Genomic DNA, 111,767 nt, shown 5'->3' on the forward strand with positions numbered 1-111,767 from the left:
TCAATTGGCAGAGCAGCCGGCTGTTAACCGGCAGGTTACTGGTTCGAGTCCAGTCGGGGGAGCATGCTGAACGAGGACCCCGCCGGGGTCCTTTTTCATGTCCGGCCCCATGTCCCGGGAACCACGCGGCGCGTGGCGGAGTCCTCAAGGTCATGAAGGGCCGCGGGAAGCCGACCCATCCGAGGCAGGAGATCGTATGAGCGGCTATGCTGCGGCAGACGGCGCGCACACTTGTACGCGACACGCCGCTATGGGGCGGTAGCTCAGCCGGTTAGAGCAGCGGACTCATAATCCGTCGGCCGTGGGTTCGAGTCCCACCCGCCCCACCACCGCTCTTCTGTCAAGAAGAGTTCTGGTCCTCGGCACAGCCCGGAGCGCCCGGAGGGCAGAAGTGCTGCCGGGCCGTGCGGGCGATGACCCGGTCCTCGGTCAGGTCGGCGTCCACGTCGAAGGCCGCCACGCCGTACAGGCTGCCGTCGGAGGCCCGGAAATGGATCTCCACGGCGTACCAGGTCTCACCGTCCGACCGGAAGCTGTACTCCACGCCGTAGGCGGGGCCGTTCTCCCCGTCGAGGGGGTGCGAGGGGGCGAGTTCCTCGAAGCCCTCCCAATAGCGGACCTCTTCGAGCGACTGCTCCGGGTCGGACCCGGACAGCTCGGAGAAGCGGACGAAGGCCCTGCTGCCGGGGGCGGGGTCGTCGTAGTCGACCACGAACGGGTCGGTCGGCTCCTTGTCCGTGTCCCGTGTCCATCCCCGGGGGACGGCGGCACCGAAGCCCTCTTCCTGCTCGTGGACGAGCTCGTAGCCGTCGGGCAGGGCAGGCGAGGCCGGCGGGGTGGAGGGGCCCCCGGAGCCGGGGCCGGTGCTTTCGGGAGCGGTGGGCCCGCCGGTGCGGGTCGCCGCCGGCCGGGAGTCGGCCCGGTCACCGTCGTCGTCACCGGTGAGCCGGACGAGCGCCACGCCGGACGCGACGACGACCGCGGCGGCCGCGGCCAGCACCGTCCACAGGACGCGGCGGCCGGACCCGCCGGGCCCCGCGGACCTCGTGGACCCGGGGGGCGGCGGCGAGGGCGGCCCGGGGGTGTCGTGGTCCTCCCAGCTCTGGGTGTCCTCGTTCCAGTAGGGCGGGCTGCCGGTCATCGGTCCCTTCCGTCACGTTCCGAGCAGGCCGGCGAGGGTCGCCGCCGAGGCCAGTACGGCCGTCAGCGACTCCGCGTCGGTGAGCAGCTCACGCAGGCGTTGCAGGCGGCTTCGGCCCGGGTTTCCGGTGCGGGTGATCTCGTCCTCCGCGTCGGCCAGGGCCGCGTCCAGGTCCGCGGTCTGCGGGGTCGCCCGCGTCCTGCCCAGGTCGGCCCGCAGCTCCCGGATGGCGTCGAGAAGCCGCTCGATGTCCTCCTCCCGCGGTGCGGTGGTGCCGTGGTGGCTCTCGGCGTGTGCGTGGTCGCCGATGGCGAACGTGCTGCCGGACACGTCGCCGATGGTGACGTCGAGCCGGGACTCGTCACTGGCCATGGATGCTGGCTCCCCTCTGCGGCGGTGTCCGCACATTGGTCGTGCCGCTGGTCGTCGTGGCTCGGGCATGGTCGCCGATGGCGAACGTGCTGTTCTCGGCGGAATCGATGTTGACCCCGCCGTTGCTGATGTAGATGACCTTCTGGACGAACTCGCCCGTCTGGTAGCCGGCCTCCGCGATCGCCGCCTTCACGCCGTAGGCGACGCGGTCCTGCACGGTCCTCAGATAGCGGTCGACGTCCATGGACTGGAACCGGGAACCGCCCGGTTCCGCGGCGAGCTCGCGCACCGACAGGGCCGGGCCGTCGGGCAGCGCGCCGGCGAACTCTCCGGTGAGCCCGCGCCAGCCGGTCACGACACGACGGCCGGCCGCGATCAGGGCCTGTCCGGGGCCCTGGGGCACGTGGGTGAGGATGTAGACCGCCTTGCCGAAGACGTTGTGGTTGGCGAAGCGGTAGGCCGCGTGCTCGGCGTCCTTGAAGTCCGCGCGCACCGGGAAGAGCACGTGCGGGGCGAGCTCCAGCATGAGCATCCGGCCCTGTGTGTGGACGCGCACGAACACCGTGACGACCAGTTCCTCCTCCCAGCCGCCCACCGTGATCCGCAGGAAGTGCCGGCGCTTCTCGCCGCCCTCCTCGACGGCACGCGCCCGGTGCTGCTCGAACGCGTGCCGGTCGTACGGCGCGTCCTCACGGCGCCGCAGTCCCTCCACGGGGAGGAACACGCACTCGTCGATCCGCAGGTGACGCAGCCGGTCCCGTACGGCATGGCCCGCCTGTTCGGCGGACTCGGCGACATCGCGCAGCTGCTCCAGGAGCGGACGCACCGCGGCGAGGACCGTGCCGTTGCCGATCGGCTGCCGCCGCTTCGCCGGGTCCGGCCGCAGCTCGACCGCGAGGACCCAGGTGTCGTGGGCGGTCCCGGCGCCGCAGAACGGGCGCCCTTCGTGGTACATGATCAGCGGTGAGTGCTGCTCCAGCCGGATACGGTCCTTGAGCCGCTGGAAACGGGGCCCGCCCCTCCGCTCGGCCGGGTCGCCGGCCGCGTCCGCGAAGCGCCGCGGTGACAGGTCGCCGCGCAGCACGCGGGTGAAGTGCACCTGCTGCCCGGCCACGCACGCCCCGACCGCCAGCAGTGTGACCAGCGCCAGCCACGCCTGCCACCGGCCGACCTCGACGTCCGGCACCAGAAAACCGAAGGTGACCGTGCGCAGGGGCGACAGCGGGTCACCCCGGCCGTCCTTCCCGACGGCCACGACCAGGCTGGTGACCAGCAGATAGGCGAGGAGGAGCCGGCCGAGCCAGCGGAGCCAGAAGGCGGGCAGCCGGCGACGGGTGGGCGGATCGTCGGCCGTCCCCCGGACCCGCTGCCCGAACGTCAGCAGCAGCCCGGGGATCACCAGGAGCAGGAGCCATCCCCTGGTGGCCGCCGCCCCGATCGCCAGCAGCCCCAGGATGCCCGCGGACCAGGCGAGTTCGATCCGCCGGGCCCGCAAGGCATGGGCGAGGACCCGGGCGGCGTCGAAACCGAGCGAGGGCGCCACGACCCGCTGTTCCCTCAGGTACAGCTCGTCGATGACCCGGTCCCGGTACTCCCTGTCCAGATACACCCCCGTACAGAGCAGGCGGCTCGCCTCACTCGCGTGCGGGGCGACGACCGTACTCATGGCACTCCTCGGCGCTCATGTGCCTCAACTCGGGGATGTGGGCGAACTGTTGAGGGCACATCAGTCTAGAGCGGAAGGGGTGCCCGGCTTGAGTTTCCGCCTCGCGTGTCACGCGAACGGGCCGACGGCAGTACGGACTGTGCCGCCGGGGGGCCGGGGCCGCACGGTGGCGTACCCGACCGTGCGGCCCCGGGTGTGTGACCGCTCAGGCCCCGATGCCGGGGCCCTGGGGCCGGTCCTCCGTGTCGCGCTCGTCGTCGCGCTCGCCCTCCGCCTGGGACGGGGTCGTGTGCGGCGGCATTTGGCGTACGGGGGTGTTCGGCTCGTCGTCGCGTTCGCCCTCGGCCTGGGAGGGGGTGGTCTCGCTCATCGTGGTGCCTCCGTCGGTCGGCGCTTCCCGTTCCCGGGTACCCCGCCCCGGGCCGGTGGCATCACCCGCGCCGCCGGCGTCACCCGGTTCGGCGGCCGAGCCGGGCCAGGGCCCTGGCCAGGGCCGTGCGCACCTGGGCCGGCGGGACCCGGCCGGTCCCGGCGCCCTCGGTGACCGCCGCGGCGACGGTGCGCAGCTTGGTGTTGGACAGCTGGGAGGTCTCCCGCAGGATCTGCCACGCCTCGTCCGGCGTACAGCCGTGCAGGGCCATGAGGACGCCCCGTGCCTGGTCGATCACCGGCCGTGACGCGATGGCCTGCCGCAGCTGCGCCACCTCCTCCTGGAGGACGTGCAGCCGTTCCGAGCGCTCCGCCGCCACCGCGGAGCGGGCAGGCCCCGGTTCGGGGGCCGGCCGCCGGGCCGTCGAGCACAGGGGGTCGGTGGTGTCCAGGCCGGCCAGCTCCAGGATCCGCAGCGGCTGGCCCTTCCAGTTCGTGGCCGTCACCGGCACCGCGTGCCGGTGGCCGTAGCCGCCCAGGAGGTCCAGGAACTGCAGTCCGGCCGTGTCCATGAACACCACGCCGCTCATGTCCAGATCGACCCGGCCGATGCCGGCCGGCAGCGCGGCCAGCGTCCCGGCCAGGGCGTCCACGCATCCGTGGACGAGCTCCCCCCGCGGGGCGAGCAGTGCCTGCTCGGCGTCCACACGGTCCTCGATGACCAGCGTGGTGGGCCGTTCCGCCAGACGTGATGGTGCCGCTGAGCTCATGTCACCGCCTTGTCGGTCCTCGTCGGGCCGGGCCGGGGGCCGTGCGCCCGGCCCGGCGGTGGTCCGGTGGTGATGGAAGTGGGTACTGGGGGTTCGTACTGGTGCTGTGGGCTGGTGCTGGGAGTTCGCCTGCCCGACGGGCGGCGGAGTACACACCGGTGGGGGAATGGCCGGCCCGCGGGCGGGTAGAGGCCTCTCGTCCGAAGGCATGGGGAGACGAGCGTGGGCACTCAGCACGAGACGCGGTCCGGGGCCACCCGTGCGCCGGGGCTGACCGTCTCACCGCTGGCCGGGCGCAGGGGCGTACGGGCCGCGGGCGAGGTGGGGCTGTCGACGCACGGGACCTGGCGGCGCGCGCTGGAGCAGGCGGTGCGGGAGGGACCGGACAGCGAGGGAGAGGACGTGTACCACCTGGAGCTGTCCGCCGTGACGTTCGTCGACGTCGCCGGCGCCGGCGTGCTCGTGGCCGCCGCCGAGCGGCTGCCGGACGGCCGGCGGCTCGTGCTGCACCGGCCGCCCCCCGCGCTGCGGCGGGTGCTGGAGATGTTCTGGCCCGACGTGCCGGCGATCGAGGTGTCGATGTCATGAGTGCCGTGGCCGAACCACCCTCCGGACACCGGGCACCGGCGGCCCCCCGCCAGGACGCCGGGCCCTTCGACCACCCCGCCCTGTTCTACGGGGACGAGCGGGAGTACCTCGACGGCACGGTCCCCTTCGTACGGGAGGCGCTGGCGGCCGGCGAACCCGTGGCCGTGGCCGTGCCCGGCGAGCGGCTCACCCTGATCCGGGACGCGCTGGGCGCCGACGCCGACGGCGTGCGGCTGCTGGACATGCGGGAGGCGGGCCGCAACCCCGGCCGGATCATTCCCGGGGTGCTGCGCGCCTTCGCCGACGCCCACCCGGCCGGCCGGCGGGTGCGGATCATCGGCGAGCCGATCTGGGCCGGCCGCACCGGCACCGAGTACCCGGCCTGCGCCCAGCACGAGGCGCTGATCAACGCCGCCTTCCGGGGCCGGACGGTCACCATCCTGTGCCCGTACGACGCCCGCCGCCTCGACGAGCGCGTCCTCGCCGACGCCCGCGCCACCCACCCCACCGTCATCCCCTCCGGCTCCCGGCGCGCACAGGGCAGCGCCGCCTACGACCCGGACGGCGTCGTCGCCCGGTACAACGAGCCGCTGCCGCCGGTGCCGGACGCGCCGGTGTTCCCCTTCGACGCCGGCTCGCTGCCCCAGGCCCGGCACCTGGCCGCCGACGCGGGCGCGGCGCTCGGGCTGACCGGCGTCCGGCTGGAGGACCTGGCGCTCGTGACGGCGGAACTGACCACCAACAGCGTGGTGCACGGCGCCGGTTCCGGCGTGCTGCGGGTCTGGTCCGAGGACGGCTTCGTGGTGTGCGAGGTGCGCGACGGCGGGCGGCTCACGGACCCGCTGGCCGGACGCCGCCCCGCCTCCCGCGACCAGCGCGGCGGCCGCGGGCTGCTGCTGGTCAACCTCGTCTCGGACCTGGTCCGGATGCACACCGGCCGGGACGGGACGACCGTACGGTGCTGGTTCGCGCTGTGACGGACCCTCGTCCGCGCTTCCGGCCGGTCACAGCGGCGCCTCCCAGGTGACCGTCGTCCCCGCGCCGCCGCCGGCGGGCCCGTCGTCGTGCACGGTCAGCCGCACCCCGTCCCGGCCGTCCGCGAGCCTCACGGTCGCGTCGACGGTCACCTCCACCCGGCCGGCAGCGGCCGCCAGGGCCCTGCGCAGGGCGGCGAGCAGACGGTCCCCGACCCGGTCCGGTACGAGGCTGTCGACGGCGCCCGTGAAGTGCGTCGACGGAGTGTGGCCGAGCCGCGCGGCGGCGCACGCCGTCTCGCGCAGCACCCGGGCGCGCAGCCCGGTCGGCGGACCGGCCGGGTGCTGCTGCAGCGCGAAGATCGCCGTACGGACCTCCTGGACCGTGGACCGCAGCTCCTCCACCGCCCGGCCGAGGATGTCACCGACCTCCTCCGCACCGGGGCGGCGCCGTGTGGACTCCAGTGTCATGCCGGTGGCGAACAGCCGCTGCACCACCAGGTCGTGCAGGTCACGGGCGATGCGGTCGCGGTCCTCGTGGACCGCGAGGCGTTCCCGGCGGTGCGCCGCGTCGGCGAGGACCAGGGCGAGCGCGGCCTGGGAGGCGAACTGGCCGGCGAGGAGCCGCTCCACGGCCGTGTAGGGCCGGCCCCCGCGGCGGCGGGGCAGCGCGAGGGTGCCGATCAGCCGGCCGCCGGAGCGGAGGGGCAGCATCATGCTCGGCCCGAACCGGTGCCGGACGTGGGTCGTCATCCGCGGATCGGTCGCGGAGTCCGCGATGAACACCGGTTCACCGCCGAGGAGCTGCTCCAGCACGGCACTGCCCGGGGCGATCGTGGTGCCGACGATGCCCCCCGGGTCGTCGAGCGTGGAGGCGGTCACGATCTCCATGCCGCCCTCGTCGGTGGGCTGCAGGATCACGCCCGCGGCGGCGTCGGCGAGGATCCGGGCCCGCTCGGCGACGGTCATCAGCGCGTCGTCGGCGCTCTCCCCGGTCAGCAGCGCGGTGGTGACGGCCGCCGCGCCCTCGATCCAGCGCTCGCGCTGCCGGGCCGCCTCGTACAGCCGGGCGTTGCCGATCGCGATGCCGGCGTGGGCGGCCAGGACCCGCAGCAGGTGCTCGTCCTCGGCCGTGAACGGGCCGCCGCCGGGCCGCCCGGCCAGCAGCAGCTCGCCGAACTCCTCGTCGTGCACGTGGATCGGAACCCGCAGCCGGTGGGCCGCCTCCGCTGCGGTGCCCGGCCGGCGGACGGCACGGATCTCGGTGAAGCCGTCCCGTCCGGGGTCGGTCGCGGCCAGGGTCGCCGAGGCGGCGCCGGTCAGCTCCGCGGCACCGTCCACGATGCGCTGCAGGGTGCCGGGCAGACCGAGGTCGGTGCCGACGCCGAGGACGGCCTCCAGCAGCCGGGTCAGCCGGGTGGCGGACGGGCCGGTCATGCGGTCCGGCCTCCTCGGCGGCTCAGTCGGCCAGGGGGTCCAGCACCAGCGGCGCCACCTGGCCCTCCAGCATGATGCCGAGCCCCTGGACGGCGCACACGTCGGGCCGCTCGGCGATGTGCACCGGCATGCCGGTCGCCTGACGCAGCATCTGGTCGAACCCGGGCAGCAGCGCGCTTCCGCCGACCATCATGATCCCGCGGTCGGCGAGATCGGCGACCAGGTCCGGCGGGCACTCCCGCAGCACCTTGCCGATGCCGTCGAGCACGGCGGTCAGCGGCGTCTGGATGGCGTTGCGCACGGCGGCGGTGTCGACCTTCACGCTGCGGGGCAGACCGGTGGCCACGTCCCGGCCGTGGATCTCGGTCGAGGACGGCCCCTGCGGGGTGAGCCCGTTGCCGGACAGGGCGACCTGCAGCGGCCGTACCGACTGGCTGGGCAGCACCAGCTCGTGCTGGTGACGCAGGTGCTGCACGATCGCGTGGTCGACGGCCTCACCGCCGACCGGGATGCGCTCGGCGTTCACGATCGAGCCGAGGGACAGCACGGCGACCTGCGTGGCGTGCGCCCCGCACACCATGATCATCGTTGCCTCGGGCTGCTCCACGGGCAGACCGCAGCCGATGGCCGCGGCGATGAGCGTGTCGACGAGTTCGACACGGCGCGCGCCGAGCCCGACCAGCGTCTCGATCGCCGCCCGCTGGGCCAGCGGGTCCGCGTCGTGCGGCGTGCAGGCGGCCGCCCGCAGCCGGGGCTTGCGGCGCAGGTTGCGGCGGATCCGGTCGCCGAGCAGGTGCCGCAGCATCCGCTGCGCCATCTCGATGTCGACGACGGTGCCGCCGGAGACGGGCCGCACGACACGGATGTAGCCGGGGGTGCGGCCGGTCATCCTCTCCGCGAACTCGCCGACCGCGATGAGCGCGCCGGTGTGGGTGTTGACCGCGGCCGCGGACGGCTCGTCGACGACGATCCCGGCACCCTTCACGTACACGCGTGTCCTCGCCGCCCCCAGGTCCACGGCGAAGTGGCAGCGGCGCAGCTGCTCCAGACTGGCGGTCATGGCAGATCCTCCCGAGAGCGCGTACCGTGCGGGGCCGCCGGGGTGGCCGGCCTCTCAGGCATCGTGCGCGGGGGGCGGGGGCGGGCGCCTGTTGGAGGGGGCCGGGCGGGGGGCCGCTGAACGGGTTCGCCCCGCCGGCCCCTACAGGGCGCGGGTGGCTTCGAGGAGGGGTTCGAGGGAGGGAACGGTCACCCTGCAGCCGGCCTCGCGCAGCCGGCGGTCGGCGGCGGCGGAGCCGGCGAGGCCGACGAAGCCCACGCCGACCTGCCGGGCCGCGGCGAACTCCGCGACCGAGGAGCCGATGAGGACACCCGCCGGGGCCGGGACGCCGGGGGAGTACAGGGCCCGCAGCAGGCAGTCGGGGTCGGGCATCAGCAGCCGGGGGTCGTCGTCGCGGCCGTGGACGTCCCGTACGGGCACCGTGCCGCGGCCCAGGAAGCGGTGCACGGCCGTTTCGGAGAAGTCCGTGACCACCGCCGTCCGGCGTCCGCTCGCGTGCAGGGCCCGGACGAAGGCGGCGGCGTGCGGGGTGGGACTGGCCTCGGCGACCGCCCGCAGCTCCAGCCGGTCGAGGCGCCGCGCGAGCGGGCGCCCGACGCTCCGGCCGGCGAACGCACGCAGGACGTCCAGGGGGTGCACCAGCTCCTCGGAGGCGGTGAACGAGCCGTCGCCGGTAAGGAGCGGGCGGCCCGCCAGGGCGTCCTCGGGGTCGCGGTGCTCGGCCACCAGGGAGAGCAGGTCGAGGGCGGCCTCCCGCGCGGTTCTCGCCGAGTACGGCCGGGTCACCGGGCCCTCGAACCCGAGCAGGACGGTGCCGGCGTCCCGCAGCAGGCCGCGCAGCGTGCCGGCCAAGGACGGCACCGGCCGGGCGAGCTGTTCCCGTCCCGGGGCCAGCCGCACCGAGCACGCCACCGACAGCCCCGGCACCGGCCATCCGCGCAGCCCCTCCCTGACGGCCTGCTGGGCGGCGTCCGCGCGGTGCACGGGGTGGCGGCCGGTGAGGCGGGGCGCCTCGGCGAGCACATGGCCGAGCAGGCGGTCGTCGACCCGGGTGACGCCGGCGGCGACGAAGGCGACGGGGTCGTCGACGTACCAGGACAGTTCGACCGAGGCGGCGAACACCCCGCCCCGCGAACCGGGCAGGGACACTTCGTGGACCGCCCGTCGGGTGGTCAGGTCGACCTCGTAGTACGTCGTCGGCCGGCCGGCGCGCAGACGGTCCCCGTCCCCGGGGCGCAGTACGGCCGGCGGGCCGTCCGGCGGCGCCAGGACGACGGCCGTGCGGCCCGGTTCCGGGTCGGGGAGCCGGACCGGGTCCGCGACCGTGAAGGGGCCGCGGACCAGGTCGCGTTCGGCGGCCCGGGGCGGCCGCGCGGCCAGGACGAGCGGGCAGTACCAGGCCAGGGGCGGGGCGTCCGGAGCACCGGGCCGCAGCGGCCGGAAGCGGGCGGCCTCGTGCGCCGACGGGCCGTCGGCGAACTCCTCGTACAGCGCGGGGGAGGCCACGACCAGCAGGTCCCCCTCGGCCCCCTTAAGGGCGGCCCGCACGTCCGCCGGTTCGGCGGGCCGGTCCGCGTCGGCGAACCGGGCGGTGTGCCAGAACGTGACGCGCATCCTGGGCGCACGCTCCAGCCCGGCCAGCGCCTCCGGCAGCGCGTGCAGGACGTCGGCCAGCACGGGCCGCACGTCGGCGTCCGGTTCGGTGAGGACGGTGTAGCCGCCCGCCCGGGCCAGCACCTCGTACTGGTGCGTGGCGAGCTCACCCTGCGCCAGCAGCCGGGTCACCGCCAGGCCGAGGACGCGGCGCGCCTGCTCGTCCAGGCCGGAGACCGCCTCGAACACGATCGTCGGCCGGGGCCGTTCCGGCGCCGAGCGCAGCTCGCGGTACAGCTCCTGGAGTGCGGGGTCGACGGGCTCGCCGTGCTGCCGCTGCCGGTACTCGGCGTAGGACTCGTACGACTCGACGGCCTCCGCGACCCGGCCCGTGCCCCGCAGCGCCAGGATGTGCAGCCGGCGCAGGTCCTCGCGGTGCGGGTGGTCCCGCAGCAGGGCGCCGAGGTCCGCCGCGGCCCGCTCGTGGTCGCCGAGTTCCAGGTCGAGCTCGGCCCGGGTGGCGCACAGGGTCAGGCGCAGGGCGCGCAGCCGGGCGCGGGCCGCCTGCGCGGCGGGGCCCGGGACCCGCTCCAGGGGATCGCCGTACCAGAGGTCCAGCGCCTTCTGGATCGCCCGGCGCCGCTCGCGGGGCCCGGGTCCGGGCGTGCGGCGGGCGAGCAGTTCCTCGCAGTGGCGTACGTCGATGTAGTCGTCCGGGGCGTGCAGGGCGTAGCCGTCGGGCAGGGCGGCGAGGGCGCCGGGGCCGAGGCACGCCCCCAGTTCGCCGGCGAGCGCGCGGACCCGGTCGGCCGGGGAGCCGGGGGGCGGGGTGTCCCACAGGCCCTCGGTCAGCTCGGCCAGCGGCACCCGCCGCCCGTGCCGGAGCAGGAGCATGCACAGCAGGGCCTCCGCCTCGTGCGGCACCGGCAGCACCGACCCGTCGTAGCGGCGCACCGCAGGCCGGCCGAGCAGTTCGAACCGCATGCGGCGGGGCCAGGAGACACGGGCCAGCTCCGCCACCGCCGACCGCGAGACCTGCGACGCCGGACTGTGCTCTATCTCCCTGACCAGCTCCTGGTACCTGGCCGGGGCGGTCACGTGCCGGGCCAGACGCTGCACCAGGCGGCCGAGTTCGGTGAAGTCCTGCGCGGGGTCCTTGCCCTCGGCCTCCCGGCCGAGCGCGAACCGGCTGATCACCACCGTGCCGTCCGGGCGCAGCAGCAGCCCGTCGGCGTCCGGCCGGCCCCGCACCAGTCCGTGTGCGTGCAGGGCCTGGAGGCCCGCCGTGGTCTGGGCCGCCAGACGCGCGAACACCCCGAAGGACACACCGGGGCCGCTGCCGTCCTCCAGCTCCCGGACCGTGACCCCGTCCAGGAACTCCGCCACCAGGTAGGGCCGGTCGCCCTCCAGACCGTGGTCCAGCACGCGCACCACATGGGGATCGTCGACCTCGAGGAGCGCCCGCGCCTCCCGCAGGAACCGCTCCGGCGACATCTGTGCCGGATACAGATGGACGACCACCGGCCGGCCGGTGCGCTCGTCCACGGCCTCCCACACCCGGCGGCCCGTCTCGCGCTGCCCCACCAGCCGGTACCGGCCGCCGACCAGCCGCCCCCCGGCCCGGTCCCCGCCGAGCCGTCGCACCGTCTCCTCGCTGACCGTCGCGAACGCCGTGCCCCGCGCGCCCGCACCGTTGCGCACCTGGGCGCGGAACTCGCCCGCGGCGAACCCGGCGCGCTCGTCGATCAGCCCGCCGATCCGGGCCAGCAGTTCGCGGGTCCGCCCCCGGGCGGTGCGCGGCAGGGACCGCAGCAGCAGCTCGCGCACGCCGGGCCGGAAGGCGTACGAGCCGGGCGGGCCGGGGACCGCCGTCAGCAGTCCGCTGAGGACGATCTCGGCCAGGTGCTGGGGCCGCGGGCTGCGTTCGAGGGCGCGCTGCGCGAGACGCATCACGGGCAGGGACGGCACGGCCAGCGACAGATGGCCGGCCAGCCGGAACGCCTCCGGCGACGCCGTCGCGCGAAAGCGCAGCACCAGGTCCTCGGCGGACAGCTCGGCGACGTCCGGGGCCGGTCCGGTGGGCGGCAGCGGCGCGGGCGGCAGCCAGGCCACCGCGCCCGGGACCCGCCCGGCGCCCGGATCGGCGACCAGCGCGGCCCAGTTGGCGAGCCAGGCCGGGCCCGGCTCCAGCACGGGCACGGGGACCGCGGACGGCGGCCGCACCGGGGCGTCCGGGGCGTACGGGGTGAAGACGAGCGCGGCCGAGGGCGCGGCGGCGGCCGGGGGAGTGAGCAGACCGGCCTCCGCGGGCAGGGCGGTGCCGGCCCACAGGTGCTCGGGCAGCGGCTGGACGACGGCCAGCGGCATGCGCTCGGCCCAGCGCCGCAGGGTGCGGTACCAGCGGTCGCCCGCCGGGCCCGGCCGCCACTGGGGGCCCATGCAGTCGGTGACGATCAGCGTGACGGTACGGCCGTCGGCGACGGCGGGGACACCGCGGGCGCGGCCGTCGGGGCCGGCCGGATGCGCGGTGACCGTGCGGAAGATGCCGGACTGGGACAGGACGGTGTGCAGTTCGCGGACCAAGGGCCGCCACACGGGCATCGTGGGGCCCGCGTCGTGGACCAGGTTCAGGCGCAGCCAGCGGTCGGGGGCGGGGCGCAGCACCGGCAGCCAGACGTCGGGGTGCGCGCCGAGCCGGGCGATGCGGTCGGCGGTGGCCCGCTCGTCCAGGACGCGGGCGCGGGCCGCGGGCACCTTCCGCTGCAAGGGGCGCAGCGCCCGCTGCAGGGCGAGCGTGTGGTGCAGCATCGGGGGCGCGGGCGCGAGCAGCGCCGTGCCGTCGGCGAGCGTCCCGGGCCGGGAGGGATCCGGCAGGTGCAGCGGGACCCGGCCGTCGGGGCGGGCCGGGCGCGGCGGGTCGGGGCGCGGCCGCCGCGGCGGCGGAGCCGACGGCGCGCCGGTGGCGGCGTCCGGTGCCGGGGGCCGTTCGCCCGCGGCTGCGGGGAGGCCCTTGCGGCCCTCCGGCTCGGGAGCCGGTGCTGCCGCCCCGGCCGGTGCCGGTAACCGGGCGGCCAGCCACAGCAGTTCCGCCAGTTCGCGCGGCGTCGGGTCGGCGGACGCGCCCGGCCCCGCGGCGGCGGCCAGCACGGCCCGCAGCCGGCCGACGGCGTCCGCGGACGCGTCGGCGCGGTCCCGCGCCGCGGCGGCGGGTGCCGGCTCGTCGCCGGCCGGGTCAGAGGCCATCGCCGTCCGCCGCCGCGCTCAGATACGGCATCAGCTGCTCGGCCAGGGCGTCACGGGAGTCGGCGTCCAGACCGGCGACGCCGGTGAGGTAGATGGCGTTCAGCAGCTGGTCGGTGGCGAGTTCACCGCTGGTCGCCCGGTCCATGAAGGCGTCGATCAGCGAGGTGGCCCCGGTGCCCGGTTCGCCCAGGTGGGCGCGGACGATCTCGGTGAGCTGCGCCCGGTCGGGCCGCCGCAGCCGCAGCCGGACGCAGCGGCGCAGGAAGGCGGGCGGGAACTCGCGCTCCCCGTTGCTGGTCAGGACGACGAACGGGAAGGCGCGGCAGCGCACCCGGCCCCGTCGGACGGTGACGGGCGTGTCACCGCCGTCCGCCAGCACGGAGGCCGTGCCGTCGGCCGAGTGCCGGGCCGCCTGGACCAGTTCGGGGATCTCGTACTGGCCCTCCTCCAGGATGTTCAGCAGGTCGTTGGGCAGGTCCAGGTCGCTCTTGTCGATCTCGTCGACCAGCAGGACGCGGGGCCGCGCGTACGGGAGCAGGGCCGTGCCGAGCGGGCCGAGCCGCAGGTGGTCCGCGACGCCCCCGCCGGGGCCGGGCGGCTCGTCCCCGGGGCCCGGCCGGCGGCCCTCGTGCCGCGCGGCCTGCCGGGCCGCGTAGAGCCGGGACAGCGGGTCGTACTGGTAGAGGCCGTCGGCGAGGGTGCTGCGGCTGGTGATGTTCCAGCGCAGCACGGGTCCCAGCCGCAGCTCGCGCGCCACCGCGTACGCCAGCGAGGACTTGCCCGTACCGGGGGGCCCGGTGACCAGCAGCGGGCGGCGCAGGTACAGCGCGGCGTTGACGAGCTGCACGCTCTCCGGGGTGGCGACGTACGTCTGCGCCCGGTGCACGCGGTCCGGCGAGACGGCCGCCTCGTCGTCGGTGTCACGGGGGGAGGGCAGCGGGGGCCCGCCGTCGAACGCCCGCCACGGCGGTGGGGCGGGCAGCCGGTCGATGCCGTCGTGCGGCTCGCTGTCGCCGGTGTAGACGGACCAGTGCGGCATCTGCGGTTTCTCCGGTCTCGTGAGGGCGGTGGTCAGGCCACGGGGCACTGGAGGTGGACGGCGTCGCCGTGCGGCTCGGTGAAGCAGCGCGGGTCGTCCCACAGCAACTGGATGTCGCTCGCCCAGTGGCCGTCCTCCAGGTGGGCCTCCTCCCGCAGGTCCAGCACCGCGCGCGGGAGCCGGGCGGGCGGCACCCGGCCCACGTGGGCGTCGAGCGCGTCGAGGAAGGCCGTGCCCGGGCAGTCGCGGGCGCCCGGTGCGGCCGGGTGGGCGTCGGCGCAGCCGGCGCGCGACCACATGATCACCGGGGCCGGCGCGGTGAGCGACACCTCGAAGTGCGGGCGGGCCCGGGCGGTGTGCGGGGCGGCGGCGAAACCGGCCAGGCAGGCCTCGGAGCGGCGCAGCGCGTGCCGCAGTTTCCGGGGGTCCTCCGGGCAGGCGCACTCCACGCGGTGCAGCCGGGTGCCGGGGCGGGCGTCGAGCCGGTTCCAGGCGCGGGTCAGGACGTGCCGGGTGCCGGGCTTGCGGCGGGCGTGGTCGGTGACGACGACCGGGTAGACGCAGCCGAGCGGGGTGTCGTCGTCGGGGGCCTTCGGCCAGCGGTCGACGGGCCAGTCGAGCCAGTCGCGGGGCAGGGCGAAGGCGATCAACTCCTGGGTGCCCGGGGTGAGGTGACGGAACGCCGCTTCGATCCGGTCCTGCACATGGGTGCGCAGCCGCGCCTGAGGGACCGTGTCCGAACCGACCGGATGCCGCCGTCCGCCGCTGTACGCCGAGACCTCCACGCGGATCAGGCCCTGGCCGGCGCCGCTGGGCGCCAGTTCGACGAGGATCGGCGACCAGTCCGGCGTGTCGGTCTCGTCGGTGACGCCGAGCAGGGACTCCAGGTGGTCGGCGAACCGGGCCACGGTGGCGGTGGCGCGGGCGTCGAGTTCACAGAGCACGAACAGCGCCGCCGACCGCAGCGAGTCGAAGCCGCCCGGCGGCGGCAGCGGGTCGAACGGGTCGGCCGCGGCGGTGTACAGCCGCACCGGATCGCATTCCAGGCCCGCCCGGACCGCCTTCTCGACCAGTTCGCGCAGCCGGGCGCGCTGGGCCGCCGCGTGCGGGGAGGCCGGTACGAGGCTCTCCAGGTCGGGCCAGTAGCGGGCCATGACCTGGACCGGCATCATCCGCCCGTTGCGCACCCCCTTGGCCCCGGCCGCCGCCGTGACCATGCCGACCACCTCGCCGGTGTCGGCCAGGGCGACCGCGGCGCCGCTGTAGCCGCGGGCGAGCGGCTGGCCGTCGGTCTGCCAGGCCTCCAGCTGGTTCCACTCGTTCTTGATGAGCTGCGGGCCCGTGGTGCGGTACTCGGCGAGCGCGCCCTCGTCGAAGCCGGCGGGGAAGCCGTACACGACCAGTCTGCGGGGCGGTTCGCCGTGCGCCGCGCCGGGGGGTGCCAGCGCGGCCGGCGCGATCCCGACCTCGTGCCGCAGTTCCAGCACCGCCAGGTCGCCGAGGTCGGTGGCCCCGCCGGACCAGCCGCCGTGGGCGACGATCCGCGCGGGCACGGCGGGCATGCCGGGACGCTCGGTGAACGTCACCGTCAGCGGGTGCCGGTCGCCGTCGCGCACGACGTGGGCGCAGGTGACCACCTTGTCGGGGGTGACCAGGAAGCCCGCTCCGGTGATCCGCCCCCCGCACTCGATCCGGGCGTGCCAGGCGGCGCTGTTCATGACCGGCCGACGGCTCCCGGGTCCGCCTGGGTGCCCGGGGCGGGGTGGACTTCTGGGCCGGGCTGGGGGCCGGGGGTGGTGTGGGTCTCCGGGGCGGCCTGGAGGTCGGGGGAGGTGGGGGATTCCGGGCCGGGTTGGGGGCCGGGGATCGGGTGGGGGTACGGGCGTGCCTGGGTCCTTGGGTTCTCCGTGTTTCCGGGGGTGTTGTGGGTTTCCGGGCCGGGGGCGTTGTAGGTCTCCGCGTCGGCCTGGGGGCCGCGGGTGGTGTGGGTCTCCGGGGCGGCCTGGAGGTCGGGGGAGGCGGGGGATTCCGGGCCGGGTTGAGGGCCGGGGGCCGGGTGGGTGTCCGCAACGGGGTGGAGGCCGGGGATCGGGTGGGTGTCCGGGATGGGGTGGGGGCGCGGGGTCGAATGGGGGCGTGGGTTCGGTTCGGCGCCGGGGTCCGGGTCCGGCTGGACTCCCGTTTGGGCCGGGATCGTCGGGCCGGTGGCGATGCCCGCCCGGTCCGCCCCCGGCGACCAGCTCAGCTTCACCACCAGGTGGCCCTCCGCCGACCCCTTGGCGATGACCGCCCCGGCCTCCGCGGTCAGCTTCACCCCGAACTCCAGCTCCACGGAGTCGGGTCTGAGCGAGCCGTCCCGGAAGACCCGCAGTGCCGAGTGGGCCGCCGCGCGCACCCCTTCCAGGGCGCCCTCGAAGGTCCGGGTGGTCCGGGCCGGTGCGTCGTCGCGTGAGACGAGACGGGAGCCGGACTCGTCCTCGACGGCCTCCACCACCACATGGGCGCCGTCCTCGGTCCTGAACTCCACCAAACCGTCCATGGTGCCGCTCGCTCCTGTGTGCCACCGTCTCTGTGCGGAGCCCCATTGTGACGGACGGTACTCGGCCGTGTCCCGTGTTCCGGCGCCGGGCCGCCGTGCCGCTGGCGGGAACCCGCCAGGGCGCCAACCCGCCACCTCCCGTCAACTCCCCTGCAACACAAGCCCCCTGAGACTCTTCGCAGCACTCTACGAAGAGAGGCGTGGATGAGCAGAGGACCAGTCAGACGCGGGGCGACCCTCCTGTCGGCCGGGCTTGTGATCGCGCTGTTGCCGGCCGGTCCGGCGGCGACGGCGCAGGAGGCTCCCGCCGGGAAGCGCACCCAGGCAGACACCCGTACCGTCACCCTGGTCACCGGCGACCGGGTGACCGTCACCGACCTCGGCGGCGGCCGGAAGACCGTCACCGTCGAGCGGCCCGAGGGCGCCACCGGCACCGTACGCACCCGCAACGCCAACGGCGCGCTCAGCGTCGTACCCGACGAGGCCCTGCCCTACCTGCGCAACGGCACCCTCGACGAACGGCTCTTCGACGTCGGGGAGTTGCTCCGCCAGGGCCTCGCCGACACCGAGACCGGCGAACTGCCGCTGATCATGACGTACGACAAGGGCGCGAAGGCCGCCACACCGAGGGGCGCCGAGCGGACACGGGCGCTGCCCAGTGTGCGCGGGGCCGCCGTCGAGGCCGACAAGGGGCGGGCCTTCTGGCAGGCGTTCACCCGGCAGGACGGCATCGACGGCGTGTGGCTCGACGGACGCGTCAGCGCCGACATGGCCGAGAGCAACGCGCAGATCGGCACGCCCGAAGCGTGGCAGGCCGGGCTGACCGGCAAGGGCGTCACGGTCGCCGTCCTCGACTCGGGCGTGGACGCCGGCCACCCCGACCTCGACGGGCGGATCGCACAGAGCCGGAGCTTCATCGCGGGCGAGGAGGTCGACGACCGCCACGGACACGGCACGCACGTCACCTCCACGGTCGGCGGCAGCGGTGCCGCCTCCGACGGCAAGGAGAAGGGTGTCGCGCCGGGTGCCACGCTCGCCGTCGGCAAGGTACTGAACGACCAGGGCTCGGGCAGCGAGTCGGAGATCATCGCCGGCATGGAGTGGGCCGCCCGGGACGTGGGCGCCGACATCGTCTCGATGAGTCTCGGTTCGACCGAGCCCAGCGACGGCACCGATCCGATGGCACAGGCCGTGAACACCCTGTCCCGCGAGACCGGCGCGCTGTTCGTCATCGCCGCCGGCAACACCGGTGCCCCGTCCTCCATCGGCTCGCCCGGCGCCGCCGACGCCGCCCTCACCGTGGGGGCCGTCGACTCCGCCGACGAGGCCGCCTGGTTCACCAGCGCCGGACCCCGCTACGGGGACAACGCGCTCAAGCCCGACCTGTCCGCGCCCGGCGTCGGCATCCTCGCCGCCCGGTCCCGGCTCAGCGAGGGCAGCGGCGACTACACCTCCATGGACGGTACGTCGATGGCGACGCCGCACGTCGCCGGCGTGGCCGCCCTGCTCGCCGAGCAGCACCCCGACTGGACCGGCGCGCAGCTCAAGGACGCGCTGATGTCGACGTCGAAGCGGCTCGACGCCTCCGCCTACCGGCTGGGCGCGGGCCGGCTCAGCGTGCCCTCGGCCATCGCCGCCGAGGTCACCGCCACCGGCAGCGCCGACCTGGGCTTCCACTCCTGGCCCTACGACGGCAACAAGCCGGTCACCAGGACCGTCACCTACACCAACGCCTCCGACGCGGACGTCGAGCTGAGCCTGTCGGTGCAGGGCGCGCCCGAGGGCGTCGCCACCCTCGCCGACACCACGCTCACCGTGCCCGCGCACGGCACCGCCTCGACGACCGTCACCGGCGACGGGGCGAAGGCGCCGGTCGGCACCACCAGCGGGCAGATCGTCGCCTCGGCCGGCGGCACCCCCGTCGCGCACACGGCGTTCGGGCTGGTGAAGGAGGAGGAGCGGTACACGCTCACCGTGCACGTCAAGGACCGGGCGGGCGAAGCCACCCCCGCCGACCTGGTGGTCCAGCAGCTCGCCGAGGGCGTCGACCCCGTCCCCGCGCACGTCGGCGACTCCGGCACCCTGAAGCTCAGGCTGGCGCCCGGGACGTACAGCCTGACCTCCTTCCTCGACGTGCGCGGCAGCCACGGCGCCGACTCGCTCGGGCTCGGCTTCCTCGCGGCACCCGAGGTCGTCCTGGACCGGGACCGCGAGGTCACCCTCGACGGCCGGAAGCTGCGCGAGATCAGCGCGGACACCGGCCGGCGAACCGAGACCCGGCAACTGCTCATGGAGTACGACCGCAGCGCGAACGGGTCCGACCTGTTCGGCGCGGTCCAGGTGCCGCTGACGTACGACAGCGTCTTCGCCGCGCCCACCGGGAAGGTCACCGAGGGCGACTTCGAGTACCGGACCGTGTGGCGGCTCGGCAAGCCGCTGCTGGAGGTCAAGGGGATCGGTGAGGCGGTGGTCCAGCCGGGCGGCACCCTGGTCGAGGGGCGCGGCCGGCTTCCGCTGGTCGACGTCGGCGACGGCCCGTTCACCGGGGTGAGGGGCAAGGCGGTCCTCGCCCGCCTCACCGAGGGCACCGACCCGGCCGCCCTCGCCCAGGCCGCCCAGGACGCGGGGGCGAAGGCCCTGTTCGTCACCGACGACGCGCCCGGCCGGCTGATGGCGTGGTGGGGCACGGACGACAACGCCGACCGGCCCGTGCAGATCGCCACGGTCTCCGCCGCCGACGCGGCCCGGCTGCGTGCGGCCGGCCGGGTCGACATGACCGGCACGCGCAACACGCCGTACGTCTACGACCTGTCGGAGGGGCACCCCGGCGCGATTCCCGACCGGGACCTGACCTACGAGCCCGGCCGGCGCGACCTGGCCGCCGTGCACACGAAGTACCACGGTGCCGAGCCGTCGAGCGGGGGCGAGTTCCGTTACTCGATCACCGGCACCTTCCCCATAGGCGTCGGCTTCAAGGAGCGGATCGACTACCCCGTCGAGCGGACCGAGTACGTGTCGACCGGGCCCGGTCAGCTGTGGCACGAGTCGGTGGACTCCGCCGGCGGCGCGCTGGAGGAGCGCGGCGGGCTGGTCCGGTACGAGGGCGGCTCGCGTCCGGAGCTGAACTGGTTCAAGCCCGTGTGGCACCCGTGGCTCGGCACCGGGCTCGGCTGGGGTCAGCAGCGGGCCGGCAACCGGCTCCAGTTCAACGCCCCCGGCTGGGGCGACTCCGGCCCCGACCACACCGGCTTCGGCGACGTGTGGAGCGAGGACAGCGGCATGTCCCAGACCACGGCCGTGTACCTGGACGGTGAACTGGTCGACGAGCGCAGGAGTTCCGCCGCCTACGTGTGGGAAGCGCCCGCCGACGAGCACACCTACCGGCTCGTCACCGACACCGCGCTGGACGCCGGCCGCTGGGGGCTCGGGACAAAGGGCCACGCCGAGTGGACCTTCCGGTCGGCGGCCACGCCCGAGGACCGCTGGACCTTCCTGCCCCTGCTCAACCTGTCCTTCGACGTCGACACCGACCTCGCGGGCGAGGTGCGCGGCGGCCGCCAGGTGCCGGTCGGGATCGGAGCGGAGTACGTGGTGGGCGCCCCGGACACCGGGACGATCGGCGGCGGGAAGCTCGACGTGTCCTACGACGGCGGCGAGTCGTGGCAGCCGGTGAAGCTCCGCGACGGCGACGGCGCGTCCTGGCGCGGCACGCTGAGCGTGCCCCGCGGCGCCGAGCACGTCTCGCTGCGGGCCTCGGCGCGCGACGACCGGGGCGGCTCGGTGACGCAGGAGATCGTCCGGGCCGTGGGCGTCCGGTAGCACGCGGACGGCGCCGCCTCCCTGGGACGGGGAGGCGGCGCCGTCGTCTTCCCTCGGACCGTCAGACCAGCCAGCCGACGAAGTGGACGAGGCCGGCGAGGATGTCGGTGAGAAGGTTCATGATCGTGCTTTCTCCTTGCGTGTTGCCTGTGTGGGACCTGCGCGGCAACTACGGTCTGCAGCCCGTCGCTTGCGCATCGTAAGTATCCCGTGTCACGCGGGTACCGTTCGATCTCAGGAGCGACGATCACCTGTTCCAGGGAACAACTGCTCCCCTGTTCGGATCGTCCGGATCACGGCCAGTCGCGCACCACGCCCAGCTCGGCCAAGTCCTGTGGGCGCAGCCGCAGTTGGGCGGCGGTCTCCTCGGTCTCCTCCGGCGGGCGTTTGAGTATCGCCGCCGCGAGCTCCGGCGCGATGACGGAGAAGTAGCTGTCCGGCGTGGCCCAGGTCCTGCCCGGCGCGGCCAGCGCCAACGCGCCGCCCGAGCCGCCCTCGCCGATCACCAGCGTGGTGACGGGGGTGCGCACCGAGGCGAGCACACCGAACAGCTCGGCGATCGCCGTCCCCACGCCCTGCCGCTCCGCCTCCGCGTCGTTCGCCGCACCCGGCGTGTCCACCAGGGTCAGCACCGGGATCCCGAGCCGGTCCGCGAGGCGGATCAGCCGGGCGGCGGTGCGGTACCCGGCGGGCCGGGTCGCCGTCCCGGTCTGGGCCGCGTACGCCACCGTCCGCCCCTCGTGCTCGCCGAACCCGCACAGCATGCCGTCCGGATCGGTGCCGCCCGCGCGGTCGCCGCAGAGGGCGACGCGGTGGGTGAAGTAGGCGTCCAGGTAGGCCCGGGCGCGCGGGCGTTCGGGGGACCGGGCCCGCCGGACCGCGTCCCACCCGGTGGCCGGCGGCCCGGTCGCGCCGAGCGGCTCCGGCACGGGCGCCGGGTCGCTCGACGGCGCCGTCAGCAGCCGCAGCCACCGCCCCAGCGTCCCGCGCAGCTGTGCCGGCGGCACCACGGCGTCCGCCGAGCCCGCCGCCACCTGCGCCTCGGCCGTGTACGCCGCCGGGTCGGCGTCGGCGGGCCGGACCCGGGAACCGGCGAAGCCGACCTGGGCGCCGGGCAGGGCGAGGACGACGTCGGCGCCCGCGCCCAGCGTGGCCCAGCCGCCCCCGGTGGCCGGATCCCGCAGCACGGCGATCTGCGCCAGCCCGGCATCCCGGGTGAGCACCGACTGCCGCGCCACCCGCTGGAGCTGGGTCAGCGCGAGCATCCCCTCCTGCATCCGGCTGCCGCCGGTGGCGACCAGCGGCACGACCGGCAGCCGGCGGGCGCGGGCATGGGTGTACGCCGCCTCCAGCCGGTCGCCCGTGTGCTGCCCCAGCGAGCCGCCGAGGAACCCGAACTCGAACGCGATCAGCACGGCCCGGGTGCCGTCCACGGTGCCGGTCCCGCAGACCACGGATTCCGTCTCGCCCGTGCGCTCGGTGGCGCGGGCGCGCGCGGCGTCGTAGCCGTCCCAGCCGAGCGGTCCGTCGGGTCCGGACTCCCGTGGCGGGTGGGGGAGTTCGGTGAAGTCGTCGGTCAGGAGGGCCAGGAACTCCCGTGCGGACAGCCGCTCAGCCATCGCCCAGCGCCCGCTTCATGATCTTCCCCATGTCGTTGCGGGGGAGGGCGTCGAGGTGGCGGACGACGCGGGGCCGCTTGTGCGGGGCGAGGCGGCTCGCGACGTGGTCGGCCAACTCGTCGAGGCCGGGCGGCGTGTGCGGATCGGCGGGCACGATCCACGCCACGATCCGCTCGCCCAGATCGGCGTCCGGCTCACCGGTCACGGCCGCCTCGCGCACCCCCGGGTGCTCCAGCAGCGCGTTCTCGATCTCCCCGGCGCCGATCTTGTAGCCGCCGCTCTTGATCAGGTCGGTGGCCTTGCGGCCGACGATGCGGACGTAGCCGTCGGGGTCGCGCACCGCCATGTCGCCCGTGCGGAAGAAGCCGTCCTCGGTGAAGGCGGCGGCGGTGGCGTCGGGCCGGTTGAGGTACTCGGTGAACAGGTTCGGGCCGCGCACCTGGATCTCGCCGACGCTCTCCCCGTCCCACGAGGCGATCGGCGAACCGTCCTCCTCCACCAGCCGCAGCTCGACCCCCGGCAGCGGCACGCCCACGGTCCCGGCGCGCGGCTCGCCGTCCGCCCGCACGCTGGTGTTCATCAGCGTCTCCGTCATGCCGTACCGCTCGATCACCCGCCGGCCGGTCGCGGCGGCGATCCGCTCGTGGTCGTGCACCGGCAGCGCGGCGGAGCCGGAGACCAGCAGCCGCGCCCCGGCGAGCGCCTTCACCAGCTCCGGGTCGCCGGGCAGGGCCTCGGCGATGCGGTGGTACATGGTCGGCACGCCGAAGAGCATGGTGGCGCCGCCGTTCAGCTCGCGCGCGACGCCCTCCGTGCCGAACCGCTCCAGGTGCCGCACCGACCCGCCGCGCCGCAGCGGACCGAGGACGCCGAGCACCAGCCCGTGCACGTGGAACAGCGGCAGCCCGTGCACCAGCACGTCGTCGCCGGTCCACTGCCAGGCGTCGGCGAGCGCGTCCAGGGTGGAGGCGACCGCGCGGCGGGGGATGACGGCGCCCTTGGGCGGACCGGTGGTGCCGGAGGTGTAGACGACCAGGGCCGGGTCGCCGTCGGCGCCGCCCTCGGGCGCGGGTGCGGGGCCGGCCGCCCGTACGTCGACGTCCACGCGCTCCAGGCCCCGCACCGGGCCGGGGAGTTCGTCGCCGGGCGCGGCCAGCACCAGGGCCGGGGCGCTGTCGGACAGGATGTGCCCGAGCTCCTTCTCGCCCGACCTCGGGTTGAGCGGTACGGCGGCGACCCCGGCGAGCAGCGCGCCCATGACCGCGACGGCCGTCTCCAGCGCCGGGGTCGCCCACACGGCCACCCGCCCGGCCCCGCGCACCCGCTCACCGACGGCCCCGGCCGCCGCCGCGAGCTCCGCGTAGGTCAGGGACCGGTCACCGAACCGCAGGGCGACCTTCTCATCCGGACCGGCCGTGAGGGCCGGGAAGAGGGAGGACACGTGGCGCACTCCTTGGGCTGGGGAAACAGCGTCCCCCCGTTCCTACACCAGCGCCCGCCGCCCCGGCTGCCGGGTCCGTCAGGCGGCCGCCTCCACCACGTCGGCCACCACACAGCTGACGTTGTCCGGACCGCCGGCGGCGTTGGCCGCGTCGACCAGCGACCGCACGGCCCGGTCGGGGGCCGGGGCGGCGGCGAGGAGGCCGTGGACGCGGTCCTCGGCAACCACGGCGGACAGGCCGTCGGAGCACAGCAGGTAGCGGTCGCCGGGAAGGGCGTCGTGCAGCCGCAGGTCCGGATGCGCACCCGGACCGCTGCCCGTCAGGGCCTTCAGCAGCATCGCCCGCTGCGGATGGGCCCCGGCCTCCTCCGGGGTCAGCCGCCCCTCGTCGATCATCGACTGGACCACCGTGTGGTCGTGGGTGATCCGGAACAGCTCCCCGTCGCGCAGCAGATACGCCCGTGAGTCGCCGATGTGCACCAGCGCCAGCCGCGACCCCGTCCACAGCAACGCGGTCAGCGTGGTGCCGGCCTCCTCGCTGCCGTCCGCCGCGTCCCGCACCGCCTGGGCCGCGCCCCGCACGGCGTCCTCCAGCAGGTTCAGCACCCCGCCCGCCGGCATCTCCTCGGTGTCCAGGTGCCTGAGCGCCTCCACGGCGGCGCCGCTCGCGGGCCCGCCCGCCGGTCCGAACCCGTCGGCCACGGCGAGCAGCCGCGCGCCCGCGTACGCGGTGTCCTGGTTGGCGGGGCGGACGCGGCCCGGGTCCGAGTGGGCGAAGTAGCGCAGTTCCAGCATGGCGGGATCCTTCCTCTGTTCCTCCGTCAGGTGGCCGGCCGTCAGGTGGTCGACCAGGAACGCGGCGAGGTCCCGGCGCACCGCCGTCTCCCGCTCGACGCGCGCCCAGTAGGCGCGGATCTCCCGGGCGGCGGACGCGTGGTCGAGGGCGCACACCCGGCGGATCCCGGCCAGCGGCATCCCCAGCCGTCGCAGCCAGGCCACCAGGCGCGCCTGCTCCAGCTGCCCGGCCGCGTAGTAGCGGTAGCCGGTGTCCGGGTCCACCCGGGCCGGGCGCAGCAGCTCCAGCTCGTCGTACAGGCGCAGTGCCTTGGGTGTCAGCCGGCAGGCGCGGGCGAACGCGCCGATCGTCAGCATGCCCTCGCGCATCTCGCACTCCCCTCCGTTCCCGCCCCCGATGCTGTGGGTTCACCAAAGGTGAAGGTCAAGCGGCCTGTTCGGGTTGCGTCCGTGCTTGTTAGCCTGCCGAACGTCACACAGCCGTACGAGAATGTCGTACAGCCGTACGAGGAGGAAGCGCGCCGTGCCCCGCATCGCACTCGTCACCTGCCGGCCCGGGCCGCAGGTCAGCACCGACCGCGATCTGCCGGTGCTGGTGCGGGCGCTGGAGGAGGCCGGGGCGCGGGCGTCGGCGGAGGCGTGGGACGACCCCGAGGTGGACTGGGCCGGATTCGACCTCGCGCTGATCCGCTCGACCTGGGACTACAGCTGGCGGGCGGCCGAGTTCACCGCGTGGGCCGAGCGGTGCGGCAAGGTCACGCGGCTGGCCAACCCGGCCGAGGTCGTGCGCTGGAACACCGACAAGCGCTACCTCGGGGACCTCGCGGCGGCCGGCGTGCCCACCGTCCCCACCCGGTACGCGGCCCCCGGCGAGAGCGCCGTCCTCCCCGACGGCCACGAGTACGTGATCAAGCCGGCCTCGGGCGCCGGCGCCCGTTTCGCCGCCCGCTACACGCCCGGCGAGCACGCCAGGGCCGTACGGCAGCTGGAGCGGATGCACGCCGAGGGCCTCACGGCGATGGTGCAGCCGTACGTGCGGGGCGTCGACACGGCGGGGGAGCGGGCGCTGCAGTTCTTCGGCGGGCGCCTGCTGCACGCCAGCCGCAAGGGTGCCGTCCTCACGCCGGGGACGCCGTACGACGAGCGGAAGGTGGCGCATCCCGGGCTGGAGCCGTGGACTCCGGCCCCGGCCGAACGCGCCGTCGCCGAACGTGCGCTGGCCGCCGTGCCCCACGCGGCCGGGCTGCTGTACGCCCGCGTCGACCTGGTGGACGGCGAGGACGGGCGGCCGCAGGTGATGGAGCTGGAACTGGTCGAGCCGAACCTGTTCCTCTTCCTGCACCCCGGCTCGATGCCGCGCGTCGTCGAGGCCGTCCTCGCGGCGGCCGGCTAGCCGCCGACCGCCGTCCGCTGCAGCAGCCCCCAGGTGAACTCGGCGACGACCTCGCGCCGTACCCCGTCCGCGTCCGGTGCCGTGAAGGCCAGTCCCCAGCGGGTGGGCGCCGAGCCCTGGAGCGGGCGGGCGGGGGCGAAGGCGCGGGCCGCCTCGTCGACCGTGCAGGACCAGGGCGCGAGGTCGTCGAGGGTGCGCAGTTCGGGGCCCTGGGCGCCGGGGGCGCGGACCAGCCACTCGTTCCAGACGGCGCCGTTCGCGGCGACGAGCACCTCGAAGCGCAGGTCGGGCCAGAGGGGGACCCGCCACTGCCGGGCCTCGCACTCCAGGTCGCCGATCCTGCGCGGGGCCACGGACTCGGGCTCGCCCAGGACGGAACGGTAGCGGGACGCGGCCGAGCGGGCCCGCGGCGAGCGGATCATGGCCTGCCAGCGCCTGTTCGCCTCCCGCATGTCCGTGATCGAGGCGCCCAGCGTGCGGCGGGCGTCCTCCACCAGGTCCGGATTGTGGTCGGCCATGCGGCGCAGCAGCACCAGCTGGAAGTCGAGCGGCGTGAAGGGGCTGGCGGGGCGCTGTCCGGACGGCATGGGACCCATCGTCGGGCAGCGGACCCGGTGTGACCAGCCGGAGTACCGGCGGCTCGCGCCGAGCCCATTGCCCGGGCAAACTCAGTATGAGTAGCCTGTGTTCGCCATTCCGATCGCCTGTTGATATCTCGAACAGCGGGGTATCGCGCACACAGGCGCCTGAGACACCTAGGGAGGGGGCCGGACATGGGACGCCTCGTACCAGCCGTGACCCGGGCTCTCGACATACTGGAGCTCTTCCTCGACGGGGACGGCACGCTCTCCGCCCCCGACATCGTGCGCCGGCTCCAGCTGCCGCGCACCACCGTGCACGAGCTGGTCACCACGCTCGCCGCCCGCAAGTACATCGTCCCCCTGCCCGGCCAGCCGGGACGCTACCGGCTCGGCGTACGCCCGTACCAGCTCGGCGCCCGCTACGCCGAGCACCTCGACCTCGCCGCCGAGGGCCAGCAGGTCGCCCGGTCCGTCGCCGAGACCTGCGACGAGACCGTGCACGTGGCGATCCTGGAGGACACCGACGTCATCTACATCGCCAAGGTCGACTCCACGCACGCCGTGCGCATGGTCTCCGCGGCCGGCCGCCGGCTGCCCGCCCACTGCACCTCCGTCGGCAAGATGCTGCTGGCCTCCCTCCCCGAGAAGGAGCTGGCCGCCCGCGTCCCCGACGACGCCGAGCTGGTCGCCATGACCCCCAACAGCATCACCGACCCGGCCGACCTGCGCGAGGCCCTTGCCGGGATCCGTGAGCGCGGCATCGCGGTGGAGAGCCGCGAGTCCAATCCGGACGTCTCCTGCGTGGCCGCCCCGGTCCGCGACCGGACCGGCCAGGTCGTCGCCGCGCTGTCCATCTCCGTGCCCATGATCCGCTGGTGCGAGGACCGCCTCACCGAGCTGGAGGAACTCGCCGTGAAGGGCGCGGCCGACCTGTCCGAGCGGCTCGGTTACCGGAGGGTGTCATGACCTGTGAGGTGGCGGTACGGGCGGAAGCGGCCCTCGGCGAGGGCCCGACCTGGGACGCGGAGGCCGGCCGGCTGCTCTGGGTCGACATCCTGGGCTCCCGGGTGCACACCTTCGACCCGGCCTCCGGGCGCCGGACGGTGCGGACGACCGAGCAGCACGTGGGCGCCGCCAAGCCGCGCGCGGGCGGCGGCCTGGTCCTCAACCTGCGGGACGGCATCGGCCTGCTGGACCCCGACGACTCTTTCCGCTGGCTGCACCGGGAGACCGTGCCGGGCCGCCGCGCCAACGACGCCGCCGTCGCCCCCGACGGCAGCCTGTGGGCCGGCACCATGCGCTACGACGAGGCCCCCGGCGGCGGCACGCTGTCCCGGGTCACCGGCGAGGGGACCGTCGAGACGGTGCTGGACGACGTGGCGGTCAGCAACGGCACCGGCTGGAGCCCCGACGGACGGCTGATGTACTACATCGACTCCCCGACCCGCCGCATCGACGTCTTCGCCTACGACGCCGACGCCGGGCGGATCGGCGACCGCCGCCCGCTGGCCGGGATCGAGGACGGCGCCGGCTTCCCCGACGGCCTGACCGTCGACGCCGACGGCTGTGTGTGGGTCGCCCTCTGGGACGGTGCCGCGATCCGCCGGTACACGCCCGACGGCACGCTCGACCGCGTGATCGAGCTCCCGGTCCCGCGCGTGACGGCGTGCGCCTTCGGCGGGGCGGACCTGACCGACCTGTACGTCACCACGGCCCGGACCGGCCTCGACGCCCCCCACCCGCTCTCCGGCTCGCTGCTGGTCCTGCCGGACGCGGGTCAGGGCCTGCCACAGCCCGCGTTCAGGGGCTGACACGCCGGTCCGGCCGCCGGGCATCCGCGACCTGACGCACCGGTCCACTGGCCCCGCGCTCACGAGCCGACGCACGGGCGCCCGCCCGGCAGCCGGTGCACGAGCGCGGAGCCGACGTGCGCGCGTGGGGCTCATGGGCGCGCCCAAGAGTGGGTGCGCCGGGCGTCGGTGTGCGTGCGCGCGGCCTGGCGGGCAGGCGGCCGGCGCGTGGGTGTGGCCGGCGTGCGCAGGCGTGGCCGGTTGTGTGCTCAGAGCGGGTGCGGGTGCGCATGGCCGGTGGGCGTCCGCGGGGCCCGGTGGGCGTTCGTGGGGCCGGTGGGCCGGCGCCGGTACGCGCGCGGAGCCGGCGGGCGTGGGCCGGGCCGGATGCCGGCCCGGCCGTCGGTGGCTGCCTCCGGTTCCGGGCCGGCCGGCGGGGTCCGTGTCAGGTGCCGACGTGGTCCAGGGTGCGCAGGATTTCCCGCTCGCGTGGTGTCAGTGGTGGTTCGGCGGCCGGGGGCAGTGGGGGGCCGGCGAGGGTGGCCAGCAGGGCGTCCGGGCGCAGGAGGCGCCCGGGTCCGGTCCGCATGCTCGTCACCTCCCACAGCGCGGCGGCCGCGGTGTGGGACCCGGTCGCCGCCCTCGTCAGGCGGCGCGTGTACGCGGCGACGACGTGGTCGGCGGCGCCCGGCCGCCCCCCGCGCGTCCCCGGGTACATGACGTCCTGGCTGACGGCCATCGCCCAGGCCGCGTCGACCGGCCGGGCGGCCCCCCGCTGCACCCTGCGGGCCAGTCCGGGCGCGCCGGCGCCGCCCCTGCGCAGCTCGCGGGCGAGGACCCGGGCGCCGAGCGCGGCCACCGACATGCCCTGCCCGTAGGCGGGGTTGAAGGTGGCCAGGGCGTCACCGAGGACGACGAACCCCTCGGGCCACCGCCGGGCCTTCTCGGCGTAGCGCCGGACGTTGCTGGTGCTGCGGCTGACGTGCACGTCGGTGAGCGGCTCGGCGCCGGAGATCAGCCGGCCCACGATGGGGTTCGGCAGGCCGAGCGTGTACCGCAGGAAGCCCTCCGGGTCGGCCGGCGGCTCGCCGCCCCGGGTGCCGGCCAGGCTGACCATCCAGCGGTCGCCCTCGATCGGCAGCACCATGCCGCTGCGGCCGGGCCGGGAGGCGTACGGGTCGGCCTGTACGACGGTCAGCGGGAACCGCTCGGCGCCCCGGGGCACCCGGTACACGCGGGTGGCGTTGACCAGACCGGAGTCCACGGTCCGCTCGCGCACGCCGGACACCCCGAGCGCCCCCAGCCAGTGCAGGACGCGGGAGCCGCGCCCGCTCGCGTCCACGACCAGGACGGCGTCGAGATCCTCCTCGCGGGACGACCCGGACCCGTACCCGGCCGCGACGCGGACGCCCGTGACCCGTCCCGGACCGCCCGTCAGCCCCCGCACGTCGCCCTTGCGCACGGTGACGCCGGTGCGGGCGAGGACGGCCTCCCGCACGGCCCAGTCCAGCAGCGCCCGGCTGCACGTGAACATGCGGGGTCCCTCGTGGCGCCAGCGCCGGAACCAGCCCTCCGAGGTCCACGCCACCATGCCCGAACTGAGCGATATCTCGTGCGCCCCGGCGGCCAGCAGATGTGCGCGCATGTCCACGCCCGGCACCAGCTCGTCCATGGCGGCCAGACCCCCGGCCATGAGCAGGTGCGCGTGGCGTCCCTGCGGCAGGCCCCGCCGGTGCTCCGGCCCGTCGGGGAGCTCGTCGCGCTCCAGCACGACCACCTCGTCGACGGCGGAGGACAGCGCCGCCGCGGCCAGCATGCCGGCCAGGCCGGCACCGATGACGACAGCTCTACGCGACATGGGTCTCCTCGGTTCAGCCAGGGGGTTCAGCCAGGTGTTCAGCCGTGGTTCCAGCCGTGGGCGGCCCTCACCGTACCTTCACCCACGGCGTCGGCGGCGGGCGTTCGGGCCAGGGCCTCGGCCAGCTCGACCAGCCCGCCGGTGCCGGACACCTCGGTGGCGTGCAGCCGGTGGCAGCTCGGGGTGTCCAGCGGCCCCTCGCGGGCGGCCGCCCGGCGGGCGGCGTCGGCGAGCATCGCCGCCTCCGCGGCCAGCCGGGCCTGGTGCGCGGTGCGGCCGGCGCGCAGGGCGGCGTCGCGGGCGCGTTCGCGCACCCGGTCGTCGAAGTACGGGGCCAGTGCCAGCAGGGCGTCGTGGATGGACACCTCCCGCCACTGGAGCCGTTCCCGCGGCGACTGCCACCAGGGGGCGGGCGGTTTCGGGGCGGTGTTCGACACGAACCGCAGCAGCGTCCACAGCGGCGCCAGCCTGCGGTAGTCGCCGAGCCCCCGCCACTGCGCGACGACGGCCGGCAGCAGGCGGGGCAGGACGAATCCGGCGGAACAGGTCAGCGCGCCGAGCGAGGCCATGTGCGGGGCGACGGAGGTGGACAGGAAGTCCAGGTCGTGCCCGCTCCAACGGGCGGCCACCGCCGTGTACTTGGTGGCCTGGAAGCCGACCACGTCCAGCAGCGAGCCGGTCAGGATCAGCCGCAGCCCGGTCCTGAGCAGGCCGGTGACCTCGCGGCCCCACTTGACGCACATGACGCACAGCACCACCGTCGCGGCGCTGTGCCCGGCCAGGTAGAGCAGGATCATCTCCCGCATGTAGGGAGTGCCGGCGTAGTAGGTGTCGAGGTCGGTGAGCCGCTCGGTGTCCGCGTCGGCCAGGGCGAACAGGACGACGACGGCGACGACGACCAGCGCGTAGGCGGCGACGGCACGCAGCACCAGGCGCCGCACCCGGTCCCGGGGACCACCGCGCCAGTTGATCAGCAGCACCACCAGCGAGCAGCTGTACGCCGAGAGCATGCCGTAGGTCAGGGGCGCGCCGAAGTTGGGGACGCCGGTGAGGTCGTTGACGGCGGCCAGCGTCAGCGGGGCCGAGCAGACGAAGACGAGGGCGCCGAGGACGATCGCCACGCAGGTGGACAGGGTGAGCGGGTCACGCAGGGCGGTCGCCGGCCGGCGCAGCAGCACCACGCAGGACAGCCCGAACACCACGGCTGCCACGTACACGACGAGACTCATGCCCGCTCCCTCCGCGCGCCCGGCGCCCGGTTCACCGGGAGCCCGTCGGGGTCGCGGCGCCGCGCTCCCGGGCGGCGGGGAGGGGGACGGCGCCGGCCAGGGCGTCGGCCACCCGTACCAGGGTGCCCGGCCCGGGCACCCGGACCGGTGTCCGGCCGGCCGGTTCGTGGCCCGTCGCGTACGGCCGCGGGGCGGCAGGCCCGTCCGCCTCCCGCCGCGTGGCGGCGGCGATGATGGCCGCCCAGGCGACGGCCTCGGCCTGCTCCGGGTCGCCCGTCTCGCGCAGTGCGGCCCGGCGGGTCCGCTCGTACAGGCCGGGGTCGAGGTGGGTGTCCAGGTGGCTCAGGGCGTTGTGGATGCTGGTCTGGCGCCACATCAGCCGGGTGGCGGGGGAGGCGAAGCGGGGCGCGGGCAGCCGCAGGCGGCGGCGGGTGAGGACGTCGTCCAGCGCGTGTTCCAGCGGGGCGAGCCGCAGGTAGGTCCGCCGGGCCCGCCGCCACTCCGTCAGGCGCGGCTCCACCAGGGGGATGAGGACCCCGGCGACCGTGGCGAGCGCGCCGAGTCCCGCGGCGCCCGGGGAGACGCCGGTGGCCAGCACCGACCAGTCCCGCCCGGTCCAGCGGGCGATCACGGCGACGAGCTTGGAGACGCTGTACCCGGCGCTGAACAGCGTGCCGATGCCCAGGACCGTCAGGCCGACCCGGAGCGGACCGCGCACCTGCCGGGCCCAGCGCAGCGAGGACACCGCGGTGACGCCGGCGGCGGCGAGGTGACCGACCAGGTACAGGACGATCATCTGGGAGATGAAGGGGGTCGTCGCGTAGTACGTGTCGAGGTCGGTGCGGCGCTCCACCGGGGCCTCGCCCAGCGCGAACGTGGCGGCGATGCCGACGACGACGCAGAGGTAGACGGCGATCCAGCGCCGGGCCACCCGGTGCACCGCGGGCCCGCCCCGCCAGTGGACGATCAGCACCTGGGAGGCGGCGCTGTACGCGGTGATCGACGCGTAGGTCAGCGGGGCCGCCAGATTGGGGACGCCGCCGAGCCGGTTGACGGCGCCGACCGTCGGCGGGGCGCCGAGGAAGAAGCACAGCCCGGCCAGGCCCAGCACCGCGCAGATGGAGCGCAGGTACGGGTCGCGGCGGTGGCGTATCAGGTCGGGTGCCTTCGCCGCCAGGACGAGCCAGAGCATGCCGCAGCTGACGTAGTTGACCAGGCCGTTCATCCGCGGTTCCCGCGGTAGTTGAGCGCGGCGCCGATACGTCCGGCCAGCCCCTGGGCATCGCCCCGGGGCGCGTACACGGAGTCCTCGGGGGCCTCCAGCCAGGTCCGCAGCCGGCGGCCCATCAGCATGCCGAAGCGGTCCGCCTCCTGTTCCTCGGCCAGGCTGAAGTCGGTGCGGGCCGCGACGGGGCGGGGGGTGCCGGAGGGGTCCGGCGCGGGCGCCGCGTCCGCGTCGCGGCGGTTCATGTGCCAGACCTCGTGGCAGAGGATCACGATCTGGTGCCACACGGCGGCACGCCGGTCGACCACGATGACGTCGTGGGTCTCGCCCTCCAGCCACAGGCCGCTGGCGGTGTGCGGCGGGAACGTCTCGCGGCGGACGACGATCTCACGGCCCCGCCACGCGGTGACGGACTCGACGAGCGCCTCGAACAGGACCTCGGGGTCCGCGGGGAGCGGCACCCGGATGGGGTCGATGAGCGCGTCGGCGAGGCGACGCATCTGCCTGCTCCTGCGCACTGTTCTCCCCTTGCTCGCGTCGGCGTCGCGCGGTCACCCGTGCAATATGCCAAGACAGTTGTCCCCTCGGCCACTTTCCCCGGCTCACTCGGTGACCGGGACGGTGTCCCGCGGGGTGTTCGCGCGGGTGCGGACCGCCCGGATGTCGTCGGGGCGGCGCAGGGCCCGGGAGACGGCGCCGATCTCCCGGAGCAGTTCGGTGGTGTCGGACCCGCCGGTGCCGTCGCCCGGCGGCGCGGTCCGCCCGGCCTCGACGGCGTCCAGGACGGCCACCGCGGCGGCCAGCGCCCTGCCCCGGTCCGGCGGGTGCCCGAGGGCGAGCGCGGCGTCGTACGAGCGGCGGCGCAGGTCCTCGTCGATGCCGCGGGCCAGGGGCAGCAGGGTGTCGCGGATGAACGTCTCGCGGCGGGTCAGGCGCAGTTCCGGGCTGGCGCGCAGCACGAACCGGGTGCCGTGGCCCGCGGCCGTGCGCATCAGGGCGTACAGGGGCCGCAGTTCGCGGTGGGCGAGCCGGACCCGCCACCGCTCGTGCAGGTACTGCCCGGCGTGCGGCAGGATGAAGCCGACCGCGATGAGCACGGCCGACGCACAGGCCATGGCCGGGGCCACGTCGGTGTTGAGCCGGTCCAGGTCGTTGCCGGTCCAGCGGGCCACGACGGCGGTGAGTTTGGCCGCGTCGAAGAGCAGGTTCATCGCGTAGCCGACGCCCAGGAACTTCAGTCCCCAGCGCAGCCAGGCGTCGAGGCCGTCGGTGCGGATCCAGTTCCAGATCAGCCGGGACGTGATGAGCACGGCCGTGGTGTGCGCGAGCAGGTAGAGCAGGATCTCCTCGCGCATGAACGGGGTGGTGGCGTAGTAGGTGTCGAGGTCCCGCAGCCGCTCCACGGGGGCGTCCGCGAGGGCGAACAGCACCCACAGGGCGACGATCACACCGGAGTAGACCGAGACGACCCAGCGGGTGGCGCGGCGGGTCGCGGCCGAGCGGTCGGACAGGCCGTTGCGCCAGGCGATGATCAGCAGCAGGCAGGAGCCGCAGAACGCGGTCAGCAGGGAGTACACCCAGGGCGCGGAGATGTTCGGCACGCCGGTGAGCCGGTTGACCCGGGCGATCGTCGAGGGCGCGACAAAGACGAACACCGCGCAGGCGAGCAGCAGCAGGCCGCCGACCGCGCGCAGCATCGGGTCGGCCCAGAAGCGGATGATCGTGGGCACTTTGATCGCCAGGGCGGCAGCGAGGACGGTGGCCGGTATCCACCAGAAGTCCGTGTAGAACTCGCTGAGGATCGCGACGTCCATCGCTCCACCTTCTCACCGCCCGTCCGAGGCCCTCCGACACTACGCGTCCGCAACTGCCCGCGTCAGGCGATCCGGCGACCGCTGATCAGCACGGAACGACCACAGCTGATCGAAAGTCCTGCGCAACCCATTGACGCGCACGCCGCATGACTTTACGGTCCCGTTCGAAGTTACGAGCGGCATTCGAAATCTCGAACGTACGGTACATGGTCGTGATCGGTCTCCCGAGCACGAACGGACAGATGGGGCAGGGCATGGGACGACCTGGCCTGAATCGCAGGCAACTGCTCGCCGGCATCGGCGGGCTGACGGTCGCTGGAAGTTTCGGCTTCGCGGCGCTCGGGACCGGAGCCGACGCGCTCGCCTCCGGAGCGGACACCCGTGTGCGCTACTGGAACCTCTTCAGCGGCGGCGACGGCGCCAACATGATCACGATGCTGGACTCCTTCCGCAAGGACAACCCCGGCATCGACGTGAAGGACTCCACCCTCCAGTGGGGCAACCCCTTCTACACCAAGCTCGCCATGGCGGCCGCGGGCAACCGCGCCCCCGAACTCGGCGTGATGCACCTCGGCCGCGTCACCGGCTTCTCGCCGGGCCGCCTCCTGGACCCCTGGGACCTCGGCCTGCTCGCCGAGTACGGCGTCAACGAGGCCGACTTCAACCCGGCGCTGTGGAAGCGCGCCGTCATCGACGGCAAGCTCTACGCCCTGCCCCTCGACATCCACGTCCAGCTCTGCTTCTACCGCAAGGACGTGCTGAAGAAGGCGGACCTGCTCGGCGACGACGGCCGGATGGTCCCGGTGACCTCCACCACCGAGTGGTTCGACGCGCTGAAGAAGGCGAAGAAGGCCCAGAAGAAGGGCCTGCAGACCATCGGCCTGTGGACCAACGACCAGAACTTCCAGTGGTGGTTCTTCGTCACCTTCTACACCCAGCTCGGCGGCACCTGGTTCAACGCCGCCAACACCGAGGTCACCTTCGACACCGACAAGGCCACCCAGGTCCTGGAGTTCCTCCGCCGGCACGTCACCGACGGCTACGTCATCCCCGGCGCGCCCACCGGTGAACAGTTCGTCAACGGCGCCCCGTTCACCTGGGAGGGCAACTGGTCGGTGCCGGTCTTCTCCGGCGCCGGGCTGGACTACGGCGCGATGCCGCTGCCGCCCGTCTTCGGCCGGCAGGCCACCCACGCCGAGTCCCACGCCTTCGTCCTGCCGCACCAGGCGGGCCGCGGCGGCGCCGCCAACGAGGCCGCCCACCGCCTGGCCGCCTACGTCGTCAAGCACGCCCAGCAGTGGGCGGCCGGCGGCCACATCCCCGCCTACACGCCGACCCTGTCCACGGACGCGTACAAGAACCTCTCCCCGCAGAACGAGTACGTGAGCGCCATGGACCACCAGGCCACCGAGCCGAAGGTGTGGTTCGCGGGCTCCACCGGCGTCCTCGCCCAGGACCTCGGCCCCGTCGTCGTCTCCTCGACGACGGGCTCCGCCAAGCCCGACGCGGTCGCCCGCCGGATGAAGTCCCGGCTGACCACGCTGCTCGCCTCGAAGAACCCGATGGACGGCACGACCGCCGCGCAGGGAGGTGCGGTCGCATGACCACGACCAGCCCCGAGACCGTCGTCGTACCCGCGCGGGCCAGGGCCGCGGCCGCCGGCGCGACCGTCCGCCGCAAGCAGGGCTTCCAGCACGGAGGGTGGTTCGTCGCCCCGTTCCTCGCCGTGTTCGCCCTGTTCGTGATCTGGCCGCTCCTGCGCGGCCTCTACCTCAGCTTCACGGACGCCAACATCTCCGGCGAGGGCGCCGGCTTCGTCGGCCTCGACAACTACCGCGAGGCGCTGAAGGACTCGGCGATGTGGGACGCGCTCGGCCACAGCGCGTACTTCACGGTCCTCGTCGTCCCCTGCATCACCGTCCTCGCCTTCCTCCTCGCGATGCTCGCCCACCACATCGAGCGCGCGAAGTGGCTGTGGCGGCTGTGCTTCTTCGCCCCCTTCCTGCTGCCCTCCACCGTCGCCGCCAACATGTGGCAGTGGCTGTTCACCCAGGGCATCGGCCTGTTCAACCAGACCCTCGGGCTCGACACCCCCTGGCTGACCGACAAGTCGTACGCCATGCCCGCCATCGTCATCCAGACCCTGTGGTGGACGGTCGGCTTCTCCTTCCTGCTCTACCTCGCCGCGCTCCAGGGCATCCCGGGCCACCTATACGAGGCCGCCAAGCTCGACGGCGCCAACGCCTGGCACCGGATGATCCACATCACCCTGCCGATGCTGCGCAACATCACGGGCCTCGTCGTCGCCCTGCAGATCCTGGCCTCGCTCCAGCTCTTCGACCAGGCCGTCGTGATGATGGACTTCAGCCCGGGGCCCGAGCTGAGCACCCGCTCCTTCGTGCAGTACACCCTCGAACAGGGCTTCACCAGCTACCGCGTGGGCTACGCCTCCGCGATGTCCATCATCTTCTTCGTGATCATCGCAGTCGTCGCCCTGGCACGGATGTGGCTGCTGCGCACCCGTGAGGAGGGCGCCCGATGAGCAGCACCCCGATGAGCACCACCCGGACACGGCTCAGGCCCCGCCGTTCCTGGACACCCGGCCAGATCGTGCTGACCCTGCTCGGCGCCGCCGTCTCCGCCGTCTTCGTGGCGCCGATCGCGGCCGCCCTGCTCACCTCGCTCAAGTCCGAGGCCGAGGCCGCCGAGATCCCGCCGCACTGGGTGCCCGAGGTCTGGACCGGCCAGGCGTGGAAGGCGCTCTTCGACACCGGAAACATCACCAACTGGTTCGTGAACTCGCTCGTCGTCTCCGTCTGCGTCACGGTCGTCGTGCTCACCGTGAGCGCGCTCGCCGGATACGGTTTCGCCCGCACCGAGTTCAAGGGCAAGTCCGTTCTGATGGCCGTCGTCATGGCGGGCCTGATGATCTCCCCGGCCGTGCTCGGCGTCCCCCTGTTCACCACCGTCCAGCAGATGGGGATGGTCGACACCTACTGGGGCATGATCCTGCCGCAGTGCGCGCCCGCCGCGATGGTCTTCATCCTCTACAAGTTCTTCCAGGGCATCCCGCGCGAGATGGAGGAGGCCGCCTTCATCGACGGCGCGGGCCGCTGGCGGGTCTTCTTCACGATCATCCTGCCGCTGTCGCGCCCCTCGCTCGCCGCGGTCGGCATCTTCACCTTCATCAGCTCCTGGAACAACTTCCTGTGGCCGTACATGGTGACCAACAACCCCGACCTGATGACCATGCCGAACGGCATCGCGACCGTCATGAACTCCTACGGCATCCAGTGGGCCCAGCTCATGGCCGGCGGCCTCATGGCGGGACTGCCCCTGATCATCGTCTTCGTCTTCTTCCAGCGCCAGATCGTGGCGGGTGTCGCGCACACCGGCCTCGCCGGCCAGTGACCGTCCCACAGGAGCCCGCCGCATGAGACGCCGCAGACTCGCCACCCTGCTCTCCGCCGCCGTCCTGGCCTTTCTCCCGGCCACCGCACAGGCGGACACCGCCCACCCCGACCCCCAGCCGGTCACCGGCCAGCAGATCATCCACGACCCGACCGTCATCCGCCTGAAGTCCGGCGGCTACGTCGCCTACTCGACCGGCGGCGTCATCGGCGCCCGCACCTCCCGGGACCGCGTCCACTGGGACGACGCGGGCAACGCCTTCGCGACGCCCCCGAGCTGGTGGTACGAGTACAACGACACCGGCGACCCCTGGGCCCCCGACATCTCCTACCGGGCCGGCAGGTACTGGCTGTACTACGCCGTCTCCTCCTGGGGCACCAACCACTCCGCGATCGGCGTGGCCACCTCCCCGACCGGCCTGCCCGGCACCTGGACCGACCACGGCAAGGTCTTCACCTCCGAGACGACCGACACCTGGAACGCCATCGACCCGGCCGTCGTCCGCGCCGACGGCAAACTGTGGATGGCCTTCGGCTCGTACTGGACCGGTATCCGCATGGTCGAGCTCGACCCGGGGACGGGCAAGGCGATCGAAGGCGCCACGGTCCACCACCTGGCCACCCGCCCGGACGAGCCGTACGCCGTCGAGGGCCCGGAGATCGTCAGGCACGGCCGCTACTACTACCTGTTCGCCTCCTACGACGCGTGCTGCTCGGGCGTGAACTCCACGTACAAGATCCGCGTCGGCCGATCGGCATCGGTGACGGGCCCGTACGTCGACAGCACGGGCAAGCCGATGCTCGCGGGCGGCGGCGACCTGCTCCTCGCCGGCCACGGCCGGTACGTGGGCACCGGCGGCCAGTCCGTCTTCGAGGACGGGGGCCGGGACGTACTGGCGTACCACTACTACGACGCGGAGGACGAGGGCACGCCCAAGCTGGGCCTGAACATCCTGCGCTGGACGAAGAACGGCTGGCCGACAGTCGGTTAGACACGACCCCCCTGGAAAGAAGCCCCGGAAAGGAAAAGATGCGCACCGCCCGCTTCACCCTCGACCCCGCCTTCACCGTCGGCGAGGTCAACCCCCGCCTCTTCGGCTCCTTCGTGGAACACCTCGGCCGCTGCGTGTACACCGGCATCTACGAGCCCGGCCACCCCACCGCGGACGACGCCGGCCTCCGCCAGGACGTGCTGGAGCTGGTGCGGGAACTCGGCGTCACCGCCATCCGCTACCCCGGCGGCAACTTCGTCTCCGGCTACAAGTGGGAGGACTCGGTCGGCCCCGTCGAGGACCGCCCCCGCCGCCTGGACCTGGCCTGGCGCTCCACGGAGACCAACCGCTTCGGCCTCTCCGAGTACATCGCGTTCCTGAAGAAGATCGGCCCGCAGGCCGAGCCGATGATGGCGGTCAACCTCGGCACGCGGGGCGTCGCCGAGGCCCTGGAACTCCAGGAGTACGCCAACCACCCCTCCGGCACGGCCCTGTCCGACCTGCGCGTCGAGCACGGCGACAAGGACCCCTTCGGCATCCGGCTGTGGTGCCTCGGCAACGAGATGGACGGCCCCTGGCAGACCGGCCACAAGACCGCCGAGGAGTACGGCCGCCTCGCCGCCGAGACCGCCCGCGCCATGCGCCAGATCGACCCGGGCCTCGAACTCGTCGCCTGCGGCTCCTCCGGCCAGTCCATGCCCACCTTCGCCGAATGGGAGGCGAAGGTCCTCCAGGAGACCTACGACCTGGTCGACTACATCTCCCTGCACGCCTACTACGAGCCGCTCGACGGCGACGTCGACTCCTTCCTCGCCTCCGCCGTGGACATGGAGTCGTTCATCGAGAACGTCGTCGCCACCTGCGACCACATCGGCGCCCGCCTGAAGTCCAAGAAGCGGATCAACCTCTCCTTCGACGAGTGGAACGTCTGGTACCTGTCCCGTACCGACGCCGAGGTCAGCGCCCTGGACTGGCCCGAGGCACCGCGGCTGCTGGAGGACAACTACAGCGTCACCGACGCCGTCGTCTTCGGCTCGCTCCTCATCGCCCTGCTCCGGCACGCCGACCGCGTCACCGTCGCCTGCCTCGCCCAGCTCGTCAACGTCATCGCCCCGATCATGACCGAGCCGGGCGGCCCGGCCTGGCGCCAGACGACGTTCTTCCCGTTCGCCCAGGCGTCGAAGTACGGCCGGGGCGAGGTCCTCGACGTCCGCGTGGACTCACCGACGTACGAGACGAAGAAGTACGGCGAGGCCGACCTGCTGCACGCCACCGCCGTGCGCGCCGAGGACGGCACGGTCACCGTCTTCGCCGTCAACCGCTCCCGCACCGAACCGCTGCCGCTCGACGTCGCCCTGAGCGGCCTCGACCTCACCGAGGTCGTCGAGCACAGCGCCCTCGCGGACGCCGACCCCGATGCCCGCAACACCCTCGCCGAACCGGAGCGGGTCGTCCCGCACGCGGTCGAAGGCACGGCCCTGAAGGACGGCGGCCTCACCGCCGTCCTGGAGCCGCTGTCCTGGAACGTGATCCGGCTGCGCTGACCTCACCCGCGGCCGGGGGAGGCCACCGGTTCCACCGGCACCCCTCCGGCCGCGGCGCCCAGCAGCGTCAGCCGCACCGTCCCCGGCCCCGAGGGCGTGCCGCCGTCGGCCAGGACCGCCAGGGCCAGGGTGTTGGCGGCGGCACGGGTGCGCAGGATGCCGTTCGGCAGGACGAAGGTGTGCTGCGGGCCGCCGTCGTTGACGTACTGGCCCAGGTTCCAGCCGTTCAGGAAGACCTGCACGCGGTAGGCGCGGGCCGGGTCGTCGTCGAGGAGCAGTCCGACGGAGGCGTCGACGTCCGCCGGGACGTCCAGCCGGAAGGCGGTCCGGTACCAGGTCACGCCCTGGCGCCGGTCCGCCCGCGGGAACGACGCCGGCTCCCAGCGGGCGTCGTCGTACCCGGGCAGATGCCAGCCCTTCCGTTCCCCGTACAGCCCGCCGTCGTTCAGCGGCCCGCGCACCGGATCGGGCGCGGACTGCCCCTGCAGGCGCCAGCGGACGCCGGGCGCGGCCCCCTCGAAGGCGGCGGAGACCAGCCCGCGCGCCGCCTTGTGGGTGTCGCGCGTGCCGGCGTCCTGGTCGTGCTGGGTGCGCCGGACCAGGACGGACAGGACGAGCGCGGCACCGCCGTCCGGCCTCTCGCGCAGCTTCCTGCGCAGCCGCTTGGGCAGCCGGAAGCGGGCCTCGGCCGTCCACGTGCCCTCGCCCGCCCGGCCGGCCCCGTCCGGCGCGGGCATCCGGTGCGTGCCCAGGGGCTCTCCGTCCAGCCAGGCCATCAGCAGCCCGTGCGCCCCCGTGGCGTACGAGAGGGACACCGACTCCAGGCCCGAGGCGCCGGTGAGGTGCCCCCGGTACCAGACGTCGCCGTAGTGGAAGCCGTAGTCGTCGGCGAACAGCACGGGCCGCCCCTCGGGCACGCGGGTCGTGCTGTGCGACGCCGTGCGGTCGGCGACCGTCCACCCCGAGTCGTCGAAGTCCGGCTCCGACTCCGGGTTCTCCGTCCGGCGCCGCCAGCCGTCCAGCGCCGGCAGCACCAGCTCGGGCACGCCGGGCAGCGACCAGGTGCTCAGCAGGCTTCCGGCCCGGCTGACCGTCGTCGTCACCGCGTCGCCGTTCCAGGTGATGTCCGTGATGCCGCGCGGCGCCCACACCTCCAGCCCGGTCTCCTCGACCGTGTCGCCGGTGAGCCGCACCGTGGAGCCGTGCAGGGAGACGTCCCGCAGCAGCGCCGGGCCGTGCACGAGGACCTTGCCCGACGGGGTCTCGTACGGCCACAGCCGCAGGGAGGTGGCGTCGTCGGCGAAGAGCAGCAGCAGCTCCCGGTCGGACCCGCCGTCCCGGATCCGCACCCGGGTCAGCCCGTCCACCCCGAGCGGCACGGTCACGTGCAGCTTGCCGTGGTCGTACGCCCAGGCGGCCTCCTCGTCCAGCCGGGTGGGCCACGGCTCCCTCGGGCAGTCCAGCACGACGTGCGCCGTCTCGCCGGCCCGGCCCGTGAACACGGCGAAGTCCTGCCGCCCGATGCTCAGGAACATCATGGGCTGCACGGTGGCGTACGCCAGTTTCCGCCCCGCGCCCAGGTCGAACCCGGTGGCGAGCAGCCGGGCGTCCCGGGCCGGGAGGGTGACCGGCACGTCGGTCCCGTCCAGCCGCAGCGTCGAGGACACCTCGCCGGCGGAGCCGTTGCTCAGCACGTACACGTGGGTGCCGGTGTCCGGGTTGGTCAGGTGTCGCACCCGGATCCGGGCGTCCGAGGCCCTGACCGGCGCCGCCTCCTCCAGCCTGGTGAAGTCGGGCACGTGCCGCAGCAGGTGCCCCAGCTGGTGCAGCGGGGCGAGCGCGGCCGTCGGGTTGCGTCCCTCGCCGATCGCCGCCCCGGAGCCGTAGGACGCCGTGGGTGCGGACGGCGCGGCCAGCCAGCCCCACGAGGTGCCGCCGAACGCCATGCGGACGTTGTGCAGCGTGACCCCGTCCGCGAGCCGGGCCAGATGCGCCCGCCGCTCCTCGGCCCCGGTCCGCGCCCCGGCCACCTCCCCCCAGACCACCGGGGAGTCGCCGTGCAGGACGGGTACGTCGATGCCGTCCGCGCGGACCTTCTCGTACACGTGGGCCAGGTCGGCCCGCCGGGGTGCGTCGACCCGGTAGAGCAGGACCGTGCCGGTGCCCTTGGTGTACAGGTGCCGGGCGGCGATGGCGTCGACCCGGGTCAGCCACTCGTCGGCGTGCCGCAGATACGCCGGGTCCGTCGTCCGGGCCCGGCCCCCGGCGGCCGTCAGCCAGCCGGGGAGGCCGCCGGCGTCGACGTCCGCGCCGATGTACGGGCCGGGCCGCAGGATCACGTACAGGCCGGTCTCCGCGGCCGTGCGCAGGAACAGGTCCAGGTCCCGCACGCCGGTGAAGTCGTAGCGGCCCGGCGCGGGGGAGTGGAGGTTCCAGGCGACGGGCACGCTGACCGCGTTGTAGCCGTGGGCGCGCATCTTCTGCAGCACGTCCCGCCACAGGGACGGGCTCGGCAACCGGAAGGGGTGCAGCTCCCCGGACCACAGCACCAGGCGTCTGCCGTCGACCAGGGGCGAGTGCCGGTCGAAGCCGACCCGGTGCGGCACCCCGTCGGCGCGCGGCGGCCCGGGCGGCGGGCCGGTGGGCACGGGACGGGGCGCGCCGGCCCCGGCCGCCGCCCCGCTGCTCCCGCTGCCGCCGAGCGCGAGGCCGAGGACGGCCGTGCCGGCGAGGGCGCTGAATGCTCGTCTGCTGAGCGTGCTGAGCTCCAAGGGAGCCTCTCCTGTTGCCTGTACTTCCGGTGCCGCCGCGTGCGCCGGGTCACCTGTGCCGGGCCATTGTCCCAGCGGACCCCACAATGGTCGGTATGAGGATCTCGGCGCGGGCGGACTACGCGGTACGGGCGGTGCTGGAACTCGCCGTCCGGCAGGGCGACTGCCCGGTCAAGGCGGAGGCCGTCGCCGCCGCGCAGGACATTCCGTACAAATTTCTGGAGGGTATCCTCGGCGACCTCCGGCGCGGGGGAGTCGTCGAGAGCCGGCGCGGCGGGGGCGGCGGCTACCGGCTGGCCCGCGCACCGGAGCGGATCACGGTGGCGGACGTCATCCGCGCGGTGGACGGCCCGATCGTGTCCGTGCGGGGCGAGCGGCCGACCGGCCTGTCCTACACCGGCAGCGCACAGCCCCTGCTGCCCCTGTGGATCGCGCTGCGCGCCAATGTCCGCCGGGTCCTGGAGGGCGTCACGATCGCGGACCTGGCGTCCGACGCCCTCCCGGAGACGGTACGGGAGCTGGCGGCGGAGCCGACGGCCTGGGAGAACCCGTAGGAGCGCGGTCGCGGGATCACGACCCGCTCGGCCGGCACAGCAGTGGCTCGTCGAGTTCGGCGCAGGGGCGGTGGCCCCGGGAGCGGAGGATGTCCTTGCCGACCTCGTTCGCGAGGTAGCGCAGGAATCCCGCGGCGATCGAGTCCGCCGGCGGCTCCCCGTAGGTGTAGGCGATCTCGGTCTGCCAGTACGGGTAGGCGCCCTCGTCGGCGCCCTCCAGGGTCGCCGGGTAGCCGTCGATGCGGACCAGCTGGACGTCCTCGTGGGCGGTGGCGGCACCGACCTCGCTGTGCCCGAGGGCCCCGGGGGTCGAGGCGACCGTGTCCAGCAGGGTCGGGGTGTCGGCGACCTCGCAGCGGCCCGGTGTCTTCGCGTCGAGGCTGCGGCAGTCGCTCGCCGTGACCGCGAGCAGGGGTTCGCCGTCCAGCACCTGCTGCTGGAGCGTGGTCCGGGTGCCGGAGCCGGGGTTGCGGCTGACGAGCTGGACGGGCAGGTCGTTGCCCCTGACCTGCTTCCAGTTGGTGATGTCCCCGGCGTAGATGCGCCTGACCTGGTCCAGGGACAGGTCACGGACCCCCGCGTCCTTGTTCACGACGAGGGTGAACAGGGACAGGGCGACGGGCCGGGGCAGCAGTTGCGGACGGCCGTCGGACTTCGGCCCGTCGCTGAACGACAGCCGGTTGCCGAGCCCCTGGCCGTCCGCCGCCTTCGCCTTCTCGCCCGCCGCGGCGAGCGTGTCCAGCCCCGCGACGCTGCCCTGGAAGGAGTCGCCGGTCAGCGGTATCTCGGCGTCCGTGCAGGTCTTCGTGTACTGCTTGGCGGCGGCCTCCAGCACCGGCCGGAACGCGGTGGAGCCCGACAGGTACAGCGTCCCCTTGGCGCAGTCCAGCGGCGCGGCCGCCCGGACGGCGTCGTCGCGGGCGAAGGCGGACACGGACTGGGCGGCGCTCACCAGGACCAGGACGGCGAGCAGCCAGCGCACCGGCCGTGAGGCGAAGGGGTAGTACTCGGTCTTCTTGATGGTCCCGCCGCGCACCCCGCCGACGACGCCCGCGGTGACCTCGGGGTCGGGGAAGTCGGCGTCGGTGAAGCCCGGGACGCGGTCCAGCACCGCCAGGACCTTGTAGTGGGCCCTGCGGTTGAGCTTCACCTTGGGCAGGGTGATGACGCCGTCCGTGGAGCCGAGGCCCGGCGTTCCCGGTGCGAAGAAGTCGCGCAGCACGGTGTGGCTGCACTCCGTCACGACCATGCCGACCACGCGCCGGCCCGGGAACGCCACCCGTATGCCCACCGGGTCGTTGGCGGGGGCCACGTAGTCGTCCTCGACGATCGGGGTCCAGCCGACGTTCTCGATGCGCAGCAGGACGACCGACGGGTCGCCCAGGTGCGCGCCGTCCCACTGCATCCGCTGGAGCACCCCGGCCTCGGGGCCGGAGGAGGAGGCCGAGTCGCGGGCGCTGGTGTCCATCTGCACCCGGTAGCCGAGCCGCTTGCGGCCGGCCAGGAAGAACTCCCACAGGGCCGCGGCCACGGGCACGGCGAGGCCGAGCACGGCGATCACGGACTCCCAGGAGACACCGGACATGACCCACTCCCGAGGCAGGACGGAGGCTGGACGGGGAGGCCATGGTGGCCAAGGACGGGGGTGTCCGGCGGTGGATGCGCGGACCTTCCGTCCGAATTCACCGGTGTGTCACCTGTGGCACGTGGTGTTTTCCGGACGTTGGTTGCCTTTGCTGTGCGGGCTGTTGACGCGCAAGGGGTTCGATTCTACGTTCCGTCCGAAAAGACGATCGGTGTTCGAAACACAGAACAGGAGCGTCCCCGTGAGCCGCAGGAGAACCGCACTTCTCGCCCTCCCCGCCGCCGCCCTGCTCGCGCTCGTGCCGACCACGGCGTCCGCGTATCCCGACCCCGGCCGGGTCACCGGTTCCGTCGTCACGCACGACCCGACGATGATCCGCACCGCGTCCGGGCAGTACCTGCTCTACGCCACCGGCGGAGGCATCGCCGGCAAGTCGTCCTCCGACCGCACCGCCTTCAGCGCGAGCGCGGACGCCTTCGCCTCCCGGCCGGCCTGGTGGTCCCGCTACTCCACCGTCCCCGAGGCATGGGCGCCCGACATCTCGTACCACGGCGGCAAGTACCTGATGTACTACTCCGTCTCGAAGTTCGGCGTGAACACCTCCGCCATCGGGCTCGCCGGCTCGACGACCGGACAGCCGGGCAGCTGGACCGACTACGGCATCGTGTACACCTCCGGCTCCTCCAGCGACTACAACGCGATCGACCCGAACCTCTTCGTCGACGACGACGGCAAGTGGTGGCTCTCCTTCGGCAGTTGGTGGACCGGCATCAAGATGATCCGGATCGACCCGTCGACCGGCAAACAGCTCTCGTCCGACACCACCCGCTACTCCCTGGCCTCCCGGCCGACCGGCACCAAGGCCGTCGAGGCCCCGTACATCGTCAAGCGGAACGGGTACTACTACCTCTTCGCCTCGTACGACACCTGCTGCGCCGGCACCGGCTCCACGTACAAGGTCAAGGTCGGCCGGGCGACGAAGGTCACCGGCCCGTACTACGACAGGAACGGCGTCCCGATGATGAACAACGGCGGGACGCCGGTCCTGGAGTCGCACGGCAGCGTCATCGGCCCCGGCGGCCAGTCCATCATGAACGACGTCGACGGGGACCTGATCGTCTATCACTACTACGACGCCAACGACAACGGCACGCCCAAGCTCGGCATCAACCTCCTGAACTGGAGCAGCGGCTGGCCCGTGGCCTACTGACCCCACACGGCGCCCGGCCGGCCCGTGGCCGGGGCCGGCTCCAGACCGTCGGTGCCCCGGACCTGGGCGGCGGTGAGACCGCCGCGGGCGGGGACACCGGGCGGGGTGGGGCCTGCGGGCATTGCGGCCGGCACCGGCATGGGCAGGGGCGCGGGCACGGCGGCGGGGAGCGGCATGCCGGTGCCGGCGGCGGGGGCGGCGGCGAGCCCCCGCAGGCCGGCCCCGTTGGTCTCGCTCACCAGGCGGTCCACCGCCGCCGTGCCCGAGCTGTAGCCGGTCCCTGTGGCCGGCCCGGGCACGGCGGCTCCCCTCCTGGACCCGTAGAGCACCTGCTCCAGGCCGGACACCAGGCGACGCACGTCCACCTGGGGGCGCACCACGAGACGCAGGAAGCGGCTGGAGGAACCGATCTTGTTGCCGCACTCGCGGACCAGGACCCGGTGCTCGGTGAGCAGCCGGTCCCGCACCACGGTGCCTTCGGCGCCCACCGGGAGGCGTACGAAGAGGAAGTTGCCCTGCGAGGGGTAGACGGTCAGTCCGGGCAGCGCCGACAGCAGGCTCGCCATCTCCAGGCGGTCGCGGCGGACCTGGTGCAGGCTCTGCGCGTACTCGGCGCCGTGGTCCCGCAGCATGAACACCACGTGCTCCGCGAAGGAGTTGAGGTTCCACTTGGGCAGCATGGCGCGCACCCGGCCCGCGATCTGCGGGTTGGCCACGAGGTAGCCGAAGCGTATGCCGTGCAGGCCGAAGTTCTTGCCGAGGCTGCGCAGGACGACCACGTTGGGGCGGATCACCGCCTCCGGCACGACGGACGGATCGGCCTCGGCGTCGGCGAACTCCAGGAAGGACTCGTCGACGACGACCAGGTCCAGGTCGGCCATCGCGTCCAGGAACTGCACGAGCGCGTGCCTGTGCAGGAAGCCGCCGTCGGGGTTGTTCGGGTTGCACACGACGGCGACCCGGCTGCCGCGGGCCCGGATGAACTCGGCGTACTGCGCGAGGTCGAGAGCGAAGCCGCCGGACTCCTGGAGCGGGAACATGTCGACCCGCTTGCCGGTCTCCATGGGCTGGTCGGTCCAGCGGCCGAAGGTGGGGACGGGGACGGCGAGGGAGTCGCGGACCATCAGGTGGTCGAGCCAGGTGATCAGCTCGGTCGAGCCGTTGCCCATCGCCACGCACTGCGGCGGCAGTTGCAGCAGGGCGCACAGCTCCGCGGTGATGGTGTCGGCACTGCTCGGGTAGTACGTGACGATCTCCCGCAGTCGGACCGCCAGCTCGTCGAACATCGCCGGGGTGGGGAAGTACGGGTTGCAGGGGATGCAGAAGTCCACCGGGCCGGCCCCGTCGCCGCTCTCCCGCGTCAGCGCCGCCATGGACGGGCTGTGCGCCGCGGTGCCGCGGAACAGCGAGGTGACGTTGCCGGCCAAGGGAACCTCCGTTGCTGGGCGGCCCGTGCCGGGGGAGCACGGGCCGCCCTTGGATACGGAGGGGAGTGTGACGCCGTTCAACTCATGTGAAGAAAATGTGCCCTCGCGCGTCGGACGAGTGCCCTCACGCGTCGAACGAGTGCACCGTCGTCGTCCGGTAGGTCTGCCCCGGCCGCAGCACGGTCGACGGGAACGACGGCTGGTTCGGGGAGTCCGGGAAGTGCTGCGTCTCCAGGCAGAGGGCGTCGCCCTGGCGGTAGGTGCGGCCGCCGGTGCCGGTCAGGGTGCCGTCGAGGAAGTTGCCCGAGTAGAACTGCAGACCGGGCTGGTCGGTGGCGATCCTCAGGGTGCGGCCGGAGGACGGGTCGCGCAGCGTGGCGATGTGCTCGGGCCGGCTGGTGATGCCCTTGTCCAGGACCCAGTTGTGGTCGAAGCCCTTGGCGGTGATCAACTGCGGGTGGGCCGCCCGGATGTCCCGGCCGACCGGCTTGGCCCGGCGGAAGTCGAACGCGGTGCCCGCGACCTTCGCCAGCTCACCGGTGGGGATCAGCCCCGCGTCGGTGGGCGTGTAGCGGGAGGCGGCGATCGACAGCTCGTGGTCCTCGATCGTGCCGCTGCCCTCGCCGGCCAGGTTCCAGTAGACGTGGCTGGTGAGGTTGACGACGGTGGCCTTGTCGGTGGTGGCCTCGTAGTCGATGCGCCAGTCGCCCTCGCGGGTGAGCGTGTACGTCACCTTCGCCTTGAGCGTGCCAGGGTAGCCCATCTCGCCGTCGACGCTGGTGTAGTGCATCACCAGGCCCACGTCGGAGCCCTCGGCGAACGGCTCGACGTCCCACACCCGCTTGTCGAAGCCCTGGGCGCCGCCGTGCAGGGTGTTCTCGCCGTCGTTGACGGAGATCTGGTACTGCTTGCCGTCCAGGGTGAAGCGGCCCTTGTCGATGCGGTTGCCGTAGCGGCCGATCAACGCGCCCATGTACGGGCTGGAGGCCACGTAGTCGTCGAGGTTGTCGAAGCCCAGCGAGACGTTCTCGTAGCGGCCCCGGCGGTCGGGGATCTCCAGGGACTGGACGATCCCGCCGTACGACAGGACCTTCATGCGCGTGCCGCCGTTCTCCAGCGACCAGCGGTACACCTTCGTGCCGTCGGCGAGCTTGCCGAAGAGCTCCTTCACCGGCTTCCTGCCTCCCGTGGCGTGTGCCGTGCCGCCGGCCGCGGTGGCGGCGATGCCCGCCGCCGCGGCGCCTGCGATGACCGTGCGTCTGCTCAGTTCCATGCGGCTCTCCTGTTACGTCCGTAAAGGAAACGGGCCCCGCCTCCGGGAGGCGGGGCCCGAGCTGACTACGAACCGACCTTGCGCTTGTTCCACACGTCGAACCCGACCGCCGCCAGCAGCACCAGGCCCTTGATGACCTGCTGCCAGTCGGTGCCGATGCCGACGAGGTTCATGCCGTTGTTCAGCACGCCCAGGACGAGACCGCCGATGATCGCGCCGAGGACCGTGCCGACGCCGCCGCTCATCGACGCGCCGCCGATGAAGGAGGCGGCGATGGCCTCCAGCTCGAAGTTGAGGCCCGCCTTGGGCGAGGCCGCGTTGAAGCGGGCGGCGAAGACCAGGCCCGCCAGGGCCGCGAGCATGCCCATGTTCAGGAAGACCAGGAAGGTGACCTTCTTGTCCTTCACACCCGACAGCTTGGCCGCGGGCAGGTTGCCGCCGATGGCGTAGATGTGGCGGCCGACGATCGCGTTGCGCATGACGTAGCCGAAGCCGACCAGCAGCACGCCCAGGATCAGCAGGACGATCGGGGCGCCCTTGTAGCTGGCGAGCAGCAGCGTGACGACGAGGACGGCGGCGACCAGGGCGACCAGCTTCAGCGCGAACAGCTTGGCCGGCAGCACCTCCAGCGCGAACTCCTGCTGCCGCCTGCGGTCGCGGACCTCCTGGAAGACCACGAACGCTATCAGCAGCAGGCCCAGCAGCAGTGTCAGATTGTGGTAGTTCGTGTCCGGACCGACCTCCGGCAGGAAGCCGTTGGCGACCTTCTGCAGGCCCTCCGGGAACGGGCCGAGGGTCTGGCCCTCCAGGAAGATCTCCGTCAGACCGCGGAAGATCAGCATGCCCGCGAGGGTCACGATGAACGACGGTATGCCGCCGTAGGCGATGAAGAAGCCCTGCACGGCGCCCGCGACCGCGCCCATCGCCAGGCACAGCACCAGCGCCAGCGGCCAGGGCAGATCGTGTTTGACCATGAACACGGCGGCCATCGAGCCGATGAACGCCGTCAGCGAGCCGACCGACAGGTCGATGTGCCCGGCGATGATCACCAGCATCATCCCGATCGCGAGGATCAGGATGTAGCTGTTCTGCAGCACCAGGTTGGAGACGTTGCGCGGCAGCAGCAGGTCGCCGTCGGTCCACACGGCGAACAGCACCACGATCAGGCCGAGGGCGAACAGCATGCCGTACTGCCGCATGTTGCGGCGCATGCCGTCCAGCACCAGCTGGAGCAGGCCGTCGCCGCCGGCCGGCCCGCCCTTGCCGGCCGGCGCGGGGGCCGGTGTCCTGTCGGTCACATCCGTGCTCATCGGGTTACCTCTTTGTCCTTCGTCATCTGACGCATCAGCGATTCCTGCGAGGCCTCGGCCCGCGAGAACTCACCGGTCAGCCGTCCCGCGGCCATGGTGTAGATGCGGTCGCACATGCCGAGCAGCTCGGGCAGCTCGGAGGAGATGAAGACGACCGCCTTGCCCTGGGCGGCCAGTTGGTCGATGACCGTGTAGATCTCGTACTTCGCGCCGACGTCGATGCCGCGCGTCGGCTCGTCCAGGATCAGCACGTCCGGACCGGCGAAGATCCACTTGCTGAGGACGACCTTCTGCTGGTTGCCGCCGGACAGCTTGCCCACGGGCTCGAACACGGTCGGCGCCTTGATGTTCATGGACTTGCGGAAGTTCTCGGCGACCTGCCGCTCCTCGTGTTCGTCCACGACACCGTGCCTCGCCACCTTGTCCAGGGCGCTGAGCGAGATGTTGCGGTTGATGGTGTCGATGAGGTTCAGGCCGTAGTGCTTGCGGTCCTCGGTGACGTAGGCGATGCCCTGCCCGACCGCCTCGGGGACGGTCTTCGTCCGGATCTCCCGGCCGTCCTTGAGGACCGTGCCGCCCGCGTAGCGGCCGTAGGTGCGGCCGAAGACGCTCATCGCGAGTTCGGTGCGCCCGGCGCCCATCAGGCCCGCGATGCCCACGATCTCCCCGCGCCGCACCTGCAGCGACACATCGTCGACCACCTTGCGCTGCTGGTCGATGGGGTGGTGCACGGTCCAGTTGCGGATCTCCAGGGCGGGCGCGGCGCCCTCCTCCGGCTCGTGCGGGGACCGCTCGGGGAAGCGGTGCTCCAGGTCGCGGCCGACCATCCCGCTGATGATCCGGTCCTCGGTGGTCTCGGGGGCCTTCACGTCCAGCGTCTCGATGGTCCGGCCGTCCCGCAGGATGGTCACGGAGTCGGCGACGTGGCGGATCTCGTTCAGCTTGTGGGAGATGATGATCGAGGTGATGCCCTGGTCCTTCAACTGCAGGATCAGGTCCAGGAGTTTGCCGCTGTCCTCGTCGTTGAGCGCCGCCGTCGGCTCGTCGAGGATGAGCAGCTTCACCTTCTTCGACAGCGCCTTGGCGATCTCCACCAGCTGCTGCTTGCCGACACCGATGTCGGCGACGCGGGTCTCGGGGTGCTCGTCGAGACCGACCCGGCGCAGCAGCTCGGTGGCGTGCCGGAGCGTGTCGTTCCAGTTGATGAAGCCGCGCGTGGCGTGCTCGTTGCCGAGGAAGATGTTCTCCGCGATGGAGAGGTAGGGCACCAGGGCCAGCTCCTGGTGGATGATCACGATGCCGTGCTGCTCACTGGCCCTGATGTCCCTGAACGCGCAGGGCTGCGACTCGAAGAGGATCTCGCCCTCGTAGGTGCCGTGGGGATGGACGCCGGAGAGCACCTTCATCAGCGTCGACTTTCCGGCGCCGTTCTCCCCGCAGATGGCGTGGACCTCGCCCCGGCGGACGGTCAGCGTGACGTCCGACAGCGCCTTGACGCCGGGAAAGGTCTTGACGATCGAGCGCATTTCCAGGACGGGTCCCGCCATGGTCGTGCCTTCCAATCACTAGGGAGCGGCGGTTACTTGAGGTCGCTTTCCTTGATGTAGCCGGAGTCGACGACGACCTTCTGGTAGTTGGCCTTGTCCACGGCGACCGGCTCCAGCAGGTAGGCGGGGACGACCTTCGCGCCGTTGTCGTAGGTCTTGGTGTCGTTGACCTCGGGCTTCTTGTCGTTCAGCAGCGCGTCGACCATGTTCGCGGACACCTTCGCCAGCTCGCGGGTGTCCTTGTAGACGGTCATCGACTGCTCGTCCGCGATGATCGACTTCACCGAGGCGACCTCGGCGTCCTGGCCGGTGACGATCGGCAGCGGCTTGCTCTTCGAGCCGTAGTCGTCCGACTTCAGGGCCGAGAGGATGCCGATGGAGATGCCGTCGTAGGGCGAGAGGACGGCGTCGACCCGCTGGCTCTTGTAGGACGAGGTCAGGATGTCGTCCATGCGCTTCTGGGCGGTGCCGCCGTCCCAGCGCAGGGTGGTGACCTGGTTGAGGCTGGTCTGCCCGGACCGCACGACGAGCTGCTTCTTGTCGATGTACGGCTGCAGGACGTTCATCGCGCCCTGGAAGAAGTAGCGGGTGTTGTTGTCGTCGTTCGAGCCGGCGAACAGCTCGATGTTGAACGGCCCCTTCTTGCTGCCGTCCTTGAGGCCGAGCTTCTCCAGGATGTACGTGCCCTGCAGCTCGCCGACCTTCTCGTTGTCGAAGGAGGCGTAGTAGTCGACGTTCTCGGTGCCGAGGATGAGGCGGTCGTAGGAGATCACCGGGATGTCGGCGTCCTTGGCCTGCTGCATCACGTTGTTCAGCGACTTGTTGTCGATGGCCGCGACGATCAGCGCCTTGACGCCCTGCGTGATCAGGTTCTCGATCTGCGACACCTGCTGGTCGGGGTCGTCCTCGCCGTAGACCAGCTTGGTCTTGAAGCCCTTGGACTCCAGCTCCTTCTTGACGTTGTTGCCGTCGGCGATCCAGCGCTCGGAGGACTTGGTCGGCATCGCGATGCCGATGGTGGCGCCCTCGGCGCCGCCCTTGCCCTCCTCGCTGCCGCCCTCGCTGTCCTGGCCGCAGGCGGTCAGGGTCAGCGCGAGGGAGGCGGCGGTGGCTATGGCGGCGAGTGCGGCTCTGCGGTTGCGCATGGTCATCATCCTTGATGTGTGCGGGGTAGAACCGAGACGGGGTGTGTGGGATTGTGCGCGGTCATGTCTTCTTTTGTGAAGAGAGTTTCCGGAACGTTATGACGAGATCTCGAACCGGTTGAGCGCTCCCGGCAGCCGGGAGCCGAGCGGGGCCATGTCGCCGTCCGCCCCGTGCCGCGCCAGCAGGTCCAGCGCCAGCCGCCCGCGCCGCACCCGCTCCTTGGCGGTGGCCAGCGTCAGTTCCCGCAGGTGGTGCCCGTACGGATAGATCCCGGGCGCCTTGGAGAGGCCGAACTTCAGGTACAGCGGCGCCCCTCGCCGGATCAGTTCGGCGACGTCGTACATCCGCACATAACCGCCCAGGTCGTCCGGCGCCTCGATGTACATGTCCATGGGCGCGGCCGAAACCCGGCGGATCTCGGTCAGGTGAGCCGGTGTCAGGTCGCTGGGCACGTTGACCGAGTCGGCGCCCAGCCGCTCGTACACCGCGTACGAGGCCGGGTTGACGGGCCCGACGAGCGCCGAGACCTTGAGCGTGGTGTCGGCGGGGATGATGCCGGCCACCCGCGCCCGGTGCAGCGTCCACAGCACGCCCTCGTCGGCGACGAGGAGGCACTTCACGCCCAGCTCGGTCGCCCGGACGGCGTCCTCGACGCACCCGGCGACCGCGTCGTGGCCGCGTGCCCTCAGGCCCGCGCCGCCCGAGTCGGTCCGGGTGGAGCCGCCGATGTCCCAGGTGCCGCGCGGGCCGGTGAACAGGCAGAGCTCGATGTCGCGTTCGGCGGTGGCCTCGACCATCTCGGTGATCTCGGCGTCGGTCAGCATCCACACGCCGCTGCCCTGGCTGATCCGGTGGATCGGCACGTCCAGGCGCGAGGCCTCCTTCAGGACCACCGCCAGCGCCTCGGGGCCCTCGCAGGAGGGGATCTCGGTGCGCCAGCGGCCGCCGCCGGGGAAGGAGTGCGACGAGGCGTCGGCGGGGTCGAGGGCGGGCGCTCCCAGGCCGAGTGCGGTGAGCGCATGCTCACCGGGCCTGCGGGGTGCCGTGGCGGAAGCGTCGGTCACAAGCTGTCCTTCGTGTTCGATATGCCGGACAAAGTTCGCGGCACGGGGTAGGGGGAGGCGGAGGGCAGGGCTGGGAGTACGCCGGTACGGAGGCCGTCAGGTCGCCCCCGTACCGGCGTACGTTCAGGGACGCAGCAGGACCTTGCCCACCTTCGGATCGCCGGACCCCACCAGCTCGATGGCCTGCGGGAACTCGGCGAGCGGCAGCTCGTGCGTCACGAGCGGCCGCGGGTCGAGCAGACCGGCCGCGAAGACGCGCACCGTGTGCGCCCACGCCTCGGGCGGCGCCCCGAAGACGGTGTGCACCTCCAGTTGCCGGACGACCAGGTCGGTGGGGTCGAGCCCGTCCGCGCCCGGCGCCGGGATCCCCGTCAGGACCAGGCGCCCGCCGCGCCGGAGCAGCGCGGCGGCGGTACGGGCGGCGTCGGCGGACCCGGCGGTCTCGATGACGACGTCGAAGTCGCCGGGCAGCTCCCGGTCCTTGGTGCGGAAGCCGGTGGCGCCGTACCGCCGGGACAGCGCCTCCCGGTCGTCACGCGTGCCGACCACCAGCAGCTCGCCCGGGGAGGCGGCGCGCAGGAACTGCACCGCGAACATGCCGAGGGTCCCGGTGCCGACGACGGCGACCCGCTCGCCGGGGCGGGCGTTCGCCTTGAGCGCGGCGGCGGCGATGCAGGCGGCCGGCTCCAGGAGGGCGGCGGCGGTGAGGTCGGCGTCGTCCGGCAGGGGGTGCAGCAGGCGGGCCGGGAGCGTCAGCGTGGGAGCCATGGCGCCCGGCTGGGTGAACCCGGTCTCCTCGTACCCGGCGCCGCACAGCGTCGTCTCGCCCGCGTGGCAGCGGTCGCAGACCTGGCAGTTGCGGAACCCCTCGCCGACGACCTTGCGCCCGACGAGCGACGCGGGCACTCCGGCGCCGACCCGCGCCACGGTCCCGGACCACTCGTGGCCGGGGACGAGCGGGTAACGCACGTACCCCTCGGGCCGGTTGCCCTGGTAGACCTCCCGGTCGCTGCCGCAGATCCCGGCGGCGTGCACCCGGACCAGGGCCTCGCCCGGACCGGGGTCGCGCGGCTCGTGCGGGACGAGCCGGTGCTCGCCCGGCGCCTCGATGACGACGGCGGTGCTCACGCCTGCGTCCCCTTCGGCTTGCGCTGCTCCCAGCCCTCGGCCCACAGGTCGAACCGGGCCTGCTGCTGCGGGAACTCGGCCGCCGCGTCGGTGTCCAGCTCGACACCGAGGCCGGGCGCGTCGGACAGGTGGAAGCAGCCGTCCTCCGGGTCCACCTGGGGGGCGCCCTTGACGACCTTCTTGATCTCCGCGTCGGCGAAGTCGTTGAAGTGCTCCAGGATCTTGAAGTTGGGGGAGGTGAAGCCCACCTGGAGCGAGGCGGCGGTGAGGACGGACCCGCCCACGTTGTGCGGGGCGACGAGCATGTAGTGGGTCTCGGCGGTCGCGGCCAGCTTCCGGGTCTCCCAGATGCCGCCGATGTGGCCGACGTCCGGCTGGATGATGTCCACCGACTGGTCCTCGAACAGCTCGCGGAACTCGATCCGGTCGTGGATGCGCTCGCCCGTGGCGACCGGCAGGTCCACCTTCTCGGCCACCTTCCTCAGCGCCTTGAGGTTCTCCGGCGGGACCGGCTCCTCCAGCCAGGCCGGCTTGAAGGGCGCCATCTCCTTGGCGAGCCGGACGGCGGTGGCGGGGGAGAAGCGCCCGTGCATCTCCAGCATCAGCTCGGCGTCGGGCCCGATCGCGTCCCGCACGGCCTCGATCAGCGACACGGCGTACAGGGTCTGCTCGTGGTCGAGTTCGAAGTGCCCGGTGCCGAAGGGGTCGATCTTCAGGGCCCGGTACCCGCGCTCCATGACCCCCTGTGCGGCCTTGTGGTAGGCCTCCGGGGTCCGCTCGGTCGTGTACCAGCCGTTGGCGTAGGCCTTCACCTTGTCGGTGACCTTGCCGCCCAGCAGCTGCCAGACCGGGACGCCGAGTGCCTTGCCCTTGATGTCCCAGCAGGCCATCTCGACGACGGCGATGCCGGACATCACGATCTCACCCGCGCGGCCGTAGTCGCCGTACTTCATACGCCGGGTCAGGTCCTCGACGGCGAACGGATCGGAGCCGAGAATTTGGTTGGCCTCCGCCTCCTTCAGATATCCGAGGAGGGCGTCGGTGTGGCCCAGCATCCGGGTCTCGCCGACTCCCGTGATCCCCTCGTCGGTGTGCACCTGGACGTACGTCAGGTTGCGCCACGGCGTCCCGACCACGTGCGTGCTGATTCCGGTGATGCGCACGACAGTTGCCCCTCGCTGCGTTCGATATTTCGGCACTCGTTCGAAATGCTGGCGTGACAGTAAGGAGGGGGCGGTGTGGGTGTCAATGGGTCGGACACATAACGGTTTCGGGAGTTTCGAAACCCGGGGCGGCGGCTTCCGCACACAACATTCACAGCCGGCTCTAGGAACGTAACCGTGCCGGAATCTAGCCTTCCCGCGTCATGGACTACTGCCACCCGTGCCACCGGCACCTCAACGGCGCCCTCGCCTGCCCGGGATGCGGCACCCCGGTCGAAGAACTCCGCGCGCCCGGCACCGGGGAGCCGTACCCGGAGGCTCCCGAAGACGCCGGTGCCGGTGCCGGCCCCGGTGCCGACGAGGGGGCCGGCGCCGTGCGTCCGGCCGGGCGCGGCGGGGCGGGCAGCCGCCGCGACCGCAAGGCCGCGGCTCACCGCCGGCGCCGGCGCCGGACCCTGCTGATCGCGGCGGGTTTCGTGCTGGCGGCGGGCGGGCTGAGCCTCGCGGAACTCGGCATGGACGCACCGGGGCCGCCGGCGAAGCCGGCCGCCGCCGGGGGCGAGACGGCCGACGGCGGGGTGACGGCGGAGGTCGAGGAGACGGCCGTGCCGCGGGGCGGGGCGTCCCGGGCGGGCGGGGGCACGCCGTCGCGGTCGTCCGCCGCCGAAGCCTCCGAGTCCCCGGCGTCCCCGTCGGCGTCCCCGGAGACCGGGGAGCCGGAGGCCACGGCCACCGGCGAGGAGACGGAGCCGGGCCGCCCGGTCACGTCCAGAAGCGCCGGAACGATACGCCCCTCGGCGACACCGCCCGCGCAGACGCCGCCGACCGCGCGGCCGACGCCCACCCCCACCGCGCCGGCCACCCCGAGCCCGTCGCAGACGTGCGACCGCTTCCTGTGGTGGTGCACCTGAGGCGCACAAGCCGCCCCCGGGGCCCGGCGGCGTACTGAGGGACGGGACGCCCGTGGCGGACCCGCCCCGGACGCTCAGTCGCCCAGCATCGTCCGCAACGCGTCCCGCAGCGCCAGCCGCTCCTGCTCCGACAGGGCCGCCAGCGGCTCCCGGGCGAACCGCAGGGACTCGCGCAGTCCGCGCGCCACCCGTCGCCCCTCCTGCGTGGCCGCCGCCACCTTCACCCGCCGGTCGGCGGGGTCCGGCCGCCGCTCCACCAGCCCCCGGGCCTCCAGCCGGTCCACGATCCCGGTGACGTTCGACGGCTCGCACTTCAGCTTCTGCGCCAGCTTCCGCATCGGCAGCGGCTCCAGCGAGAGCAGGCTGAGCAGCTTCGCCTGGGCCCCGGTCAGGGCCTGTTCGGCCGCGGCCTCCTCGTAGTCGGCGTGGAAGCGGGCCACGACCTCGCCGATGAGCTCGACGACCTCCAGGGTGAGGGTGTCGGGTCGACGGGTCGTGTCGTGTGGGGTGGGCATGGGATCCAGGGTACCCACTTGTTTGACAACCTGAAATGTTCAGGAGCATGGTTGTTTCAGGTACTGAAGTACCTGTAGCCGTGCCGTGCTCGTGAGGAAAGGCGCCCCCACATGACCGATTCCCCCACCCTCCCCGCCGTCAACCGCGAATGGCACCTCGCCAGCCGTCCGGTCGGCTGGCCGAAGCCCGAGGACTTCGCCCTGGTCGAGGCGGAGGTCCCCACCCCGGGCGAGGGCCAGGTGCTCGTCCGCAACCTGTACGTCTCCGTCGACCCCTACATGCGCGGCCGCATGAGCGCCGCCAAGTCCTATGTCGCCCCCTTCGAGCTCGGCAAGGTCATGCAGGGCGGCGCGGTCGGCGAGGTCGTCGTCTCCAATGCCGACGGGATCGAGGCCGGCGACCACGTCCTGCACTTCTTCGGCTGGCGCGAGTACGCCGCCCTGGACGCCAAGAACGCCGTGAAGGTCGACCCGGAGGCGGCGCCCCTGTCGACGTACCTCGGCGTGCTCGGCATGACGGGCCTGACCGCCTACGCCGGTCTGCTGCGCACCGCCGCCTTCAAGGAGGGCGACTCCGTCTTCGTCTCGGGCGCCGCGGGTGCCGTCGGCAGCCAGGTCGGGCAGATCGCCAGGCTCAAGGGCGCCTCGCGGGTCATCGGGTCCGCCGGGTCGGACGAGAAGGTCAAGCTCCTCGTCGAGGAGTACGGGTTCGACGCCGCGTTCAACTACAAGTCCGGACCCGTGAGCGAGCAGCTGCGCGAGGCCGCACCGGACGGCATCGACGTCTACTTCGACAACGTGGGCGGCGACCACCTGGAGGCCGCGATCGGCTCCCTCAACCGGGACGGCCGCATCGCGATCTGCGGAATGATCTCCGTCTACAACAACACCGAGCCCGCCCCGGGCCCGAAGAACCTCGCCCGTCTCATCCAGACCCGCGGCCGCATCGAGGGTTTCCTCGTCGGCGACCACTACGACCTCCAGCCGCAGTTCGTCCAGGAGGTCGGCCCGTGGGTCCGCGACGGCCGCCTGAAGTACCGCGAGACCGTCGTCGAGGGCATCGAGAACAACCTGGAGGCGTTCCTCGGCGTCCTGCGCGGCGACAACATCGGGAAGATGGTCGTCAAGCTCTGACCTCCCCGGTCCATTCCGGCATGCGGTAACGTCTTTCCGAAACCGTCGCGATCGTGGGCGCGAGTCGCGGCGGACCGAGGAGGAAGAAACCGCATGCCCATCCAGCAGTCCGAGGTCCTCTACACCGCCGTCGCCACCGCCGAGAACGGCCGCGACGGCCGGGTGGCCACCGATGACGGCAAGCTCGACGTCGTCGTGAACCCGCCCAAGGAGATGGGCGGCAGCGGCGCCGGCACCAACCCCGAGCAGCTGTTCGCCGCCGGCTACAGCGCCTGCTTCCAGGGCGCGCTCGGCGTCGTCGCCCGCCAGGAGGGCGTCGACGTCTCCGGCTCGACCGTCACCGCCAAGGTGGGGATCGGCAAGAACGACGACGGTTTCGGGATCATCGTGGAGATCTCCGCCGAGATCCCGACGGTGGACGCCGCCACCGCCCGGTCGCTGGTGGAGAAGGCCCACCAGGTCTGCCCCTACTCGAAGGCGACCCGCGGCAACATCACCGTGACCCTCGCCTGACCGGGACCGTCACGCACACGCCGGAAGGCCGCACCCCCGCCGCCGGGGGGCGGCCTTCCCGCGTACCCGCGCCAGGCCGGCGCCGCCCGGTAGAGTGCCGCCCATGCGCGATCTTGGGGCGGGATTCGGCCACCTTCTGAAGGGCCAGCGCTGGGTGGCCCGGCACGGCAAGAGCTACGGCTTCGGGCTGGTCCCGGGCCTGATCACCCTGGTCCTGTACGCGGCGGCGCTGGTCGCGCTGGCGCTGTGGGGCGAGGACTTCGTGACCTGGGCGACCCCCTTCGCCGACGACTGGTCGAGCCCCTGGTCCGGGCTGTTCCGCGGCTTCCTGACCGCCGTCCTGTTCGCCCTCGCCCTGCTCCTGGCCGTCCTCACCTTCACCGCGGTCACGCTGCTGGTCGGCCAGCCCTTCTACGAGAGCCTCTCCGAACGCGTCGACCGGGACGTCTCCCCGGACGGCACCGCCCCCGAGTCGGACCTGCCGCTCTGGCGCGAGCTGTGGATCTCCGGCCGGGACAGCCTCCGCATCGTCGTCCGCGCCGCCGTCTGGGGCGTGCTGCTCTTCGCGCTCGGCTTCATCCCGGTCGTCGGCCAGACGGTCGTGCCCGTGATCGGCTTCTTCGTCACCGGCTTCTTCCTCACCGAGGAACTCGCCGCCGTCGCCCTCCAGCGCCGCGGCGTCGAGCTGCGCGACCGCCTAGCCCTGCTGCGCTCCCGCAAGACCCTCGTCTGGGGCTTCGGCACGCCGCTGGGCCTGGCCTTCCTGGTGCCGTTCGTCGCGGTGTTCCTGATGCCGGGCGCGGTCGCGGGCGCCACCCTCCTCGCCCGTGAACTGCTCGGCGAGGAGACCCGCGAGAGCGACGACGACTCCGCCGGTGCCGACGAGGGAGCCGTGCGGTGACCGAACTCCTCGCCGTCGCCGTCATCACCGTCCTGGCCGTCGTCGCCCCCGGCGCCGACTTCGCCATGGTGGTCCGGGGCAGCTACCTGTACGGCCGCCGCACCGGCCTGCTCGGCGCCGTCGGCGTGGCCGCCGGCGTCCTGGTGCACGTCACCTACACCATGCTCGGCGTCGGCCTGCTCATCGCCTCCTCCGCCTTCCTGTTCACGGTCGTCAAGCTGGTCGGCGCCGCCTACCTCGTGTACGTCGGCGTGCGCACCTTCCGCGCCCGCGGCGAGGTGCGGGTCGATCTGGAGAACGGCACCGGCCTCACCCCGTTCGCCGCGCTGCGCACCGGCTTCCTCACCAACGTCCTCAATCCGAAGACGACCCTCTTCGTGGTCTCCACCTTCGCCCAGGTCGTCGGCCCCGGCACCCCGGTCCTCCAGCAGCTCGGCTACGGGCTGTTCATGTCGCTCGCCCACCTGCTGTGGTTCGCGGCCGTCGCCGTGTTCTTCTCGCAGGACCGCATGCGCAGCCTGATGCTGCGCGCCCAGAAGGTCCTCAACAAGGTCATCGGCTCCGTCCTGGCCGGGCTCGGCATCAGCCTCGCGTTCGCCCCCTCACACTGACCGCCGGCGGGGCGACCGGCCCGCGGGTGTTTGTGAAGGGTTCGTACGAACTGGCGGACCGGACGCCCGATGGCGGACCGCCGGATCACCGCGGCGATTAACGTCTGACCCGGGACGCCCGCCGGCACGGCGTGCCCCACCGGGCAGCCCCGGCCCGGAACCTGACGGACGGGCCGGGGCCCGACACCGGCCCGGCCCGCCGCACGGCGTCAGCCGCTCTTCGCCGTGACGGCCCGGTAGGCGATCTCCGCGAGCCTGGCCTGACCGTTCACACTCGGATGGAACCAGTCCCAGTGGCTGAGCTGTTCGGTGCCGAACCGGTACGCGTGCACCGCGCCGCCGTCCGTGCGGCACCGCCGGTCCTTGGCGCAGACCGCCCTCAGCACCTCGTTGTAGTCCTCCACCCGCTGCTCCACCGTGTTGCGCCGCAGCGTCGCCGCCGCGTCCAGGGCGTCCGCGTCGCCCAGCATCGACGGGCAGATGCCCAGCTTCCACACCTGCTTGCCCAGCGGATTGGTGCGCCCCTCGGACCACAGCCGCTTCAGGTCGGGGATGCTCGCCACGTACACCTGCGCCTTGGGCAGTTTCGCCCGCAGGGTGCGCATCGCCGTCTCGAACTGCGTCCGGAAGTCGGCCACCGACGTCATCGCCGAGGTCGTCGACCGGCAGGCGTCGTTCGCCCCCACCATCACCGCCACCAGCTGCGGCCTGTGCGCCGCCGCCCGCGTCATCTGACCGGCCAGGTCCGCCATCCGGGCCCCGGTCACCGCGTGGTTCCAGGAGCGCCTGACCGCCTGCTTCCCCAGCAGCCGAACGGCGAGGCTGTTCACGTCGGCGCGGGTGCCGGTCGCCCACGACACCTCGGGGCAGTCCGACAGGACCGTACAGGCGTCGAAGCCGCGCGTGATGGAGTCGCCCACGGCGGCGACCGACCCGGGGCTCGTGTCCCAGACCGGAGCGGGCTTCGGCGAGGGCCTGGCCTGCCCCGTCCCGGAACCGGACGGGCCCGAGTCACCGCCGACGGCATCGCAGCCGGCCACGCCCACGACGGCGGCGGTCAGGACGGCGAGCGCGGTACGCGAACGGCGGCGCCGGTTCCGCGTCCCCTGATCCGTCCTGTGGCCCATGACCATCCCCGTCCCTCGCCCGATGCCTCCACGGTCCTCAACCCATGACAACGCGTCAGGGTTCCCGGAGGCGCTGATGCAACGGCTCACACCCGTACAAGCGTCCTGCCGGGTGAATGGCGGAGGTTTCGGAGCAGCGGGACCGACGGTACGTCACACTCCTTGCCCCGCCGCAGGGTAGCCTCGCCATCAACGTGGCCCGCCCGGCCACACCGTTCCGCCCGTTCCGAGATGTCCCGCTCTGCCCGGAGGTTCCGGTGACGACACGTGGAGTTCTGTACGTGCACTCCGCGCCGCGCGCGCTCTGCCCGCACGTCGAATGGGCCGTCGCCGGGGTGCTCGGCACGCGCGTCAGCCTGGACTGGATCCGGCAGCCCGCCGCCCCCGGCACCTGGCGCTCGGAGTTCTCCTGGCAGGGCCAGGCCGGCACCGCCTCCAAACTGGCCTCCGCGCTGCGCGGCTGGCACCTGCTGCGCTTCGAGGTCACCTCGGAGCCGTCCGCCGGCTCCGAGGGCGAGCGCTACAGCTGCACCCCCGACCTCGGCATCTTCCACGCCGTCACCGGCATCCACGGCGACATCCTGATCCCCGAGGACCGGCTGCGCGCCGCCCTGGTCCGCTCCCAGCGCGACGAGACCGACCTGGAGGGCGAGATCGCCAAGCTGCTGGGCAAGCCGTGGGACGACGAACTGGAGCCGTTCCGCTACGCGGGCGAGGGTGCCCCGGTGCGCTGGCTGCACCAGGTGGTGTGAGTACCGTTCCGCACATGTGAAGGGCCCCCACCGAGCGGTGGGGGCCCTTCACACGCGTGTGGACGTCTCTCAGACCGTCCGGAACGCCAGCACCACGTTGTGCCCGCCGAACCCGAACGAGTCGTTCAGCGCGGCGATCCGGCCCTCGACCGGCAGCTTCCTGGCCTCCCCGCGCACGATGTCCGCGTTGGCCTCCGCCTCGGGGTCGAGGTTCTCGACGTTGATGGTCGGCGGCGCCACCCGGTGGTACAGGGCGAGGACGGTCGCGACGGACTCCACGCCGCCCGCGCCACCGAGGAGGTGACCGGTCATCGACTTGGTGCCGGAGACCGCCATGTGGTCGGTGTCGTCGCCGAAGACCTTGCGCAGCGCCTTCAGCTCGGCGATGTCACCGGCCGGCGTCGAGGTGGCGTGCGCGTTGACGTACACGACCTCGGCCGGGTCCAGGTCGGTGCGGTCCAGCAGGTTCTGCAGGGCGTGCGAGATGCCGCGGCCCTCCGGCTCCGGCTGCACGATGTCGTGGCTGTCGGCCGAGACGCCCTGGCCGACCGCCTCCGCGTAGACACGGGCACCGCGCCGCTCGGCGTGCTCGGCGGACTCCAGGACCAGGACGCCGGCGCCCTCACCGAGGACGAAGCCGTCGCGGGCGGTGTCGAAGGGACGCGAGGCGCCCTGCGGGTCGTCGTTGTTCTTGGACATCGCCATCATGTTGCCGAACGCGGCGATGGGCAGCGGGTGGATCGCCGCCTCCGTACCACCGGCGACGACGACGTCGGCGCGGCCGGTGCGGATCATCTCGATGGCGTAGCCGATGGCCTCCGCGCCCGAAGCGCAGGCGGAGACCGGGGTGTGCACGCCCGCACGGGCGTTCACGGCCAGACCCACGTTGGCGGACGGGCCGTTGGGCATCAGCATCGGCACGGTGTGCGGGGAGACGCGGCGGACGCCCTTCTCCTTCAGCACGTCGTACTGGTCCAGCAGGGTCGTCACGCCGCCGATGCCGGAGGCGATGACCGCACCGAGCCGGTCGGGGTCGACGGTGCCGTCCTCGCCGGCCTTGCCGGTGAAGCCGGCGTCCTTCCACGCCTCCTGCGCCGCGATCAGCGCGAACTGCGCCGAGCGGTCCAGCCGGCGGGCCTGGGGCCGCGGAATGACCTCGGAGGGTTCCACGGCGACGGGGGCGGCGATACGGACCGCCTGCTCGGCGGCCCACTCCTGCTCCAGGGGCTTGACGCCGGACTTGCCGGCGACCAGGCCCTCCCAGGTAGAGGCTGCGTCGCCACCCAGCGGTGTGGTTGCGCCGATACCGGTGACGACCACGGTGCGCTTGGTCGAGCTCACGGGAATTCTTTCTCCAACGGGATACGGATTCGTACGGCGCCACCGCCGGGTGGCGGGGCAGTCAGCCCACAGGCAGTGATCGGTAGATCAGGCCTGGTGCTTGAGGATGTAGTCGGTCGCGTCGCCGACGGTCTTGAGGTTCTTGACGTCGTCGTCCGGGATCTTGACGTCGAAGCGCTCTTCGGCGGCGACGACGACCTCGACCATGGACAGCGAGTCGACGTCCAGGTCGTCGGTGAAGGACTTGTCCAGCTGGACGTCCTCAACCGGGATGCCGGCGATCTCGTTCACGATCTCGGCGAGACCGGCGACGATCTCTTCCTGAGTGGCGGCCATGATGGCGCTCCTTCGTAGATGTTCCAGAGGGTGTGGCGGTGTGTTCCGTCCCGGACCGCATGATCCGGCACGGAGTGCCTAAGGGAGGGTAACGACCGTCGCGGCGTAGACGAGACCCGCCCCGAAGCCGATGACGAGCGCGGTGTCGCCGCTCTTGGCCTCGCCGGTCGCCAGGAGCCGCTCCATCGCGAGCGGGATCGAGGCGGCCGAGGTGTTGCCGGTGGTGCGGATGTCACGGGCGACCGTGACGTGCTCCGGCAGTTTCAGGGTCTTCACCATCGAGTCGATGATCCGCACGTTGGCCTGGTGCGGGATGAAGACGTCCAGGTCGTCCGGGGTGATCCCGGCCGCGTCCAGCGCCTGCTGGGCGACCTTCGCCATCTCGAACACGGCCCAGCGGAACACCGCCTGGCCCTCCTGCGTGATCGCAGGAAACTTCACGTTGCCCTCGCTGTCGAGGGGCAGCTCGGAGAGGTCGCCGATCCGGTAGCGGTCCCACGGCACCGTCTGCTTGATCGTTTCGGCCTTGTCGCCCTCCGAGCCCCACACGGTCGGGCCGATCGCGGGCTCCTGGGACGGGCCGACGACGACCGCGCCCGCGCCGTCACCGAAGAGGAAGGCGGTGGCCCGGTCCTCCAGGTCGGTCAGGTCGCTCAGCCGCTCGACGCCGATGACGAGCACGTACTCCGCCGAACCCTCGACGATCATGCCCTTGGCCAGGGTGAGTCCGTAGCCGAAGCCCGCGCAGCCCGCCGAGATGTCGAAGGCGGCGGCCTTGTCGGTGCCGAGCTTGTCGGCGATCTCGGTGGCGACGGCCGGGGTCTGGCTGAAGTGCGACACGGTCGAGACGACCACGGCACCGATCTGCGAGGCGTCGATCCCGGCGTCCGCGATCGCCTTGCCGGACGCCTCGATCGACATCGCCGCGACGGTCTCCTCGGGGGAGGCCCAGTGCCGTGTCTCGATGCCGGAGCGCGAGCGGATCCACTCGTCGGACGAGTCGATCTTCTCGAGGATCACCTCGTTGGGCACGATCCGGGTCGGGCGGTAGCCGCCGACCCCGAGGATGCGCGCGTACGGGGCGCCCTTGCTGGGCTTGATCTTCGACATGCTCTCGGGCTCCTTGTCAGGCGTGCTCTGCGACGAGCTCGCGGGCCGCGTCGAGGTCGGCGGGGGTCTTCAGGGCCAGGGTCTTCACGCCGGGCAGCGCACGCTTGGCCAGGCCGGTCAGCGTGCCGCCCGGGCACACCTCGATCAGCGCGGTGACGCCGAGCTCCTTGAAGGTCTCCATGCACAGGTCCCAGCGGACGGGGTTGGCGACCTGGCCGACCAGACGCTCCAGCACCTCGGTGCCGGAGGCGACGGCCTGCCCGTCCTTGTTGGAGACGTACGTCACCTTCGGGTCGGCGGGAGCGAGCGACTTGGCCGCGTCGGCCAGCTTCTCCACCGCCGGCGCCATGTGGTGCGTGTGGAAGGCACCGGCGACCTTCAGGGCGACGACCTTGCGCACGCCCTCGGGCTTGTCCTCGTTCAGCGCGGCCAGCTGCTCCACGGTGCCGGCCGCCACGATCTGACCCGCGCCGTTCACGTTCGCCGGGGTCAGACCGAGCTTCTTCAGGTGCGCCACGCTCACCTCGGGGTCGCCGCCGAGCAGCGCCGCCATGCCGGTCTCGGTCACCGCGGCGGCCTCGGCCATGGCCAGCCCCCGCTTGCGCACGAGGCCCAGCGCGGCGGTGGCGTCCAGCACGCCCGCGAAGGCGGCGGCGGTGATCTCGCCGACGCTGTGGCCCGCGACCGCTCCCGGCGCGATCTCGGAGATGTCACCGAGTGCCGCGGCGGACAGCAACCCGGCGGCGACCAGCAGCGGCTGGGCGACGGACGTGTCGCGGATCTCCTCCGCGTCGGCCTTCGTCCCGTAGTGGGCGAGGTCGAGTCCGATGGCGTCCGACCACGCGGCGACGCGGTCGGCGGCACCGGGAAGTTGGAGCCAGTCAGTCAGGAAGCCGGGCGTCTGGGCGCCCTGGCCGGGAGCGACGAGTACGAGCACTCTCACACTCTCTCTTGAGGACGGCTGCGGCCGCCCGTGGGGACAGGGACGAAGAACACGAAGGGGTTTTGTGGGCCCCTGACAAAAGCCTAGGGTTGCGGATCTCCATCGGCCAGACGCCCCAGGATGAGCGCGATCCGCAGTGTGAACGCAGACCGTACATCAGACGGCGACCATCCGGTGACGTCAGTCACACGTCGGAGCCGGTAGCGCACGGTGTTCGGGTGAACGAAGAGCATCCGGGCGGCGCCTTCGAGACTGCTCGCCTGTTCGAGATAGACGCTGAGCGTCTCCAGCAGCGCCGCCCCGGCCTCCTCCAGCGGTCTGTAGATCTCCTCCACCAACTGCTCCCGGGCAGAAGGGTCGGAGGCGATCGCGCGCTCCGGCAGCAGATCGTCCGCCAGCACCGGGCGCGGGGCGTCCTGCCAGGCGGTGCACGCCTTGAGCCCGGCGGCGGCGGCCTGCGCGGACCGGGTCGCGGCGAGCAGGTCCGGCACCACCGGCCCGGCCACCACCGGGCCCTGCGCGAACGGCCCGATCAGCGACTTCGCCACGGCCAGCGGGTTGTCGCTGCCGCCCGCGATGACCACCAGCCGGTCCCCGAGCACCCCGGTCAGCACCTGGAGCTTGGCGTGCCGGGCGGCCCGCCGGATGGCCTCCACGGTCAGCTCGGAGTCCCCGTCGGGCGCGGTGCCCAGCACCACGCACACGTGCTCGGGGGAGTTCCACCCGAGGGCGGCGGCCCGGGACACGGCGCCCTCGTCGGCCTCGCCGCTGAGCACCGCGTTCACCACCAGTGACTCCAGCCGCGCGTCCCAGGCACCGCGTGCCTCGGCGGCCTGGGCGTACACCTGGGCGGTGGCGAAGGCGATCTCGCGGGCGTACACGAGCAGCGCCTCGCGCAGCACGGACTCGTCGCCGGGAGCGGCGACCTCGTCGATCGCGGACTCCATGACCTCGATCGTGGTCCGCACCATCTCGACGGTCTGCCGCAGCGTGATCGCCCGGGTCAGCTCACGCGGAGCCGTCCCGAAGACGTCGGTGGAGATGGCCTGCGGGGCGTCCGGGTGCCGGAACCACTCGGTGAACGCGGCGATGCCCGCCTGGGCCACCAGCCCGATCCAGGAACGGTTCTCCGGGGGCATGGCCCGGTACCACGGCAGCGTCTCGTCCATCCGCGCGATCGCCTGCGCGGCGAGTGATCCGGAGGACCTCTCCAGGCGCTTCAGGGTCGCGGCATGCGGGTGGACGGCGTGCGCCGCGGGCTCGGGCTTGCTGGTTTCGGGTTCGGGCACGGGGACAAGACTGCCTTATCGGGACGGGCACCTGTGCCGCCGGGTCTACGGTGGAGGCCGTGACAGACGTACGGCGCGCCGACGAGCGCTACCCCGGAGGCGACCGCTCGGCCGGCATCGAGTCGCGCCACGCCTTCTCCTTCGGCCCCCACTACGACCCCGACAACCTCCGCTTCGGCGCCCTGATCGCCTGCAACGAGGAGCGCCTCGCTCCCGGCGCCGGCTTCGACGAGCACCCGCACAGCCACACCGAGATCGTGACGTGGGTGGTGGAGGGCGAGCTGACCCACCGGGACACCGCGGGCCACGAGACGGTCGTCCGCGCCGGGGACGTGCAGCGCCTCAGCGCGGCGGCCGGCGTCCGCCACGTCGAGCGCAACGACGGCACCACCCCGCTGACCTTCGTCCAGATGTGGCTGGCCCCCCTTTCGCCGGGCGGCGACCCGTCCTACGAGATCGTCCGCGGCATCGCCGACTCCACCCCGTACGCCGTCCCGGAGGCGGGCGCGATGCTGCACGTACGCCGCCTCGCGGCGGGGGAGCGGACGGCGGTGCCGGACGCGGGGCACGTGTACGTTCACGTCGTCCGCGGCACCGTCCGCCTGGCCGGCGAGGAACTGGGCGCGGGCGACGCGGCCCGCCTCACGGACGCCGCCGGCGTCGACGCCGTCGCGGTGACGCGGGCCGAGGTGCTGGTCTGGGAGATGCCCTAGAGCTCCGCCAGCACCGCGTCCGTGAAGGGCGGCCACGCCTCGATCGCCCAGGGGCCGAAGGCGCGGTCGGTGAGTGCGACGCAGGCGAGGCCGGCGTCGGGGTCGGTCCACAGGAACGTGCCGGACTGGCCGAAGTGGCCGAACGTGCGCGGTGAGGACGTCGAGCCCGTCCAGTGCGGGGACTTGGAGCCGCGGATCTCGAAGCCGAGCCCCCAGTCGTTGGGGTTCTGGTGGCCGTAGCCCGGCAGGACGCCCTTCGTCCCCGGGTACTGCACCGTCATCGCCTCGGCGACCGTGCGCGGGTCGAGCAGGCGCGGCGCCTGCACCTCGGCGGCGAACCGCAGCAGGTCCTCGACCGTCGAGACGCCGTCCTTCGCCGGGGAGCCGTCGAGCGCCGTCGACGTCATGCCCAGCGGCTCCAGCACCGCCTGCCGCAGGTACTCGGCGAACGGGATGTCCGTCGCCTTCGCGATGTGGTCGCCGAGCTGCTCGAAACCGGCGTTGGAGTACAGCCGCCGCTCCCCGGGCGGAGCGGTCACCCGGTGCTCGTCGAAGGCCAGCCCGGAGGTGTGCGCGAGCAGGTGGCGCACCGTCGACCCGGGCGGCCCGGCCGGCTCGTCCAGCTCGACGGCGCCCTCCTCGTAGGCGACGAGCGCGGCGTACGCCGCCAGCGGCTTGGTGACCGAGGCCAGCGGGAACCGCCGCCCGGCGGGGCCGTGCACCCCCAGCACCGTGCCGTCCGCCCGCACGACACCCGCCGCGGCGGCCGGGACCGGCCAGTTCTCGATCAACGCGAGGCTCTTCAAGGACATGCCTGTGAGCCTAAGCGGCTCAGAGGTACAGCCGCATCGAGGGGTCGGCGTCGCGCGTGAAGCCGAGGGAGGTGTACAGGGGCTCGGCGTCGGCGGACGCGGTGAGCATCACGTGCCCCGCCCCCCGCACCCGGAACCACTGCAGCAGCTCCTCCATGCACGCCCGCGCGTATCCGCGGCGCCGGGCGCCCGGGTCCGTCGCGACGCTGAAGACGTACCCGACCACCCCGTGCGGATTGCCGGCCCGGCCGATCCGGTACTCCAGCGTCCCCGCCACCAGCGCGGCCAGCGCCCCCGGCCGCTCCGGGTGGTCGACGACGAACGCCGCGAAGTCCCCGTCCGCCTCGGCGAGCCTCGCCCGCAGGACCGGCAGGGACTGGGCGTGCCAGTCGGTGGACGCGGGCGACCGCCCCATCGCATCGATCATCACCTGACGCAGACGCAGCACTTCCTCCGCGTCCTCGGGCACCGCGCGGCGTACGAGACTCATGTCCCGCACGCTAGCCGTTCCCTCGCCTCCTGCGCTTGCCTGGAGTGCACTCCAAGGTCATAGCGTGGAGGCATGACGGTGATGCAGACCACGGCCGCGACCACCCGGCCGAACGCCACCAGAACCGACATCTGCTCCGGCCCGCCCCGGCGCCACCCGCGCCCCGACGGCCAGGACCGCTACACCATCAGCGAGGTCGCCGCCTTCACCGGACTTTCGGCGCACACCCTGCGCTGGTACGAGCGGATCGGGCTGATGTCCCACATCGACCGCTCGCACACCGGGCAGCGCCGCTACAGCAACCGCGACCTCGACTGGCTCGACCTCGTGGGCAAGCTGCGCCTGACCGGGATGCCGGTCGCCGACATGGTCCGGTACGCGGAGCTGGTGCGCGAGGGCGAGAGCACGTACTCCGACCGGCGTGAGCTGCTGGAGGCGACCCGCCGAGACGTGCTGGCGCGGATCGCGGAGCTCCAGGACACGCTCGCCGTGCTCGACCGGAAGATCAGTTTCTACGGGGACGCGGGACGCGCCCGCGAAGGGGAGAGGACCCGATGACCGACAGCAGGATCCCGACGGTGCGGCTCGGCCAGGACGGCCCCGAAGTGGGCGTCCAGGGCCTCGGCTGCATGGGCATGAGCTTCGCCTACGGCCCGTCGGACGCGGGTCAGTCGCGGGCGACCCTGGAACGGGCGCTGGAGCTGGGCGTCACGCTCTACGACACGGCCGACGCCTACGGCGCGGGGGAGAACGAGCGGTTCCTGTCGCCGTTCTTCAAGGCGCACCGCGACGAGGTCGTCGTCGCCACCAAGTTCGCCCTGGCGATCCCGCCGGACGACCCGACCAGGCGGATCATCCGCAACGACCCGCCGTACATCCGCCAGGCCGTCGAGGCGAGCCTGGAGCGGCTGGACATCGACGTGATCGACCTCTACTACATGCACCGGCGCGACGTGAACGTGCCGATCGAGGAGACCGTCGCCGTCATGGCCGACCTGGTCCGCGAGGGCAAGGTCAAGCACCTCGGGCTGAGCGAGGTCACGGGCGACGAGCTGCGCGCCGCGCAGGCCGTGCACCCCATCGCCGCCGTGCAGTCGGAGTGGTCGCTGTTCAGCCGGGACATCGAGGCGGGCGTGGTGCCGGCGGCCCGTGAGCTGGGCGTGGCCCTCGTGCCGTACTCGCCGCTCGGCCGGGGCTTCCTCACCGGCTCCTTCACCAACGCCGACACCGATCTGACGGACGACGACTTCCGCCGTCAGCAGCCCCGGTTCACCGGCGACAACGCGGCGGCCAACGCGGCCCTGCTGGAGCCGGTCCGCGCGGTCGCCGAGGCCCACGGTGCCACGCCCGGCCAGATCGCGCTGGCCTGGGCCCAGCAGCGGGCGGCGGTGCACGGCCTGCCGGTCGTTCCGATCCCGGGCACCAGGAAGCCGGCCCGCGTCGAGGAGAACACGGCGGCGACGAGGATCGTCCTGACGGAGGACCAGCTCGCCCTGCTGGAACCGATCGCGGGCAAGGTGGCGGGCGACCGGTACGCGGACATGACGTTCACCTCGGCGGGCAGGGAGCCGAACAGCCAGGAAGGCTAGAGCTCCGCCAGCAACTCCGCCTTCTTCGAGGAGAACTCCTCGTCCGTCACCAGGCCCGCCTGGTGGAGCTCCCCGAGGTGGCGGATCCGCTCGGCGATGTCCGCCGGGTCGCGCCGCGGCGCCGGCACCGGCACCGCGGCCACCGCCCCGGCCCGCCGCACGGCGGCGAGCACGGCCGCCGCGAACGGCAGTGACTCGTGCACCGGCCCGTACCCGAGCCCGAACACGACCGACGCCGGGTCCTGGTCGGCCTGCACGGCCGGCGCCACCGCGTCGCGCGGCAGCAGCCGCAGGTACCCCTCGAAGACCTCGGGGCTGCGCCACTCCACCCCGCCCAGGCCGGCGACCGGGAAGCTCTGGTCGCCGGCCTTCCACTTGGCCGACGACGCGCCCGTCCAGGACCACCGGAAGGACACCGACGTGCCGTCGAAGGACGCCTTCCCGTCGTACGCCTTGAAGTGCAGCGGCGCCTCGGGCGCGGCGACGAGGAACCGCTCGGCCGGCCGGCCGGGCTCGGTCAGCCGCGCTCGCAGCTCGTCGGCGTAGTACTCCGCGAGTGTCTCCCGCTCGGCGGGCACCACCAGCCGGTACGGGTCGCAGTGCTCCTTCAGCTGCCCGGCCGCCGCCTCCATCAGCGGATCGGCGCCCGGGCGGGGTTCGGCGCGCAGCACGACGGTGCCGCGTCTGCCGGGCGTCAGCGTCACCCCGGCGATCGCCTCCAGCGGGATGCGGCGTTCCCCGAGTGCCTGGAAGAGCTTGGGTGTTCGAATCCCCCGTTCGTAACGGATGAGCACGGAGTCGGACTCGAACTCCCAGGCGGCATGAAATCCGGCCAGTACGTCACCCATGCGGCTCATCGTATGCGGCACGAGCTCCTTCGTCCCCTCCCCGTGCAAACCGGAGTTTCTGCGCCTCTACGCGCGTCAGGCCGTCGCCGCTGCGGACAAACCCGCCCGGCATGTGTCGTCTTCGTCGGCGCAGTCCAGCGAGTGGTATGCGCCAACGCCGATCTCGGCGAAGTTCCGCAGGCTCTCCGTGCCCGGCACGAAGTAGCCGCTGTGTCCCTTTGCGCCGCGCGCCGACAGCAGCCGTGCCCCGAACGCGGCGGACACCGGGTCGGCGCCGTGCCCCAGCCCCCCGACCTCCAGGTACGGCACGTCCTGGATCCAGTCGTCGGCGTCCCGCATGGCCCACACCCGCGCGGAGGTGCGCAGCTGGGAGGCCTTCTCCACGCGCATGCCGGGGCTGCCGGCCACCGCTATGTCGGTCACCCGCCCGGGCAGTCCGTGCGCCGCGAGGCCGCACACCACGGAGCCGTAGCTGTGGCAGAACAGCGAGACCGGGGCGTTGCCGGGCAGCGCCCGCAGCAGTCCGTTCAGGCGGATCGCGCCGTCCGCGGCGCGCGTCGCCGTGGCCGCGTCCATGCCGAGCCCGCTGGGGGCGGTGTAGTCGGCCCAGGCGATCACGGCCGTACCCGTGGCGGGGCTCGCCGCGCGTTCGGCGCGGTACAGGGCCTCGGCCATGCCGACGGGCGCCGCGTACTTGCGTCGGGTGCGCTGGAAGGTGAGCAGCTCGGTGTCCGCGCCGGGCACGACGACGGACACGCGGTCGGCGCGGTCCAGCTTCCCGAACACCTCGGCGACCCTGCCCGGGCCCTCCGGGTCGAAGGCGAGGATGTGGCGGCCCGGTCTCAGCAGCGACTCGTAGCGGCGCATGCGGCGGTCCGCCTCCTGCTGTCCGGCGGGGGAGAGGCGGCTGTCGTGGGTGCGTTGCCGCTCGACCGTGCGCGCCTCGCGCAGCGCGACACGGTTGGCCCGGTAGCGCAGCTCGACGGGGGCGCCGTTCATGTTCCCGACGGCGAGGGGATAGCGGTGGGCGAGGCTCAGCCGCTGCCGCTCGGTGAGCGAGGCGAAGAAGCGGGCGAGCCGGGCCGGAGCGGCGTGCGGGTCGGGCAGTGCTCGTCCGTCGATCCGGCCGCGTTCCCAGGCGCTGACCGAGGCCTGGAGGGCCGTGGTTCCCCGCTGGTGGCGCAGGGCGGTCCAGCCGGTGGTCGCCAGCATCACGAACACCACGGCCAGGGCGAGCAGAGCGCGCCAGACGTTCAGTTGCGGGGAGGTGTCGAAGGAAGTCACTGGGAGGACACACTAGGAGAACGGGAGGGTCTCGCGTGAACCAAGTGACGCGTATCACGTTTCGTTCACGCGGTACGGGGATCAGTCCGTCCGCCAGCTCCCGGTCAACGCCGGTTCCACCTGGTCGAGGTAGGCGGTGTTCAGCTGGCGCAGCGCGGCGAGACTGACGTCGTCACCGGCGGACCAGATCCGTTCCGTGACCCGGATCACCGCGCCGAAGACGGCCACGACCACCCGCGGCCGCGGGTCCGCGTCCACGTCGAGGTGCTCGCGGTCGGCGATGACGCGCGCGATCCGCTCCTCCAGCTCCGTCGCGCGCCGCAGATGGGCGGCGAGCAGGGCGGGCGTCGACTCGATCACCCGGTAGAAGCGCATGTGGAGTTCGAGCGGGACCAGCTGCTCGATGGCCTCCCCGATGGTGTCCCAGCTCTCCACGAGGGACTGGCGCAGCGCGTCCAGCGGCGCCTCGCCGGGCGGCCGGCGGCGCACGGCGTCGACGAAGTGCGACTCCGCGAGCCGCGAGACGAAGAACGCCGCCTCCTCCTTGCTGGCGAAGTAGCGGAAGAAGGTGCGCTGCGAGACCTCGGCGGCATCCGCGATGTCGTCGACGGTCGTCGCCTCGTATCCCTGCTCGGTGAACAGTTCGAGGGCCGATCGCAGCAACGTGTCCCGGGTGCGCTGCTTCTTGCGTTCGCGCAGGCCCGGCCGGGGGACCGGCTGCCCGTTCCCCGCTGTCACCGCCGTGTCCGCCATCTTCAAAGGGTCGCTCCTCGCTACCGTTTTCGCAGTTCAGGCTATACGGAGATGTCCTGTCAGTTACCGACTAGTGAATTGGTTTGTCAATTGTCAGTGACTGTCACTAGCCTCGAACGCATGACTAGTCAGACCACCATCGACAAGACGGGGTCGGGGGGCGCCCCATCCACCCCGTCGGGCTCGGCGCCGGCCACGGGGTTGCGCGGCCACCCGTGGTTCACCCTCATCACCGTCGCCGTCGGGGTCATGATGGTGGCCCTTGACGGCACCATCGTGGCCATCGCCAACCCGGCCATCGCGCAGGACCTGCACGCCAGCTTCGCCGACGTGCAGTGGATCACCAACGCCTACTTCCTCGCCCTCGCGGTCTCCCTGATCACCGCGGGCAAGCTCGGCGACCGCTTCGGGCACCGGCAGACCTTCCTCATCGGCGTGGTCGGCTTCGCCGCCGCGTCCGGGGCCATCGGCCTGTCCGACACCATTCCGCTGGTCGTCACCTTCCGGGTCTTCCAGGGCCTGTTCGGCGCGCTGCTGATGCCGGCCGCGCTCGGCCTGCTGCGGGCCACCTTCCCGGCCGAGAAGCTCAACATGGCCATCGGCATCTGGGGCATGGTCATCGGCGCGTCCACGGCGGGCGGCCCGATCCTCGGCGGTGTGCTGGTCGAGCACGTCAACTGGCAGTCCGTGTTCTTCATCAACGTGCCGGTGGGCATCGTCGCCGTCGTCCTCGGCGTCATGATCCTGCTCGACCACCGCGCCGAGAACGCGCCGCGCTCCTTCGACGTCCTCGGCATCGCCCTGCTCTCCGCCGCGATGTTCTGCCTCGTCTGGGCGCTCATCAAGGCCCCCGAGTGGGGCTGGGGCGACGGCAAGACGTGGCTGTTCATCGCCGCCTCCGTCGCCGGCTTCGCCCTGTTCGCCTTCTGGGAGACGAAGGTGAAGGAGCCGCTGATCCCGCTGGCGCTGTTCCGCTCGGTGCCGCTGTCGGCGGGTGTCGTCCTGATGGTCCTGATGGCCATCGCCTTCATGGGCGGCCTGTTCTTCGTCACCTTCTACCTGCAGAACGTGCACGGCATGAGCCCGGTCGACGCCGGCCTGCACCTGCTGCCCCTCACCGGCATGATGATCGTCGGCTCCCCGCTCGCCGGCGCGCTGATCACCAAGGCCGGGCCGCGCATCCCGCTCGCGGGCGGCATGGCGTTCACCGCGCTGGCCATGTACGGGATGTCCACGCTGGAGAAGGGCACGGGCAGCGGCGTCATGTCGCTCTGGTTCGCCCTGCTGGGCCTCGGGCTCGCGCCCGTCATGGTCGGCGCCACCGAGGTCATCGTCGGCAACGCGCCGATGGAGCTGTCGGGCGTGGCCGGCGGCCTCCAGCAGGCGGCGATGCAGATCGGCGGCAGCCTGGGTACGGCGGTGCTGGGTGCCGTCATGGCCTCCAAGGTCGACAACGACCTGGCGGGCAACTGGGCGGACGCGGGGCTGCCGAAGCTGACCCCGGAGCAGCTGGGCCAGGCATCCGAGGCGGTCCAGGTCGGTGTGGCGCCGGTCACGAAGGACATGCCGGAGCAGCTGGCGGCCAAGGTCACCGAGGTCGCCCACGACACGTTCATCTCCGGCATGAGCCTGGCGTCGCTCGTCGCCGCCGGGGTCGCGGCCGTGGCCGTCCTGGTCGCGTTCCTCACCAAGCGCGGTGCGAACGCGGAGGCCGGTGCGGGCGTGGGCCACATCTGACGGGCCCCGTCACCCGTTCGCTCATCAGGGTGACGGCACCGGCGAACCCGCCCCTCCGGCGGGCGTCGCAGGTGACAGTGGGTCATGCCCTCCGCAGAGCATGGAGGGCGAGAGGCTGCGGCGCGCTGCCGGAGGGGGGCGGCGCGCCCGCGGCACACAAGGGCCGGAGCGCTACTCGGCAGTGGCGGAGGCGGACGCAGCGGCGGAGCCGGGCGCAGTGACCGAGTCGGGCGCAGCCGCGGGGCCGGGCACAGTGACGGAGTCGGGCGCAGCCGCGGAGGTGGGCGCAGGAGGCGTCCCCCGCAACTCCGCGACCTCCGCCCGCAGGGACCGGACCTCCTCCGTCAGCGCGCGGATCGCCTCCGTCTGCCGCCGCTCCTCCACGTCGTCCTTCTCGAACCGTGCGATGAACCACGCGGCGATGTTCGCCGTCACCACACCCAGCAACGCGATCCCGGACAGCATCAGCCCCACGGCCAGGATCCGGCCCATCCCGGTCGTCGGCGCGTGATCCCCGTACCCCACGGTCGTCATCGTCGTGAAGGACCACCACACGGCGTCACCCAGCGTCCGGATGTTCCCGCCCGGCGCGTCCCGCTCCACCGACAGCACGGCGAGCGAACCGAACATCAGCAGCCCCACCACGGCCCCGGCGACATACGTCGTCAGCCGGATCTGCGAGGCCATCCGCGCCCGCCGGCCCACCAGCATCAGCGTCGAGACCAGCCGCAGCAGCCTGAGCGGCTGGAGCAGCGGCAGGGCGACCGCGCACAGGTCCAGCCAGTGCGTACGGACGAACCGCTTCCGGTCGTCGGTCAGCCCCAGCCGCACCAGGTAGTCCGCCGCGAACGCCCCCCACACCACCCACTCGACCACCGCGCAGGCCACATTCACGGTCCGGCTCGTGGAGCTGTCCACGATCGGCACGGCGTAGGCGACGGCGAAGAGCACGGCCAGCGCCAGCAGCGGCCGCTGGGTGCGCCGCTCCCAGCGCACCTGTGCCGTTCGTTCCTCTATGCCCGCGTCCATGCCCCGCATCGTAAGGACACGGGGCGCGCACCGCGTACCGCGGCGTACGCGGTGCGCCCTGCGCCCTACGCCTCGCCGCCCGCGACCCCCGGCTCGGCCGCCGTCACGTCGAGCAGCCGGTAGCGGTCGACGGCCTGCTTCAGCACCGACCGGTCGACCTTGCCCTCCCGGGCCAGCTCGGTCAGCACCGCCACCACGATCGACTGCGCGTCGATGTGGAAGAAGCGGCGGGCCGCGCCGCGCGTGTCCGCGAAGCCGAAGCCGTCGGCACCCAGCGACTGGTACGACCCCGGCACCCACCGCGCGATCTGGTCCGGCACCGACCGCATCCAGTCGGACACCGCCACGAACGGCCCCTGGGCACCGGCCAGCTTGCGGGTGACGTACGGCACCTGCTGCTCCTCCTCGGGGTGCAGCAGGTTGTGCTCCTCGCACGCCACCGCATCGCGCCGCAGCTCGTTCCAGGAGGTCGCCGACCACACGTCGGCGCGCACGTTCCACTCCTCGGCCAGCATCCGCTGCGCCTCCACCGCCCACGGGACCGCGACACCGGACGCCATGATCTGCGCCGGGATCGAGCCTCCGGTGCCCTCGCTGAAGCGGTGGATGCCCTTGAGGATGCCCTCGACGTCCACGTTCGCCGGTTCGGCCGGGTGCTGGATCGGCTCGTTGTAGACGGTGAGGTAGTAGAAGACGTCCTCGCCGTGCGGGTGCTCCTCGTCCGCGCCGTACATCCGGCGCAGACCGTCCTTCACGATGTGCGCGATCTCGAAGCCGAACGCCGGGTCGTAGGCCACGCACGCGGGGTTGGTCGACGCGAGCAGCTGCGAGTGGCCGTCGGCGTGCTGCAGCCCCTCACCGGTCAGCGTCGTGCGCCCGGCGGTCGCACCCAGCACGAAACCGCGCGCCAACTGGTCGGCCATCTGCCAGAACTGGTCGCCGGTGCGCTGGAAACCGAACATCGAGTAGAAGACGTAGACCGGGATCAGCGGCTCGCCGTGCGTGGCGTACGCCGAGCCGGCCGCGATCAGCGAGGCTGTGCAGCCGGCCTCCGAGATGCCGTCGTGCAGCATCTGCCCGTTCGGCGCCTCCTTGTAGGCGAGCAGCAGATCCCGGTCGACGGACTCGTACTGCTGCCCGAGCGGGTTGTAGATCTTCGCGCTCGGGAAGAAGGAGTCCATGCCGAACGTGCGGTACTCGTCCGGCGCGATCAGTACGAAACGCCTGCCGATCTCCTTGTCCCGCATGAGGTCCTTCAGCAGACGCACAAAGGCCATCGTCGTCGCGATGGACTGCTGGCCCGACCCCTTCTTCACGGTCGCGTACGCCTTGTCGTCCGGCAGGGCGAGCGGCTTCGACCGCACGACCCGGGTCGGGACGTACCCGCCCAGGCTCTTGCGGCGGTCGTGCATGTACTGCATCTCCTCCGTCTGCCGGCCCGGGTGGTAGTACGGCGGCGGGCCGGACTCCAGCTCCCGGTCGGAGATGGGCAGGTGCAGCCGGTCGCGGAAGCGCTTGAGGTCGTCGACCGTCAGCTTCTTCATCTGGTGCGTGGCGTTGCGGCCCTCGAAGTTCGGCCCGAGCGTCCAGCCCTTGACCGTCTTGGCGAGGATGACCGTCGGCTGCCCCTTGTGCTCGACGGCCGCCTTGTACGCGGCGTAGATCTTCCGGTGGTCGTGTCCGCCGCGGCCCAGGTGCAGGATCTGGTCGTCGGTCATGTTCTCGACCATCGCGCGCAGCCGGTGGTCGTCGCCGAAGAAGTGCCTGCGGATGTAGGCGCCGGACTCGGTGGCGTACGTCTGGAACTGGCCGTCCGGCGTGGTGTTCATCCGGTTGACCAGCACGCCGTCCCGGTCCTGCGCGAGCAGCGGGTCCCAGGTGCGGTCCCACACCAGCTTGATCACGTTCCAGCCGGCGCCGCGGAAGATCGACTCCAGCTCCTGGATGATCTTGCCGTTGCCGCGCACCGGTCCGTCCAGGCGCTGCAGGTTGCAGTTGACGACGAAGGTCAGGTTGTCCAGGCCCTCCCGGGCGGCGATGGACAGCTGGCCCAGCGACTCCGGTTCGTCCATCTCGCCGTCGCCGAGGAACGCCCACACGTGCGACCGGGACGTGTCGGCGATCCCGCGCGCGTGCATGTAGCGGTTCATCCGCGCCTGGTAGATCGCGGCGATCGGGCCGAGGCCCATCGACACCGTCGGGAACTCCCAGAACCCCGGCATCGACCGCGGGTGCGGGTACGAGGACAGGGCGTACGGCGCCTTCGACTTCTCCTGCCGGAACCCGTCCAGGTGCTGCTCGCTCAGCCGGTCCAGCAGGTACGCGCGCGCGTAGATGCCCGGCGAGGCGTGGCCCTGGAAGAAGACCTGGTCACCGCCGTCGCCCTCGTCCTTGCCGCGGAAGAAGTGGTTGAAGCCCACGTCGTACAGGGAGGCGGACGAGGCGAAGGTCGCGATGTGGCCGCCGACGCCGATACCGGGCCGCTGCGCGCGCGAGACCATCACGGCGGCGTTCCAGCGGGTGGCGTTGAGGATCTTCCGCTCGATCTCCTCGTTGCCCGGGAAGAACGGCTCGCTCTTGGTCGGGATGGTGTTGACGTAGTCCGTGCTGCGCATCTCGGGCACGGCCACGCGCCGCTCGCGGGCCCGCTCGATCAGCCGCAGCATCAGATAGCGGGCCCGCTCCCGGCCCCGCTCGTCGACGGCGGCGTCGAGGGAGTCGAGCCACTCCTGCGTCTCCTCCGGGTCGAAGTCAGGAACCTGACTCGGAAGGCCGCCAATGATGATCGGATTGCGATCGGATGCGGAAGCCACGCTGTTCCTTCGCTGTCGGAGGGCCACTTTTGCCGGAACTGTCTGCGCCGCTCCCCATGGTCTACCTCGCGGGGGCAAACGTCATCTGTACCGTGGGGTAACCGGTCCCCTCCCGGGAGGCCGGGGCAAGTTCATTCGAGTCTCGTACCCATGCATGGTTCCCAAATACGCAAACGGGGCAGAAGGGTGTGGTGTACGTCACCTTCGGTGTGGACGGCATGGCTGGAGTTGCGGCGACACGGCCGGGATCGTCACCGTTTCGGCGGTCCCAGTCGCCGGGTACTTGCGCGATCCGCCCCGCCCGTGTGGACTACGGCCAATGCTTCGCGCACGCGCGTGGCTGAGATATTCACCAAGACATGATCAGGAGGCAACCCGTGAGCGCGACCGCGGACCACGCGGAGGAGCGGACGAACCCTGCCGTCAGGCTGGGGTTCCAGCCCGGGCAGGTGGTCCAGGAGATCGGCTACGACGACGACGTCGACCAGGAGCTTCGCGAGGCCATCGAAGGTGCCGTCGAGGGCGAGCTGGTGGACGAGGACTACGAGGACGTGGCCGACGCCGTCGTGCTCTGGTTCCGTGACGACGACGGCGACCTGACGGATGCGCTGGTGGATGCCACCACGTACATCGAAGAGGGCGGCGCGATCCTGCTCCTCACGCCGAAGACCGGCCGTTCGGGCTACGTCGAGCCCAGCGACATCTCCGAAGCCGCGACGACGGCGGGGCTGACGGCGTCCAAGAGCGTCAGCGTCGGAAAGGACTGGAGCGGCAGCCGGCTGGCGACGCCCAAGGCCGCCAAGTCCAAGCGGTAGCCCCGCAGGGCGGCTTCGCCCCCGGACACCGGACGGGCCGGCCTGGACCGGCCCGTCCGAGGACCCGTGGTGATCCCTGCGTAGGGTGTTCCCAGCGAACCACCCGTCGAAGGGACGAACAGGACCATGGCGATCCAGGTCGGCGACAAGGCCCCCGACTTCGAGCTCAAGGACAACCACGGCGCCACCGTGAAGCTGTCCGACTTCCACGGCCAGAAGAACGTCGTGCTGCTCTTCTACCCGTTCGCCTTCACCGGTGTGTGCACCGGCGAGCTGTGCGAGGTGCGCGACAACCTGCCGCAGTTCTCCGACCGGGACACCCAGGTGCTCGCGGTCTCCAACGACTCCATCCACACCCTGCGCGTCTTCGCCGAGCAGGAGGGCCTGGAGTACCCGCTGCTGTCGGACTTCTGGCCGCACGGCAACGTCTCGCGCGCCTACGGCGTCTTCGACGAGGACAAGGGCTGCGCCGTCCGCGGCACCTTCATCATCGACCGGGAGGGCGTCGTCCGCTGGACCGTCGTCAACGGCCTGCCCGACGCCCGTGACCTGAACGAGTACGTGAAGGCGCTCGACACCCTGTGATTCTTCGGCCCCAGGGCCTGCGGGCGGCGGGAACCCGTCACTAGGATCGACTCGTTGATCCGACAGCCAACGCACTACTACGGGGCTCCCCGCCCCTGGACACCAATGGAGGACTCGTGGGAGTCAGCCTCAGCAAGGGCGGCAACGTATCGCTGACCAAGGAGGCTCCGGGCCTGACCGCGGTCATCGTCGGTCTGGGGTGGGACGTCCGCACCACGACCGGCACCGACTTCGACCTCGACGCCAGCGCGCTGCTGCTGAACAACTCCGGCAAGGTCGCCAGCGACCAGCACTTCATCTTCTTCAACAACCTGAAGAGCCCGGACGGCTCGGTGGAGCACACCGGTGACAACCTCACCGGTGAGGGCGAGGGCGACGACGAGCAGATCAAGGTCAACCTCGCGACCGTCCCCGCCGACGTCGAGAAGATCGTCTTCCCGGTCTCGATCTACGACGCCGAGAACCGCCAGCAGTCCTTCGGCCAGGTCCGCAACGCGTTCATCCGCGTAGTGAACCAGGCGGGCGGCGCCGAGATCGCCCGCTACGACCTGAGCGAGGACGCGTCCACGGAGACCGCCATGGTCTTCGGCGAGCTCTACCGGCACGGCGCGGAGTGGAAGTTCCGCGCCATCGGCCAGGGCTACGCCTCGGGCCTGCGCGGCATCGCGCAGGACTTCGGCGTGAACGTCTGAGGCCACAGCCTCGAACAGTCCGGCGCCGCACGGTTTACGTGCGGCGCCGGACGCGCAGGAACACCAGGAACCATCACCCGGGGAGGGACCAGCAACATGGGCGTCACGCTTGCCAAGGGAGGAAACGTCTCCCTGTCCAAGGCCGCACCGAACCTCACTCAGGTGATGGTCGGGCTCGGCTGGGACGCGCGCTCCACGACCGGAGCGCCCTTCGACCTCGACGCCAGCGCGCTGGTGTGCAGCGGCGGCCGGGTGCTCGGTGACGACTGGTTCGTCTTCTACAACCAGCTCAAGAGCCCGGACGGCTCGGTGGAGCACACCGGTGACAACCTCACCGGTGAGGGCGACGGCGACGACGAGTCGCTGCTGGTCGACCTCTCCAAGGTCCCGGCCCACTGCGACAAGATCGTCTTTCCGGTCTCCATCCACATGGCCGACGAGCGCGGGCAGACGTTCGGGCAGGTCAGCAACGCCTTCATCCGGGTCGTCAACCAGGCCGACGGCCAGGAACTCGCCCGTTACGACCTCAGCGAGGACGCCTCCACGGAGACCGCGATGATCTTCGGCGAGCTCTACCGCTACCAGGGCGAGTGGAAGTTCCGGGCGGTGGGACAGGGGTACGCGTCGGGGCTGCGAGGCATCGCTCTAGACTTCGGAGTCAACGTTTCGTAAAGCCGGGTACGGCGCGGGGGAGACCCGTACACCCCGTATCACAAGGGATTGGGTAGCCAGTGGTTCTGAAAACCTTCGGCTGGTCGTTCGCGGTCACCGCGCTCGGCCTGGTCGCGGCGGTCTTCTACGGGGGGTGGACCGCCTTCGGCATCGTGGCGATCCTCTCCGTCCTCGAGATCTCGCTGTCCTTCGACAACGCGGTGGTCAACGCCGGAATCCTGAAGAAGATGAATGCCTTCTGGCAGAAGATCTTCCTCACCATCGGCATCCTGATCGCCGTCTTCGGCATGCGGCTGGTCTTCCCGGTCGTGATCGTCGCGGTCAGCGCTCAGCTCGGTCCGATCGAGGCCGTCGACCTCGCGCTCACCGACAAGGACCGCTACCAGGAGCTGGTGACCGACGCCCACCCGTCGATCGCCGCGTTCGGTGGCATGTTCCTGCTTATGATCTTCCTCGACTTCATCTTCGAGGACCGGGACATCAAGTGGCTGGGCTGGCTGGAGCGGCCGCTGGCCAAGCTCGGCAAGATCGACATGCTGTCGGTCTGCATCGCCCTGATCGTGCTGCTCATCTCCTCGATGACCTTCGGCGCCCACGCCCACCAGCATGGCGGTACGCACGCCGACAAGGCGGAGACCGTCCTGCTCTCCGGTGTCGCCGGCCTGATCACCTACATGATCGTCGGCGGTCTCTCCGGCTACTTCGAGGACAAGCTCGAAGAGGAGGAGGAGCGCGAGCACGAGGCCGAGGAGAAGGCCGTGCGCGAGGGCAAGCCCAAGTCGGCCGTCAAGCTGGCCGGCCAGGCCGCGTTCTTCATGTTCCTCTACCTGGAGGTCCTGGACGCGTCCTTCTCCTTCGACGGCGTGATCGGCGCCTTCGCCATCACCAACGACATCGTCCTGATGGCCCTCGGCCTCGGCATCGGCGCCATGTACGTCCGGTCGCTCACCGTCTACCTGGTCCGCCAGGGCACCCTCGACGAGTACGTCTACCTGGAGCACGGCGCGCACTACGCGATCGGCGCCCTGGCGATCCTCCTGCTCGTCACCATCCAGTACGAGATCCACGAGCTCATCACCGGCTCCATCGGCGTGCTCCTGATCGCCGCCTCCTTCTGGTCCTCCGTGCGCCGCAACCGCGCGCTCGCGGCGGCCGGGGGACCGGGCGACAGCGAGAAGTCGGAGGTCTCCTCCGGGGTGTGACAGCCCTCTTCCCCAGGGCTCGGTTCGCTCCCGGTGTGCCGGCGCCGCCGGTGTGAACCGGTCCCGGGTGAGGAACGCTCTGTGCGGGGCGGCCGTCGAGGACGACTCCTCGTGGCCGCCCCGTCGGCGTCCGGGGCCGTGGGTGCGTGCGCGCGTCCGCGGCCCTCGGTGAGCGCGGGTCGAGGTGATCCGCGCTCCTTGCAGCGAAGGTGGGGGCGGGAATGGGCTTCTTGGACGGGCTGTGGCGCGGTCGCGAGAGCGAGTTCGACTCGGGCAGCGCGGCGACCAACGCCATCGAGCTGACCAAACGGCACAGCCAGGTCTCACTGACCAAACAGGGCGCGGCCACCGGCCATCTGCGCATCAACCTGGCCTGGCGGATGCGCACCTCGGACATCACCGGCTCGCAGCGGGAGAGCCTGCTGCGGCACCCCTTCAAGGCGCTCAAGCCCCCCGAGGTGCTCGGCCACAGCCAGAGCATGGTCAACGTCGACCTGGACCTGGGCTGTCTGTACGAACTCCAGGACGGTGCCAAGGGCGTCGTCCAGCCGCTCGGCGGCTACTTCGGCGACGTCAACGGCCCGCCGTACGTCAAGCTCAGCGGCGACGACCGGTTCGGCTCGGCCTCCGGTGAGACGATCTACGTCAACCTCGACAACCGGGACGCCATCAAACGCCTGCTGGTCTTCGCCTACATCTATGACCAGACGCCCGCCTTCGACCGTACGCAGGCCGTCGTCACGCTCTACCCGAGCAACGGCCCCCGCATCGAGATCAGCCTGGACGAGCGCCAGCCGCAGGCCCGGTCCTGCGCGGTGGTGATGATCGAGAACGTCAAGGGCGAGATCGTCGTCCGCCGCGAGGTGAAGTTCGTGTACGGCTTTCAGGGAGAGCTGGACCGGCTGTACGGCTGGGGTCTGCAGTGGGGCCGGGGGTACAAGACCAAGGCCGAGCGGTGACGCCCCGCCGGGCGCCCGCCCGGCGGACCCGGCCGTCTTCCTAGCGCCCGATGAACTGCGGCCCCTGCGGCGGCAGCCGGAAGTCCGGGTCGGGGATCACGGTGGCCGGCGGCGGATAGCCGTAGCCGGACTGCGCGCCCGTGCCGCCGGAGGCGGCCGGTGCCTGGGGGTAGCCGTACCCGGGGCGGCCGGCCGGCTGCGGATAGCCGTAGGCCGGTGGCGTCGTCGGGGGCTGCTGCGGATAGCCGTACGCGGGCTGGGCCGGGATCCCGGCCGGCTGCTCGGGCGGCAGCGGGCGCGAGACCTCGGGCCCGGCGGGGGCGGCGACCGGCTGGACGGCCGTGGTCTGGGAGGCGGTGGCCGGGGCGGGAGCGGGAGCGGGCGCGGGCTGCGCCGCCGCGGGCCGGTCGGACGAGGGGCCCGTCGCGGGCGGCTGGGGGCTTCCCGTGTGGTCGTCCGCCGTCTCGGACTCGTCCACCGAGATACCGAAGTCGGTGGCCAGGCCGTTCAGCCCGTTCGAATAGCCCTCGCCCAGTGCCCGGAACTTCCAGCCCTTCCCGCGCCGGTACAGCTCGCCGCAGATCAGCGCCGTCTCCTGGCCGGTCTCCGGCTTGACGTCGAAGTACGCCAGCGGCTCCCCGTCGGCGGCCGCCGCGTCGTACAGCTCGATGCGCAGCGCGCGGACCCGGTCGAAGGCGACCCCGTCGGCCGACGCCACCAGCAGGATCCGGCCGACCGAGGACTCGACCCCGGAGAGGTCTGTCTGGATCGTGTCGGTCAGGCCCTCGGTGATCCGCTTCTTGCCGAGCCGCCAGACCTTCCCGGAAGGGTGCCGGGGCTGGTTGTAGAAGACGAAGTCCTCATCGGAACGCACGCGGTCGTCGGGTCCGAGCAGAAGCGCGGAGGCGTCGACGTCCGGAACCCCCTGCCCGGGTGTCCAGCACAGCACGGCGCGTACCGTGGTGGCTTCCAGCGGGACGTTGGACCCCTTCAGCATCGCGTGCGTCATGCCGGACATCCTGCCCTCTCGGTCCTGGTCACGACAACGCGGGGGCGGGTTGCCCTGGGCCTTTCGCCTGTCCTCGTGTCGCGCCGCCTACACGGCCGGGTTACCGGAAATTCATGCCCGGTGGGAACCTCCGACATGGATCCCTACGTACTATTACCGGCCACCTTCGGACAATGCACAGGTCGCCCAGACACCACGGGGGAGTATTTATGCGTCATTTCGGGCACATCGCCCCTGAGGTGCGGAAGCGTCTCTTCCACCGGGAGCCCTGCACCTTCACGGCCGAGTCCCCGGCCCGGCTGCTGTCCGCCGCCCTGGGAGCCACGCTCTACAGCCCGGCCACCCGGCCGAGCCTCGCCGACGACATCCTCAAGCAGGCCTCGCGCGGAGTGGTCTCGATGGTGCTGTGCCTGGAGGACTCGATCGACGACGCCGACGTGCCCGCCGGCGAGGAGAACCTCGTCCGCCACCTCACGGACCTCGCGGAACGCCCCGAGGCGGACCTCCCGCTGCTCTTCGTCCGGGTCCGTACACCCGGGCAGATACCCGACCTCGTAAGGCGTCTCGGCCCCGCCGTGCGGCTGCTGTCCGGATTCGTACTGCCGAAGTTCACCGAGGAACGCGGCACGCCCTTCCTGGAGGCGCTCTCGCGCGCCGAGACGGCGAGCGGCCGGCGCCTGTTCGCCATGCCGGTGCTGGAGTCACCGGAACTGCTCTACCGGGAGACCCGCGTGCAGACGCTGGAGGGCATCTTCCGCGCCGTCGACAAGTACCGCGACCGGGTCCTCGCGCTGCGCCTCGGCGTGACGGATTTCTGCTCCTCCTACGGGCTGCGCCGGGCCCCCGACATGACGGCGTACGACGTCCAGATCGTCGCCTCCGTCATCGCCGACGTCGTGAACATGCTCGGGCGGGCCGACGGCACCGGATTCACGGTGACCGGGCCGGTGTGGGAGTACTTCCGGATCCAGGAGAGGATGTTCAAACCGCAACTGCGGCAGAGCCCCTTCCTGGAGGTGCAGGCCGTGGAACTGCGTCAGAAGCTGATCGAACACGCCATGGACGGCCTGCTGCGGGAGATCTCCCTGGACCACGCCAACGGCCTGCTCGGCAAGACCTGCATCCATCCCTCGCACGTCCTCCCCGTGCACGCCCTGTCGGTGGTCAGCCACGAGGAGTTCAGCGACGCCCAGGACATCCTGCGGCCCGAGCGCAACGGCGGGGGTGTACTGAGGTCGGCGTACACGAACAAGATGAACGAGGTGAAGCCCCACCGCGCCTGGGCCGAGCGCACCCTGCTGCGCGCCGAGGTCTTCGGAGTGGCGAACGAGGACATCGGCTTCGTGGAACTGCTCGCCGCCGGGCTGCCGGACTGAACACAAGGAACACATGAACGCCGCAGAGGACGCCGCGCACAACGGGAGGCACGAACACATGGTCGAGGGCGCGCACGCCGAGGGCCCGGCCGGGGTCTGGTCCGGCAGCTGGGTCGCGGAGCGGCTCGGCGTCGAGCTGGTCGGCGACGACCGGCTGACCGGCCTGCTGGGCCTCGCCCTGCGCCGCAACCCCAAGCGGGCCCACCTGCTCGTCTCCAACGTGCTCGGCAAGCACGTCCCGCAGTCGCCGTCCGTGGTGTACGGCCACGGCTTCGCCCTCGGCCGCCGCGTGCGCGACCTGCTCGGCGCCGAAGCGGCCGGCACCGCGGTCGTCCTCGGCTACGCGGAGACCGCCACCGGCCTCGGCCACTCGGTCGCCGACGGCCTCGGTGCCGCCCCGTACCTGCACTCCACGCGCCGCCCGGTCACCGGCGTCGCCCAGGCCGGCGGCTTCGAGGAGTCCCATTCGCACGCGACCTCGCACCTCCTGCTGCCCGAGGACCCGGCACTGCTGGCCGGCGACGGGCCGCTGGTCCTGGTCGACGACGAGTTCTCCACCGGCAACACCGTGCTCAACACCGTCCGGGCCCTGCACGAGCGCTACCCCCGCAAGCGGTATGTCGTCGTCGCCCTGGTGGACATGCGCTCGCCCGCCGACGCCGGGCGGCTCCAGGACTTCGCGCGGGAGATCGGCGCCCGCGTGGACCTGGTGACGGCCGCCGCGGGCACGGTCCGCCTGCCCGAGGGCGTCCTGGAGAAGGGGCAGGAACTGGTCGCCCGGCACGAGGCGGCGGCCGCCGCACCCGCGCGTGAGGGCGCCTCCGGGGCCGGAGTGCCCTCCTCGCCCGCCTTGGCCACCCGCGTCGACCTGCGCTGGCCCGCCGGAGTCCCCGACGGCGGACGGCACGGATTCACCCCCGGACACCGGGCCGGGCTGGAGGCCGCCCTGCCCGGCATGGCCGCACGGCTCGCCGAAGCGCTGCCCGCCGGCGCCCGCCGCGTCCTCGTCCTCGGCTTCGAGGAACTGATGTACGCCCCGCTGCGCCTGGCCCTCGCGCTGGAGCAGGCCGCCGACGCCGAGGTGCGCTACTCCACCACCACCCGCTCGCCCGTCCTCGCCGTCGACGACCCGGGCTACGCGATACGCACCCGACTGGTCTTCCCCGCGCACGACGACCCGGCCGACGGCCCCGGCGAGCGCTACGCCTACAACGTGGCGGGCGCCGGCTTCGACGCCGTGGTCGCCGTCGTCGACTCGGTCGCCGACACCCCCGCGCTGCACGCGCCCGACGGCCTGCTCGCCCGGCTCGCCGCCCACACGCCGCACGTCCTGCTCGCCGTCGTCCCCTCCTACGTCCCCGGAGCCCGGCCCGCCCCCGAAAGGCCCCCCATGCTGCCCGAGCCCCTGCGCGGCCCCGCCTTCTCCTCCTACGCCCCCGACGAGGTCGGCTGGCTGCTCCAGGACCTCTCGGACGTGACGCTGGAGGCGCCGACCGAGGAGCGCGAGGAGGCGATCCAGAGCGGCGGCGCCCACTACGCGGAGTCCCTGCCCGTGGAGTACCAGCCCAGCGAGCAGTACCAGGAGCTGTTCCACGCGGCGCTGGAGACGTCCGCGGCACGGCTCGCGCGGGCCGTCGGCGCCGTCACCGAGATCGTGCTGGCCGAGCGGTCGCCGCGCCCCGTCCTGGTCTCCCTCGCCCGCGCGGGCACACCCGTCGGCATCCTGATGCGCCGCTGGGCACAGTTCCGGCACGGTCTCGACCTCCCCCACTACGCCGTGTCGATCGTCCGGGGCCGCGGCATCGACGCCAACGCGCTGCGCTGGCTGGCCGGCCACCACGACCCGGCCGACGTCGTCTTCGTCGACGGCTGGACCGGCAAGGGCGCCATCACCCGCGAACTCGCCGCCGCACTGCGCGACTTCGAGGTCTCCGACGGCATCACCGGCTTCGACCCGGAGATCGCCGTGCTGGCCGACCCCGGCTCCTGCGTCCGCACCTACGGCACCCGCGACGACTTCCTCATCCCCTCCGCCTGCCTCAACTCCACCGTCTCCGGCCTGATATCCCGCACCGTGCTCCGCGCCGACCTGGTCGGGCCGCACGACTTCCACGGCGCGAAGTTCTACCGCGAACTCGCCGCCTCCGACCTCTCCCCGGCCTTCCTCGACGCCGTCTCCGCCCGCTTCCCCGAGGTCGCGGACCAGGCCGACGCCCAGGCCAAGGAACTCCTCGCCGCCGACCGCACCCCCACCTGGGAGGGCTGGGCGGCCGTCGAGCGCATCAGCGAGGAGTACGGCATCCACGACGTCAACCTCGTCAAACCCGGCGTCGGCGAGACCACCCGCGTGATGCTGCGCCGGGTGCCGTGGAAGGTGCTGGCACGGGCCGGGGCCGGCAGCGACCTGGACCACGTCCGCCTGCTGGCCGACCAGCGGGGCGTGCCCGTGGAGGAGGTCGCCGGCCTGCCCTACACCTGCGTCGGGCTGATCCACCCCAAGTACACGCGGGGCGCGACGGGCGCCGACGGCAAGGCGGTGACGGTCTGATGCCGGTGCTCGTCGCGAGCGACCTCGACCGCACGCTCATCTACTCCGCCGCCGCCCTGGGGCTGACCATGCCCGACCCGCGGGCACCCCGGCTGCTGTGCGTGGAGGTCTACCAGAGCGAGCCCCTGTCCTACATGACGGAGACGGCCGCCCGGCTGCTGACGGACCTCGGCGACACGGCGGTCTTCGTGCCGACCACCACCCGGACCCGCACGCAGTACCAGCGCATCAACCTGCCGGGTCCCCCGCCGAAGTACGCGATCTGCGCCAACGGCGGCCACCTGCTGGTCGACGGCGTCTCCGACCCCGCCTGGCACGCGCGGGTGACGGCCCGGCTGGCCGACGAGTGCGCGCCGCTGGCCGAGGTGCAGGAGCATCTGCTGCGCACCGCCGACCCGGTGTGGGTGCGCAAGCACCGGATCGCCGAGGACCTCTTCGCCTACCTCGTCGTCGAGCGGGAGCTGCTGCCCGAGGACTGGGTGAAGGAACTCGCCGTCTGGGCCGAGAACCGCGGCTGGACCGTGTCCCTCCAGGGCCGCAAGATCTACGCCGTGCCGGGACCGCTCACCAAGAGCGCGGCCGTCCGCGAGATCGCCCGCCGCACCGGCGCCGACGTCACCGTCGCCGCCGGCGACTCCCTCCTCGACGCCGACCTGCTGCTCGCGGCGGACCGGGGCTGGCGCCCCGGCCACGGCGAGCTGGCCGACTCCGGCTGGACGGCCCCCACCGTCACCGCCCTGCCCGAGCGCGGGGTGCTGGCGGGGGAGCGGATCCTGCGGGAATTCCTGCAGGCGGCGTGCCCGGCCCTGTGACCTCGGCCGGTCCCGAGGGCGCGTCCCCGGGACCGGACCGCTGTATGCCCTGGCGGCGGCGCCGGCGGTGCCCGGCCCCCGGCCGCAGCAGCCGCATGCCGATGAACACCAGCACCGCCAGGACGGCGCCCACGAGGACCACCTTCGAGTACGCGGAGACGATGCGCGTCACCTCGGACCAGTTGTCACCCAGGGCATAGCCCGCCAGCACGAACGCCGTGTTCCAGATCGCGCTGCCCAGCGTGGTCAGGCCGAGGAACACGGGCAGCCGCATCCGCTCGACGCCCGCCGGCACGGAGATCAGACTGCGGAAGATCGGGATCATCCGGCCGAAGAACACCGCCTTGGTGCCGTGCCGCAGGAACCACGCCTCCGTCTTCTCTATGTCGGCCACCTTCACCAGCGGCAGCCGCCCCGCTATCGCCACCGTGCGGTCGCGGCCGAGCAGCGCACCGATCCCGTACAGGGCGAGGGCGCCGATCACCGAGCCCGCCGTCGTCCAGAGCAGGGCGGCGAGCAGGTCCATGCGGCCGGAGCTCGCCGCGAACCCGGCGAGCGGAAGGATCACTTCGCTCGGCAGGGGAGGGAAGAGGTTCTCCAGGGCGATGGCGAGGCCGGCTCCCGGCGCGCCGAGCGCGTCCATCAGGTCGTTGATCCACTGCGGTGCGGCACCGCTGTCCGCGGCCGTCTGCGCTGCGATGGCTGTCATGCCGACCACGCTAGAAAACCGGAGCTGAAGGGACGCTGAGGAAGACCGCATGATCCGTTGTGGTCGACCACAGCCGGGAATTGCGGTTTTCCGCAGTGTGCGCCGCAGCCGCGCCCGACTAGCCTCGCGATCATGCGAGACATGGTGCGGCGCGGTGCGCGGTGCGCGGTGGGCCTGATCTGGGGGGCCGCCGCGGCCGTCGTCGAGCTGCTCTTCACCGCCGTGGCGGGGCTGGCCCTGCTGGCGGTCGCCGCCTGGCCGGCCGGCCGTCGTGCCGTACTGCGTCCGGTCCTCGTGTGCGCACGGAGACTGGCGGAGCTGGACCGGGCCCGGCTGCGGATCTGGCTGGGGGTCCACACCTCGCCCGTGTACGAGGACACGCAGGCCCTGGGATATCTGGCCTGCCGCTGGACCCTCGGTGTCCTCGGCGCGGTGGTGATGCTGTCGGCGGCGATCGGCCTCGGGTACGGCACGTCCTGGACATACCTCTGGCTGCTGGTCGACGACGTACGGAACAGCGCGTCGGTCCTCTACACGTCCCTCGGCGGGCTGTTCCTGCTCTTCCTCGCCGTGCAGGGCATACTCGCCGTGGCCGAGCTGGAGGGGAAGCTGGCGGGACGCCTGCTCGGCCCGCGCCACCAGGAGCAGCTCGAGCGGCGGATCGTCGAACTGTCCACGAGCCGCGCCGCCGTGGTCGACGCGGTGAACGACGAACGACGCCGCATCGAGCGGGACCTGCACGACGGTGTGCAGCAACGTCTGGTCGCCCTCGGCATGCTGCTCGGCCGCGCCCGGCGCAGCCAGGATCCCGATCGCAGGGACCGGCTGCTGCGTCAGGCCCACGACGAGAGCCGCCGGGCCCTGGACGAGCTGCGCGAGGTGGCCTGGCGGGTCTACCCGACCACGCTGGACGAGGCGGGCCTGCGCGCCGCGCTGGAGACGGTCGCCGAGCGGACGTCCGTCCCGGTCGCCGTGGAGTACGACGTCGCCGAGGAACCGGAGCGGGCCGTTGCGACCGTCGCCTACTTCGTGGTCTGCGAGGCGGTCACCAACGCGGTCAAACACGCGGCGCCGAGCCGGATAAGGGTCGTCGTCAGATCGGAGGGGAAAACGGTGCATGTGAGCGTCCAGGACGACGGCCGTGGTGGGGCCGACGCCGGCGGCAGCGGACTGTTCGGGCTCGCCCGGCGAGTCGCCGCCCTCGACGGCAGCCTCAGTGTGGCCAGCCCGCCGGGCGGCCCCACGCTCGTGGCCGCGGAGCTGCCGTGCGGGTGATGCTCGCCGAGGACTCGACCCTGCTGCGGGAGGGGCTCGTGCGCCTGCTGGCGGAGGAAGGGCACGAGGTGCTCGCGGCCGTCGGCAATGCCGAGCTGTTGCTGAAGGCGGTCGCCGAGGACCCGCCGGACGTGGTCGTCGTCGACGTCCGGATGCCGCCGACGCACACGGACGAGGGCCTGCGCGCGGCCCTGGAGATCCGTGAACGGCTGCCCGGGACCGGCGTGCTGGTGCTCTCGCAGTACGTGGAGAAGCGGTACGCGACGGAGCTGCTGACCGGTGAGACGGAAGGAGTCGGCTATCTGCTCAAGGACCGGGTGGTCCAGGTCGACGAGTTCCTGGACGCGTTGGAGCGCGTGGCCGGCGGGCGCGCCGCCTTCGACCCGGAGGTCGTGCGCCAGCTGCTCGGGCGCACGACGCACACCGACCCGCTCGCCCGGCTCACCGCACGGGAGCGGGACGTGCTCGCGGAGATGGCGCAGGGGCACACCAACGCGGCGATCGCGCGACGGCTGCACATCTCGCAGAGTGCCGTCGAGAAGCACATCAACGCGATCTTCGACAAGCTGGAACTGACCGGGGGTGAGGGCTATTCACGCAGGGTGCTGGCGGTGCTCCGCTATCTGGGGAGCTGAAGGCGGCCCGCACAGCCCGGCGGCGGTGACAGCTGCGCGGGTCAGCCGCAGCAGCCTCCGCCGCAGCAGCCGCCTCCGCCCCCGCCGCCCGACCGGGGGGCCGGCGCCGGCGCGGAGGCCGAGCCGCCGACGGCGACCGTCGACAGGAGCTTCACCGTGTCGTCGTGGCCCGCGGGGCAGGCGGCGGGGGCCGAGGACTCGGCCATGGGACGGCTCATTTCGAAGGTGTCGCCGCAGGTCCGGCAGCGGTACTCGTAGCGAGGCATGCGCACAGGTTAACCGGCGCTCCGGCCCCGTCGCAGGGCAAGCGGCGCCGCACCTGCGCCGTCAGTGACCGGCGCCGCGTTCCTCGCGGATCCGGGCGACCACGCCGGCCACCGTCCGCCGGACCGCGTCGGTCTCGGTGAGGAAGTGCCAGTAGTCGGGGTGGCGGCCGTCCAGCGAGGCGACCGCCCGGTCCAGCCGGGACACCGAGTCGTCCAGGGGGCGCGCGTGGCGCGGGTCGGGGGTGTTGCGGCCCGCCATGGCCAGCCGCTGGGCGTCGCGGATCGCGAACCGGGTGCGTTCGATCTCCCGCTGCGGGTCCTTCTGCACGGCGTTCAGCTGCCGCAGCCGGTCACCGGCGGCGGACACGGCCTCGTCGGTCGTGTTCAGCAGGGCTCGTACCGTCGACAGCAGGGCGGTGGCGTCGGGCCAGCGCTGCTCGTCCCGGGCGGCCTGCGCCTCGGCGAGTTTCCGCTCGGCCTGCCGGACCGACTCGGCGGCCTGCTCCGGGACCTGCTGGAGGTCCTGCCAGCAACTGGCCGTGAACCGCCGCCGCAGCTCGCTCAGCACGGGTTCGACCTGTCCGGCGCGTGTGGTCAGCGCCTGGGCGCGGGTGCGCAGGGAGACCAGCCGGCGGTCGATCTCGGCGGCCCGCTCGGGCAGCCGCTCGGCCTCGGTGCGGACCGCCTCGGCCTCCCGGGTGACCCGCTCGGCCCGCTCCAGGGTCTGCGGCACGCCGTGCTGTCCGGCGCCCTGGTTCAGCCGCGTCAGTTCGGGCCCGAGGGTGGCGAGACGGGCGGCGAGGTCGTCCGCCCGCAGCCCGGAGCCGCGGGCGGTGTCCAGGGCGTTGGAGGCGGCGAGCAGGGCCTGCCGGGCGCGTTCCACGGCGGGGGCGAGCCGGGCCAGCTGGGTCTCGGCCTTGCCGATCAGCGGCCCGAGCCCTTCGGTGAAGCGGTCCAGCTCCCGCTTGACCCGCCCCAGTTCCTCCTTGGCGGCGGTCAGTTCGGCGCGGGCACGGGAGGCGGCCGACGCCTCCAGGTCGTCCCGGTCGAGGTCGTGGGAGTCGACGGCCTGGATGTACTGGTGACTGGCCTCGTCGATGCGCCGGCCGAGCGCCTCGAAGTCGGCGACCGCGCGGCGGGCGGCCGGCGAGTCGTCGACGGCCGTGATGGTCTCGATGGAGATGCGCAGGTCCCGCTGGGCGGTGTCGAGTTCGTAGAAGGCGGCCGCGGCAGCGTCCTTGGCGGCCTGGGCCTCGGCCCGCTGGCTCTCGGCGCGCCCCCCGAACCAGCGCCGGGTGCCGCCCCCGGCGAACGCGGCGGGCAGCGCGAGCACGGCCACCAGCGGCAGGCCCGCGAGCGTGAGCGCGTCACGGGCCGCGCCCCGCCTGCGGGGGCGACGGGACCGGTGCGGCAGGCGGCGGTGCGCGCGCGGCACCATCGGCGAGTACGGCTGCGATGGTGTCGCCGTCACATCCCTCTCCCGTGTCGTCCGTCCTGCCCGGGTTCATTCTCCCACCCGTTAAGGACGAACACACGGGCCGGTCAGTTCGCCGTTCGGACGGTGACTTTGCCGTCCTGGGTCCGTGCGGTCACCACGTGGGCGCTGGCGTCGTCCCGGGGCACGGACACGTCGACCGATCCGTCGTCGCTCCCTGCGGACACCTTGTACGTGGCCCGGGGCAGTTCGACGCTCACGGAGCCGTCGTCGCTGTGGGTCTCCACCAGGTCCGGGACGGCCCCGAGTTGGAGGCGGACCGAGCCGTCCCGGGTGGACGCGTCCACCCGGCGCGAGGAGACGTCCGCGCGCAGCGATCCGTCGTCGCTGCGCAGTGTCAGCGGCCCGGTGGAGTCGCTGACGCGCACGGACCCGTCGGCCGTACGGATCTCCAGCGCGTCCCGGAAGCCCTGTGCCCGCACGCTGCCGTCGTCGGTCTCCACCTTGACGGCGACACCGCGCGGCACCTCCACACGGTGCTTGGTGGCGCAGTCGGCGACCACGCCGGAGCAGTGCGTACGCAGTTTCAGCCGGTCGCCGTCCATGCTCCAGCTCACCTCGGGGTCGGAGCCGATGGCGACCGAGCCGTTGAACCACCGGGTCGCCTCGACCTTGCCGGACGGGTTGCCGTCGGCGGCGACGATCTCCAGCGCGGAGTCGTCGGCGTCGATGGTGAGGGTGTCGCCCTGGAGGGCGAAGGTCCGGTGGTCGGGGTCCTTGTCGTCCTCCGCGGAGGCACAGGCGCTGAGGCCCGCGACGAGAACGGCGACGGTGCCGACGGCGGCGAGCACGCGAGCGGGAACGGTACGGGCGGCCATGACGATCTCCCCCTGGGACGGACGACGAGGCACTGCGCCGGCGGGCTCCTTCTCGAAAGGACCCCGCGCGACCAGGCTCTTCGACCGTACGGTCGCGGGGCCTGCCCGGGGATCCGGGCCGCTCCCGGATCGGGGGTGGGGTTAACCCCCGGCCGGTGGGCGGGCAACCGCGGACCGGACCGCCCGGGATACGGGTTTGCCGCACAGTGCCCGGGGCCATGTAGGCTGTCGACTCGTCCTGGGTGCGTAGCTCAGGGGTAGAGCGCCTGCCTTACAAGCAGGATGTCGGCGGTTCGAAACCGTCCGCGCCCACCAGGACCGGCGCCGCGCGCCGGGTGAGAGGCCTCCGGAGACCGTCCGGGGGCCTCTTGCGTGCGCGGGTCCCGCCCGGACGCCGGCCGCCGGCGCTACGAGCCCTGGCCGGGCGCCGCCTCACCGGCGTCCCCGGGCGGGGGCTCGTGGGCGTGCTTCAGTTCCGTGCGCGCCCGGACCCGGTCGGGGCCGGTGATCTCGGACCAGTAGCGGTGGGTGCTGACGAAGACGGCCAGTTCGCGTTCGCGGCGCCGCAGCTTCTCCACCTCGGCCTGTTCGTCCGCCGACCAGCCGGGTGAGGCGGGGCGCTCGACCTTGCGCCAGCCGTTGTCGTCGCTGAATCCGTCCAGCGGCTCGACGGACCAGGGGAGCCGCTTGAGCAGGGCCGACAGCTCGGCCCGGACCTGATGGAGTTCCTCCTGACCGGCGAGGAGGTCACTCGGAAAGTCATAGGTCGTAGCCACAGCTCAATGATACGCCTGTTCGATTTTGAGGCGCGCGTTCCCTTCGGTGGTTCACGCGAACGGGTGGCCTCCCGGTCCCGGGCGGAGAGCTGTGAGACTGGGGGCATGTGCCGCAGCATCAAGACGCTACGTCCGCCCGTGCTGGCCGAAGAGGCCACCGAGGAGGAGATCAGGGCCGCCGCCCTGCAGTACGTGCGCAAGGTCTCCGGGTTCCGCGCGCCGGCCGCGCACAACCGGGAGGTCTTCGAACGGGCCGTGGAGGCGATCGCCGAGGCCACGGCCGAACTGCTGGACGGCCTGGAGGTGCGGGGAGGCGCCGGCGCCCGGCGGGCGGGGTGACGCCCTTCCCGCGGTGACGCACCCCACCCCGGGCATGGGGTGCGGTGCCGCTACGGAGCCTGGCGCCCTACGGCGCCTCGGTCGTCTGCGGCTGCCGGCGCATCAGGTACGCCGCCGCCGCGCCCGCGCCGAACAGTGCCGCCACCGAAACCGCCGTCGCCAGCCAGGTCGCGCCCAGCCACTGGCCGCCGAAGTAGCCGAGGGCCACGCTGTAGGCGGCCCAGGCCAGTCCGGCGAGCGCCGACCAGGGGAGGAACTCGCGGATCCGGCGGTGGGCGGTGCCGGCGACGAGGGAGACGACCGAGCGGCCGGCGGGGGCGAAGCGGGCCAGGACGACGAGGGCGCCGCGGGCGCCGCCGCCGCGGGCCAGGGCTCCGCCGAGACGTTCCTGCGCCGTGGTCAGCCGCCGGGAACGGGCGATCGCGCGGTCCAGACGCGCCCCGCCGCGCCAGGCGAGGCGGTAGACCACCAGGTCGCCGAGTACCGAGGCGGTCGCCGCGCAGAGCGTCAGTACCAGGATGTCGGGGACGTCGTGCGGGACCCGTCCGGCCGCCGCCGCGCCCGAGCCCGCGGCCGCCGCCGTGGCGGCCGTGATCACCAGGACACCGCTCGGCAGCACCGGCAGGAACACGTCGAGGAGCACCGAGACGGCCACCAGCACATAGATCCATGGGCTGCTGACCAGCGACGCGATACTCCCGAGACCTTCGACCACCACAACTCCCCGTTACTCCCCCGTGGGCCAGACCATGCCGCGACGAGCGGGGAACGGCAGGGGCGGCCGATGACAGCCATACAGCGTACGCCCGGGGTGTGACAGAGGGTTCACAGGGGGCTCGTGTGTTCGGCACGGAGCGTTCACGAAAGGGCGGCAGCGGTGCCCTCCCCGCCGGGAAGGGCACCGCTGCCGCGGCGGTTCAGGCCGCTATCGGCGTCTGCTCCGCGGCCGGCTCCCGCTGCGCGGGCGTGCGCCTGGCGATCAGCCGGTCGAGGCCGAAGGCGCCGGACCCGGTGAAGGCCAGCAGCAGGAAGGCCCAGCAGAACATGGCCGCCGCCTCGCCGCCGTTCTCCATCGGCCACAGGGCGGTGGGCTGGTGGACCTTGAAGTACGCGTAGGCCATCGAGCCCGAGGCGACGACCGCCGCGGCGCGGGTGCCGAGGCCCAGCAGGACGAGTCCGCCGCCGACCAGCTGGATCACGGCCGCGTACCAGCCGGGCCAGGTGCCCGCGTCGACGGTGCCGCCGCCCGCCGCACCACCGAGGACGCCGAAGAGCGAAGCGGCGCCGTGGCAGGCGAAGAGCAGGCCGACGACCATGCGGAAGAGGCCGAGGGCGTAGGGCTGGGCGCTGTTGAGGCGTTCGGTCATGTGGGGGGTGCTCCTTCGGTCTGGCCGGCCACTGGGGCCGGTGGGGACGGAACCGAGTGGGGAGCCCACGTTAGGGGACCCTAAGCAATGCTTGCAAGTTCAACATTTGGCCATGGCTTGTCTTCCTGCTTCCGTTTCCGGGCGCGTATCCCTACCGGCCGATCCGGCCGTTATCGTGAGTGAGCCGCCGGGGGTGCGGCCCCCGCCCGGCACGGCGGCAGGGCGGGAGGAAGAGGAGCGCATGGCGGGTGACGTACGGGTACGGCGGCGGCAGGCGCGCGGCGAGCAGCGCATGGCGCAGATCCTCGACGCCGCGGCCACGGTGTTCGCCCGCAGCGGCTACGAGAAGGCCACCACCATCGCGATCGCCGCGGAGGCGGGCATCTCGCCCGGGTCGCTCTATCAGTTCTTCCCGAACAAGGAAGCCATCGCGCAGGCGCTGGCCGACCGGTTCGTCATACAGCTGCGCACCGCCCACGGCGCGGCCTTCGGCTCGGTCGATCCGGCGACGCTGGACCTCGACGACCTCCTGGACCGTGTCGTCGACCCGCTGATCGCCTTCAATCTCGCCAACCCGGGGTTCAAGGCGCTGTTCGCGCGAACGGACATGCCGGCGGGCCTCGCCGACGCCGCTCGCCCCGTCAACGAGGCCTTCATGCAGCGGATCGACGCCCTCTTCACGACCCGGGCGCCCGGGCTGCCGGAAGCGGAGCGGCTGCGGACCGCCAGGGTCGCCATCCAGCTGTTCTCCGCGATGGTCCCGCTGGTCGTAGCCGCGGAAGGCGTCGAACGGGAAGCCATGACGGGCGAGTTGAAGAAGGCGCTGCGCGGATATCTCGCTCCGGTGCTCGGCCGCACCGGGGCCGGGCGGGCCTGAGGGTCGCCCGGCGTACCTGAGGGGCGCCCGGCGGGCCAGAGGGGCGCCCGGCGGGCCTGAGGGGCGCCCGGCGGGCCAGAGGGGCGCCCGGCGGGCCTGAGGGGCGCCCGGCCACCGCACCGTACGGCGGACCGAACGCCCCTGCCCGTTGCCCGTTCGCGCGTCGGCGGCCGGGCTCCGAGAACGCCGCTCAGAGCGTCACAGGGCGAGCTTCCCCGTCGTCGGGTTCGTCACCGGTCCTCCTTCGGGACCGGACCGGTGTAGCGGACGATGTACACGCCGTCGTTCTTGTGCGAGATGTAGATGAAGCCGCGCCGGTCGACCACGACGTCGTCCGTCTGCAGCACCAGGTCCCCCACGGGCAGCATGCCCAGCCGCTCCTTGGGGTCGGGCGGCATGTAGAAGCCGACCTCGCGGGGCAGCCGCTTGTTGGACACGTCGTAGATCCGCAGCCCCGCGTTGAAGTGGGCGATGTAGAACAGGCCGTCCTGTCTGCGTACCGCGGGGTGGTGCTGGTGGTGGTTGATGTTGTGCGGTCCGCGCCAGCCGCCCCGCGTGGTGAAGTCCTCGTACGGAGCGCCGGGCGGTGGCACGGGCTCGGGGAACAGCGAGAGCAGATACGGCTTGCGGGGGTCCGAGATGTCGACGATCGAGGCGTGGTGGGCGGGGCCCTCGCCGTAGGTGATGTTCTCGGAGTTGGCGAACGCGATACCGCGCTCGGGGACGGGGAGCACCCCGTGCACTCCCAGGTGGTCGTGGAAGGGAGGGCTGAACGAGAGCCTGCCGACGGGCCTGGGCCGGGACACGTCCGAGATGTCGAGCACGATCAGTCCGGCGCCGCCGTAGGGCAGGTACACCAGTCCGTCGCGCGTCGGATACGGCGGCCCGTGCAGCGAGACGCTCGCGGGCGCGGCGCAGCAACCCGCCGGGTGCCCCGGCCGCCACGCGGTGTCCCCGTCCCGGAGGGCCGCCTCGTCCTCGCGCTGTCCGGGCACCCACCAGCGGCCCGCCTCGCGCGGCCGGGAGCGGTCCGCGATGTCGAGGATCACGTAGATGTTGCCCTGGTGGCCCGGCATGCCGGCGGCCAGGTGCACATACCGTCCGCCGGGGTACAGGTTGCGGTGCGTGCCGGTGCCGCCGGTCCGGAAGTGCCCGAGCCTGCGCGGTCGTACGGGGTCGGCGATGTCCCAGATCAGCACGCCCTCCTCGTAGGGGGCACCGGGATCGGGGTCGGCCTCCTCGGGGAAGATCTTCTCCAGCGCGGTCACCATGGTGTCGCCGTGCAGGTCCATCTGAAGGGTCAGCGTGTGGGCCGGGCCCTTGATGAACCGCACCATCCGGGGCCGTGCGGGGTCGGTGACGTCGACGATGCTCCAGCCGCCGTGCTGCTGGTGCCCGGTGTACAGGTACCAGCGCCCGGCCACCTCGCGGACGGCCATCTTCAGCGCGGGCCGGCGGTCCATGTCGGTGAATCCCACGAGTTCGGTGTTGCGGGCGTAGGACCCGTCGGGCCGCGCGTGCCCGGCCTCCTCGTCCGCGGCCGCCGGTGCCGAGGCCCGGGCGGCGGCAGCGGCTCCCGCGCCCACGGCGAGCGACGCCTGTAAGGCGCGGCGCCGGGAGAGTGCGCGCTCACCCATCACAGCCCCGCCAGTGCGCCGCCGTCGACCAGCACGGACGTGCCGGTCTGGAAGCTCATGTCGTCGGAGGCGAGGGCGAGCGCCGCCGTCGCCATCTCGCGGGGCGTGGCGATGCGCCGCAGACCGTCCACCTGGGTCCTGCCGAACTCGGCCTTCGCGGCCTCCCAGGCGGCGTCCGTCGTGCCCGGCTCCCGGTGGGCCTCCAGGATGGCCGTGTCCGTGGTGCCGGGGGAGAGCGCCACCACGCGGATGCCGTGCTCGCCGTACTCGATGGCGGCGCAGCGCACCAGTCCGGTGAGGCCGCCCTTGCTCGCGGAGTAGGCGCCGATCCGGGGACGCGTGGCGAACTCGTTGGAGGAGCCCGTCACCAGGATGACGCCCTTCCGCCCGGCGGCCACCATGTGGCGGGCCTCGTGCTTGATGGCGAGGAAGACACCGCGGGTGTTGGTGGCGAAGGTGTCGTCCCACTGCTGGACCGTCGTCTCGGCGAGGGTGCGGATGTGCTGCACCCCGGCGTTGTTGAGGGCGATGTCGAGTCCGCCGTACCGGTGGGCGACCCTGTCGACGAACGACTCGATCTGGGCGGGATCGCGTACGTCGGCCCGGATGTAGGTGGCTTCACCGCCGGCGTCGCGGATCTCCCGCTCCACCTCCTTGCCGAGCCGCTCCCGCCGGCCGCAGAAGCCGACCCGGGCGCCTTCCGCGGCGAACGCCACGGCGGCGGCGCGGCCGATTCCCGAGGTGGCCCCGGTGATGATCACTGTCTTGCCGCGGTAACGGCCGCCGCGATCGGTGCCGCGTTCGTTCGCCGGTGCCGCCGCGGCGGCACCGGGTGCGCCGGCGGCCATCGCGGCCGCCGCGGTCAGTCCGGCGGCGCCGAGCAGCGCGGTCCGTCGTCCGACGGGCGCCGCTCCGGTGTCGGAGATCGCACCGGTATCGGGCGCCGAGCCGGTGTCGGGGGCTGAGGGGGCGTGGTGCTGCCTTGCTTCGGTCATGGCATCCGCCTCGTCATCACTGCCGCGCGGCACGGTACGGCCCACGGCGTATTTACGAATAAAGATTCGTGTTTCTTGGGCAGCAGATTACGAGTATTCATTCGTGTTTACAAGCGATGGTGTTCTGAGGCGGCCGCTCCGGCTTCCTCCGGAGCGGCCCGTGCCATGTCCTGGGCCGCCCTAGGTGAGATCGCGCTCCGCGACCGTGAGCAGGCTCGTCCGCCCGTCGCGGCCCGTCCGCGCCCGCTCCAGGCGCAGCCGTGCCGAGCGCCCGCGCAGGGTCAGCGTCATGAGCTGGTTGCCGAACCACGGGCCGCCGGTCCTGCGCCAGGAGACCGCCGGACGCCCGTTGCGCCCGTGCCGGGTGAAGCGCCGCCCGAGGGCACGCGCCGGGGCGCTCCAGCCGAAGCGGAAGCCCAGGCGCATCGACAGGGGGACGGAGTTGTGGACGGGGGAGCAGGTCAGCTGCGCCACCCGGGCGTCGGGCCCGCGTCCCTGCCAGGACGGCTCGGCCACGTAGGCGTGGTGCACGTCCCCCGACAGCACGCTCACCGTCGCGGGCGCCCCCGGGCCCGTACCCGCCTCGGCGATCAGTCCGGTCAGCTCGTCGAAGGAGGAGGGGAAGGCCGACCAGTGCTCCAGGTCGGCGGCGCGGCGCAGCCTCTCCCCGAGCCGGGCCCAGCGCTCGCCCCGCTCGCCCCGGCACAGGGCGGCGTTCCACGCCTCCACGTCGTGCACCAGGTGGGGCAGCAGCCAGGGCAGGGAGGAGCCGATGAGGAGGTGGTCGCAGGTGCCCGGCCCGTCCAGCGCCTGCTCGCGCAGCCATGCCGCCTCGCCCGGGTCGAGCATCGCGCGGTGGTTTTCGTCGAGGACGCGGGCGGCGCGGGTGTCCACCATCAGCAGCCGTACGCGGCCGAAGTCGCGCCGGTAGCTCCAGCGGACGGAGGAGGGATCGGCGTCGGCCCGGGCGGCGAAGGCGCGCAGCGCGTCGGTGCCGTCGGCGGTCGCGCGCACGGCCGCGTAGAGCGGGTCGGCGTCCAGCTCGGCCGGGGAGAGGTTGCCCAGCTGCTGGTGCACCCAGTACGACATCAGTCCGCTCAGCACCCGCTCGCGCCACCAGTCGGTGGCCCGCATGTCGGCGAGCCAGGCGGCGGAGGTGTTCCAGTCGTCGATGACGTCGTGGTCGTCGAAGATCATGCAGCTGGGCACGGTGGACAGCAGCCAGCGCACCTCCGGGTCGAGCCACGATTCGTAGTAGAGGTGGGTGTACTCCTCGTAGTCCGCGACCTGGTCGCCCGGCGGGTCGCCCAGATCGCGGCGGGCCGCGAGCCAGCGGCGGGTGGCCTCGGAGACCTCGTCGGCGTACACCTGGTCGCCGAGCAGCAGCAGCACGTCGGGCCGCTCGCCCCCGGGATCGGCCGCGATGCGGGCGGCCAGGGAGTCCAGCGCGTCCGGGCCCACCGGGTCCTTCCCGCCGGCCGGCGGAGCGGTCCAGCGGCAGGAGCCGAAGGCGACGCGCAGGCCGTCGTCGTCCTCGCCCGGCGTGCGGATCACCGAGGGCGGGAAGCCGGAGCCGGCCTGCGGCCACACCGGGGTGCCGTCGAGGAACACCTCGTACTCCGTCGCCGTGCCGGGGGTGAGGCCGGTCACCTGGACCAGGGCGTAGTGGTGCCCGGCGATCTGGAACGTGCGGGCCGTGCCGTGGGCGCCGTCCGCGCAGCGCACCTCGGCGGTGCACGGCCGGCTCGCCTCGACCCAGACGGTCGCGGACGAGCCGTCGGTGTATCTCAGCAGTGGCCCCAGGCGCAGTCCGGCCATGTGTTCCCCTCCTCCGTCGCCCCGTACGGTACGGAACGACGGAGGCCGGCGGGGAGGTTCCGCGCCGATCGGCGGGGGACTCAGCAGCTCGCGAGGTGGCTCTGCAGCGCGGACTTCTCGGCGGAGTCGACGGACAGGCCGTAGTAGTACTTCACCTGCACCCAGGCGCGCACGTACGTGCAGCGGTAGGCGGTGCGCGAGGGCATCCAGGTGGCCGGGTCCTGGTCGCCCTTGGCCTGGTTGACGTTGTCGGTGACCGCGAGGAGCTGCGGGCGGGTCAGGTCGTTGGCGAAGGCCTGGCGGCGGGAGGTGGTCCAGCTGTCGGCGCCGGAGTCCCAGGCCTCGGCGAGCGGGACGAGGTGGTCGATGTCGACGTCGGAGGCGGCGGACCAGGTGGCGCCGTCGTAGGGGGAGTACCAGCTGCCGCTGGTCGCGGCGCAGGAGGAGTCGGTGACGACGTTCGAGCCGTCGCGCTTGAGGACCGTCTCGCGGGTGTTGCAGGTGCCGCTGACGGTGATCCAGTGCGGGAACAGGTCGCGGTTGTAGCCGGTGCGGTCCTCGCTCGCCACGGTGAGGGAGGCGAGGTAGCTGCGGGCGGTGGTGGCGCTGACCGGGGTGGGGAGGGCGGCGGAGGCGGACGGGCCGTTGACGAGGCCGAGGGACGCCATGAGCCCGGTAAAGGCGGCCAGGAGACCGAGTCGACGCGCGTAGAATTTGGACATGCGAACGAACTCCCTTGTGGTGTGGGGGTGTTGGGGTGCGAGCGAGGGAATGCTCGCCATGCCGCATGGCGCACAGATGTGCGGCTGGTAAGAAGTTAGTGACGTGTGCATGGCACGTCTATGGGTGCGGCAGGACTTCCGGGGGCGTGATGTGACGTTCGTCCCTCGAAGGCCGCTCCGGCGCTCGCGTAGTATGGACGGCGCAGAAGGGGAGTAGCTCTTCGCCGGACCGTCGACATACTGCTCAGCTCGTCTGAGCCGGCGCCCGGAGGCGGACCTCGTGGGACGGGGTCGGCCAGCGAGACCTTCGGCAAGCAGTGCATGCCCGCGCCGTACGGCGGGGGCGATCCGTGTGCTGCCGTGCCGAGGTGTCTTGCGTGCAGGACCAGCACTCTCGGCGGGGCGGCCCCGACCGATTGAGGACCCCTTGATCAGTTTGACCGTGACGGCGCTCGTCTTCGGCGTCGTCTTCCTCGCCGAACTGCCGGACAAGACCGCGCTCGCCGGCCTCGTCCTCGGCACCCGCTACCGCGCCTCGTACGTCTTCGCCGGTGTCGCCGCCGCGTTCGCGCTGCACGTCGCGCTCGCCGTCGCGGCCGGCAGCGTGCTCACCCTGCTGCCGCAGCAGATCGTGCACGCGCTGACGGGTGTGCTGTTCCTGGGCGGCGCCGCGATGCTGCTGCTGAAGAAGGACGAGGACGAGGAGGAGATCCGCAAGCCGGAGAACCAGTCCTTCTGGAAGGTCAGCGGAGCGGGCTTCATGCTCATCCTGGTCGCCGAGTTCGGCGACCTGACCCAGATCATGACGGCGAACCTCGCGGCCCGTTACGACGACCCGCTCTCCGTCGGCCTGGGTGCGGTCCTCGCCCTGTGGGCGGTGGCCGGACTCGGCATCGTCGGCGGAAAGGCCCTGATGAAGCGGGTTCCGCTGAGTCTGATCACCAAGGTCGCGGCGCTGCTGATGCTCGGGCTCGGCGTATGGAGCCTGTGGGAGGCCGTGGCCGGGTGAACCGGGAGGTGAGCGTGGTCGGGGCGGGCCGGCGGCCGGGTGGTGAGTGCGGTCGGGGCGGGCCGGTGGACCCGGTGGTGAGCGCGGTCGGGGCGGGCCGGTGGACCCGGTGGTGGGCGGGTGATCGGCCGAGCCGGTGGCGCGACGCCCGCCGCGTTTTGTACCGTGGAGGAACAAAGTGGCTCCCGCCCGCTTTCCCTGACCGGCGGGCGGGGCCGCCTTGTATCCGGGGACACACCCCTGCGCCCCCCGCCCCGCGCCTTGGAGTCTGCCGATGACGGCCACCACCACCGTTCTCCCCGCCCGTGCCCTGCTGCTGGACATGGACGGCACCCTCGTCAACTCCGACGCCGCCGTCGAGCGCGTCTGGCGGCGCTGGGCCGACCGGCACGGCCTGGACGGCGACGAGGTCATGAAGGTCGTCCACGGCCGCCAGGGCTACGCCTCGATGGCACTGCTGCTGCCCGACCGGCCCATGGAGCAGAACCACGCCGACAACGCGCGCATGCTCGCCGAGGAGACCGCCGACACCGACGGCGTCGTCGCCATCCCCGGGGCGCCGGAGTTCCTCGCCTCGCTGCGCGGCCTGCCGCACGCCCTCGTGACCTCCGCCGACGTCGCGCTGTCCACCGCCCGGATGGCCGCCGCCGGGCTGGAGCTGCCGGACGTCCGGGTCACCGCCGAGTCCGTCGGCGCCAGCAAGCCCGACCCCGAGGGCTTCCTCAAGGGCGCCGCCGAACTGGGCATCGCCCCCGCCGACTGCATCGCCTTCGAGGACTCCGGCGCCGGCATCACGGCCGCACGCGCCGCCGGGATGCGGGTCGTCGGGGTCGGCCCGCGGGCCGGCGTCCACCGGCCCGACGCGCTCGTCCGGGACCTGACCCAGGTGCGCGTCGAGCCCGTCGCCGATGGCACGCTCCGGCTGCACGTCGGCTGACCGCCGGGCCGGCCCCGGGCCGGCCGTCAGGGCTCCCTGGTCTCCGTCTCCAGCATCCGCCGGGTGTCCGGCCCGTACACGCCGAGTTCGTCGGAGCGGATGCCGCGCGCCCACTGGTAGGTGCGGACGGCGTCCTCGACCTGGCGGTTGTAGACACCGTTGGCGTCACCCGTGTAGAGGTACAGCTGCTGGAGCCGCTGCTGGAGCTCGGTGACCTCGGGGCCCCGGTCGCCCCTGCGCAGCCCGCCCCCGCCGCCGCCCTGGTCGTGGTCGTGGTCGTCGTCCCGGGACTCCGTGGCCGTGTCACCGGCGGGCGTGCTCGACGCGCTCGGCGTCGGCTCCGCCGGGCGCGAGGACGTCCGGGTCGGCGAGGCGCTCGACGCCGACGGGGACGGTGAGGGCGACGGGCTCGCACTGGCGGACGCGGAAACCGACGCGGACGGCGAGGCGGACGCCGGGCGGGTGGCGGTGGTGCTCGGCGCCGGGGACTGCGACGCGGCGCCGGTCGACGGGTCCGGAACGCTCGCCCGGACCTCGTCCGGCAGGGCCCCGTCCCGCGACGGCGCCTCGTAGGAGAACAGGCCGCTCGCATAACCGGCCGCCCCCAGCACCATGACGACCGCCCCGGCGACGCCGAGCAGCATCCCCCGGCGCCGCCCGCGCGGCTCGGGCCCCGCGGGCGTGTCGTCCGGGCCGGACCCGGCGGGCGCCGCCGCGGTCTCGAACAGGCGCAGGTCGTGGTCGCTGGGCGCACCGGCCGGGGGCGCCAGGGGCGTGGGCAGCACGGAGGTCGCCTCCGTGCCCGCCTCCGTGCCGGCCGGACGGTCGCCGACGGCACGCAGGGACATGGTGGCGTCCGGATCCTGCGCCGCCGACGGCGTCGGGGCGGACGCGGGGCCCGCGCCCTCGCCGGACCCGTCCAGCTCCACGTACGGCCTGATCCGCAGCGGGTCGAAGTCCTCGGCCGCGGCCGCCTGTGCCGTACGCGCGTCGCGCAGGGCGTCGGACGCCCGCGGACCGCAGGCGCAGGACGGGGTGTTGTCCGGCCGCCGGGGCGCCCCGCACTCCGGGCACGGATGACCCGGGGCCTCCTGCGACCCGTTCCGCTGTTCCACGCGTTCGTCCCTCCCCTCGCGACTCCCCTCGCGAACTTCAGAGATTATGCAGATCTTCTCCACACTTGCGCGCGCTTGCCCCCGGAACACCGGCTTCCAGCAGGACTGAACAGGCCATAACCGGTCACACCAACCAGGATGGAACGTGTGACGACAGCCGTGGGAGGTCTCGATGGCCCCAGATGTACGCGAAGCGTCGGACGCGGTGCGGCCCGCAGCCCCGGAGCACGTCCCCGGCGGTGTCATGGTCTCGATCGGGGCCCTGCTCCTCGGCATGCTGCTCGCGGCCCTCGACCAGACCATCGTGTCGACGGCGCTGCCCACCATCGTCAGCGATCTGGGCGGCCTGGAGCACCTGTCCTGGGTGGTCACCGCGTACCTGCTGGCCGCGACCGCCGCGACGCCGCTGTGGGGCAAGCTCGGCGACCAGTACGGGCGCAAGAAGCTGTTCCAGGGCGCGATCGCGATCTTCCTGGTCGGCTCCGCGCTGTGCGGCCTGGCACAGAGCATGCCCGAGCTGATCGCCTTCCGCGCGCTGCAGGGACTGGGCGGCGGCGGCCTGATGGTGCTGTCGACGGCGATCGTCGGCGACCTGGTCCCACCCCGTGAACGCGGCCGCTACCAGGGACTGTTCGGCGCGGTCTTCGGCGCGACCAGCGTGCTCGGACCCCTGCTCGGCGGCGTGTTCACCGACCATCTGAGCTGGCGCTGGGTCTTCTACATCAACCTGCCCCTCGGCGTCGTCGCGCTCGCCGTGATCGCGGCCGTCCTGCACATCCCGCACCGTGCCACCCGGCACGTCATCGACTACCTCGGCACCCTGCTGATCGCGTCCGTCGCCACCTGTCTGGTGCTGGTCGCCTCGCTCGGCGGGACGACCTGGGCCTGGGGCTCTCCGCAGATCATCGGCCTGGCCGTCCTGGGCGTCGTGCTGGCCGTCGCGTTCGTGGCCGTCGAACGCCGGGCCGCCGAACCCGTCATCCCGCTGAAGCTGTTCCGCGTCCGCACCTTCACCCTCTCCGCGGTCATCAGCCTCGTCGTCGGCTTCGCCATGTTCGGCGCGCTGACCTACCTGCCCACCTTCCTGCAGGTGGTGCAGGGCGTCAGCCCGACCATGTCCGGTGTGCACATGCTGCCGATGGTGATCGGCGTACTGCTGTCCTCCACCGTCTCCGGGCAGATCGTCAGCCGCACCGGCCGCTGGAAGGTGTTCCCGGTCGCCGGCACCGCCGTCACCACCCTCGGCCTGCTCCTGCTCCACCAGCTCGACGAGAACAGCCCGACCGCCGAGACCAGCGCCTTCTTCTTCGTCTTCGGCCTCGGACTCGGACTGGTGATGCAGGTCCTCGTCCTCATCGTGCAGAACGCCGTGCCGTACGAGGACCTGGGCGTCGCCACCTCCGGCGCCACGTTCTTCCGCTCCATCGGCGCGGCCTTCGGCGTCGCCGTCTTCGGCGCCGTCTTCGCGAACCGGCTCGGCGGCCTGCTCGCCGACGCCTTCCGGGGCGTCCCGCTGCCGCCCGGTGTCTCCGTGGACACGCTGGCGTCCGACCCGCGCGGCATCGCCGCCCTGCCGCCCGGGCTGCGCCCGGAGGCCCTGCACGCCTACGCCACCGCCATCACGGACGTCTTCCTGTACGCCGCCCCCGTCGCCCTGCTCGGCTTCGTACTGGCCTGGTTCCTCAAGGAGGACCGGCTGCGCGGCTCGGTCACCGCGCCCGACGGCGCCGAGACGTTCGCCAGTAACCCGGTGGAGCGGTCCAGCCACGACGAGGTGTGCCGCGCGCTGTCGGTCCTCGGCACCCGCGAGGGCCGCCGGGAGATCTACCGGACGATCACCGAACGGGCGGGCTACGACCTCCAGCCCGCGACGAGCTGGCTGCTGCTGCGGATCAGGAAGTACGGCCGGGTGGAGCCGGCCGTCCTCGCCGACCGCAGCCCGGTCCCGCTGACCGTCGTCATGGAGGCCGCCCGCCAGGCGGAGATCCGGCACCTGGCCGTCCGTGAGGGCCTCGACCTCGTCCTGACCGACCACGGACGCGAGGCGGCCGAGCGGCTGGCGGCGGCCCGGGAGGACTCCCTGGCCCGGCTCCTCGGGGACTGGTGGGGGCCGGACCGCCCGACCGACCTGGAGCAGCTGGTGAAGGAGCTGACCGGCGAGCTGTGCGGTTCGGAGCGGGAGCGCCCGCACGACGAACGGGCGGTGACGCGGGTCAGCTGAGCCGCTTGCCGAACCAGTGCTCGGCGTACGGTCCGGTGTTGTACGGCTCGGTCTCCTCGTAGCCGAGGCGCGCGTACAGGGCGCGGGCCTCGACGAGGTCGCCGCGGGTGTCCAGCACCATCCGCCCGGCCCCGAGCTCCCGTGCCGCCTCCTCGGCCGCCCGCACCAGCAGCGCGGCACCGCCCCGGCCGCGCATCTCCCGGTGCAGGAAGACCCGGGTCAGCTCGGCCGTGGAGTCGTCCAGCAGCCGTACGCCCGCGGTGCCGGCCGGCTCGCCGCCGTACCGTGCGACCAGCAGCCGGCCCCGGGGCGGGGCGAGGTGGGCGCCCGGCTGAGCGGCGATCTCCCGCTCCAGTTCCTCCGGGTCGGTCGGCCGCCCCTCGTGCAGCAGGTACCAGCGGTCGCTGACCTCCGTGTAGTACGCCCGCCACAGGGCGGCGGCGACGGGGGAGTCGTACGGTTCCGCAGCGATGGTCCAGGTCATGACAGGCATTGTCGGTAACGGCCCGTTTGACGGGGACTTCGGGGGTACTCGAACCGTGAACCGGCCCGACGGGAAGGCCGGTTGCGCCGATTACCGGAAATGAAGGCACCCAATGTCCACTGGCCTGATCATCGCTCTGATCGTGATCGTGGCGCTCCTGCTGGTCGTCGCGGCCGTCCTCGCCCTGCGTGCCCGTGGCACGCGGCACGGCGGAAACCTGAAGCGGCGCTTCGGGCCCGAGTACGACCGGGCCGTCGCCCGGCACGACGGCGACACCAAGGCCGCCGAGCGCGAGCTCGCCCAGCGCGTGGAGCGGCACGGATCACTGCACGAGAGGCCGCTGGAACCGGCCGAGCGCGAGCGGTTCGAGGCACGCTGGACCGCCGCCCAGGAACGCTTCGTCGACTCCCCGCGGGAGGCGGTCAGCGAGGCGGACCGGCTGCTCGCCGAGCTGGCCGGCGCCCGGGGCTTCCCCGACGGAGGGCGGTACGAGGAGCAGCTCGACGCGCTGTCCGTGCACCACGCCCGCCACGTCGACGGCTACCGGCGCGTGCACCGCGCGGCGCACACGGACGGGGGTCAGGGCGCAGGCGCGGGCACGGAGGAGATGCGCGAGTCCATGGTCGAGGCCCGCGCCCTGTTCGAGGACCTGGTACGTCCGCCCCGGCACGAGCGCGGCGCGGACGGCGGCGGCCGGGCACCGGCCAGGGGTCACCACCCGTGGTCGTTCGGCAAGCGGCAGCCGAAGGAGGGCTGAGGCACATGTCCGACACGACCCCGCCGACAGGCGGCGCGCCCGGCGAACGAGACGGGCAGGCACCCGACGCGCGCGGAGAGACGGCACTGGGGACCAGCCGGGGGAGCGGCGCGGAACCGGCCCCCGCGCAGGCGGACACCGCCCGCGACGGCGGGCTCGTCCCGCGCGAGGAGTCCGACAGGTTCGAGCAGCGGCTGCAGCACGCGGTCGCCGGATTCGTCGACGGCCCGCGGGCCGCCGTGGAGGAGGCCGACCACGTCCTGGAGGAGGTCACCACCCGCATCACGGACGCCGTCACCCAGCGCCGCCGCACCCTGCGCGGCTCCTGGCAGGAGAGCGAGGAGACCGACACCGAACGGCTCCGCCTGGCCCTGCGGGACTACCGTGAGCTGGCGGACCGCCTGATGCACCTCTGAGCGGCGGCTACTGCCGCGCCGCCCGCCACTGCCGTACGACCTCCTCGACGTCGTACGGCTTCAGACCCAGCGGAGGGCCGGGCGGCGGCTTGAACATGACGTCGCGGATCTTGACGTTGATCTCCTCGACGATCCGCCGCACGACCCGCTCCGACGGAGCGTTCGCCGCCGCCTCCAGCGCGTCCTCCGCCTCCTTGCGCAGCGCCAGCGTGGGCGGCAGGACGGAGAAGCCCTCGCGGGCCATCTTCCGCTTGACCCACCACAGCTCGTCGTAGGTGGCGTCCACGTCACTCGGGAGCGGCTTCCCCGCTCCCGGCAGCCGGTCGAACTCGCCGCGTGCCTCGGCATCACGGATCTGCTTGTCGACCCAGGACTCGAAGTCGACGCCGGGTGGCTTTC

General features: G+C 72.8%; 100 protein-coding genes and 2 tRNA genes (1 of these 102 running past the window's edge). 43 read left to right on the forward strand and 59 right to left on the reverse strand.

What is annotated here, in order from left to right:
• Positions 1-252 precede the first annotated feature (252 nt).
• Positions 253-329: transfer RNA gene (locus H0H10_RS00310), tRNA-Ile, on the forward strand.
• Between the two features lie 11 nt (positions 330-340).
• Here H0H10_RS00310 and H0H10_RS00315 read toward each other — a convergent pair.
• From H0H10_RS00315 to H0H10_RS00335, 5 genes are all read right to left on the reverse strand, one after another.
• Complete coding sequence (locus tag H0H10_RS00315) at positions 341-1,141, reverse strand: hypothetical protein (protein WP_188178734.1); 801 nt, start codon at positions 1,139-1,141, stop codon at positions 341-343.
• 12 nt (positions 1,142-1,153) lie between these two features.
• Entirely contained in the window at positions 1,154-1,513 is a 360-nt protein-coding gene (locus tag H0H10_RS00320; RefSeq protein WP_188178735.1) for a hypothetical protein, read from the reverse strand.
• Positions 1,503-3,179 carry an AbeC-like domain-containing protein gene (locus H0H10_RS00325; RefSeq protein ID WP_188178736.1) on the reverse strand — a complete coding sequence of 559 codons (1,677 nt, stop codon included), beginning with the start codon at positions 3,177-3,179 and terminating at the stop codon, positions 1,503-1,505. The genes H0H10_RS00320 and H0H10_RS00325 overlap by 11 nt, the downstream gene beginning before the upstream one ends.
• A gap of 205 nt (positions 3,180-3,384) precedes the next feature.
• Complete coding sequence (locus tag H0H10_RS00330) at positions 3,385-3,549, reverse strand: hypothetical protein (protein ID WP_188178737.1); 165 nt, start codon at positions 3,547-3,549, stop codon at positions 3,385-3,387.
• Between the two features lie 79 nt (positions 3,550-3,628).
• The gene (locus H0H10_RS00335; protein ID WP_188178738.1) at positions 3,629-4,318 is read right to left on the reverse strand and encodes an ANTAR domain-containing protein; all 690 of its coding nucleotides are present in this window, start codon (positions 4,316-4,318) and stop codon (positions 3,629-3,631) included.
• Positions 4,319-4,540: 222 nt separating this feature from the next.
• Here H0H10_RS00335 and H0H10_RS00340 point away from each other — a divergent pair, with 222 nt between their 5' ends.
• A complete protein-coding gene (locus H0H10_RS00340) occupies positions 4,541-4,906 on the forward strand; it encodes an STAS domain-containing protein (RefSeq protein WP_188178739.1) in 366 nt (121 codons plus the stop codon).
• The gene (locus H0H10_RS00345) at positions 4,903-5,883 is read left to right on the forward strand and encodes an anti-sigma factor RsbA family regulatory protein (protein WP_188178740.1); all 981 of its coding nucleotides are present in this window, start codon (positions 4,903-4,905) and stop codon (positions 5,881-5,883) included. The genes H0H10_RS00340 and H0H10_RS00345 overlap by 4 nt, the downstream gene beginning before the upstream one ends.
• A gap of 27 nt (positions 5,884-5,910) precedes the next feature.
• Here H0H10_RS00345 and H0H10_RS00350 read toward each other — a convergent pair whose 3' ends face one another.
• The 6 genes from H0H10_RS00350 to H0H10_RS41035 all read right to left on the reverse strand — a co-directional run bounded on the left by H0H10_RS00350 (position 5,911) and on the right by H0H10_RS41035 (position 16,791).
• On the reverse strand, positions 5,911-7,317 hold the full coding sequence (locus H0H10_RS00350; protein ID WP_188178741.1) for a GAF domain-containing protein: 1,407 nt from the start codon (positions 7,315-7,317) through the stop codon (positions 5,911-5,913).
• A gap of 22 nt (positions 7,318-7,339) precedes the next feature.
• Positions 7,340-8,377, reverse strand: a complete 1,038-nt coding sequence (locus H0H10_RS00355) for a rod shape-determining protein (RefSeq protein WP_188178742.1) — start codon at positions 8,375-8,377, stop codon at positions 7,340-7,342.
• Between the two features lie 141 nt (positions 8,378-8,518).
• Complete coding sequence (locus H0H10_RS00360) at positions 8,519-13,213, reverse strand: SAV_2336 N-terminal domain-related protein (RefSeq protein ID WP_188178743.1); 4,695 nt, start codon at positions 13,211-13,213, stop codon at positions 8,519-8,521.
• Positions 13,203-14,252 (reverse strand): AAA family ATPase, encoded by a 1,050-nt coding sequence (locus H0H10_RS00365; RefSeq protein WP_188178744.1) that lies wholly within the window; start codon positions 14,250-14,252, stop codon positions 13,203-13,205. The genes H0H10_RS00360 and H0H10_RS00365 overlap by 11 nt, the downstream gene beginning before the upstream one ends.
• Positions 14,253-14,284: 32 nt before the next feature.
• On the reverse strand, positions 14,285-15,970 hold the full coding sequence (locus H0H10_RS00370) for a VMAP-C domain-containing protein (protein WP_188178745.1): 1,686 nt from the start codon (positions 15,968-15,970) through the stop codon (positions 14,285-14,287).
• Entirely contained in the window at positions 15,967-16,791 is an 825-nt protein-coding gene (locus H0H10_RS41035) for a CU044_2847 family protein (protein ID WP_373566777.1), read from the reverse strand. The genes H0H10_RS00370 and H0H10_RS41035 overlap by 4 nt, the downstream gene beginning before the upstream one ends.
• Positions 16,792-16,995: 204 nt before the next feature.
• On the opposite strand from H0H10_RS41035, the gene H0H10_RS00380 reads away from it, so the two are divergent.
• Complete coding sequence (locus H0H10_RS00380) at positions 16,996-20,610, forward strand: S8 family serine peptidase (protein WP_188178746.1); 3,615 nt, start codon at positions 16,996-16,998, stop codon at positions 20,608-20,610.
• Positions 20,611-20,903: 293 nt separating this feature from the next.
• On the opposite strand, the gene H0H10_RS00385 is transcribed toward H0H10_RS00380, so the two are convergent.
• The 3 genes from H0H10_RS00385 to H0H10_RS00395 form a co-directional block, all read right to left on the reverse strand.
• Positions 20,904-22,229: a carboxyl transferase domain-containing protein gene (locus H0H10_RS00385; RefSeq protein ID WP_188178747.1), complete on the reverse strand. Its 1,326-nt coding sequence runs from the start codon at positions 22,227-22,229 to the stop codon at positions 20,904-20,906.
• A complete protein-coding gene (locus H0H10_RS00390; RefSeq protein WP_188178748.1) occupies positions 22,222-23,670 on the reverse strand; it encodes an acyl-CoA synthetase in 1,449 nt (482 codons plus the stop codon). The genes H0H10_RS00385 and H0H10_RS00390 overlap by 8 nt, the downstream gene beginning before the upstream one ends.
• A gap of 78 nt (positions 23,671-23,748) precedes the next feature.
• Complete coding sequence (locus H0H10_RS00395) at positions 23,749-24,834, reverse strand: MerR family transcriptional regulator (protein WP_223179172.1); 1,086 nt, start codon at positions 24,832-24,834, stop codon at positions 23,749-23,751.
• 154 nt (positions 24,835-24,988) lie between these two features.
• Between H0H10_RS00395 and H0H10_RS00400 the strand changes: the two genes are divergently transcribed.
• The gene (locus H0H10_RS00400) at positions 24,989-25,858 is read left to right on the forward strand and encodes an ATP-grasp domain-containing protein (RefSeq protein WP_188178749.1); all 870 of its coding nucleotides are present in this window, start codon (positions 24,989-24,991) and stop codon (positions 25,856-25,858) included.
• On the opposite strand, the gene H0H10_RS00405 is transcribed toward H0H10_RS00400, so the two are convergent.
• Complete coding sequence (locus H0H10_RS00405; RefSeq protein WP_188178750.1) at positions 25,855-26,454, reverse strand: hypothetical protein; 600 nt, start codon at positions 26,452-26,454, stop codon at positions 25,855-25,857. The genes H0H10_RS00400 and H0H10_RS00405 overlap by 4 nt on opposite strands.
• Before the next feature lie 177 nt (positions 26,455-26,631).
• On the opposite strand from H0H10_RS00405, the gene H0H10_RS00410 reads away from it, so the two are divergent.
• Positions 26,632-27,405 (forward strand): IclR family transcriptional regulator, encoded by a 774-nt coding sequence (locus H0H10_RS00410; protein WP_188178751.1) that lies wholly within the window; start codon positions 26,632-26,634, stop codon positions 27,403-27,405.
• Positions 27,402-28,250 (forward strand): SMP-30/gluconolactonase/LRE family protein, encoded by an 849-nt coding sequence (locus H0H10_RS00415; RefSeq protein WP_188178752.1) that lies wholly within the window; start codon positions 27,402-27,404, stop codon positions 28,248-28,250. Before H0H10_RS00410 ends, H0H10_RS00415 begins: the two co-directional genes overlap by 4 nt.
• Positions 28,251-28,674: 424 nt before the next feature.
• Here H0H10_RS00415 and H0H10_RS00420 read toward each other — a convergent pair whose 3' ends face one another.
• The 5 genes from H0H10_RS00420 to H0H10_RS00440 form a co-directional block, all read right to left on the reverse strand.
• Positions 28,675-30,087, reverse strand: coding sequence for an NAD(P)/FAD-dependent oxidoreductase (locus H0H10_RS00420; protein ID WP_188178753.1), 1,413 nt, complete (start codon positions 30,085-30,087; stop codon positions 28,675-28,677).
• Positions 30,088-30,125: 38 nt separating this feature from the next.
• Positions 30,126-31,316 carry an MAB_1171c family putative transporter gene (locus H0H10_RS00425; RefSeq protein ID WP_188178754.1) on the reverse strand — a complete coding sequence of 397 codons (1,191 nt, stop codon included), beginning with the start codon at positions 31,314-31,316 and terminating at the stop codon, positions 30,126-30,128.
• Positions 31,317-31,347: 31 nt separating this feature from the next.
• Complete coding sequence (locus H0H10_RS00430; RefSeq protein ID WP_188178755.1) at positions 31,348-32,541, reverse strand: MAB_1171c family putative transporter; 1,194 nt, start codon at positions 32,539-32,541, stop codon at positions 31,348-31,350.
• Positions 32,538-33,041, reverse strand: a complete 504-nt coding sequence (locus H0H10_RS00435; RefSeq protein ID WP_223179175.1) for a toxin — start codon at positions 33,039-33,041, stop codon at positions 32,538-32,540. Before H0H10_RS00435 ends, H0H10_RS00430 begins: the two co-directional genes overlap by 4 nt.
• Positions 33,042-33,143: 102 nt before the next feature.
• The gene (locus H0H10_RS00440) at positions 33,144-34,355 is read right to left on the reverse strand and encodes an MAB_1171c family putative transporter (RefSeq protein WP_188178757.1); all 1,212 of its coding nucleotides are present in this window, start codon (positions 34,353-34,355) and stop codon (positions 33,144-33,146) included.
• Positions 34,356-34,609: 254 nt separating this feature from the next.
• On the opposite strand from H0H10_RS00440, the gene H0H10_RS00445 reads away from it, so the two are divergent.
• The 5 genes from H0H10_RS00445 to arfA are packed head-to-tail and all read left to right on the forward strand — an operon-like array spanning position 34,610 to position 40,301.
• On the forward strand, positions 34,610-35,959 hold the full coding sequence (locus tag H0H10_RS00445; protein WP_188178758.1) for an extracellular solute-binding protein: 1,350 nt from the start codon (positions 34,610-34,612) through the stop codon (positions 35,957-35,959).
• On the forward strand, positions 35,956-36,897 hold the full coding sequence (locus tag H0H10_RS00450; RefSeq protein ID WP_188178759.1) for a carbohydrate ABC transporter permease: 942 nt from the start codon (positions 35,956-35,958) through the stop codon (positions 36,895-36,897). Before H0H10_RS00445 ends, H0H10_RS00450 begins: the two co-directional genes overlap by 4 nt.
• Positions 36,898-36,908: 11 nt before the next feature.
• Entirely contained in the window at positions 36,909-37,766 is an 858-nt protein-coding gene (locus tag H0H10_RS00455; protein ID WP_373566779.1) for a carbohydrate ABC transporter permease, read from the forward strand.
• Positions 37,767-37,788: 22 nt separating this feature from the next.
• On the forward strand, positions 37,789-38,757 hold the full coding sequence (locus tag H0H10_RS00460; RefSeq protein WP_188178761.1) for an arabinan endo-1,5-alpha-L-arabinosidase: 969 nt from the start codon (positions 37,789-37,791) through the stop codon (positions 38,755-38,757).
• A 38-nt stretch (positions 38,758-38,795) separates the two neighbouring features.
• Entirely contained in the window at positions 38,796-40,301 is a 1,506-nt protein-coding gene (arfA, locus tag H0H10_RS00465; RefSeq protein WP_188178762.1) for an arabinosylfuranosidase ArfA, read from the forward strand.
• A gap of 2 nt (positions 40,302-40,303) precedes the next feature.
• Here arfA and H0H10_RS00470 read toward each other — a convergent pair whose 3' ends face one another.
• A complete protein-coding gene (locus H0H10_RS00470; RefSeq protein ID WP_188178763.1) occupies positions 40,304-43,072 on the reverse strand; it encodes a glycoside hydrolase family 35 protein in 2,769 nt (922 codons plus the stop codon).
• 95 nt (positions 43,073-43,167) lie between these two features.
• Here H0H10_RS00470 and H0H10_RS00475 point away from each other — a divergent pair, with 95 nt between their 5' ends.
• Positions 43,168-43,626, forward strand: a complete 459-nt coding sequence (locus tag H0H10_RS00475; RefSeq protein ID WP_188178764.1) for an RrF2 family transcriptional regulator — start codon at positions 43,168-43,170, stop codon at positions 43,624-43,626.
• A 16-nt stretch (positions 43,627-43,642) separates the two neighbouring features.
• On the opposite strand, the gene H0H10_RS00480 is transcribed toward H0H10_RS00475, so the two are convergent.
• Positions 43,643-45,211, reverse strand: coding sequence for a PstS family phosphate ABC transporter substrate-binding protein (locus H0H10_RS00480; RefSeq protein WP_188178765.1), 1,569 nt, complete (start codon positions 45,209-45,211; stop codon positions 43,643-43,645).
• 241 nt (positions 45,212-45,452) lie between these two features.
• Here H0H10_RS00480 and H0H10_RS00485 point away from each other — a divergent pair, with 241 nt between their 5' ends.
• Complete coding sequence (locus tag H0H10_RS00485) at positions 45,453-46,421, forward strand: arabinan endo-1,5-alpha-L-arabinosidase (protein WP_188178766.1); 969 nt, start codon at positions 45,453-45,455, stop codon at positions 46,419-46,421.
• Here the strand turns inward: H0H10_RS00485 and H0H10_RS00490 are convergent.
• The 8 genes from H0H10_RS00490 to H0H10_RS00525 all read right to left on the reverse strand — a co-directional run bounded on the left by H0H10_RS00490 (position 46,415) and on the right by H0H10_RS00525 (position 56,479).
• Positions 46,415-47,848, reverse strand: a complete 1,434-nt coding sequence (locus tag H0H10_RS00490) for a pyridoxal phosphate-dependent aminotransferase (RefSeq protein WP_188178767.1) — start codon at positions 47,846-47,848, stop codon at positions 46,415-46,417. The genes H0H10_RS00485 and H0H10_RS00490 overlap by 7 nt on opposite strands.
• A gap of 124 nt (positions 47,849-47,972) precedes the next feature.
• The gene (locus H0H10_RS00495) at positions 47,973-49,121 is read right to left on the reverse strand and encodes an aldose epimerase family protein (protein ID WP_188178768.1); all 1,149 of its coding nucleotides are present in this window, start codon (positions 49,119-49,121) and stop codon (positions 47,973-47,975) included.
• Positions 49,122-49,186: 65 nt separating this feature from the next.
• Positions 49,187-50,431, reverse strand: coding sequence for a multiple monosaccharide ABC transporter permease (mmsB, locus tag H0H10_RS00500; RefSeq protein WP_188178769.1), 1,245 nt, complete (start codon positions 50,429-50,431; stop codon positions 49,187-49,189).
• On the reverse strand, positions 50,428-51,978 hold the full coding sequence (gene mmsA, locus H0H10_RS00505; RefSeq protein ID WP_188178770.1) for a multiple monosaccharide ABC transporter ATP-binding protein: 1,551 nt from the start codon (positions 51,976-51,978) through the stop codon (positions 50,428-50,430). Before mmsA ends, mmsB begins: the two co-directional genes overlap by 4 nt.
• Before the next feature lie 32 nt (positions 51,979-52,010).
• Positions 52,011-53,123 carry a multiple monosaccharide ABC transporter substrate-binding protein gene (gene chvE, locus H0H10_RS00510; protein WP_188178771.1) on the reverse strand — a complete coding sequence of 371 codons (1,113 nt, stop codon included), beginning with the start codon at positions 53,121-53,123 and terminating at the stop codon, positions 52,011-52,013.
• 96 nt (positions 53,124-53,219) lie between these two features.
• Positions 53,220-54,188: a glycosyltransferase family protein gene (locus H0H10_RS00515; protein ID WP_188178772.1), complete on the reverse strand. Its 969-nt coding sequence runs from the start codon at positions 54,186-54,188 to the stop codon at positions 53,220-53,222.
• Positions 54,189-54,311: 123 nt separating this feature from the next.
• A complete protein-coding gene (locus H0H10_RS00520; protein ID WP_188178773.1) occupies positions 54,312-55,316 on the reverse strand; it encodes a zinc-dependent alcohol dehydrogenase in 1,005 nt (334 codons plus the stop codon).
• Entirely contained in the window at positions 55,313-56,479 is a 1,167-nt protein-coding gene (locus H0H10_RS00525; RefSeq protein WP_188178774.1) for a mandelate racemase/muconate lactonizing enzyme family protein, read from the reverse strand. The genes H0H10_RS00520 and H0H10_RS00525 overlap by 4 nt, the downstream gene beginning before the upstream one ends.
• Before the next feature lie 203 nt (positions 56,480-56,682).
• Between H0H10_RS00525 and H0H10_RS00530 the strand changes: the two genes are divergently transcribed.
• A complete protein-coding gene (locus H0H10_RS00530) occupies positions 56,683-57,390 on the forward strand; it encodes an SCO2400 family protein (protein ID WP_188178775.1) in 708 nt (235 codons plus the stop codon).
• 74 nt (positions 57,391-57,464) lie between these two features.
• On the opposite strand, the gene H0H10_RS00535 is transcribed toward H0H10_RS00530, so the two are convergent.
• Positions 57,465-57,905, reverse strand: a complete 441-nt coding sequence (locus H0H10_RS00535; protein WP_188178776.1) for a MarR family winged helix-turn-helix transcriptional regulator — start codon at positions 57,903-57,905, stop codon at positions 57,465-57,467.
• A 111-nt stretch (positions 57,906-58,016) separates the two neighbouring features.
• Here H0H10_RS00535 and H0H10_RS00540 point away from each other — a divergent pair, with 111 nt between their 5' ends.
• The 4 genes from H0H10_RS00540 (at position 58,017) to H0H10_RS00555 (ending at position 61,064) form a co-directional block, all read left to right on the forward strand.
• Positions 58,017-59,039 (forward strand): NADP-dependent oxidoreductase, encoded by a 1,023-nt coding sequence (locus tag H0H10_RS00540; RefSeq protein WP_188178777.1) that lies wholly within the window; start codon positions 58,017-58,019, stop codon positions 59,037-59,039.
• A gap of 93 nt (positions 59,040-59,132) precedes the next feature.
• Entirely contained in the window at positions 59,133-59,552 is a 420-nt protein-coding gene (locus H0H10_RS00545) for an organic hydroperoxide resistance protein (protein ID WP_188178778.1), read from the forward strand.
• 103 nt (positions 59,553-59,655) lie between these two features.
• The gene (locus H0H10_RS00550) at positions 59,656-60,453 is read left to right on the forward strand and encodes an EI24 domain-containing protein (RefSeq protein WP_188178779.1); all 798 of its coding nucleotides are present in this window, start codon (positions 59,656-59,658) and stop codon (positions 60,451-60,453) included.
• Positions 60,450-61,064, forward strand: coding sequence for a LysE family translocator (locus tag H0H10_RS00555; RefSeq protein ID WP_188178780.1), 615 nt, complete (start codon positions 60,450-60,452; stop codon positions 61,062-61,064). Before H0H10_RS00550 ends, H0H10_RS00555 begins: the two co-directional genes overlap by 4 nt.
• 209 nt (positions 61,065-61,273) lie before the next feature.
• On the opposite strand, the gene H0H10_RS00560 is transcribed toward H0H10_RS00555, so the two are convergent.
• Positions 61,274-62,191 carry an SGNH/GDSL hydrolase family protein gene (locus tag H0H10_RS00560; RefSeq protein WP_188178781.1) on the reverse strand — a complete coding sequence of 306 codons (918 nt, stop codon included), beginning with the start codon at positions 62,189-62,191 and terminating at the stop codon, positions 61,274-61,276.
• Positions 62,192-62,448: 257 nt separating this feature from the next.
• On the opposite strand from H0H10_RS00560, the gene H0H10_RS00565 reads away from it, so the two are divergent.
• Positions 62,449-62,943, forward strand: a complete 495-nt coding sequence (locus H0H10_RS00565) for a DUF3145 domain-containing protein (RefSeq protein ID WP_188178782.1) — start codon at positions 62,449-62,451, stop codon at positions 62,941-62,943.
• A 69-nt stretch (positions 62,944-63,012) separates the two neighbouring features.
• Here the strand turns inward: H0H10_RS00565 and fabF are convergent, their stop codons facing one another.
• The 5 genes from fabF to fasR all read right to left on the reverse strand — a co-directional run bounded on the left by fabF (position 63,013) and on the right by fasR (position 67,962).
• Positions 63,013-64,284 carry a beta-ketoacyl-ACP synthase II gene (fabF, locus tag H0H10_RS00570; RefSeq protein WP_188178783.1) on the reverse strand — a complete coding sequence of 424 codons (1,272 nt, stop codon included), beginning with the start codon at positions 64,282-64,284 and terminating at the stop codon, positions 63,013-63,015.
• Positions 64,285-64,371: 87 nt separating this feature from the next.
• A complete protein-coding gene (locus H0H10_RS00575; RefSeq protein ID WP_004931691.1) occupies positions 64,372-64,620 on the reverse strand; it encodes an acyl carrier protein in 249 nt (82 codons plus the stop codon).
• Positions 64,621-64,698: 78 nt separating this feature from the next.
• Entirely contained in the window at positions 64,699-65,730 is a 1,032-nt protein-coding gene (locus H0H10_RS00580) for a ketoacyl-ACP synthase III (RefSeq protein ID WP_188178784.1), read from the reverse strand.
• A 16-nt stretch (positions 65,731-65,746) separates the two neighbouring features.
• A complete protein-coding gene (locus H0H10_RS00585) occupies positions 65,747-66,667 on the reverse strand; it encodes an ACP S-malonyltransferase (RefSeq protein WP_188178785.1) in 921 nt (306 codons plus the stop codon).
• An 89-nt stretch (positions 66,668-66,756) separates the two neighbouring features.
• Positions 66,757-67,962 carry a fatty acid biosynthesis transcriptional regulator FasR gene (gene fasR / locus H0H10_RS00590; RefSeq protein WP_188178786.1) on the reverse strand — a complete coding sequence of 402 codons (1,206 nt, stop codon included), beginning with the start codon at positions 67,960-67,962 and terminating at the stop codon, positions 66,757-66,759.
• Positions 67,963-68,021: 59 nt separating this feature from the next.
• Between fasR and H0H10_RS00595 the strand changes: the two genes are divergently transcribed.
• Positions 68,022-68,675 (forward strand): pirin family protein, encoded by a 654-nt coding sequence (locus tag H0H10_RS00595; protein ID WP_188178787.1) that lies wholly within the window; start codon positions 68,022-68,024, stop codon positions 68,673-68,675.
• On the opposite strand, the gene H0H10_RS00600 is transcribed toward H0H10_RS00595, so the two are convergent.
• Together H0H10_RS00600 and H0H10_RS00605 are read right to left on the reverse strand one after the other, a co-directional pair.
• Entirely contained in the window at positions 68,672-69,487 is an 816-nt protein-coding gene (locus H0H10_RS00600) for a serine hydrolase domain-containing protein (RefSeq protein WP_188178788.1), read from the reverse strand. The two genes, H0H10_RS00595 and H0H10_RS00600, sit on opposite strands and share 4 nt — an antisense overlap.
• A 19-nt stretch (positions 69,488-69,506) precedes the next feature.
• Positions 69,507-69,977 carry a GNAT family N-acetyltransferase gene (locus H0H10_RS00605; protein WP_188178789.1) on the reverse strand — a complete coding sequence of 157 codons (471 nt, stop codon included), beginning with the start codon at positions 69,975-69,977 and terminating at the stop codon, positions 69,507-69,509.
• Between the two features lie 72 nt (positions 69,978-70,049).
• Here H0H10_RS00605 and H0H10_RS00610 point away from each other — a divergent pair, with 72 nt between their 5' ends.
• Together H0H10_RS00610 and H0H10_RS00615 are read left to right on the forward strand one after the other, a co-directional pair.
• On the forward strand, positions 70,050-70,535 hold the full coding sequence (locus H0H10_RS00610) for a MerR family transcriptional regulator (RefSeq protein ID WP_188178790.1): 486 nt from the start codon (positions 70,050-70,052) through the stop codon (positions 70,533-70,535).
• Positions 70,532-71,566, forward strand: a complete 1,035-nt coding sequence (locus H0H10_RS00615; protein WP_188178791.1) for an aldo/keto reductase — start codon at positions 70,532-70,534, stop codon at positions 71,564-71,566. The genes H0H10_RS00610 and H0H10_RS00615 overlap by 4 nt, the downstream gene beginning before the upstream one ends.
• Here H0H10_RS00615 and H0H10_RS00620 read toward each other — a convergent pair.
• The 3 genes from H0H10_RS00620 to H0H10_RS00630 form a co-directional block, all read right to left on the reverse strand.
• Positions 71,563-72,414, reverse strand: a complete 852-nt coding sequence (locus tag H0H10_RS00620; RefSeq protein ID WP_188178792.1) for a DUF4429 domain-containing protein — start codon at positions 72,412-72,414, stop codon at positions 71,563-71,565. The two genes, H0H10_RS00615 and H0H10_RS00620, sit on opposite strands and share 4 nt — an antisense overlap.
• 75 nt (positions 72,415-72,489) lie before the next feature.
• Complete coding sequence (locus tag H0H10_RS00625) at positions 72,490-73,698, reverse strand: alpha/beta hydrolase (RefSeq protein ID WP_188178793.1); 1,209 nt, start codon at positions 73,696-73,698, stop codon at positions 72,490-72,492.
• Positions 73,699-73,779: 81 nt separating this feature from the next.
• On the reverse strand, positions 73,780-74,451 hold the full coding sequence (locus H0H10_RS00630) for a TetR family transcriptional regulator (RefSeq protein WP_188178794.1): 672 nt from the start codon (positions 74,449-74,451) through the stop codon (positions 73,780-73,782).
• A gap of 120 nt (positions 74,452-74,571) precedes the next feature.
• Between H0H10_RS00630 and H0H10_RS00635 the strand changes: the two genes are divergently transcribed.
• Complete coding sequence (locus H0H10_RS00635; protein WP_188178795.1) at positions 74,572-76,188, forward strand: MFS transporter; 1,617 nt, start codon at positions 74,572-74,574, stop codon at positions 76,186-76,188.
• Positions 76,189-76,359: 171 nt separating this feature from the next.
• Here H0H10_RS00635 and H0H10_RS00640 read toward each other — a convergent pair whose 3' ends face one another.
• Positions 76,360-77,217: a potassium channel family protein gene (locus H0H10_RS00640; protein ID WP_223179176.1), complete on the reverse strand. Its 858-nt coding sequence runs from the start codon at positions 77,215-77,217 to the stop codon at positions 76,360-76,362.
• Positions 77,218-77,282: 65 nt separating this feature from the next.
• Positions 77,283-80,030 carry a pyruvate dehydrogenase (acetyl-transferring), homodimeric type gene (gene aceE / locus H0H10_RS00645; protein WP_188178796.1) on the reverse strand — a complete coding sequence of 916 codons (2,748 nt, stop codon included), beginning with the start codon at positions 80,028-80,030 and terminating at the stop codon, positions 77,283-77,285.
• Positions 80,031-80,407: 377 nt separating this feature from the next.
• On the opposite strand from aceE, the gene H0H10_RS00650 reads away from it, so the two are divergent.
• The 6 genes from H0H10_RS00650 (at position 80,408) to H0H10_RS00675 (ending at position 84,955) form a co-directional block, all read left to right on the forward strand.
• Positions 80,408-80,845 carry a DUF3052 domain-containing protein gene (locus tag H0H10_RS00650; RefSeq protein WP_188178797.1) on the forward strand — a complete coding sequence of 146 codons (438 nt, stop codon included), beginning with the start codon at positions 80,408-80,410 and terminating at the stop codon, positions 80,843-80,845.
• A gap of 126 nt (positions 80,846-80,971) precedes the next feature.
• A complete protein-coding gene (locus H0H10_RS00655; RefSeq protein WP_188178798.1) occupies positions 80,972-81,430 on the forward strand; it encodes a peroxiredoxin in 459 nt (152 codons plus the stop codon).
• Positions 81,431-81,546: 116 nt separating this feature from the next.
• Positions 81,547-82,122 (forward strand): calcium homeostasis/redox stress adaptation protein, encoded by a 576-nt coding sequence (locus H0H10_RS00660; RefSeq protein WP_159532298.1) that lies wholly within the window; start codon positions 81,547-81,549, stop codon positions 82,120-82,122.
• A gap of 96 nt (positions 82,123-82,218) precedes the next feature.
• A complete protein-coding gene (locus H0H10_RS00665) occupies positions 82,219-82,794 on the forward strand; it encodes a TerD family protein (protein ID WP_188178799.1) in 576 nt (191 codons plus the stop codon).
• 59 nt (positions 82,795-82,853) lie between these two features.
• On the forward strand, positions 82,854-83,996 hold the full coding sequence (locus H0H10_RS00670; RefSeq protein WP_188178800.1) for a DUF475 domain-containing protein: 1,143 nt from the start codon (positions 82,854-82,856) through the stop codon (positions 83,994-83,996).
• A gap of 221 nt (positions 83,997-84,217) precedes the next feature.
• A complete protein-coding gene (locus H0H10_RS00675; RefSeq protein ID WP_188178801.1) occupies positions 84,218-84,955 on the forward strand; it encodes a TerD family protein in 738 nt (245 codons plus the stop codon).
• A 40-nt stretch (positions 84,956-84,995) separates the two neighbouring features.
• On the opposite strand, the gene H0H10_RS00680 is transcribed toward H0H10_RS00675, so the two are convergent.
• Complete coding sequence (locus tag H0H10_RS00680; RefSeq protein WP_188178802.1) at positions 84,996-85,964, reverse strand: TerD family protein; 969 nt, start codon at positions 85,962-85,964, stop codon at positions 84,996-84,998.
• 209 nt (positions 85,965-86,173) lie between these two features.
• Here H0H10_RS00680 and H0H10_RS00685 point away from each other — a divergent pair, with 209 nt between their 5' ends.
• From H0H10_RS00685 to H0H10_RS00695, 3 genes are read left to right on the forward strand one after another with little or no spacing between them, the layout of a single operon-like run.
• On the forward strand, positions 86,174-87,340 hold the full coding sequence (locus tag H0H10_RS00685) for an HpcH/HpaI aldolase/citrate lyase family protein (protein ID WP_188178803.1): 1,167 nt from the start codon (positions 86,174-86,176) through the stop codon (positions 87,338-87,340).
• A gap of 58 nt (positions 87,341-87,398) precedes the next feature.
• The gene (locus tag H0H10_RS00690) at positions 87,399-89,888 is read left to right on the forward strand and encodes a phosphoribosyltransferase (protein WP_188178831.1); all 2,490 of its coding nucleotides are present in this window, start codon (positions 87,399-87,401) and stop codon (positions 89,886-89,888) included.
• Entirely contained in the window at positions 89,888-90,700 is an 813-nt protein-coding gene (locus tag H0H10_RS00695; protein ID WP_188178804.1) for an HAD family hydrolase, read from the forward strand. Before H0H10_RS00690 ends, H0H10_RS00695 begins: the two co-directional genes overlap by 1 nt.
• On the opposite strand, the gene H0H10_RS00700 is transcribed toward H0H10_RS00695, so the two are convergent.
• A complete protein-coding gene (locus tag H0H10_RS00700; protein ID WP_188178805.1) occupies positions 90,618-91,409 on the reverse strand; it encodes a DedA family protein in 792 nt (263 codons plus the stop codon). The two genes, H0H10_RS00695 and H0H10_RS00700, sit on opposite strands and share 83 nt — an antisense overlap.
• Positions 91,410-91,541: 132 nt before the next feature.
• On the opposite strand from H0H10_RS00700, the gene H0H10_RS00705 reads away from it, so the two are divergent.
• Positions 91,542-92,684 carry a sensor histidine kinase gene (locus H0H10_RS00705; protein WP_188178806.1) on the forward strand — a complete coding sequence of 381 codons (1,143 nt, stop codon included), beginning with the start codon at positions 91,542-91,544 and terminating at the stop codon, positions 92,682-92,684.
• Positions 92,675-93,319 (forward strand): response regulator transcription factor, encoded by a 645-nt coding sequence (locus tag H0H10_RS00710; protein WP_188178807.1) that lies wholly within the window; start codon positions 92,675-92,677, stop codon positions 93,317-93,319. The genes H0H10_RS00705 and H0H10_RS00710 overlap by 10 nt, the downstream gene beginning before the upstream one ends.
• Before the next feature lie 41 nt (positions 93,320-93,360).
• Here H0H10_RS00710 and H0H10_RS00715 read toward each other — a convergent pair whose 3' ends face one another.
• The 3 genes from H0H10_RS00715 to H0H10_RS00725 all read right to left on the reverse strand — a co-directional run bounded on the left by H0H10_RS00715 (position 93,361) and on the right by H0H10_RS00725 (position 95,898).
• Entirely contained in the window at positions 93,361-93,585 is a 225-nt protein-coding gene (locus tag H0H10_RS00715; RefSeq protein WP_188178808.1) for an FmdB family zinc ribbon protein, read from the reverse strand.
• Positions 93,586-93,646: 61 nt separating this feature from the next.
• The gene (locus H0H10_RS00720; protein WP_188178809.1) at positions 93,647-95,056 is read right to left on the reverse strand and encodes a coiled-coil domain-containing protein; all 1,410 of its coding nucleotides are present in this window, start codon (positions 95,054-95,056) and stop codon (positions 93,647-93,649) included.
• Between the two features lie 71 nt (positions 95,057-95,127).
• Entirely contained in the window at positions 95,128-95,898 is a 771-nt protein-coding gene (locus tag H0H10_RS00725; protein WP_188178810.1) for a DUF4097 family beta strand repeat-containing protein, read from the reverse strand.
• Between the two features lie 240 nt (positions 95,899-96,138).
• On the opposite strand from H0H10_RS00725, the gene H0H10_RS00730 reads away from it, so the two are divergent.
• A tRNA-Val gene (locus tag H0H10_RS00730) sits at positions 96,139-96,213 on the forward strand.
• Between the two features lie 92 nt (positions 96,214-96,305).
• On the opposite strand, the gene H0H10_RS00735 is transcribed toward H0H10_RS00730, so the two are convergent.
• Complete coding sequence (locus H0H10_RS00735; protein ID WP_188178811.1) at positions 96,306-96,674, reverse strand: DUF8825 domain-containing protein; 369 nt, start codon at positions 96,672-96,674, stop codon at positions 96,306-96,308.
• A 105-nt stretch (positions 96,675-96,779) separates the two neighbouring features.
• On the opposite strand from H0H10_RS00735, the gene H0H10_RS00740 reads away from it, so the two are divergent.
• Positions 96,780-97,013 carry a DUF2277 domain-containing protein gene (locus tag H0H10_RS00740; RefSeq protein ID WP_188178812.1) on the forward strand — a complete coding sequence of 78 codons (234 nt, stop codon included), beginning with the start codon at positions 96,780-96,782 and terminating at the stop codon, positions 97,011-97,013.
• 67 nt (positions 97,014-97,080) lie between these two features.
• Here the strand turns inward: H0H10_RS00740 and H0H10_RS00745 are convergent, their stop codons facing one another.
• Positions 97,081-97,728, reverse strand: a complete 648-nt coding sequence (locus H0H10_RS00745; protein WP_188178813.1) for a DedA family protein — start codon at positions 97,726-97,728, stop codon at positions 97,081-97,083.
• A 202-nt stretch (positions 97,729-97,930) separates the two neighbouring features.
• Positions 97,931-98,380, reverse strand: coding sequence for a DoxX family protein (locus H0H10_RS00750; protein WP_188178814.1), 450 nt, complete (start codon positions 98,378-98,380; stop codon positions 97,931-97,933).
• Between the two features lie 241 nt (positions 98,381-98,621).
• Between H0H10_RS00750 and H0H10_RS00755 the strand changes: the two genes are divergently transcribed.
• Positions 98,622-99,257, forward strand: coding sequence for a TetR/AcrR family transcriptional regulator (locus H0H10_RS00755; RefSeq protein WP_223179178.1), 636 nt, complete (start codon positions 98,622-98,624; stop codon positions 99,255-99,257).
• A 230-nt stretch (positions 99,258-99,487) separates the two neighbouring features.
• Here the strand turns inward: H0H10_RS00755 and H0H10_RS00760 are convergent, their stop codons facing one another.
• The 4 genes from H0H10_RS00760 to H0H10_RS00775 all read right to left on the reverse strand — a co-directional run bounded on the left by H0H10_RS00760 (position 99,488) and on the right by H0H10_RS00775 (position 104,429).
• The gene (locus H0H10_RS00760) at positions 99,488-100,894 is read right to left on the reverse strand and encodes an LVIVD repeat-containing protein (protein WP_223179179.1); all 1,407 of its coding nucleotides are present in this window, start codon (positions 100,892-100,894) and stop codon (positions 99,488-99,490) included.
• Positions 100,894-101,889, reverse strand: a complete 996-nt coding sequence (locus H0H10_RS00765) for an SDR family NAD(P)-dependent oxidoreductase (protein ID WP_188178816.1) — start codon at positions 101,887-101,889, stop codon at positions 100,894-100,896. Before H0H10_RS00765 ends, H0H10_RS00760 begins: the two co-directional genes overlap by 1 nt.
• A gap of 180 nt (positions 101,890-102,069) precedes the next feature.
• Positions 102,070-103,707, reverse strand: coding sequence for an alkaline phosphatase D family protein (locus tag H0H10_RS00770; RefSeq protein ID WP_188178817.1), 1,638 nt, complete (start codon positions 103,705-103,707; stop codon positions 102,070-102,072).
• 80 nt (positions 103,708-103,787) lie between these two features.
• Positions 103,788-104,429: an HNH endonuclease family protein gene (locus H0H10_RS00775; RefSeq protein WP_188178818.1), complete on the reverse strand. Its 642-nt coding sequence runs from the start codon at positions 104,427-104,429 to the stop codon at positions 103,788-103,790.
• 427 nt (positions 104,430-104,856) lie between these two features.
• On the opposite strand from H0H10_RS00775, the gene H0H10_RS00780 reads away from it, so the two are divergent.
• Positions 104,857-105,438 (forward strand): TMEM165/GDT1 family protein, encoded by a 582-nt coding sequence (locus H0H10_RS00780; RefSeq protein ID WP_188178819.1) that lies wholly within the window; start codon positions 104,857-104,859, stop codon positions 105,436-105,438.
• Positions 105,439-105,712: 274 nt separating this feature from the next.
• On the forward strand, positions 105,713-106,375 hold the full coding sequence (locus H0H10_RS00785) for an HAD family hydrolase (RefSeq protein ID WP_188178820.1): 663 nt from the start codon (positions 105,713-105,715) through the stop codon (positions 106,373-106,375).
• A 26-nt stretch (positions 106,376-106,401) separates the two neighbouring features.
• Here the strand turns inward: H0H10_RS00785 and H0H10_RS00790 are convergent, their stop codons facing one another.
• Positions 106,402-107,490 carry a peptidoglycan-binding protein gene (locus H0H10_RS00790; protein WP_309141697.1) on the reverse strand — a complete coding sequence of 363 codons (1,089 nt, stop codon included), beginning with the start codon at positions 107,488-107,490 and terminating at the stop codon, positions 106,402-106,404.
• A gap of 172 nt (positions 107,491-107,662) precedes the next feature.
• On the opposite strand from H0H10_RS00790, the gene H0H10_RS00795 reads away from it, so the two are divergent.
• Positions 107,663-109,711, forward strand: a complete 2,049-nt coding sequence (locus H0H10_RS00795; protein ID WP_188178822.1) for an MDR family MFS transporter — start codon at positions 107,663-107,665, stop codon at positions 109,709-109,711.
• On the opposite strand, the gene H0H10_RS00800 is transcribed toward H0H10_RS00795, so the two are convergent.
• Complete coding sequence (locus H0H10_RS00800) at positions 109,704-110,195, reverse strand: GNAT family N-acetyltransferase (protein ID WP_188178823.1); 492 nt, start codon at positions 110,193-110,195, stop codon at positions 109,704-109,706. The two genes, H0H10_RS00795 and H0H10_RS00800, sit on opposite strands and share 8 nt — an antisense overlap.
• Positions 110,196-110,307: 112 nt before the next feature.
• Here H0H10_RS00800 and H0H10_RS00805 point away from each other — a divergent pair, with 112 nt between their 5' ends.
• Positions 110,308-110,952, forward strand: coding sequence for a hypothetical protein (locus H0H10_RS00805; protein WP_188178824.1), 645 nt, complete (start codon positions 110,308-110,310; stop codon positions 110,950-110,952).
• 5 nt (positions 110,953-110,957) lie between these two features.
• A complete protein-coding gene (locus tag H0H10_RS41040) occupies positions 110,958-111,368 on the forward strand; it encodes a hypothetical protein (protein WP_188178825.1) in 411 nt (136 codons plus the stop codon).
• A gap of 7 nt (positions 111,369-111,375) precedes the next feature.
• Here H0H10_RS41040 and H0H10_RS00815 read toward each other — a convergent pair whose 3' ends face one another.
• Positions 111,376-111,767 carry the 3' portion of a DnaJ family domain-containing protein gene (locus H0H10_RS00815; protein WP_188178826.1) on the reverse strand. The gene runs 10 nt beyond the window's last position, so 392 of the gene's 402 nt are visible here — the last part of the coding sequence; its start codon lies beyond the right edge, outside the window — the gene reads right to left on this strand; the stop codon is at positions 111,376-111,378.

The sequence above is a fragment of the Streptomyces griseicoloratus genome (genome assembly GCF_014534645.1).
In the GTDB taxonomy this organism is placed as follows: Bacteria; Actinomycetota; Actinomycetes; order Streptomycetales; family Streptomycetaceae; genus Streptomyces; species Streptomyces griseicoloratus.

Bases quoted from the DNA above. Each gene is read 5' to 3' on its own strand.
- H0H10_RS00315 (WP_188178734.1), bottom strand. From the start codon at position 1,141: ATGACCGGCAGCCCGCCCTACTGGAACGAGGACACCCAGAGCTGGGAG.
- H0H10_RS00320 (WP_188178735.1), bottom strand. From the start codon at position 1,513: ATGGCCAGTGACGAGTCCCGGCTCGACGTCACCATCGGCGACGTGTCC.
- H0H10_RS00325 (WP_188178736.1), bottom strand. From the start codon at position 3,179: ATGAGTACGGTCGTCGCCCCGCACGCGAGTGAGGCGAGCCGCCTGCTC.
- H0H10_RS00330 (WP_188178737.1), bottom strand. From the start codon at position 3,549: ATGAGCGAGACCACCCCCTCCCAGGCCGAGGGCGAACGCGACGACGAG.
- H0H10_RS00335 (WP_188178738.1), bottom strand. From the start codon at position 4,318: ATGAGCTCAGCGGCACCATCACGTCTGGCGGAACGGCCCACCACGCTG.
- H0H10_RS00345 (WP_188178740.1), top strand. From the start codon at position 4,903: ATGAGTGCCGTGGCCGAACCACCCTCCGGACACCGGGCACCGGCGGCC.
- H0H10_RS00350 (WP_188178741.1), bottom strand. From the start codon at position 7,317: ATGACCGGCCCGTCCGCCACCCGGCTGACCCGGCTGCTGGAGGCCGTC.
- H0H10_RS00355 (WP_188178742.1), bottom strand. From the start codon at position 8,377: ATGACCGCCAGTCTGGAGCAGCTGCGCCGCTGCCACTTCGCCGTGGAC.
- H0H10_RS00360 (WP_188178743.1), bottom strand. From the start codon at position 13,213: ATGGCCTCTGACCCGGCCGGCGACGAGCCGGCACCCGCCGCCGCGGCG.
- H0H10_RS00365 (WP_188178744.1), bottom strand. From the start codon at position 14,252: ATGCCGCACTGGTCCGTCTACACCGGCGACAGCGAGCCGCACGACGGC.
- H0H10_RS00370 (WP_188178745.1), bottom strand. From the start codon at position 15,970: ATGAACAGCGCCGCCTGGCACGCCCGGATCGAGTGCGGGGGGCGGATC.
- H0H10_RS41035 (WP_373566777.1), bottom strand. From the start codon at position 16,791: ATGGACGGTTTGGTGGAGTTCAGGACCGAGGACGGCGCCCATGTGGTG.
- H0H10_RS00380 (WP_188178746.1), top strand. From the start codon at position 16,996: ATGAGCAGAGGACCAGTCAGACGCGGGGCGACCCTCCTGTCGGCCGGG.
- H0H10_RS00385 (WP_188178747.1), bottom strand. From the start codon at position 22,229: ATGGCTGAGCGGCTGTCCGCACGGGAGTTCCTGGCCCTCCTGACCGAC.
- H0H10_RS00395 (WP_223179172.1), bottom strand. From the start codon at position 24,834: ATGCGCGAGGGCATGCTGACGATCGGCGCGTTCGCCCGCGCCTGCCGG.
- H0H10_RS00405 (WP_188178750.1), bottom strand. From the start codon at position 26,454: ATGGGTCCCATGCCGTCCGGACAGCGCCCCGCCAGCCCCTTCACGCCG.
- H0H10_RS00410 (WP_188178751.1), top strand. From the start codon at position 26,632: ATGGGACGCCTCGTACCAGCCGTGACCCGGGCTCTCGACATACTGGAG.
- H0H10_RS00415 (WP_188178752.1), top strand. From the start codon at position 27,402: ATGACCTGTGAGGTGGCGGTACGGGCGGAAGCGGCCCTCGGCGAGGGC.
- H0H10_RS00420 (WP_188178753.1), bottom strand. From the start codon at position 30,087: ATGTCGCGTAGAGCTGTCGTCATCGGTGCCGGCCTGGCCGGCATGCTG.
- H0H10_RS00425 (WP_188178754.1), bottom strand. From the start codon at position 31,316: ATGAGTCTCGTCGTGTACGTGGCAGCCGTGGTGTTCGGGCTGTCCTGC.
- H0H10_RS00430 (WP_188178755.1), bottom strand. From the start codon at position 32,541: ATGAACGGCCTGGTCAACTACGTCAGCTGCGGCATGCTCTGGCTCGTC.
- H0H10_RS00435 (WP_223179175.1), bottom strand. From the start codon at position 33,041: ATGCGTCGCCTCGCCGACGCGCTCATCGACCCCATCCGGGTGCCGCTC.
- H0H10_RS00440 (WP_188178757.1), bottom strand. From the start codon at position 34,355: ATGGACGTCGCGATCCTCAGCGAGTTCTACACGGACTTCTGGTGGATA.
- H0H10_RS00445 (WP_188178758.1), top strand. From the start codon at position 34,610: ATGGGACGACCTGGCCTGAATCGCAGGCAACTGCTCGCCGGCATCGGC.
- H0H10_RS00450 (WP_188178759.1), top strand. From the start codon at position 35,956: ATGACCACGACCAGCCCCGAGACCGTCGTCGTACCCGCGCGGGCCAGG.
- H0H10_RS00455 (WP_373566779.1), top strand. From the start codon at position 36,909: ATGAGCACCACCCGGACACGGCTCAGGCCCCGCCGTTCCTGGACACCC.
- H0H10_RS00460 (WP_188178761.1), top strand. From the start codon at position 37,789: ATGAGACGCCGCAGACTCGCCACCCTGCTCTCCGCCGCCGTCCTGGCC.
- arfA (WP_188178762.1), top strand. From the start codon at position 38,796: ATGCGCACCGCCCGCTTCACCCTCGACCCCGCCTTCACCGTCGGCGAG.
- H0H10_RS00475 (WP_188178764.1), top strand. From the start codon at position 43,168: ATGAGGATCTCGGCGCGGGCGGACTACGCGGTACGGGCGGTGCTGGAA.
- H0H10_RS00480 (WP_188178765.1), bottom strand. From the start codon at position 45,211: ATGTCCGGTGTCTCCTGGGAGTCCGTGATCGCCGTGCTCGGCCTCGCC.
- H0H10_RS00495 (WP_188178768.1), bottom strand. From the start codon at position 49,121: ATGGAACTGAGCAGACGCACGGTCATCGCAGGCGCCGCGGCGGCGGGC.
- mmsB (WP_188178769.1), bottom strand. From the start codon at position 50,431: ATGAGCACGGATGTGACCGACAGGACACCGGCCCCCGCGCCGGCCGGC.
- mmsA (WP_188178770.1), bottom strand. From the start codon at position 51,978: ATGGCGGGACCCGTCCTGGAAATGCGCTCGATCGTCAAGACCTTTCCC.
- chvE (WP_188178771.1), bottom strand. From the start codon at position 53,123: ATGCGCAACCGCAGAGCCGCACTCGCCGCCATAGCCACCGCCGCCTCC.
- H0H10_RS00530 (WP_188178775.1), top strand. From the start codon at position 56,683: ATGGACTACTGCCACCCGTGCCACCGGCACCTCAACGGCGCCCTCGCC.
- H0H10_RS00535 (WP_188178776.1), bottom strand. From the start codon at position 57,905: ATGCCCACCCCACACGACACGACCCGTCGACCCGACACCCTCACCCTG.
- H0H10_RS00540 (WP_188178777.1), top strand. From the start codon at position 58,017: ATGACCGATTCCCCCACCCTCCCCGCCGTCAACCGCGAATGGCACCTC.
- H0H10_RS00545 (WP_188178778.1), top strand. From the start codon at position 59,133: ATGCCCATCCAGCAGTCCGAGGTCCTCTACACCGCCGTCGCCACCGCC.
- H0H10_RS00550 (WP_188178779.1), top strand. From the start codon at position 59,656: ATGCGCGATCTTGGGGCGGGATTCGGCCACCTTCTGAAGGGCCAGCGC.
- H0H10_RS00560 (WP_188178781.1), bottom strand. From the start codon at position 62,191: ATGGGCCACAGGACGGATCAGGGGACGCGGAACCGGCGCCGCCGTTCG.
- H0H10_RS00575 (WP_004931691.1), bottom strand. From the start codon at position 64,620: ATGGCCGCCACTCAGGAAGAGATCGTCGCCGGTCTCGCCGAGATCGTG.
- H0H10_RS00580 (WP_188178784.1), bottom strand. From the start codon at position 65,730: ATGTCGAAGATCAAGCCCAGCAAGGGCGCCCCGTACGCGCGCATCCTC.
- H0H10_RS00600 (WP_188178788.1), bottom strand. From the start codon at position 69,487: ATGTCCTTGAAGAGCCTCGCGTTGATCGAGAACTGGCCGGTCCCGGCC.
- H0H10_RS00605 (WP_188178789.1), bottom strand. From the start codon at position 69,977: ATGAGTCTCGTACGCCGCGCGGTGCCCGAGGACGCGGAGGAAGTGCTG.
- H0H10_RS00610 (WP_188178790.1), top strand. From the start codon at position 70,050: ATGACGGTGATGCAGACCACGGCCGCGACCACCCGGCCGAACGCCACC.
- H0H10_RS00615 (WP_188178791.1), top strand. From the start codon at position 70,532: ATGACCGACAGCAGGATCCCGACGGTGCGGCTCGGCCAGGACGGCCCC.
- H0H10_RS00620 (WP_188178792.1), bottom strand. From the start codon at position 72,414: ATGGGTGACGTACTGGCCGGATTTCATGCCGCCTGGGAGTTCGAGTCC.
- H0H10_RS00630 (WP_188178794.1), bottom strand. From the start codon at position 74,451: ATGGCGGACACGGCGGTGACAGCGGGGAACGGGCAGCCGGTCCCCCGG.
- H0H10_RS00635 (WP_188178795.1), top strand. From the start codon at position 74,572: ATGACTAGTCAGACCACCATCGACAAGACGGGGTCGGGGGGCGCCCCA.
- H0H10_RS00640 (WP_223179176.1), bottom strand. From the start codon at position 77,217: ATGGACGCGGGCATAGAGGAACGAACGGCACAGGTGCGCTGGGAGCGG.
- H0H10_RS00655 (WP_188178798.1), top strand. From the start codon at position 80,972: ATGGCGATCCAGGTCGGCGACAAGGCCCCCGACTTCGAGCTCAAGGAC.
- H0H10_RS00665 (WP_188178799.1), top strand. From the start codon at position 82,219: ATGGGCGTCACGCTTGCCAAGGGAGGAAACGTCTCCCTGTCCAAGGCC.
- H0H10_RS00675 (WP_188178801.1), top strand. From the start codon at position 84,218: ATGGGCTTCTTGGACGGGCTGTGGCGCGGTCGCGAGAGCGAGTTCGAC.
- H0H10_RS00680 (WP_188178802.1), bottom strand. From the start codon at position 85,964: ATGACGCACGCGATGCTGAAGGGGTCCAACGTCCCGCTGGAAGCCACC.
- H0H10_RS00685 (WP_188178803.1), top strand. From the start codon at position 86,174: ATGCGTCATTTCGGGCACATCGCCCCTGAGGTGCGGAAGCGTCTCTTC.
- H0H10_RS00690 (WP_188178831.1), top strand. From the start codon at position 87,399: ATGGTCGAGGGCGCGCACGCCGAGGGCCCGGCCGGGGTCTGGTCCGGC.
- H0H10_RS00695 (WP_188178804.1), top strand. From the start codon at position 89,888: ATGCCGGTGCTCGTCGCGAGCGACCTCGACCGCACGCTCATCTACTCC.
- H0H10_RS00700 (WP_188178805.1), bottom strand. From the start codon at position 91,409: ATGACAGCCATCGCAGCGCAGACGGCCGCGGACAGCGGTGCCGCACCG.
- H0H10_RS00705 (WP_188178806.1), top strand. From the start codon at position 91,542: ATGCGAGACATGGTGCGGCGCGGTGCGCGGTGCGCGGTGGGCCTGATC.
- H0H10_RS00715 (WP_188178808.1), bottom strand. From the start codon at position 93,585: ATGCCTCGCTACGAGTACCGCTGCCGGACCTGCGGCGACACCTTCGAA.
- H0H10_RS00725 (WP_188178810.1), bottom strand. From the start codon at position 95,898: ATGGCCGCCCGTACCGTTCCCGCTCGCGTGCTCGCCGCCGTCGGCACC.
- H0H10_RS00740 (WP_188178812.1), top strand. From the start codon at position 96,780: ATGTGCCGCAGCATCAAGACGCTACGTCCGCCCGTGCTGGCCGAAGAG.
- H0H10_RS00750 (WP_188178814.1), bottom strand. From the start codon at position 98,380: ATGACCGAACGCCTCAACAGCGCCCAGCCCTACGCCCTCGGCCTCTTC.
- H0H10_RS00755 (WP_223179178.1), top strand. From the start codon at position 98,622: ATGGCGGGTGACGTACGGGTACGGCGGCGGCAGGCGCGCGGCGAGCAG.
- H0H10_RS00760 (WP_223179179.1), bottom strand. From the start codon at position 100,894: ATGGGTGAGCGCGCACTCTCCCGGCGCCGCGCCTTACAGGCGTCGCTC.
- H0H10_RS00765 (WP_188178816.1), bottom strand. From the start codon at position 101,889: ATGACCGAAGCAAGGCAGCACCACGCCCCCTCAGCCCCCGACACCGGC.
- H0H10_RS00770 (WP_188178817.1), bottom strand. From the start codon at position 103,707: ATGGCCGGACTGCGCCTGGGGCCACTGCTGAGATACACCGACGGCTCG.
- H0H10_RS00775 (WP_188178818.1), bottom strand. From the start codon at position 104,429: ATGTCCAAATTCTACGCGCGTCGACTCGGTCTCCTGGCCGCCTTTACC.
- H0H10_RS00785 (WP_188178820.1), top strand. From the start codon at position 105,713: ATGACGGCCACCACCACCGTTCTCCCCGCCCGTGCCCTGCTGCTGGAC.
- H0H10_RS00795 (WP_188178822.1), top strand. From the start codon at position 107,663: ATGGCCCCAGATGTACGCGAAGCGTCGGACGCGGTGCGGCCCGCAGCC.
- H0H10_RS00800 (WP_188178823.1), bottom strand. From the start codon at position 110,195: ATGACCTGGACCATCGCTGCGGAACCGTACGACTCCCCCGTCGCCGCC.
- H0H10_RS00805 (WP_188178824.1), top strand. From the start codon at position 110,308: ATGTCCACTGGCCTGATCATCGCTCTGATCGTGATCGTGGCGCTCCTG.
- H0H10_RS41040 (WP_188178825.1), top strand. From the start codon at position 110,958: ATGTCCGACACGACCCCGCCGACAGGCGGCGCGCCCGGCGAACGAGAC.